At 72.9% G+C, this 113,404-nt stretch carries 103 protein-coding genes and 1 pseudogene (1 of these 104 only partly in view); 73 read left to right on the forward strand and 31 right to left on the reverse strand.

Translation table 11 applies throughout. The features are described 5' to 3' along the window. The first annotated feature begins 133 nt into the window (after positions 1-133). A complete protein-coding gene (locus ACWDD9_RS25950) occupies positions 134-592 on the forward strand; it encodes an RICIN domain-containing protein (RefSeq protein ID WP_449812795.1) in 459 nt (152 codons plus the stop codon). Positions 593-675: 83 nt separating this feature from the next. Here ACWDD9_RS25950 and ACWDD9_RS25955 read toward each other — a convergent pair whose 3' ends face one another. Next, positions 676-1,125 (reverse strand): VOC family protein, encoded by a 450-nt coding sequence (locus ACWDD9_RS25955; RefSeq protein WP_117489107.1) that lies wholly within the window; start codon positions 1,123-1,125, stop codon positions 676-678. A gap of 131 nt (positions 1,126-1,256) precedes the next feature. Here ACWDD9_RS25955 and ACWDD9_RS25960 point away from each other — a divergent pair, with 131 nt between their 5' ends. Continuing rightward, positions 1,257-2,180 carry a DUF4231 domain-containing protein gene (locus ACWDD9_RS25960; protein WP_049655027.1) on the forward strand — a complete coding sequence of 308 codons (924 nt, stop codon included), beginning with the start codon at positions 1,257-1,259 and terminating at the stop codon, positions 2,178-2,180. A gap of 203 nt (positions 2,181-2,383) precedes the next feature. Then, positions 2,384-4,102, forward strand: a complete 1,719-nt coding sequence (locus tag ACWDD9_RS25965) for a hydrogenase maturation protein (protein ID WP_074005468.1) — start codon at positions 2,384-2,386, stop codon at positions 4,100-4,102. A 189-nt stretch (positions 4,103-4,291) separates the two neighbouring features. On the opposite strand, the gene ACWDD9_RS25970 is transcribed toward ACWDD9_RS25965, so the two are convergent. Both ACWDD9_RS25970 and ACWDD9_RS25975 read right to left on the reverse strand, forming a co-directional pair. Further along, positions 4,292-5,140, reverse strand: a complete 849-nt coding sequence (locus tag ACWDD9_RS25970; protein ID WP_375876453.1) for an MHYT domain-containing protein — start codon at positions 5,138-5,140, stop codon at positions 4,292-4,294. 283 nt (positions 5,141-5,423) lie between these two features. Next, positions 5,424-5,918 carry a VOC family protein gene (locus tag ACWDD9_RS25975; RefSeq protein ID WP_234348557.1) on the reverse strand — a complete coding sequence of 165 codons (495 nt, stop codon included), beginning with the start codon at positions 5,916-5,918 and terminating at the stop codon, positions 5,424-5,426. A 123-nt stretch (positions 5,919-6,041) separates the two neighbouring features. Between ACWDD9_RS25975 and ACWDD9_RS25980 the strand changes: the two genes are divergently transcribed. Further along, complete coding sequence (locus tag ACWDD9_RS25980) at positions 6,042-6,476, forward strand: MarR family winged helix-turn-helix transcriptional regulator (protein ID WP_030235202.1); 435 nt, start codon at positions 6,042-6,044, stop codon at positions 6,474-6,476. Positions 6,477-6,642: 166 nt separating this feature from the next. Then, a complete protein-coding gene (locus tag ACWDD9_RS25985) occupies positions 6,643-8,160 on the forward strand; it encodes an MFS transporter (protein WP_449812796.1) in 1,518 nt (505 codons plus the stop codon). Positions 8,161-8,235: 75 nt separating this feature from the next. Here the strand turns inward: ACWDD9_RS25985 and ACWDD9_RS25990 are convergent, their stop codons facing one another. Further along, positions 8,236-8,754: a GNAT family N-acetyltransferase gene (locus tag ACWDD9_RS25990; RefSeq protein ID WP_082345996.1), complete on the reverse strand. Its 519-nt coding sequence runs from the start codon at positions 8,752-8,754 to the stop codon at positions 8,236-8,238. Between the two features lie 46 nt (positions 8,755-8,800). Here ACWDD9_RS25990 and thpR point away from each other — a divergent pair, with 46 nt between their 5' ends. Further along, positions 8,801-9,388, forward strand: a complete 588-nt coding sequence (gene thpR, locus ACWDD9_RS25995) for an RNA 2',3'-cyclic phosphodiesterase (protein ID WP_449812797.1) — start codon at positions 8,801-8,803, stop codon at positions 9,386-9,388. 339 nt (positions 9,389-9,727) lie between these two features. Here the strand turns inward: thpR and serC are convergent, their stop codons facing one another. Further along, the gene (gene serC / locus ACWDD9_RS26000; protein ID WP_049656082.1) at positions 9,728-10,855 is read right to left on the reverse strand and encodes a phosphoserine transaminase; all 1,128 of its coding nucleotides are present in this window, start codon (positions 10,853-10,855) and stop codon (positions 9,728-9,730) included. Between the two features lie 175 nt (positions 10,856-11,030). Continuing rightward, the gene (locus ACWDD9_RS26005) at positions 11,031-12,131 is read right to left on the reverse strand and encodes a citrate synthase 2 (RefSeq protein ID WP_049656080.1); all 1,101 of its coding nucleotides are present in this window, start codon (positions 12,129-12,131) and stop codon (positions 11,031-11,033) included. 438 nt (positions 12,132-12,569) lie between these two features. Between ACWDD9_RS26005 and pdxH the strand changes: the two genes are divergently transcribed. The 10 genes from pdxH (at position 12,570) to ACWDD9_RS26055 (ending at position 26,422) form a co-directional block, all read left to right on the forward strand. Continuing rightward, complete coding sequence (pdxH, locus tag ACWDD9_RS26010; RefSeq protein ID WP_049656088.1) at positions 12,570-13,202, forward strand: pyridoxamine 5'-phosphate oxidase; 633 nt, start codon at positions 12,570-12,572, stop codon at positions 13,200-13,202. A gap of 144 nt (positions 13,203-13,346) precedes the next feature. After that, positions 13,347-13,538, forward strand: a complete 192-nt coding sequence (gene fxsA / locus ACWDD9_RS26015; RefSeq protein ID WP_049656076.1) for an FxSxx-COOH cyclophane-containing RiPP peptide — start codon at positions 13,347-13,349, stop codon at positions 13,536-13,538. Positions 13,539-13,818: 280 nt separating this feature from the next. Next, entirely contained in the window at positions 13,819-15,222 is a 1,404-nt protein-coding gene (locus ACWDD9_RS26020) for a TIR-like protein FxsC (RefSeq protein WP_375876454.1), read from the forward strand. Next, positions 15,212-19,225, forward strand: coding sequence for an FxSxx-COOH system tetratricopeptide repeat protein (fxsT, locus tag ACWDD9_RS26025; RefSeq protein ID WP_049657466.1), 4,014 nt, complete (start codon positions 15,212-15,214; stop codon positions 19,223-19,225). Before ACWDD9_RS26020 ends, fxsT (ACWDD9_RS26025) begins: the two co-directional genes overlap by 11 nt. Positions 19,226-19,281: 56 nt before the next feature. Next, positions 19,282-20,562 carry an FxsB family cyclophane-forming radical SAM/SPASM peptide maturase gene (locus ACWDD9_RS26030; RefSeq protein WP_449812798.1) on the forward strand — a complete coding sequence of 427 codons (1,281 nt, stop codon included), beginning with the start codon at positions 19,282-19,284 and terminating at the stop codon, positions 20,560-20,562. Between the two features lie 93 nt (positions 20,563-20,655). Next, a complete protein-coding gene (locus ACWDD9_RS26035; protein ID WP_449812799.1) occupies positions 20,656-21,723 on the forward strand; it encodes an aKG-HExxH-type peptide beta-hydroxylase in 1,068 nt (355 codons plus the stop codon). 326 nt (positions 21,724-22,049) lie between these two features. Beyond that, positions 22,050-22,235 (forward strand): hypothetical protein, encoded by a 186-nt coding sequence (locus ACWDD9_RS26040; protein WP_049660424.1) that lies wholly within the window; start codon positions 22,050-22,052, stop codon positions 22,233-22,235. Positions 22,236-22,305: 70 nt separating this feature from the next. Continuing rightward, the gene (locus ACWDD9_RS26045) at positions 22,306-24,732 is read left to right on the forward strand and encodes an FxsB family cyclophane-forming radical SAM/SPASM peptide maturase (protein WP_449812800.1); all 2,427 of its coding nucleotides are present in this window, start codon (positions 22,306-22,308) and stop codon (positions 24,730-24,732) included. Between the two features lie 162 nt (positions 24,733-24,894). Further along, on the forward strand, positions 24,895-25,608 hold the full coding sequence (locus ACWDD9_RS26050) for an aminoglycoside N(3)-acetyltransferase (RefSeq protein WP_449812801.1): 714 nt from the start codon (positions 24,895-24,897) through the stop codon (positions 25,606-25,608). A gap of 280 nt (positions 25,609-25,888) precedes the next feature. Continuing rightward, positions 25,889-26,422: an NUDIX domain-containing protein gene (locus ACWDD9_RS26055; RefSeq protein ID WP_074005475.1), complete on the forward strand. Its 534-nt coding sequence runs from the start codon at positions 25,889-25,891 to the stop codon at positions 26,420-26,422. Here the strand turns inward: ACWDD9_RS26055 and ACWDD9_RS26060 are convergent, their stop codons facing one another. Continuing rightward, complete coding sequence (locus ACWDD9_RS26060) at positions 26,423-27,736, reverse strand: hypothetical protein (protein WP_449812802.1); 1,314 nt, start codon at positions 27,734-27,736, stop codon at positions 26,423-26,425. 182 nt (positions 27,737-27,918) lie between these two features. Between ACWDD9_RS26060 and ACWDD9_RS26065 the strand changes: the two genes are divergently transcribed. The 6 genes from ACWDD9_RS26065 (at position 27,919) to ACWDD9_RS26090 (ending at position 31,778) form a co-directional block, all read left to right on the forward strand. Further along, on the forward strand, positions 27,919-28,368 hold the full coding sequence (locus ACWDD9_RS26065) for an ATP-binding protein (RefSeq protein WP_449812803.1): 450 nt from the start codon (positions 27,919-27,921) through the stop codon (positions 28,366-28,368). Positions 28,369-28,430: 62 nt separating this feature from the next. Continuing rightward, a complete protein-coding gene (locus tag ACWDD9_RS26070; RefSeq protein WP_158077778.1) occupies positions 28,431-28,571 on the forward strand; it encodes a hypothetical protein in 141 nt (46 codons plus the stop codon). 120 nt (positions 28,572-28,691) lie between these two features. Beyond that, positions 28,692-28,820, forward strand: a complete 129-nt coding sequence (locus tag ACWDD9_RS26075) for an albusnodin family lasso peptide (RefSeq protein ID WP_380781940.1) — start codon at positions 28,692-28,694, stop codon at positions 28,818-28,820. A gap of 78 nt (positions 28,821-28,898) precedes the next feature. After that, positions 28,899-30,596, forward strand: a complete 1,698-nt coding sequence (locus ACWDD9_RS26080) for an albusnodin/ikarugamycin family macrolactam cyclase (protein ID WP_449812804.1) — start codon at positions 28,899-28,901, stop codon at positions 30,594-30,596. Then, on the forward strand, positions 30,593-31,258 hold the full coding sequence (locus ACWDD9_RS26085) for a lasso peptide biosynthesis B2 protein (RefSeq protein ID WP_449812805.1): 666 nt from the start codon (positions 30,593-30,595) through the stop codon (positions 31,256-31,258). Before ACWDD9_RS26080 ends, ACWDD9_RS26085 begins: the two co-directional genes overlap by 4 nt. Continuing rightward, complete coding sequence (locus ACWDD9_RS26090; RefSeq protein ID WP_380781938.1) at positions 31,227-31,778, forward strand: GNAT family N-acetyltransferase; 552 nt, start codon at positions 31,227-31,229, stop codon at positions 31,776-31,778. The genes ACWDD9_RS26085 and ACWDD9_RS26090 overlap by 32 nt, the downstream gene beginning before the upstream one ends. A 156-nt stretch (positions 31,779-31,934) precedes the next feature. Here ACWDD9_RS26090 and ACWDD9_RS26095 read toward each other — a convergent pair whose 3' ends face one another. The 3 genes from ACWDD9_RS26095 to ACWDD9_RS26105 form a co-directional block, all read right to left on the reverse strand. Next, complete coding sequence (locus ACWDD9_RS26095) at positions 31,935-32,456, reverse strand: DUF6879 family protein (RefSeq protein WP_449812806.1); 522 nt, start codon at positions 32,454-32,456, stop codon at positions 31,935-31,937. A gap of 109 nt (positions 32,457-32,565) precedes the next feature. After that, positions 32,566-32,982 (reverse strand): DUF6879 family protein, encoded by a 417-nt coding sequence (locus ACWDD9_RS26100; protein WP_388049286.1) that lies wholly within the window; start codon positions 32,980-32,982, stop codon positions 32,566-32,568. 35 nt (positions 32,983-33,017) lie between these two features. Beyond that, positions 33,018-33,278, reverse strand: coding sequence for a DUF397 domain-containing protein (locus ACWDD9_RS26105; RefSeq protein WP_449812807.1), 261 nt, complete (start codon positions 33,276-33,278; stop codon positions 33,018-33,020). Positions 33,279-33,628: 350 nt separating this feature from the next. Here ACWDD9_RS26105 and ACWDD9_RS26110 point away from each other — a divergent pair, with 350 nt between their 5' ends. Further along, on the forward strand, positions 33,629-34,132 hold the full coding sequence (locus tag ACWDD9_RS26110) for a GNAT family N-acetyltransferase (protein ID WP_049649944.1): 504 nt from the start codon (positions 33,629-33,631) through the stop codon (positions 34,130-34,132). Positions 34,133-34,187: 55 nt separating this feature from the next. Here the strand turns inward: ACWDD9_RS26110 and ACWDD9_RS26115 are convergent, their stop codons facing one another. After that, entirely contained in the window at positions 34,188-34,385 is a 198-nt protein-coding gene (locus tag ACWDD9_RS26115) for a DUF397 domain-containing protein (protein WP_449812808.1), read from the reverse strand. Positions 34,386-34,583: 198 nt separating this feature from the next. On the opposite strand from ACWDD9_RS26115, the gene ACWDD9_RS26120 reads away from it, so the two are divergent. After that, on the forward strand, positions 34,584-35,120 hold the full coding sequence (locus tag ACWDD9_RS26120; RefSeq protein WP_380781860.1) for a hypothetical protein: 537 nt from the start codon (positions 34,584-34,586) through the stop codon (positions 35,118-35,120). A gap of 47 nt (positions 35,121-35,167) precedes the next feature. Here the strand turns inward: ACWDD9_RS26120 and ACWDD9_RS26125 are convergent, their stop codons facing one another. Both ACWDD9_RS26125 and ACWDD9_RS26130 read right to left on the reverse strand, forming a co-directional pair. Continuing rightward, positions 35,168-35,365: a DUF397 domain-containing protein gene (locus tag ACWDD9_RS26125; RefSeq protein WP_388049182.1), complete on the reverse strand. Its 198-nt coding sequence runs from the start codon at positions 35,363-35,365 to the stop codon at positions 35,168-35,170. 2 nt (positions 35,366-35,367) lie between these two features. Next, positions 35,368-36,261 (reverse strand): helix-turn-helix domain-containing protein, encoded by an 894-nt coding sequence (locus ACWDD9_RS26130; protein ID WP_143204701.1) that lies wholly within the window; start codon positions 36,259-36,261, stop codon positions 35,368-35,370. Positions 36,262-36,399: 138 nt separating this feature from the next. Here ACWDD9_RS26130 and ACWDD9_RS26135 point away from each other — a divergent pair, with 138 nt between their 5' ends. Together ACWDD9_RS26135 and ACWDD9_RS26140 are read left to right on the forward strand one after the other, a co-directional pair. After that, positions 36,400-36,768 carry an ATP-binding protein gene (locus ACWDD9_RS26135; protein WP_074005487.1) on the forward strand — a complete coding sequence of 123 codons (369 nt, stop codon included), beginning with the start codon at positions 36,400-36,402 and terminating at the stop codon, positions 36,766-36,768. After that, the gene (locus tag ACWDD9_RS26140; protein ID WP_375876465.1) at positions 36,765-37,007 is read left to right on the forward strand and encodes a hypothetical protein; all 243 of its coding nucleotides are present in this window, start codon (positions 36,765-36,767) and stop codon (positions 37,005-37,007) included. Before ACWDD9_RS26135 ends, ACWDD9_RS26140 begins: the two co-directional genes overlap by 4 nt. A 48-nt stretch (positions 37,008-37,055) precedes the next feature. On the opposite strand, the gene ACWDD9_RS26145 is transcribed toward ACWDD9_RS26140, so the two are convergent. Further along, positions 37,056-37,649, reverse strand: coding sequence for a TetR/AcrR family transcriptional regulator (locus ACWDD9_RS26145; protein WP_449812809.1), 594 nt, complete (start codon positions 37,647-37,649; stop codon positions 37,056-37,058). Between the two features lie 78 nt (positions 37,650-37,727). Between ACWDD9_RS26145 and ACWDD9_RS26150 the strand changes: the two genes are divergently transcribed. Continuing rightward, entirely contained in the window at positions 37,728-39,233 is a 1,506-nt protein-coding gene (locus ACWDD9_RS26150; protein ID WP_449812810.1) for an MBL fold metallo-hydrolase, read from the forward strand. A gap of 95 nt (positions 39,234-39,328) precedes the next feature. Beyond that, positions 39,329-39,856 carry a hypothetical protein gene (locus ACWDD9_RS26155; protein WP_380782604.1) on the forward strand — a complete coding sequence of 176 codons (528 nt, stop codon included), beginning with the start codon at positions 39,329-39,331 and terminating at the stop codon, positions 39,854-39,856. Between the two features lie 32 nt (positions 39,857-39,888). On the opposite strand, the gene ACWDD9_RS26160 is transcribed toward ACWDD9_RS26155, so the two are convergent. After that, positions 39,889-40,440 (reverse strand): NIPSNAP family protein, encoded by a 552-nt coding sequence (locus ACWDD9_RS26160; RefSeq protein ID WP_449812811.1) that lies wholly within the window; start codon positions 40,438-40,440, stop codon positions 39,889-39,891. Positions 40,441-40,531: 91 nt separating this feature from the next. Here ACWDD9_RS26160 and ACWDD9_RS26165 point away from each other — a divergent pair, with 91 nt between their 5' ends. Continuing rightward, a complete protein-coding gene (locus ACWDD9_RS26165) occupies positions 40,532-41,461 on the forward strand; it encodes a helix-turn-helix transcriptional regulator (protein WP_449812812.1) in 930 nt (309 codons plus the stop codon). A gap of 78 nt (positions 41,462-41,539) precedes the next feature. Here the strand turns inward: ACWDD9_RS26165 and ACWDD9_RS26170 are convergent, their stop codons facing one another. Next, positions 41,540-41,734 (reverse strand): DUF397 domain-containing protein, encoded by a 195-nt coding sequence (locus ACWDD9_RS26170; protein WP_074005498.1) that lies wholly within the window; start codon positions 41,732-41,734, stop codon positions 41,540-41,542. 198 nt (positions 41,735-41,932) lie between these two features. Here ACWDD9_RS26170 and ACWDD9_RS26175 point away from each other — a divergent pair, with 198 nt between their 5' ends. Genes ACWDD9_RS26175 through ACWDD9_RS26185 form a run of 3 tightly spaced genes read left to right on the forward strand, consistent with a single transcriptional unit; the run spans position 41,933 to position 48,388 of the window. Further along, the gene (locus ACWDD9_RS26175; protein ID WP_380777598.1) at positions 41,933-43,396 is read left to right on the forward strand and encodes a TIR-like protein FxsC; all 1,464 of its coding nucleotides are present in this window, start codon (positions 41,933-41,935) and stop codon (positions 43,394-43,396) included. Then, positions 43,393-47,388: an FxSxx-COOH system tetratricopeptide repeat protein gene (fxsT, locus tag ACWDD9_RS26180; RefSeq protein WP_375876388.1), complete on the forward strand. Its 3,996-nt coding sequence runs from the start codon at positions 43,393-43,395 to the stop codon at positions 47,386-47,388. Before ACWDD9_RS26175 ends, fxsT (ACWDD9_RS26180) begins: the two co-directional genes overlap by 4 nt. Before the next feature lie 31 nt (positions 47,389-47,419). After that, on the forward strand, positions 47,420-48,388 hold the full coding sequence (locus ACWDD9_RS26185; RefSeq protein WP_449812813.1) for a 2-hydroxyacid dehydrogenase: 969 nt from the start codon (positions 47,420-47,422) through the stop codon (positions 48,386-48,388). 7 nt (positions 48,389-48,395) lie between these two features. Here ACWDD9_RS26185 and ACWDD9_RS26190 read toward each other — a convergent pair whose 3' ends face one another. From ACWDD9_RS26190 to ACWDD9_RS26200, 3 genes are all read right to left on the reverse strand, one after another. Continuing rightward, positions 48,396-49,307 (reverse strand): alpha/beta fold hydrolase, encoded by a 912-nt coding sequence (locus ACWDD9_RS26190; protein WP_049649964.1) that lies wholly within the window; start codon positions 49,305-49,307, stop codon positions 48,396-48,398. Positions 49,308-49,318: 11 nt separating this feature from the next. Next, entirely contained in the window at positions 49,319-50,236 is a 918-nt protein-coding gene (locus ACWDD9_RS26195; RefSeq protein ID WP_049649965.1) for a DUF4231 domain-containing protein, read from the reverse strand. A 271-nt stretch (positions 50,237-50,507) separates the two neighbouring features. Then, on the reverse strand, positions 50,508-51,272 hold the full coding sequence (locus ACWDD9_RS26200) for a sugar isomerase domain-containing protein (protein ID WP_449812814.1): 765 nt from the start codon (positions 51,270-51,272) through the stop codon (positions 50,508-50,510). Positions 51,273-51,492: 220 nt separating this feature from the next. On the opposite strand from ACWDD9_RS26200, the gene ACWDD9_RS26205 reads away from it, so the two are divergent. Continuing rightward, positions 51,493-52,185, forward strand: coding sequence for a metal-dependent transcriptional regulator (locus ACWDD9_RS26205; RefSeq protein WP_049649967.1), 693 nt, complete (start codon positions 51,493-51,495; stop codon positions 52,183-52,185). A 534-nt stretch (positions 52,186-52,719) separates the two neighbouring features. Here the strand turns inward: ACWDD9_RS26205 and ACWDD9_RS26210 are convergent. Continuing rightward, positions 52,720-53,430, reverse strand: a complete 711-nt coding sequence (locus ACWDD9_RS26210) for a bifunctional DNA primase/polymerase (protein WP_053111970.1) — start codon at positions 53,428-53,430, stop codon at positions 52,720-52,722. 306 nt (positions 53,431-53,736) lie between these two features. Here ACWDD9_RS26210 and ACWDD9_RS26215 point away from each other — a divergent pair, with 306 nt between their 5' ends. Then, positions 53,737-55,113 (forward strand): tetratricopeptide repeat protein, encoded by a 1,377-nt coding sequence (locus ACWDD9_RS26215; protein ID WP_049649968.1) that lies wholly within the window; start codon positions 53,737-53,739, stop codon positions 55,111-55,113. Positions 55,114-55,358: 245 nt separating this feature from the next. Continuing rightward, positions 55,359-56,591 carry a hypothetical protein gene (locus ACWDD9_RS26220; RefSeq protein ID WP_449812815.1) on the forward strand — a complete coding sequence of 411 codons (1,233 nt, stop codon included), beginning with the start codon at positions 55,359-55,361 and terminating at the stop codon, positions 56,589-56,591. A 91-nt stretch (positions 56,592-56,682) separates the two neighbouring features. On the opposite strand, the gene ACWDD9_RS26225 is transcribed toward ACWDD9_RS26220, so the two are convergent. Further along, positions 56,683-57,984, reverse strand: coding sequence for an ABC transporter substrate-binding protein (locus tag ACWDD9_RS26225; protein ID WP_049649970.1), 1,302 nt, complete (start codon positions 57,982-57,984; stop codon positions 56,683-56,685). Positions 57,985-58,239: 255 nt separating this feature from the next. Here ACWDD9_RS26225 and ACWDD9_RS26230 point away from each other — a divergent pair, with 255 nt between their 5' ends. Both ACWDD9_RS26230 and purU read left to right on the forward strand, forming a co-directional pair. Then, positions 58,240-58,674, forward strand: a complete 435-nt coding sequence (locus tag ACWDD9_RS26230) for an SCO4402 family protein (RefSeq protein WP_449812816.1) — start codon at positions 58,240-58,242, stop codon at positions 58,672-58,674. Between the two features lie 141 nt (positions 58,675-58,815). Continuing rightward, positions 58,816-59,679, forward strand: coding sequence for a formyltetrahydrofolate deformylase (gene purU / locus ACWDD9_RS26235; RefSeq protein WP_181970649.1), 864 nt, complete (start codon positions 58,816-58,818; stop codon positions 59,677-59,679). A gap of 37 nt (positions 59,680-59,716) precedes the next feature. Here the strand turns inward: purU and ACWDD9_RS26240 are convergent, their stop codons facing one another. Both ACWDD9_RS26240 and ACWDD9_RS26245 read right to left on the reverse strand, forming a co-directional pair. Continuing rightward, on the reverse strand, positions 59,717-60,943 hold the full coding sequence (locus tag ACWDD9_RS26240) for a zf-HC2 domain-containing protein (protein ID WP_074005504.1): 1,227 nt from the start codon (positions 60,941-60,943) through the stop codon (positions 59,717-59,719). Next, positions 60,940-61,530 carry an RNA polymerase sigma factor gene (locus tag ACWDD9_RS26245; protein WP_063780343.1) on the reverse strand — a complete coding sequence of 197 codons (591 nt, stop codon included), beginning with the start codon at positions 61,528-61,530 and terminating at the stop codon, positions 60,940-60,942. Before ACWDD9_RS26245 ends, ACWDD9_RS26240 begins: the two co-directional genes overlap by 4 nt. 657 nt (positions 61,531-62,187) lie before the next feature. Between ACWDD9_RS26245 and ACWDD9_RS26250 the strand changes: the two genes are divergently transcribed. Further along, entirely contained in the window at positions 62,188-62,661 is a 474-nt protein-coding gene (locus ACWDD9_RS26250; protein WP_049658191.1) for an ATP-binding protein, read from the forward strand. Between the two features lie 404 nt (positions 62,662-63,065). Here ACWDD9_RS26250 and ACWDD9_RS26255 read toward each other — a convergent pair whose 3' ends face one another. Beyond that, the gene (locus tag ACWDD9_RS26255) at positions 63,066-64,130 is read right to left on the reverse strand and encodes a GlxA family transcriptional regulator (RefSeq protein WP_449812817.1); all 1,065 of its coding nucleotides are present in this window, start codon (positions 64,128-64,130) and stop codon (positions 63,066-63,068) included. Positions 64,131-64,250: 120 nt separating this feature from the next. Here ACWDD9_RS26255 and ACWDD9_RS26260 point away from each other — a divergent pair, with 120 nt between their 5' ends. The 5 genes from ACWDD9_RS26260 to ACWDD9_RS26280 all read left to right on the forward strand — a co-directional run bounded on the left by ACWDD9_RS26260 (position 64,251) and on the right by ACWDD9_RS26280 (position 71,416). Next, a complete protein-coding gene (locus ACWDD9_RS26260) occupies positions 64,251-65,567 on the forward strand; it encodes an MFS transporter (RefSeq protein WP_449812818.1) in 1,317 nt (438 codons plus the stop codon). Positions 65,568-65,648: 81 nt separating this feature from the next. Then, complete coding sequence (locus ACWDD9_RS26265) at positions 65,649-66,179, forward strand: N-acetyltransferase family protein (protein WP_449812819.1); 531 nt, start codon at positions 65,649-65,651, stop codon at positions 66,177-66,179. A gap of 114 nt (positions 66,180-66,293) precedes the next feature. Continuing rightward, positions 66,294-66,638, forward strand: coding sequence for a DUF4229 domain-containing protein (locus tag ACWDD9_RS26270; RefSeq protein WP_369808350.1), 345 nt, complete (start codon positions 66,294-66,296; stop codon positions 66,636-66,638). A 29-nt stretch (positions 66,639-66,667) separates the two neighbouring features. Then, positions 66,668-67,795 (forward strand): LacI family DNA-binding transcriptional regulator, encoded by a 1,128-nt coding sequence (locus ACWDD9_RS26275; protein WP_449812820.1) that lies wholly within the window; start codon positions 66,668-66,670, stop codon positions 67,793-67,795. Between the two features lie 222 nt (positions 67,796-68,017). Continuing rightward, entirely contained in the window at positions 68,018-71,416 is a 3,399-nt protein-coding gene (locus ACWDD9_RS26280) for an SdrD B-like domain-containing protein (RefSeq protein WP_449812821.1), read from the forward strand. Positions 71,417-71,514: 98 nt separating this feature from the next. On the opposite strand, the gene ACWDD9_RS26285 is transcribed toward ACWDD9_RS26280, so the two are convergent. Next, on the reverse strand, positions 71,515-72,723 hold the full coding sequence (locus tag ACWDD9_RS26285; protein ID WP_449812822.1) for an MFS transporter: 1,209 nt from the start codon (positions 72,721-72,723) through the stop codon (positions 71,515-71,517). A 486-nt stretch (positions 72,724-73,209) separates the two neighbouring features. Between ACWDD9_RS26285 and ACWDD9_RS26290 the strand changes: the two genes are divergently transcribed. Continuing rightward, positions 73,210-74,556, forward strand: a complete 1,347-nt coding sequence (locus ACWDD9_RS26290) for a dicarboxylate/amino acid:cation symporter (RefSeq protein WP_049655677.1) — start codon at positions 73,210-73,212, stop codon at positions 74,554-74,556. 346 nt (positions 74,557-74,902) lie between these two features. Here ACWDD9_RS26290 and ACWDD9_RS26295 read toward each other — a convergent pair whose 3' ends face one another. Then, complete coding sequence (locus tag ACWDD9_RS26295) at positions 74,903-75,106, reverse strand: cold-shock protein (RefSeq protein ID WP_045692393.1); 204 nt, start codon at positions 75,104-75,106, stop codon at positions 74,903-74,905. A 486-nt stretch (positions 75,107-75,592) separates the two neighbouring features. Between ACWDD9_RS26295 and ACWDD9_RS26300 the strand changes: the two genes are divergently transcribed. From ACWDD9_RS26300 to ACWDD9_RS26330, 7 genes are all read left to right on the forward strand, one after another. Continuing rightward, positions 75,593-76,513: a menaquinone biosynthetic enzyme MqnA/MqnD family protein gene (locus ACWDD9_RS26300; RefSeq protein WP_449812823.1), complete on the forward strand. Its 921-nt coding sequence runs from the start codon at positions 75,593-75,595 to the stop codon at positions 76,511-76,513. 282 nt (positions 76,514-76,795) lie between these two features. Further along, entirely contained in the window at positions 76,796-78,526 is a 1,731-nt protein-coding gene (locus ACWDD9_RS26305) for a protein kinase domain-containing protein (RefSeq protein ID WP_449812824.1), read from the forward strand. A gap of 159 nt (positions 78,527-78,685) precedes the next feature. Continuing rightward, a complete protein-coding gene (gene mqnC / locus ACWDD9_RS26310; RefSeq protein WP_049651178.1) occupies positions 78,686-79,906 on the forward strand; it encodes a cyclic dehypoxanthinyl futalosine synthase in 1,221 nt (406 codons plus the stop codon). A gap of 133 nt (positions 79,907-80,039) precedes the next feature. Beyond that, complete coding sequence (locus ACWDD9_RS26315) at positions 80,040-80,741, forward strand: amidohydrolase family protein (protein WP_449812825.1); 702 nt, start codon at positions 80,040-80,042, stop codon at positions 80,739-80,741. Between the two features lie 254 nt (positions 80,742-80,995). Beyond that, the gene (locus ACWDD9_RS26320) at positions 80,996-81,583 is read left to right on the forward strand and encodes a DUF3592 domain-containing protein (RefSeq protein WP_074005515.1); all 588 of its coding nucleotides are present in this window, start codon (positions 80,996-80,998) and stop codon (positions 81,581-81,583) included. A gap of 134 nt (positions 81,584-81,717) precedes the next feature. After that, entirely contained in the window at positions 81,718-82,413 is a 696-nt protein-coding gene (locus ACWDD9_RS26325; protein WP_049651181.1) for a demethylmenaquinone methyltransferase, read from the forward strand. Between the two features lie 231 nt (positions 82,414-82,644). Next, a complete protein-coding gene (locus tag ACWDD9_RS26330; protein WP_449812847.1) occupies positions 82,645-83,934 on the forward strand; it encodes a geranylgeranyl reductase family protein in 1,290 nt (429 codons plus the stop codon). 190 nt (positions 83,935-84,124) lie between these two features. On the opposite strand, the pseudogene ACWDD9_RS26335 reads toward ACWDD9_RS26330, so the two are convergent. The 3 genes and pseudogenes from ACWDD9_RS26335 to ACWDD9_RS26345 all read right to left on the reverse strand — a co-directional run. Continuing rightward, positions 84,125-84,451 (reverse strand): annotated as a pseudogene (locus ACWDD9_RS26335) (MazG-like family protein); the annotation flags it as partial. 108 nt (positions 84,452-84,559) lie between these two features. Then, positions 84,560-85,267, reverse strand: a complete 708-nt coding sequence (locus tag ACWDD9_RS26340; protein ID WP_449812826.1) for a peptidylprolyl isomerase — start codon at positions 85,265-85,267, stop codon at positions 84,560-84,562. An 84-nt stretch (positions 85,268-85,351) separates the two neighbouring features. Further along, positions 85,352-86,002 carry a TetR/AcrR family transcriptional regulator gene (locus ACWDD9_RS26345; RefSeq protein ID WP_259316708.1) on the reverse strand — a complete coding sequence of 217 codons (651 nt, stop codon included), beginning with the start codon at positions 86,000-86,002 and terminating at the stop codon, positions 85,352-85,354. Between the two features lie 94 nt (positions 86,003-86,096). On the opposite strand from ACWDD9_RS26345, the gene ACWDD9_RS26350 reads away from it, so the two are divergent. Both ACWDD9_RS26350 and ACWDD9_RS26355 read left to right on the forward strand, forming a co-directional pair. Further along, the gene (locus ACWDD9_RS26350; protein ID WP_049651173.1) at positions 86,097-86,762 is read left to right on the forward strand and encodes a CatB-related O-acetyltransferase; all 666 of its coding nucleotides are present in this window, start codon (positions 86,097-86,099) and stop codon (positions 86,760-86,762) included. 176 nt (positions 86,763-86,938) lie between these two features. Then, positions 86,939-87,961 (forward strand): DMT family transporter, encoded by a 1,023-nt coding sequence (locus ACWDD9_RS26355; protein ID WP_449812827.1) that lies wholly within the window; start codon positions 86,939-86,941, stop codon positions 87,959-87,961. A 13-nt stretch (positions 87,962-87,974) separates the two neighbouring features. Here ACWDD9_RS26355 and ACWDD9_RS26360 read toward each other — a convergent pair whose 3' ends face one another. Next, the gene (locus ACWDD9_RS26360; protein WP_449812828.1) at positions 87,975-88,550 is read right to left on the reverse strand and encodes a hypothetical protein; all 576 of its coding nucleotides are present in this window, start codon (positions 88,548-88,550) and stop codon (positions 87,975-87,977) included. A 197-nt stretch (positions 88,551-88,747) separates the two neighbouring features. Between ACWDD9_RS26360 and ACWDD9_RS26365 the strand changes: the two genes are divergently transcribed. From ACWDD9_RS26365 to ACWDD9_RS26460, 20 genes are all read left to right on the forward strand, one after another. Further along, positions 88,748-89,827 (forward strand): sensor histidine kinase, encoded by a 1,080-nt coding sequence (locus tag ACWDD9_RS26365; protein WP_449812829.1) that lies wholly within the window; start codon positions 88,748-88,750, stop codon positions 89,825-89,827. 44 nt (positions 89,828-89,871) lie between these two features. After that, positions 89,872-90,582, forward strand: a complete 711-nt coding sequence (locus ACWDD9_RS26370; RefSeq protein WP_449812830.1) for a response regulator — start codon at positions 89,872-89,874, stop codon at positions 90,580-90,582. A 535-nt stretch (positions 90,583-91,117) separates the two neighbouring features. Continuing rightward, positions 91,118-91,477, forward strand: a complete 360-nt coding sequence (locus ACWDD9_RS26375) for an NADH-quinone oxidoreductase subunit A (protein WP_030060100.1) — start codon at positions 91,118-91,120, stop codon at positions 91,475-91,477. 127 nt (positions 91,478-91,604) lie between these two features. Next, positions 91,605-92,159, forward strand: a complete 555-nt coding sequence (locus ACWDD9_RS26380; RefSeq protein ID WP_074005520.1) for a NuoB/complex I 20 kDa subunit family protein — start codon at positions 91,605-91,607, stop codon at positions 92,157-92,159. Beyond that, complete coding sequence (locus ACWDD9_RS26385; RefSeq protein ID WP_449812831.1) at positions 92,156-92,869, forward strand: NADH-quinone oxidoreductase subunit C; 714 nt, start codon at positions 92,156-92,158, stop codon at positions 92,867-92,869. Before ACWDD9_RS26380 ends, ACWDD9_RS26385 begins: the two co-directional genes overlap by 4 nt. Continuing rightward, positions 92,869-94,209, forward strand: a complete 1,341-nt coding sequence (locus ACWDD9_RS26390) for an NADH-quinone oxidoreductase subunit D (RefSeq protein ID WP_049651167.1) — start codon at positions 92,869-92,871, stop codon at positions 94,207-94,209. Before ACWDD9_RS26385 ends, ACWDD9_RS26390 begins: the two co-directional genes overlap by 1 nt. Next, a complete protein-coding gene (nuoE, locus tag ACWDD9_RS26395; protein WP_449812832.1) occupies positions 94,206-95,066 on the forward strand; it encodes an NADH-quinone oxidoreductase subunit NuoE in 861 nt (286 codons plus the stop codon). The genes ACWDD9_RS26390 and nuoE overlap by 4 nt, the downstream gene beginning before the upstream one ends. Continuing rightward, the gene (gene nuoF, locus ACWDD9_RS26400; RefSeq protein WP_049651165.1) at positions 95,066-96,427 is read left to right on the forward strand and encodes an NADH-quinone oxidoreductase subunit NuoF; all 1,362 of its coding nucleotides are present in this window, start codon (positions 95,066-95,068) and stop codon (positions 96,425-96,427) included. Before nuoE ends, nuoF begins: the two co-directional genes overlap by 1 nt. Next, entirely contained in the window at positions 96,424-99,009 is a 2,586-nt protein-coding gene (locus ACWDD9_RS26405) for an NADH-quinone oxidoreductase subunit G (RefSeq protein ID WP_449812833.1), read from the forward strand. Before nuoF ends, ACWDD9_RS26405 begins: the two co-directional genes overlap by 4 nt. After that, positions 99,006-100,361 (forward strand): NADH-quinone oxidoreductase subunit NuoH, encoded by a 1,356-nt coding sequence (nuoH, locus tag ACWDD9_RS26410; RefSeq protein WP_375876368.1) that lies wholly within the window; start codon positions 99,006-99,008, stop codon positions 100,359-100,361. Before ACWDD9_RS26405 ends, nuoH begins: the two co-directional genes overlap by 4 nt. 6 nt (positions 100,362-100,367) lie before the next feature. Continuing rightward, on the forward strand, positions 100,368-100,976 hold the full coding sequence (gene nuoI / locus ACWDD9_RS26415; protein WP_380741307.1) for an NADH-quinone oxidoreductase subunit NuoI: 609 nt from the start codon (positions 100,368-100,370) through the stop codon (positions 100,974-100,976). Further along, the gene (locus tag ACWDD9_RS26420) at positions 100,976-101,947 is read left to right on the forward strand and encodes an NADH-quinone oxidoreductase subunit J (RefSeq protein WP_449812848.1); all 972 of its coding nucleotides are present in this window, start codon (positions 100,976-100,978) and stop codon (positions 101,945-101,947) included. Before nuoI ends, ACWDD9_RS26420 begins: the two co-directional genes overlap by 1 nt. Then, positions 101,944-102,243, forward strand: a complete 300-nt coding sequence (gene nuoK, locus ACWDD9_RS26425) for an NADH-quinone oxidoreductase subunit NuoK (RefSeq protein ID WP_049652557.1) — start codon at positions 101,944-101,946, stop codon at positions 102,241-102,243. The genes ACWDD9_RS26420 and nuoK overlap by 4 nt, the downstream gene beginning before the upstream one ends. Positions 102,244-102,257: 14 nt before the next feature. Then, positions 102,258-104,153 carry an NADH-quinone oxidoreductase subunit L gene (gene nuoL, locus ACWDD9_RS26430; RefSeq protein WP_449812834.1) on the forward strand — a complete coding sequence of 632 codons (1,896 nt, stop codon included), beginning with the start codon at positions 102,258-102,260 and terminating at the stop codon, positions 104,151-104,153. A 112-nt stretch (positions 104,154-104,265) separates the two neighbouring features. Further along, positions 104,266-105,885 carry an NADH-quinone oxidoreductase subunit M gene (locus ACWDD9_RS26435; RefSeq protein ID WP_449812835.1) on the forward strand — a complete coding sequence of 540 codons (1,620 nt, stop codon included), beginning with the start codon at positions 104,266-104,268 and terminating at the stop codon, positions 105,883-105,885. Beyond that, on the forward strand, positions 105,882-107,519 hold the full coding sequence (gene nuoN, locus ACWDD9_RS26440; RefSeq protein ID WP_049652549.1) for an NADH-quinone oxidoreductase subunit NuoN: 1,638 nt from the start codon (positions 105,882-105,884) through the stop codon (positions 107,517-107,519). The genes ACWDD9_RS26435 and nuoN overlap by 4 nt, the downstream gene beginning before the upstream one ends. A 312-nt stretch (positions 107,520-107,831) precedes the next feature. Then, positions 107,832-108,842: a polyprenyl synthetase family protein gene (locus ACWDD9_RS26445; protein WP_049652569.1), complete on the forward strand. Its 1,011-nt coding sequence runs from the start codon at positions 107,832-107,834 to the stop codon at positions 108,840-108,842. 182 nt (positions 108,843-109,024) lie between these two features. Next, positions 109,025-109,687, forward strand: a complete 663-nt coding sequence (locus tag ACWDD9_RS26450; protein ID WP_049652547.1) for a response regulator transcription factor — start codon at positions 109,025-109,027, stop codon at positions 109,685-109,687. Between the two features lie 277 nt (positions 109,688-109,964). Continuing rightward, a complete protein-coding gene (locus tag ACWDD9_RS26455) occupies positions 109,965-111,962 on the forward strand; it encodes a 2-oxoacid:acceptor oxidoreductase subunit alpha (RefSeq protein WP_449812836.1) in 1,998 nt (665 codons plus the stop codon). Beyond that, positions 111,959-113,014, forward strand: a complete 1,056-nt coding sequence (locus tag ACWDD9_RS26460) for a 2-oxoacid:ferredoxin oxidoreductase subunit beta (RefSeq protein ID WP_449812837.1) — start codon at positions 111,959-111,961, stop codon at positions 113,012-113,014. The genes ACWDD9_RS26455 and ACWDD9_RS26460 overlap by 4 nt, the downstream gene beginning before the upstream one ends. A gap of 75 nt (positions 113,015-113,089) precedes the next feature. On the opposite strand, the gene ACWDD9_RS26465 is transcribed toward ACWDD9_RS26460, so the two are convergent. After that, a protein-coding gene (locus tag ACWDD9_RS26465) for a VOC family protein (RefSeq protein ID WP_449812838.1) crosses the window boundary here: on the reverse strand, positions 113,090-113,404 show its 3' portion. It continues 75 nt past the right edge of the window; only the last 315 of its 390 coding nucleotides appear in the window; the start codon falls outside the window, past its right edge — the gene reads right to left on this strand; its stop codon occupies positions 113,090-113,092.

Genomic DNA, 113,404 nt, shown 5'->3' on the forward strand with positions numbered 1-113,404 from the left:
TCGCCGCAGCGGGGCTTCACACCTTCGGGTTGTTCTGCGGACGGGACGGTCGTGGCGCCTTGCCGGCGAGGGAGGTTCCCGGGTAGGGGCGCGGACCCATGACCGCGTACCCATGACCTGAAAGGAACCAGTCGTGAGCCGTACAACGGCTGCCGCGATGATCGGCGGCGCAGTCCTCGCTCTGACCATGACGACGGCCCCGGCCGCCTCGGCGCAGCCCGAGGGCCGGGTCGGGCAGATCCAGAACCTCCACTTCGGGCGGTGTCTCGCGGTGAACCCGGACCAGACCGTCGGGCTGGGCCCGTGCATCCCCGTGCCGCCGTTCCTCTGGGACGTCCCGAGCGAAGGGACGGGGCAGGTCCGCAGCCTCGCTGCGAACGCGTGCCTGACGGACGTGGACACCAGCAACCCGTGGGGCCACGCCGTACTCCTCCCGTGCACCGGCGACCTGCGCCAGGTGTGGGAGACCTTCGACTACGACGGTCCGTTCATCAAGAACGTCCTCACCGGCCGGTACCTGAAGGCCAACGACTCCGAGGGCGTCTACGTCGGCAGTCGGACCGGGTCCCACCCGGAGTGGGCCGTCCTCTGACGGACGGCGCCGGGCCGTGCCCGTGGGGCCGGCGGTGGTCGGGCAGTCGACCGCCGCCGGCCCCTTCGCGCGCCGGGGGCGGGTCAGTGGACGCAGAACTCGTTGCCCTCAGGGTCCTGCATGACCGTCCAGGCGCCGCCGGGCTCGTCGACGTGGCGGAGGGTGGTGGCGCCGAGGGCGGTGAGGCGGGCGACGGTGGCCTCGCGCTCGCCCGGGCCGGGGTGGACGTCGAGGTGCAGGCGGTTCTTGCCCTGCCGGGGCTCGGGGACGGCCTGGAACAGGACGCGGCGGCCGAGGCCGGTGTCCGAGGCCGGGTCGAACGGGTCCTCGGGGTGGCGGACGGCGGCCAGGGAGCGCCAGGCCGGGTGGCCGTCCACCTCGGTGAGGGCCTCCGGGCCGACCGCGCCGGCGGCGAGCAGCCGGGTGATCAGCGCGCCGTGGTCCTCCGGCGTGTACTCCAGGGCGGCGGCCCAGAAGGCGGCCTGGCGGTGCGGGTCGGCGCAGTCGATGACGAGCTTCCAGTGCAGCGGCATGTAACCGTTTCTACCGGTTACCCGGGGGTCGGGCAATGGCCGGCCGTCGGAAGTTGTCAAAAAGGCGCCCGTGTAGGCCAGTTGGCGGTGGGAATACTGGCTGGACGGAGAAGGGGGAGGGGACTCGACCGATGGTGCAACAGGATCCGCCGGGGGGCGTCGAGGCGCAGCTGCTGCCGGAGCTGTTCTGGACGACGGACAAGGCCTCGCTGGACGGCCAGCGGGAGACGCTGCGCTGGTACCGCGGCCTGATCGCGATGCTGGTGGTCGCCGCCGTGATCGGGTCGTTCCCCGACCCGGACGACAAGAACGCCCTCGACATCTGGCCGCTGTTCTCGGTCGCCGCCTTCCTGGTGGCCGGCTACTTCTGGTCCCGGCTGCGCCGCGGCAACCCGCAGGGCCGCTGGTACCAGGCCCGGGCGGCGGCCGAGTCGGTCAAGACGCTGGCTTGGAAGTACACCGTCCGGGCCCGGCCGTTCGACGGTGCGGCCGAGTCCGAGGACACCGACCGCGGCTACCTGCTCCAGGTCGAGGACGTGCTGCGGGCCTTCGAGGACCCGGAGATCGTGCCGCCCGGCAGCGTCGCCGAGATCACCCCGGAGATGCGCCGGCAGCGCGCCGAGAGCCTGACCGCCCGGCGCACGCTCTACCTGCGCACCCGGGTCGAGGGCCAGCGCACCTGGTACCGCTCCCGGGCCGAGGCCTGCGACTCGCAGGCGGTCTCCTGGGGGCTCGGCGTCGCGGTGCTGATCATCGTCGGTGCGGCGGCGGCCATCGCCCAGGCCACCGGTGCGCTGCCGGTGCACGTCTTCGGCGCCACCTCGGCCGCGGCGGCGGCGATCATCGCCTGGACGCAGCTCAAGCAGCTCGGCCCGCTGGCCGCCGCCTACCAACTGGCCGCGCGGGAGCTGGAGAACGTCGGCAACCAGCTGTCCGACCTCGACCTCAAGGCGCCGGACGCCGAGGCCCGTTGGGCCCGGCTGGCCGCCGAGGCGGAGGACGCGGTCTCCCGGGAGCACACCACCTGGCGGGCCCGCCGGGCGTTCCCGCGCTGAGCCGGGGCCGCGGGACGGGCGGGGGCGGGAGCGGCGCAGAGTACTCGACCGGAGCGGGGACTTGGGGAGATCCGGCGAAACGCGGGGTGCGGGTGTGCGGGGTGCGTGAGAGTAGGGCGCCCAGGTGCGGACCGTAATCGTTACGTGTCCATGCCCTGGTTTCATCGCCTGCGCGCGACCCCAGTTCCCGCCGGAGGCCCTCCTTGCGCATTCTCCTGATCGCCAGCGCGTTCAACAGCCTGACCCAGCGCGTCCACACCGGGCTGCGCGAGCGCGGCCACCAGGTCGCCGTCCAACTCGCCCTCGGTGACGAGCAGATGAGGGCGGCGGTGGTCCGCACCGACCCCGAGCTGATTATCTGTCCGATGCTCACCAAGGCCGTCCCGCAGGACATCTGGTCGACCCGGACCGTCCTGATCGTCCACCCGGGGCCCAAGGGCGACCGCGGCCCCTCCTCGCTCGACTGGGCGATCACCGAGGGGGCCGAGCGCTGGGGCGTCACCGTGCTGCAGGCCGTCGAGGAGATGGACGCCGGCGACATCTGGGCGTCCGTCGAGTTCCCCGTCCCGGCCTGCGGCAAGAGCGAGTTGTACCGGGGCGAGCTCGCCGACGCCGCCGTCGAGGCCGTCCTGCTGGCCGTCCAGCGGTACGAGGGCGGGCTGTTCACCCCCGAACCGCTGGACTACGCCCGGCCGGACGTGCACGGCGAACCGCGGCCCCCGCTGCGCCAGGAGGCCCGCCGGATCGACTGGGAGCGGGACGACACCGCCACCGTGCTGCGCAGGCTGCGCGCCGCCGACTCCCAGCCCGGCGTGCTGGACGAGCTGTACGGACGGGAGTTCTTCCTGCACGGCGGCCACCCCGAGGACGAGCTGCGCGGCCCGGTGCCCGGCGCCGTGCTGGCCACCCGGGACGGCGCCATCTGCCGGGCCACCGTGGACGGCGCGGTGTGGATACCGCAGCTGCGCCCGCGCCGCACCCCCGGCGGGCCGGCCACCTTCAAGCTGCCGGCCGCCACGGTGCTCGCCGACGAGCTGTACCGGGTCCGCGAGGTGCCGGTGAGCCCGGAGCGGGCGAGCGGCCGGGACACCTGGTCGGAGCTGCGCTACCACGAGGAGGGCGAGGTCGGGTTCCTCGAATTCGCCTACGCGGGCGGGGCGATGAGCACCGACCAGTGCCGCCGGCTGCTCGCCGCCTACCGGGAGGCGGCCGAGCGGCCGACCTCGGTGCTGGTGCTCGGCGCGCCCCGGGACTTCTTCTCCAACGGCATCCACCTCAACGTCATCCAGGGCGCGGCCTTCCCGGCGCTGGAGTCCTGGGAGAACATCAACGCGATGGACGACGTCGTCGAGGCGGTGCTGACCACGACGGACAAGGTGACGGTGGCGGCCCTGGCCGGGAACGCGGCGGCCGGCGGGCTGATGGCGGCGCTCGCCGCCGACGAGGTGTGGTGCCGGGACTCGGCGGTGCTCAACCCGCACTACCGGCTGATGGGCCTGTACGGCTCCGAGTACTGGACGTACACCCTGCCCCGCCGGGTCGGCGCCGAGCAGGCCGGGCGGCTCACCGCCGAGGCGCTGCCGGTCGGCGCGGACCACGCCCGCCGGATCGGCCTGGTGGACCGTACGGTCGGCGGGGACGCGGCCGGGTTCCGCCGCTGGGTGGCCCGGGAGGCGGCCCGGATCGCCGCCTCGCCGGAGCTCACCGGGCGGCTGGTGGATAAGAAGCGCCGCCGCGCGGCCGACGAGGAGGCCAAGCCGCTGGCCGAGTACCGGGCGGAGGAACTGCGCCGGATGCACGCCGACTTCTACCGGGCGGGCGAGCCGTACCACGCGCTGCGGCGGGACTTCGTGCACAAGGTCTGCCCGGTGGCCACGCCGGAGCACGTGGCGGGGCTGCTCGGGCGGCCGGCTCAGTCGTAGGCGGACCGCGTAGCGGTACGCGGCCCGCGCGGTCGTAACGGCCCACGCGGGCACAGGGGTTCGCGCGGGCTGGCCGAGCTGTGGCGGGTCGCGCGTCGTACGGGGAGGGCAGGAGCGGGACGGGCGGCGCCCGGCCGGGGTGGGGGGCCCGGCCGGACGCCCGCTCGGGCCCCGCTCCCGTACCCGGCGTCAGTGCCGGGCCGCCCCGCCCAGCGGCTGTCGCCGCTGCGGGACGAACTGGCCGTCCGGGTCGCCCGGGGTGCGCGCGGCCCGCGGGGGCAGCGGGGCGGCCGGACCGGCCAGCAGGGGTTGGGAGTCGGGTCGGCTCGGGGAGACGGCGAAGGCCAGCGAGCCGAAGAAGACGTAGCAGCCGAGCCCGACCCCGAGCGGGAAGATGAACTGGAGCGCCATCACGCCGCCTTCGGTGGAGCGCGAGAAGTCCAGCTGGACGGAGAGCGCCGCCATGCCGGTGTAGTGCATCGCGCAGACGGCCACGCCCATCACCGGCGCCGCCGCCAGGACGGCGAGCGTGCCCCGGATGTTCAGCGCGGCCCAGAGCGCGGCGGTGGCGGCGACCACGGCGATGGCCACCGAGGCCGCCACGACGGTCCGGTCGTAGCCGAGCCGGCCGGGCAGGACCATCGCGGCCATGCCCAGGTAGTGCATCGCGGCGACCCCGAGGCCGGTGGTCAGCCCGCCGACCAGCAGGGCCGGGGCGCGGCGGCGCCAGTACCCGACGGTGAAGAGTCCGATGCCGACCACGGCGACGGCGACCAGCAGGCTGAGCACGGTGAGCAGGGGCCGGTAGCTGATCTCGGCGCCGGTCACGGAGAAGCCGAGCATCGCGATGAAGTGCATCGACCAGATCCCGGCGCCGAGCGAGGTGGAGGCGAACAGCAGCCAGACGACCCGGGTGCGGCCCTGGGAGACTAGCGCCCAGCGGGCGCTGCGCAGCGCGACGAAGGCGCCGAGGCAGGCGACGAAGTACGAGACCGCCGGGGTCACCCAGCCGTGGTCGGCATGGTGGATCGCACCCAAGAGAGCTCCCTGGACGAGGGTTGAGGGCACCGGGGCGCGGGAGGGCGCGGCTGGTCGGGGAAGGCGCGCGGCGAACGGGCACCGGAGCGGGAACGCCGTCCCGCGGGGAGGAGCCTGGCGTGTGGTGCCCCTGACAAGGGGGAGATTAGCCATCGACCGGCAGTCGCACAATGTTCGCGTTTTTCGTGAAGTCCCAGGTCAGGATGGGCCTTTACGCGGCCTGCATGATCCCGGCACCAACCCCTGACACCGCCTGCGCACCGTCCCCGGCCGCCTTTGGTGCTTACTCCAAGGGGGCTAGCCCGAACGGGTGGCCGGCCGGGTCGATCAGCACCCGCAGCGTGCGGCCGTGCTGGTAGGCGGGCTCGGTGGCGCCGAGCGCGAGGGCCTTGGCGGTGGCCTCGTCCAGGTCGTCGACGTAGAAGTCGAGGTGGAAGTGCTTGCTGCCGTCCGGCTCCGTCCACGGCTCCGGCCGGTAGCCGGTCACCCGTCCGAAGCCCAGCGGGCTGCCGCCCTCGGGATTGTCCAGGATGGCGAAGTGGTCGTCCGCGTGCCTGGTCTCCCACCCCAGCAGTTCGCCGTAGAACGAGGCCAGCGCGACCGGGTCGGCGCAGTCGATGGTGACCATGGCGAGCCGGCCGAAGCCGGTGTCGGCGGGCCCGGTCGGCCCGGTCGGCTGGGGCTGCTCGGACGACCGGGGCCGGTCGGACCGTTCGGACGACTGCGGCCGTCCGGACGGCTCGGACCGCTCGGACCGCTCGGTGGCGAGGTCGGACATGGCAGGTCGGCCCTTCTGGGAGTCGAGAGCTGGGGCCCATCACCAATATGGCACCGGGGTGACCCTCCGGCACGGCGGCGGATCTCATTTTCCTTAGCGAGAGTAATGACGTAAGCTAAAGAGATGCCCGAGATGTCCGAGCAGGACCTCGCAGCGATCAGTCAGCTGCGATCGTCCACGATGCGCCTCTCCCGACGACTCAAACACCAGAGGGTGGAGGAGTCGCTGAGTCCCACCGAGATGGGAGTGCTGGGCACCCTCGCCCGGTGCGGGAAGGCGACGCCGGGTGAGCTCGCCCGGAAGGAGCACGTGCAGCCTCCTTCGATGACCAGGATCGTCGCGATGCTGGAGGAGAAGGGGCTGGTGCGGCGCGAACCGCACCCCGAGGACCGCCGACAGGTGGTCGTCAGCAGCACCGAGCAGGCCGAGACGATCCTCGCGGAGAGTCGTCGGCGCCGGAACGTCTGGCTCGCCGAGCTCGCCCAGGGGCTCGACGAGGAGGAGTGGGCCGTCCTCAGGGAGGCCGCGCCCGTGCTCTACAAGCTCGCACACCTGTAGCCGTACACCCGCGGTCCGTACGGCCGCAGCTCGTACACCTCTGAGGCACACCGACCCCGGCCGGCCGCCGGGAGAACAAGGAGCCCGCATCACCGCAGGACCGACCACCGACACCAGGAGCGCGACGGCCACCGCCATGGCCGTCGCGCCGCGAGGGGAGACCAACGTGACACCGACGGCCGCAGCCAGCGCCGCCATCCGCACCGACGAGCCCACCACCGACCCCGCCGCGGCCAGTGCCGCGGCCGCCGAAGCCCAGGCACCCGCCCCCACGGGACTGCCCGGCAACGGCGACGACGACCCCGACGAACGCACCGCGGCGGACCCCGCCGCTCCCGGCCGATCCCGATCGGCCACATCTCCCACAGGCGCCCGCTTCACGAGGCCCGGGGGGATGTTCTCCTCCCTTCGCGTTCGCAACTACCGCTACTACTTCGCCGGCCAGGTGGTGTCCAACACCGGCACCTGGATGCAGCGCATCGCCCAGGACTGGCTGGTGCTGAGCCTCACCGGCAGCCCGCTCGCGGTCGGCATCACCACCGCCATGCAGTTCCTGCCGATGCTGCTGCTCGGACTGTTCGGCGGCGTGCTCGCCGACCGGATGCCCAAGCGCCGGCTGCTGATCTACACCCAGGGCGCGATGGGCCTGCTGGCCGCCGGCCTCGCGGTGCTGACCGTCGGCGGCGTGGTGACGCCGTACTACGTGTACGCCTTCGCGCTGCTGCTCGGCCTGGTCACCGTGGTGGACAACCCGACCCGGCAGGCCTTCGTCTCCGAGATGGTCGGACCGAAGGACCTGGCCAACGCCGTCAGCCTGAACGCCGCCAACTTCCAGACGGCCCGGCTGGTCGGCCCCGCCGTCGCGGGCCTGCTGATCGCCGCGGTCGGCAGCGGCTGGGCGTTCGCCGTCAACGCGCTGTCCTTCGCCGCCGTGATCGGCGGGCTGCTCGCGATGCGGGAGTCCGAACTGCGCCCGACCGCGCCGATCGCCCGCGAGAAGGGGCAGTTGCGCGAGGGCCTGCGGTACGTCAAGGAGCGGCCCGAGCTGCTCTGGCCGATGGTGCTGGCCGGGTTCATCGGCACCTTCGGCTTCAACTTCCCGACGCTGCTCTCCGGTTTCGCGTACGACACCTTCAAGGTGGGCGCCGGCCAGTACGGCCTGCTGAACACCGCGATGGCGATCGGCTCGCTGGCGGGTGCGCTGCTCGCCGCCCGCCGGGGCGTGCCGCGGCTGCGCCGGCTGGTCGGCGCGGCGCTGGCCTTCGGAGCGCTGGAGGTGGTCGCCGCGTTCGCGCCCGACTACTGGACCTTCGCGCTGCTGCTGATGCTCATCGGGGTGTTCGGGCTGAGCTTCAACACCTCCGTCAACTCCATGCTGCAGTTGTCCACCGACCCCGAGATGCGCGGCCGGGTGATGGGCCTGCTGGTGCTGGTCTTCACCGGCGGCACGCCAATCGGCGCCCCGGTCGTCGGCTGGGTGACCGCCTCGTACGGGCCCCGGCTCGGCCTGCTGGCCTGCGGACTGGTGTCCGCGGCGGCGGCCGGCACGGTCGGCCTGGTGCTGGCCCGCAGCGCGGACCTGCGGGTGCGGTTCGACCTGCACCCGGGCCGCGGCGGCCGGGTGGTGGCCTTCGTGCCGCGGACCGGTGCGGCGAGCAAGTCGGAGCTGGCGGCGGCCTGCTGATGCCGTGTCAGGCCCCCGGGAGTGCCCCGGGGGCCCGGATGGTTCAGGAGCCCGGACGGTTCAGGGCAGGACGGGTCAGAGCCGGATCTCCAGCACCTGGCCGGGCCAGAGGCCGTGCGGCTGCTCGACCTCGAACGTCACGGTCTCGGTGAAGCCGAGCGCCCGGTAGAGCCCGACCAGCTTGCGGTCGGCGCCGCCGTAGCAGTCCACCCGGAGCAGGCCGATGCCGCGCCGGCGGGCCTCCTCGATCGCGTCGGCGATCAGCGCGGCGCCGATGCCGGAGCCCTTGCGGGTGCGGTCGGTGACCAGGTTGCGGACGTACAGCTCGCGCTCGTCCACGGCGGGGATCCACCGGCCGCGGTCCTCGGAGACCACGCAGCAGCCGACCGTACGGCCGTCCTCGTCCACGGCGAGGCGGATCAGGAACGGCTCCTCGGCGTACGAGGAGACCTGGTCGATCCGGGCCTGGTTGGTGCTGAACGGCTGGTCGCCCCACTGGCCGGTACGGCCCTGGGCGGTCAGCCAGGAGACGGCGCCGTCGAGCAGGGACAGGATGTCGGGGACGTCCGCGGACCCCCCGTTGCGGATCTTCATGGAAGACCGTTCTACCCCAGACGGCCGGTCGCGGGAAGATTGATCCATGAGGTTGTTCGTGGCGGTGCTGCCGACGACCGAGGCGCTGCAGGGGCTCGCGGACGCGGTCGCGCCGCTGCGGGAGCTGCCGGGGGCGGAGCGGCTGCGCTGGACCGGCGCCGAGAGCCGGCACCTGACCCTGGCCTTCCTGGGCGAGGTGGCCGCCGAGCGGCTGCCCGAGCTGGAGGCGGGCCTGGCCGCCGTCGCCGAGGTCAACCCGGTGCACCGGCTGCGGATCGCGGGCGCGGGGCGGTTCGGCGACCGGGTGCTCTGGGCCGGGGTCAAGGGCCAGGCCTGGGCGCTGCGCAGGCTGGCCGAGGCCGTCACGGAGGCCACCGCCGAGGTCACCGGGGCGACCGACGACTTCGCCTTCCACCCGCACCTCACCCTCGCCCGGGCGGGCTCCTCGCGCGGGCACCGGCGGGCCGTGCAGCGGGTCGCGGCGGCCGAGCTGGACGGCCTGGTGGCGGCGCTGGCCGACTACCGGGGGCCGGAGTGGGAGGCCGCCGAGCTGCACCTGGTGCGCAGCGACCCGGGCGGCGGCTCCGCGCGCTACGTGACGCTGCGCACCTGGGCGCTGGCCGACTGGGGCTGAGGGCTGAGGGCTGAGGGCTGAGGGCTGAGCGCCGCGGGGCGGGCCGTGGGGGCGGTGGGGCAGGGGCCCGGCGGAGTCCGGGGTGAGCCGGAGGTACGCTCGTTGACCGTGGATCCCAAGACTCGTATGCGCATCGTCTCCGGCACCCTGGTGCTGATGCTGGTCGTCGTGCTGATCAGCTCACTGGTCGGCCGCTGAGGCCTGCCTGAGGCCTGTCCGAGGGCTGCCTGAGCCTGCCAGAGGCCCGTCCGGGCACAGACACGCCCCAGCACCCCGGGAACGGCGAGAGGGCCACCGCCCGTCGGCGGTGGCCCTCGGCCGTGTCCTCGGGGGACCGGGTCAGACCTGCGCGAGCTGCTCGACCACGTAGTCGACGCAGTGGGTGAGCGCCTCGACGTCCGCCGGGTCGATCGCCGGGAACATCGCGATGCGCAGCTGGTTGCGGCCCAGCTTGCGGTACGGCTCGGTGTCCACGATGCCGTTGGCACGCAGTGCCTTGGCGACCGCGGCGGCGTCCACCGACTCGTCGAAGTCGATGGTGCCGACCACCTGGGAGCGCTCGGCCGGGTTCGCCACGAAGGGGGTCGCGAAGGGGGACTTCTCGGCCCAGGAGTACAGCCGGGACGAGGAGTCGGCGGTGCGGGCGACCGCCCAGTCCAGCCCGCCGTTGCCGTTCAGCCACTCCAGCTGGTCGGCCAGCAGGAAGAGGGTGGAGAGCGACGGGGTGTTGTACGTCTGGTCCTTCGACGAGTTGTCGATGGCCGTCGGCAGCGAGAAGAACGGCGGGATGTAGCGGCCGGAGGCGGCGATCTCGGCGGCGCGCTCCAGGGCGGCCGGGGAGAAGGTGGCCAGCCACAGGCCGCCCTCGGAGGCGAAGGACTTCTGCGGGGCGAAGTAGTAGACGTCCGTCTCGGTGATGTCCACCGGCAGGCCGCCGGCGCCCGAGGTGGCGTCCACCAGGACCAGCGAGCCCTCGTCGGCGCCGGCCGGGCGCGCGATCGGCATCGCGACGCCGGTCGAGGTCTCGTTGTGGGTGAGCCCGTAGACGTCCACGCCGGCCTCGGCGACCGGCAGCGGGTGGGTGCCCGGGGCGGTCTTGATCACGGTCGGCTCGCCGAGCCACGGCGCGGCCTTGACCGAGGAGGCGAACTTCGAGGAGAACTCGCCGAAGTCCAGGTGCTGGGACTTCTCCCGCACCAGGCCGAAGGCGGCGATGTCCCAGAAGGCGGTGGAGCCGCCGTTGCCGAGGACGACCTGGTAGCCGTCCGGCAGCGAGAACAGGCTGCTCACGCCCTCGCGCACGCGCTTGACCACGTTCTTGACCGGGGCCTGGCGGTGCGAGGTGCCGAGCAGGGAGGTCTGGGTGGCGGCGAGGGCACTCAGGGCCTCGGGGCGCACCTTGGACGGTCCGCAGCCGAAACGGCCGTCTGCGGGCTTGATGTCAGCGGGGATCTGGATCTGAGCCACGCGCGCAGCCTACCGGCCGGGGGCCCGGCGGGGTACGGCCGTCCGCCCGCTGAGACCGCGGTCACGGCTGCTCGGGGAGCCGCCCGGAAACGTGCGGCAGCGGGCCCGGCCGGAGCCGGACCCGCTGCTCAGGGGCACTGACCGGACGCTCGTCCGGTATTCGCCGACCGGGGGGTCAGCGGGCGATGGCGTCCCAGCCCTCGATCTCCTCGGGGCGGCGCGGGCCGGGGCCGATGTAGCGCGCGGAGGGGCGCACGAGCCGGCCCGTGCGCTTCTGCTCCAGGATGTGCGCCGACCAGCCGGCCGTCCGGGCGCAGGTGAACATCGAGGTGAACATGTGCGCCGGGACCTCGGCGAAGTCCAGCATGATGGCGGCCCAGAACTCGACGTTGGTGGCCAGCACGCGGTCGGGGCGGCGGTTGTGCAGCTCCTCCAGCGCGGCCTTCTCCAGCGCCTCGGCGACCTCGAAGCGCGGCGCGCCGAGCTCCTTGGCGGTGCGGCGCAGCACCCGGGCGCGCGGGTCCTCGGCGCGGTAGACGCGGTGGCCGAAGCCCATCAGGCGCTCGCCCTTGTCCAGGGCGTTCTTGACCCAGGCGGTGGCGTCGCCGGTGCGCTCGATCTCCTCGATCATGCCGAGCACGCGGGACGGCGCGCCGCCGTGCAGCGGGCCGGACATCGCGCCGACCGCGCCGGAGAGCGCGGCCGCGACGTCGGCGCCGGTGGAGGCGATGACCCGGGCGGTGAAGGTGGAGGCGTTCATGCCGTGCTCGGCGGCGGAGGTCCAGTAGGCGTCGACGGCCTTGACGTGCTTCGGGTCCGGCTCGCCGCGCCAGCGGATCATGAACCGCTCGACGACCGTCTCGGCCTTGTCGATCTCGCTCTGCGGGACCATCGGCAGGCCCTGGCCGCGGGCCGACTGGGCGACGTAGGAGAGTGCCATCACGGCGGCCCGGGCGAGGTCGTCGCGGGCCTGCTCGGCGTCGATGTCCAGCAGCGGCTTGAGGCCCCAGACCGGGGCGAGCATGGCGAGCGCCGACTGCACGTCGACCCGGATGTCGCCGGAGTGCACCGGGATCGGGAACGGCTCCGCGGCCGGCAGGCCGGGGTTGAACTTGCCGTCCACCAGCAGGCCCCAGACGTGGCCGAAGGAGACGCTGCCCACCAGGTCGTCGATGTCGACACCGCGGTACCGCAGGGCGCCGCCCTCACGGTCGGGTTCGGCGATCTCGCTCTCGAACGCGACGACTCCCTCAAGCCCGGGTACGAAATCGGACATGCGACGGCTCCCTCAGTTCTGTGATCGGCGCTCCGCCGTGGTGGGGCGGCGCGCCAGTGACCGAATGGTGTTTGGCACTCGGTGCCAGGGTGACAGGCACGGGGTGCATTGCGCCATACACCACCATGGTGATGTTTCCCGTCGACCCGTTTGACTTTCCCCGTCGGAGGGGTCGGCCGGGCCCGTGGCGCTCCCGGAACCCCTGGAATCGCCGGAACCAAACGTCCGGTTCCGGACAATTCCCCGCAGGGCGGGCGGCCAAGCGATGGAGGGTCACCTGATCTCCCACCGGGGTTTGTCCGGAGGTAGCGGTGCCCGCTGCTTGTCGTACGGGATGATGTTGGCGTGCAGACCCCGGATCGCGCCCAGTCGACGCCCCCGAGCCCCGCCAACCGGACCCTGGCCGACGAGGCCCGCCCCGGCCCGGACCTCACCGTGATGCGCAAGCACTACAGCCACGAGGGCCTGGTCGAGGAGCAGCTCGCGCCCGAGCCGATCGGCCAGTTCACCCGCTGGTTCCACGACGCCGACGACGCCGGGGTGGTGGAGCCCAACGCGATGGTGCTCTCCACCGCCGACGCCGAGGGGCGGCCCAGCTCGCGCACCGTCCTACTCAAGGGCTACGACCTGCGCGGCTTCGTGTTCTTCACCAACTACGGCTCCCGCAAGGGCTCCGAGCTGGCCGCCAACCCGCATGCCGGGCTGCTGTTCCCGTGGATCGCGCTGGCCCGCCAGGTGATCGTCCAGGGCCGGGTGGAGAAGGTCGGCCGGGACGAGACCGCCGCCTACTTCCGCACCCGCCCGCACGGCTCCCAGCTGGGCGCCTGGGCCAGCGAGCAGTCCAGCCCGGTCGGCGGCCGGGAGGTCCTCGAACAGCGGTACGCCGAGCTGGAGCGCCGCTACCCGGAGGGCGAGGGCGTGCCCGTCCCGCCGTTCTGGGGCGGGTACCGGGTGGTCCCGCGGAGCGTCGAGTTCTGGCAGGGCCGGGAGAACCGGCTGCACGACCGGCTCCGCTACGTCGCCGACCCGTCCAGCCCGACGGGGTGGCGGGTGGAGCGGCTCTGCCCGTGATCCGTTCGGCCCACAGGCTCCGCGCGGCGCCCGCGCGGAGCTGATGGACCGTCATCCCCCGGGTGTAGGATGCCCGTCGCGGACCTGGGTCGATGCACTTGCGGCCGGCAGCCCGCTGTGCCGACACGATCGAGTGAGGGACTGATGGGCGTCACCGGTGCGGAAACCGCCGCTGGACTCGGCTCTGACCTGGTCGACGTCGCCGCCCTGCCGCTCGACGAACTCGACGCCCTGCCCGACACCGTCCTCGGCGACCTGCTGCGCCGGGTGGTCGCGGACGCCCTGACCCCCGGCGCGGAGCCGCTCGCCGCCTTCCAGTCGGCGCTCGACCGGTAGCGCGCCGCGCGCCGCCCGGCGCGCCCGCCCGGCGTCCGCGCCCTCCGTTCGCCCTCCGCGCCCCTCCTCCGGCGTGTCGGGCCCGACGGGCGCCCGCGCCCCCGCCGGCGCGCCCCCGAGCGCCGGAGCGCCCCCGGTCAGGGGAGTGCGCCTGGCCACCGGCTAAACCCCACGCGGCCGCCGAATCCCCCAACTCCCCTGCACTGGCGGTGGAGTTCGCGACATGCTGGGGTATGAAACCAGCGCCGTCGCGGACCGTCGGGCACGGGGGGAACAGGTGATGGAGCACGAACAGCACCGGCCGTACTTCTTCTTCAGCTACGCGCGTCGGGACTACGAGGCCGAGGACGCCTTCGTCAACCAGTTCTTCAACGACCTGCGGGACGAGCTCGGCCGGCTGGTCGGTACGGGCGTGCGCATCGAGGAGCTGGCCTACCGGGACACCGAGCGGCTGCGGCTGGGCGACGACTGGGCGGAGAAGCTGGCGACGATGCTCGGCCGCAGCCGGACCATGGTCGCGCTCTACTCCCCGGCCTACTTCGCCAGCCTCTACTGCGGCAAGGAGTGGACCGCCTTCCGCGGCCGGGTCCGGCGCCACCACGAGGACACCGGGGAGCTCATCCCGGCGCTCGTCCCGGTGCTCTGGGAGCCCGTCGAGCCGGGCGGCCTGGCCGACGAGGTGAACAAGATCCAGTGGGCCCAGCCGGACATGGGCGAGGCCTACGCCCGGTACGGCCTGCGGGCCCTGCTGCGCACCGCGCAGGGCGGGGCGTACGAGCAGGTCGTCCGGGTGGTCGCGGAGCGGGTCCGGGACGCGGCCGCGCGCCGGCTCGGCGTGCTGCCCGAGTTCGACCTCGGCGCCGTACGCGGCTACTTCCCGCCCCCGGCGGCGCCGCCGGTGGCCTCCAGCCCCGGGATGGTGCGGCTGTTCATCGCGGCCGGCCGGGCCCCGGAGGCGGCCGCGGGCGACTCCCGCGCGGGCGGCTGGTACGGCGCCAAGCCGTGGCACTGGGCGCCGTACCACCCGCCCGTCCAGCCGTCCCTGGCGGCCCGCGCCCAGCAGGTGATCACCGGCGCCGGGCACACCACCACGCTGGAGGAGGTCGACACCGCCCTCGCCGAGAAGCTCGACCAGGCCCGCGAGGACAGCCAGGTGAGCATCCTGCTGGTGGACCCGTGGGTGGCCGGCGGTGAGCGGTACCGCTCCGCGCTGCGCGCGTACGACGAGCAGAACCACCCGGTCACCGGCGTGATGGTGCCCGCCGGCAGCGACGACCCGGCCGACGGGCCGGAGCGCGACGCGCTCTGGGCGGGCGTGCGCGACGTCTTCCGGCGCAACTGGCTGCGCCGGAGCGACCTGGAGCACTTGTTCCGGGTCAAAGTGAGCCGGGAGAGCTTCGACAGCGACCTCACCATCATGGTGACGGTCGCCCAGAACAAGCTCATGGACGACAACCTGGATTGGGGGGACGATGGCGGCGGCGCCTTCGGCTTCGGTCCGGGCGGCGGCCCGGACACCGGCCCGGCGATGCCCGGACTGGCCATCCCGGCCGGACCGCCGGGGCCCCGCCAGGGGCCCGCACGCACCGACCGGGGCCTCCCGGGTTCCACGGACCTGCCGCACCAGAGCCGGGGCAAGGACACCGCCGCCCCGCTGAGGGGGGAGAAGCACGATGACCACTGAGCCCGGCGCGGAGCCGGAGCGCGGCGGACCGGGATCGGTCGTCACGTTCTACTCCTTCAAGGGCGGCACCGGCCGCACCATGGCGCTCGCCAACGTCGGCTGGATCCTCGCCAGCCGCGGCCTGCGCGTCCTGGTCGTCGACTGGGACCTGGAGGCGCCCGGCCTCCACCGGTACTACCACCCGCTGCTGGTCGACCCGGAACTGCACTCCACCGACGGCCTGATCGACCTGCTGCGCTCCTACGTCAAGCAGGCGCTGCCCTCCGCCACCGGGCCGGTCGGGCAGTCCCCGGCCGACTGGCTGGACGAGCCTGGGCGCCTGGACGGCTACGTCTGCGGCCTCGCCCTCGACCTGCCGCCCGGCGGCCGGCTCGACTTCCTTCCCGCCGGCCGGCAGAACGCCGCCTACGGCGCGGCCGTCACCAGCTTCAACTGGCGCAGCTTCTACTACGGCCGGGACATCCGCGGCGGCGAGTTCCTGCGCGAGCTGCGCGAACGCTGGGCCCGCGGCTACGACTACGTGCTCATCGACAGCCGCACCGGCGTCAGCGACACCTCCGGCATCTGCACGGTCCTGATGCCCGACACCGTGGTGGACTGCTTCACCTTCAGCGTCCAGAACATCCGCGGCGGCGTCGACGCCGCCCGCGCCATCGCCGAGGCCGAGGAGCGGGCGATCCGGGTCCTGCCGGTGCCGATGCGGGTCGAGGACGCCGAGCAGGAGCGCCTGGAGGCCGGCCGCGACTACGCCCGCGAGGCCTTCGCCCCCTACCTCGGCCGCTGGCTGGCCGGCGACCGCCGGGCCGCCTACTGGGCCGACGTCGAGGTGCCGTACAAGCCCTTCTACGCCTACGAGGAGGTGCCCGCCACCGTCGCCGACCGGCCGCAGGAGGCCCGCAGCCTGCTCAACGCCTTCGAACGGCTGGCGGGTTGGATCACCGACGGCCGGGTCCGCACCCTGCGCCCGCTCACCGCCGAGGCCCGCCGCCGGCTGTACGGCGCCTACCTGCGCTCCGCCCGCGCGGTGCCGCGCCAGGTGTTCGTCAGCTACGCGCCCGAGGACCGGATGTGGGCCGAGTGGGCCGCCGGGACGCTCACCCGCTTCGGCTACCAGACCTCCCTGCACAGCGCCGCCGAACCGTACTCCGGCTCCCGGCCGCCCGAGGTCGCCGGGCCGGTCGACGGCCAGGGCCGGCTGCTCGCGCTGCTCTCGCCCGAGTACACCGCGCTGCCCCGGGCCGCCGAGGTCTGGCAGCTCCTCCAGGGGCGCGAACTGGCCTCCGGCTCACCGGCGTTGGTCGCCTTCCGGCTCCAGGACTCGGACGAGCCGGTGCCCCGCCCGTTCGCCGGGCAGCCCGCGCCCGACCTGGTCCGCTCCTCCGCGGTCGGCGCCGAGTCCCAGCTCTACGCCGAACTCGGCCCGCCGCCCGGCAGCAGCCGCCAGTCCGACACCGACAGCGGGGAGTTCGCCGCCCCGGCGCGGTTCCCCGGCACCGCCCCGCAGGTCCAGGACGCGCCCTCGCGCAACGCCGCCTTCATCGGCCGCGGCAAGCTCCTGGAACTGCTCCGCAACCGCTTCACCGGCGGGCCCGCCGCCGTGCTCAGCCAGGTGCTCTACGGCTTCGGCGGCGCCGGCAAGTCCCAGATCGCCGCCGAGTACGCGCACCGCTTCAAGGCCGCCTACGACGTGGTCTGGTGGGTGCCCGCCGAGGAGCCCGCCAACATCCCGCAGAAGCTCGCCGAACTCGCGCCCCGGCTCGGCGTGCCCACCAGCGACGACGTCGCCCACACCGCCGCCACCGTGCTCGACGCGCTGCGCCGCGGCCAGCCGTACCGCCGCTGGCTGCTCGTCTTCGACAACGCCGGCACCCCCGAGGAGCTCGCCCCCTGGCAGCCGGCCGGCTCCTCCGGCGGGCACGTGCTGATCACCTCCCGCAACCAGGGCTGGGCCCGGCACGCCGGCCTGGTGGAGGTCGACGTCTTCCTCCGCGAGGAGAGCGTCCGGCTGCTGCGCCGCTTCAACGGCGGCCTCTCCTCGGAGGACGCCGACCAGGTCGCGCACCGCCTCGGCGACCTCCCGCTCGCCGTCGGCCAGGCCGCCGTCTGGCTCCAGGAGACGTCGATGCCGATCGCCACCTACCTCGAACTGCTCGACGAAGAGCTCACCGAGATGCTGGAACGCACCCGGCTGCGCGCCGCCGACTACCCGCACTCGGCCGCGGCGACCTGGCGCATCTCGGTCGAGGAACTGCGCCGGATGAACGCCCCGGCCGCCCAGATCCTGGAGATCTGCGCCTTCTTCGGCCCGGACGCCATCCCGATGCGGCTGCTCTACAGCCGGGCCGTCACCCGCGCCCTGCGGCTGCCCCCGCGCGCGCCCCGGGACAAGCTCGCGATCGGCGAGTTCCTGCGCGCCATCAACCGGTTCGGGCTCGCCCGCACCGACCAGGGCAGCGAGACCATCACCGTGCACCGGCTCGTCCAGGCCGTGCTGCGGGACCAGGTCGAGGAGGACCGGCGGGCCGAACTGCGCGGCGTCGTCCACGCCGCGCTCGCCACCGCCAACCCCGGCGACCCGGACGTGCCCGCGAACTGGGCCGAGTACGCCGAACTGCTGCCCCACCTCTGGCCGTCCGGGGCGCTCGACAGCGCCGACGAGGACGTCCGGCAGTGGATCATCGACTCGGTCCGCTACCAGTGGAAGCGCAGCCTGCACGAGTCCGGCCGGGAACTGGCCGAGCGCACCCTGGAGCACTGGCGCCAGGACGGCTACGGCGGGCCCGACTTCGACGTCGACAACGACGCCCAGACGCTCATGCTGCGCACCCAGCTGAGCAACATCCGCCGCTCCCAGGGCGCCCTCCAGGAGGCGTACGAGATGGACCGGGACATCCTGGACCGCTTCACCGCGACCCTGGGCCCGGAGCACTCCCACACCCTCGCCGTCGCCAACAGCCTCGGCGCCGACCTGCGCTTCCTCGGCCGCTACGACGAGGCCCGGGCGCTCGACCGCCGCACCCTGGACGCCGCCCGGCGCACCCTCGGCCCGGACCACCCGCGCACCCTGATGATCACCAACAACCTCGCCGTCTCCGACTACCTGGCCGGAGACCGCCGGGCCGCCCTGGAACGGCACCGCAGCAACTACCTCCAGCAGCGCGACGCGCTCGGCGCGCACAGCCTCTACGCGCTCTCCTCCGCCTCCAACTACGCCCGCGACCTGCGCGAGACCGGGCGGCTGCGGGAGGCCCTGGACCTGCTGGAGGAGACCGTCCGGATCTACCAGCAGACCATCGGCGACGGCCACACCGACACCCTGCGCGCCCGCAAGAACCTCGCCGTGGCGCTGCGCCGGGCCGGCCGGTACCACGAGGCCCTGGAGATCGACGAGGACATCTACCAGCGCTACCTGGACATCAACGGCGCCGAGCACCCCGACACCCTGGCCGCCGCCACCAACCTGGCCAGCGACCTCAACGCGCTCGGCGACACCGGGCGGGCGATCCCGCTGGCCGAGCGGGCGCTGCTGCGGTACCGCGACTACCTGGGCGAGGACCACCCGGTGACGCTGGCCGGCGCCAACAACCTCTCGGTGTACCTGCGGCTGGCGGGGCGCGCGGCGGAGGCGCGCGAGCTCTCCGGCCGTACGCTGGCGCAGTTCCGCCGCGTCCTCGGCGCCCACCACCTCTACATCCCGATCGCGATGATGAACCACGCCAACGACCTGTCGCTGGCCGGGGAGCTCCAGGCCGCGCTCGAACTGGAGCTGGAGGCCGAGCCGTTGATGACCGCCGCCCTCGGCCAGGACCACTACGACGCCATCGGCATCAACTCCAACCTCGCGCTGTCGCTGGCCGCCCTCGGGTACGCCGAGCGGGCCGCGGAGCTGCGGTCGGACTGCATCCGGCGGGCCCGGGTCACCCTGGGGGAGGAGCACCCGACGACGATCGCGGTGCGGGCCGGCACGCGGCTGGACTCCGACGTGGAGCCGCCGCACGTGTGACGGATCGTCAGATGTGGTGGTCCGCGCTCCGGGGCCGGTGGCCTAGGCTCACGGGCATGGTGCCGTTCCGGCAGTTCCTGCTGAAGATCCACAGTCGGTGCAACCTGGCCTGCGACTACTGCTACGTGTACGAGGGCGCGGACCAGAGCTGGCGCGGGCGGCCGCGGCGGATGGAGCTCGCGACCGTCCGCCGCACCGCCCGGCGGATCGACGAGCACGCGGCCGAGCACGGGCTGGACGAGGTGTCCGTGGTGCTGCACGGCGGCGAGCCGCTGCTCGTCGGCGCGGCCCATCTGGACGCGCTGCTCGGCGAGTTGGCGGCCGTCCGGCCCCGGGTGCGGTTCACCGTCCAGACCAACGGGCTGCGGCTGCTGGACGAACCGGCACTGCTCGACGTGCTGCACCGCCACCGGGTCGCCGTCGGGGTCTCGCTGGACGGCACCCCGGCCGGCCACGACCGGCACCGCCGGCTGCCCTCCGGCGCGGGCAGCTGGGCGCGCACCGCCGAGGCGGTGCGGCTGCTCGGCTCCGACCGGCACCGGGAGCTGTTCGCCGGCCTGCTGTGCGTCGTCGACCTGGCCTCCGACCCGGTCGCCACCTACGAGGCGCTGCTGGAGTTCGCGCCGCCCCGGCTCGACCTGCTGCTGCCGCACGCGACCTGGCGGGAGCCGCCGCCGGGCGCCCCGCCCCGGACGGTGCCGCACGCGCCGCCGACGGGCACGGAGCCCGCGCCGTACGGGGAGTGGCTGATCGCCGCCTTCGACCGCTGGTACGGCGCGCCGCGCCGGGAGACCGGGGTGCGGCTGTTCGAGGAGCTGGCGGTGCTGCTGCTCGGCGGGCGGGCCGCCAGCGAGGCGGTCGGGCTGGCGCCCGTCGACCTGGTGGTGGTCGAGACGGACGGGGCGATCGAGCAGGCGGACAGCCTCAAGGTGGCCTACGACGGCGCCCCGGGGACCGGCCTGGACGTGTGGCGGCACGGCTTCGCCCGGGCGGGCGCGCACCCGGCCTTCCGGGCCCGCCAGCGCGGCCTCGCGGGCCTCGGGCCGGTCTGCGCCGGCTGCCCGCTGGCCCGGGTCTGCGGCGGGGGGCTGTACGCCCACCGGTACGCGGAGGGCGGCTTCGGGCAGCCGTCGGTGTACTGCGCGGACCTGGACCGGCTGATCCGGCACATCGCGGGGCGGCTGCGGGCGGGGGTGGCGGAGCTGGCGGGGGCGCCCGGGCAGGCGGCGGAGTCGGCGGGATCGGCGCTGTCGGCGGAGGTCGGGTCGGTGGGTCGGGAGCGTCGAGGGGCCCCTCGGCTCACCCGTCCGGGTCATGCCCGGCCGCCGTCCGGCTGATCCGCCCCGGCGCGGGGAGACCGCGGGCGGGCGCGGCGGGTTGGGCGATGGGCCGGCCGAACGGGCCGGAGGCCGTACGCACGAGGAGGAACGGTGGCGGGGACGGACGAGGTGGTGGCGGCCGGGGTGCCGGTCGCGCGCGGGGCGGACGGGCTGCCCCGGCACGGGGTGGACCGGGCGGTGTTCCGGGCGGTCGCGGGCGCGCGCGGCGGGCCGGAGGCCGTCCGGCTGCTGCGCGCCGGGCAGTTGAGCAAGCGGGCGCTGCTGCTGCTGGCGCTGCGCCGGGCGGTGCCGGAGCACGACGGCTACCGGGAGGCGTACGCCCGGGTGCGGGCGCTGCAGCGGAGCGACCGGGCGCGCTGGGAAGAGGTGCTGCTGCGGCCCGAGTTGGACGCCTGGGCGGCCGACTGCCTGCGCGGCGCGGCGGCGGGGGAGGACGTCCCGCTCGGCGGGCTGGGCGAGTTCCTCCGCCCGGCCCCGGGCCCGGCCCTCGCGCTGGAGTGCGACGGGCTGCGCTGGGCGCCGTCGCTCGACCACGCCGGTCCGCGCCGGGTGGACTACGGGCGCCCGCCGGCCGGTCCGCTGAACGGTACGGAACTCGCCCTCTGGGAGCGGCGGTTGGCCGAGGCCTGGGAGATCCTGGTGCGCCGCCACCGCCCCCACGCACGGGCCGTCGCGGCCTGCGTGGCCACCGTCGTGCCGCTGCGGCCCGCCCCCGGCGGGGAGGCGGTCAGCGCCGCCGCCCGGCGGGCGTACGGCGCGGTGGCGGCCTCGCTGCCGGACGATCCGGTGCTGCTGGCGCTGGCCCTGGTGCACGAGTTCCTGCACGTCCAACTCGGCGCCCTGCTGGACCTGGTGCCGCTGCACCGCCCCAACGGCCCGGCCGCCTACCACGCTCCCTGGCGGCCCGACCCGCGCCCGGCCGGGGCGCTGCTCCAGGGGGCGTACGCGCACCTGGGGGTGGCGGACTTCTGGCGGGCGGAGGCGGCTGCGGGGGCGGGCGACGTCGCACGTGCGCGGGGGGAGTCCGTCCGCTGGCGGACGCACACCCTGAGCGCCGGGGAGACGCTCCTGAGCTGCGGCGAACTGACGGCGGCGGGACTGGAGTTCACCGGGGAGCTGGTGCGGGCCGTCCGGGCGCTCGGCGGGCCGGGGGAATGAATCCGGCTTGCCGGATGCTTGGTCCGGCGGGGCGATTGTTCCGGTGCTTCCCGGGGCACTCCCGGGGTGTGACCAGGGGCTGGTCCGTGTGGTTGTTCGGGCACGGGCCATGGCGACGCGCTTCGGCGCGCGCCACGGCGAAGTGCGCGACCGCTGAACGGGTGAATTCTGGGGGCCCAAAGCGCTGTCGTACGACGTCGGCAGCCCGGGGAGCCCAACGTGAGTCCGCAAGGTGCCGCGCGGAGTCTTCGCGGGCACTACATTGGTCGCAACCGGGTGGGCTTACCCACCCTCGGCAGGTCCTAACCGCGCCTAAGGAAACGAATATGACTCCGGTAACCAGCACCAGGCCGGCCGGCAAGCTCACTGACCCTCAGGAGACGCCGGAACGCCCCTCGCTCGCCGACCTCGCCGCACTCGGCGCGGAAGAGCTCGCCTCCCGGCTCCAGCGCGCGCTCCCCGGCGCGGACTCCGGCCTCGTGCCGGTCGCAGCCTTCAACTCCTCGATCTGACCCGGCCCGGAACTCCCGGCGGAGCCCAGGCCGAGCAGACCGAGCCGATCGAAGCGAACCGGACAGTTCCATGACGACGTCGATTCCGCTGCCGTTGACACAGTTCGTGGTCAAGATGCACAGCAGGTGCGATCTGGCCTGCGACCACTGCTACGTCTACGAACACGCGGACAGCAGCTGGCGTTCCCGGCCGAAGGTCATCGCGGACGGGATCCTGGCCAAGGCCGCCGAGCGCATCGGCGAGCACGCGGCCGCCCACCGGCTGCCCGCCGTCCGGGTCGTCCTGCACGGGGGAGAACCCCTGCTCGCCGGCCCGGACCGCTTGCGCCGCGCTGCCGAGGCGCTCCGGGCGGCACTCCCGCCCGGCTGCGCCCTCGACCTGCGCATCCACACCAACGGCGTGCTGCTGAACCGGGACTTCTGCGCGCTGTTCGCGGAGCAGGAGATCAAGGTCGGCATCTCGCTGGACGGCGACAAGGCCGCCAACGACCGCCACCGGCGGTTCGCCGACGGGCGCAGCAGCCACCCGCAGGTGCTGCGGGCCGTCGCGCTGCTGAACGAACCCGGATACCGGCACCTGTTCGCCGGGCTGCTGTGCACGATGGACGTCCGGAACGACCCGGTGGCCGTGTACCGGGCGCTGGCCGAACTCCGGCCGCCCGCCGTGGACTTCCTGCTCCCGCACGCCACCTGGGACGAGCCGCCCGGGCGCCCCGCCGAGCTGGGCGCCACGCCGTACGCCGACTGGCTGCTGACCGTCCACGGGCTGTGGGACGCGGACGGGCGGCCGTTCGCCGTACGGACCTTCGAGTCCGTGCACCGGACCCTGCGGGGGTTCTCCAGCCTCACCGAGTCGCTCGGACTGGAGCCCTCCGACCTGGCCGTCCTGGAGACGGACGGGACCTTCGAGCAGGCCGACAGCCTGAAGACCGCGTACGACGGCGCGCCCGCCACCGGGATGAACGTTTTCGCGCACAGCCTCGACGACCTCGCCCGCCATCCCGGCATCGCCGCCCGGCAGTCCGGCCTGGCCGGACTGAGCGAGGCCTGCCGCGCCTGCTCCGTGGTCCGCTCCTGCGGTGGCGGGCTGTACGCCCACCGCTATCGGAGCGACGATGGGGGAGGCAGCTTCGACCATCCCTCCGTCTACTGCGGTGATCTCATGACGTTCATCAAGGGCATTGCGGGGAGCGGGAGTTCCGGCGACGGTGTGCCCGCGCAGCCGGCCGGGGTGCCCGGTGCGCCCGGTGCGCCGTCGCCGGAGGCCGAACCGCTGCTGCCCGGTGCGCTCGCCCCGTCGCAACTCGACGAACTCGCGCACGGATACGGGAGCGCGGAGACCGTCGCCGCGCTCGGCCGCTCCCAACTCGCCCTCACCCGGGCGATGCTGGCCGCCGCCTGGGACGCCTCCGGACAGGGGCGGGCCGAAGCGTGGACCCTGCTGGCCGAGCTCGACACGGCGGCCCCCGCCGCCGTGGACGCCGTCCTCGCCCACCCGTACGCCCGCGCCTGGGCGGCCCGCCGCCTCGCCGGGGACCTCCGGGCCGGACTCGGCCCGCTGGCCGCGCTCGCCGCGGCGGCCGCGGTGCGGGCCGGCCGGGGCGACGCGGTGGCCGTGCCCGTACGCGGCGGCTGGCTGCACCTGCCGACGCTCGGCCGGATCGCCGTACCCGACGGCGAGGCCGTGGTCACCGGGCGGGCGGGCGGCCTCGCGGTCCGGGCGTCCGACGGCACGGTGCGCACCGAACTGGACGAACCGCTGCGGCGGGTCCGGCTGGCCGGCGGCTGGACGGTCGCCCTGGAGGACGCCGACCCGCTGCGCGACTGCCACGACCACCCCGTCGCGGCCCACCTCTCCGAGAGCGAACTGCTCGACTGGACGGGCGCGTTGCGCGAAGCCTGGGAGCTGCTCGGGCGCGACCTGCCCGGGTACGCGGAAGGCATCCGGGCCGGCCTGACGACGGTCACCCCGTTGCGGCCGGGCCCGACCGGCCGGGACGTCAGCTCGGCGGCCCGGCAGGCGTACGGCGCCGTCGGCATCGCCCGGCCCGCCACCGCGCCGACCCTCGCCCTGCTGCTCGCGCACGAGTTCCAGCACGTCAAACTCGGCGCGGTGCTGGACCTGACCGACCTGTACGACCGCGCCGACCCCACCCTGTACTTCGCCCCCTGGCGGCCCGACCCCCGGCCGCTCGAAGGGCTGCTCCAGGGCACGTACGCCCACCTGGCCGTCACCGAGTACTGGGGCACCCGCACCCTCGCGTACGACGGACTGCCGGGCACGGCCGCCGACCGGGCGCGGGAGCAGTTCGCGCTCTGGCGGCGGTACACCGCCGAGGCCGTGGAGCGGCTGGCGACCTCCGGAGCCCTGACCGGGACCGGCTTGCGCTTCGCCGACGGCATGCGTGCCACCGTGGCACCCTGGCTCGACCTGTCGCTGCCCGCCGCCGCCGAGCAGGCGGCCGACCGGGTACGGCGGGAACGGGCCGGGGTCTGACCTCCCACCCGCGCCGCCCCGGGACCTCCCCCGCCCGGGGCCCTCACCCCCCCGGGAGACGCCATCCTCACCGAACCCCGCGCCGGCGGCGGCGTCGCCGTCGCCTCCCCCGTCCACCCCCTCGTCCGCGACCTCGCCGACCTCGGGGTCCGTCCCGGCACGGTGCTGCACGTCCAGGCATCGCTGCGCTCCCTCGGACCGGTGCCCGGCGGGGCGGCCGGGGTGGTCGAGGCCCTGCTCGACGCCCTGGGCCCCGACGGCACCCTCGTCGCCTACACCGCCACGCCCGAGAACTCCGCCACCTCCCGCATCCACCAGTCCGCCACCGCCGGTCTCTCCCCGGCGGAGGTGGCCGACTACCAGGCCCGGATGCCCCGCTTCGACCCGGCCACCACCCCGGCCTCGCCCTCCATGGGGGCGCTGTCGGAAGCCGTCCGCTCCTGGCCGGGCGCCCTGCGCAGCCGGCACCCGCAGACCTCCTGGGCCGCCGTGGGCCGGCTCGCCCACGAGGTCACCGCCCACCACCCGCTCACCTCCCACCTCGGCCCGGAGTCGCCGCTCGGACGGCTCTACGACCTGGACGCCCGGGTGCTGATGCTCGGCGTCCCGATGGACCGCTTCACCGCCTTCCACCTCGCCGACCTGCGCATGCCCGACGTGACCGTGCGCGAGTACCGCTGCGTCGGCGTGGACGGCTGGACCACCTTCCGGGCCCCCGACCTGGACGACCTCCACTTCGGCCGCCTCGGCGCCGAGGTCCTGCGCGCCGCCCGCGGCGTCACCACGGCCCGCATCGGCGCCGCCGACTGCTGGCTGGTGCCGGTGCGGGAGGCCGTCGACCTGGCCGAGGCCGTCCTGCGGCGCGGGCGCCTCTGAAACCCGCTCCTTGTTCCCACCGCTGACAAGAGACCCCGCCGTTTCCCACCCCCCGCCCCCACACCCACCCCTCCGCCCCACCCCGCCCCCGCGTGTGCGTGAGAAGTCGGCCCCGCCGACTTCCTACGCACGCTGTCCTCCCGATCGGTTTGGCGGCTCCTGGGCCCCACGGCTGCGAGCAAGGTGCCCCTATTCGTCAGTGTGACGCAAATGGGTTGGAAGCGCTTGCCCAGCCTGCGGCGTCTGACATGCTGATGGTCCGTCGAGAGGGGTCGCAGCGATGCAGTGGAAGATCCACGGGGAACGTCCGATCTACGAGAACCCTTGGGTGAACCTGTGGTTGGCCGACGTCGAGCAGCCTGACGGGCGCCGCTGGGAGTACCACGTGGTCAAGCTGCGGCACTTGGCCGTGGCCGCCATCGTGAACAGCGAGAAGCAGGTCCTCATGATGTGGCGGCACCGCTTCATCACCGACACCTGGGCCTGGGAACTCCCGATGGGCCTGGTCGAGCCGGATGAGACTCCGGCGGAGGCTGCGGCCCGTGAAGCACTGGAGGAGACCGGCTGGAAGGTCTCGGACGTGAAGCCGCTGATCTACGCGCAGCCGGCGAACGGGATCACCGACTCGGAGCACTTCGTCTTCCGGGCCGACGCCGCGGAGTACGTGGGACCGCCGACCGAGCGCAACGAGTCCGACCGGATCGAGTGGATTCCCCTGTCCGATCTGCGCGGCATGATCAACCGTCGCGAGATCGTCAGCAGTGGCACGCTCGTGGGCGTGCTCCACCTGCTGCTGGACGAGGCTGGCCTTTGATCAGCCGGCCGCACTGGTGATCCGGTCGGCCAACGTCGCTACTGAGGCATTGGCCCGATAGGGCTTGAGTAGGTGCCGGAACTCCTGGAGGTGGGCGACCACTCGAGGGGACTCGATCACTGCCGCGAGATCGGCGGCTTCCGTGGCGGTCGCGCACGCCAACTCGACCTGCCGCTGCTGGAGCTGGGTGCGTGCGAGCCAAAAGCTGTGGAACGCGCGGCCCCGGAGGTTCGTCGTCGGTTCGGCCCGTAAGGCTTCGGCGATGAGGGGTTCGGCGGCGGTTGCGTCTCCCAGCTGGCCGAGGGCGATGCCGGTGTCCACAGTGAGCTTGGTGCGGTCGAAGTACTCGACCCATGCGGGGTCGTCGTCCCCCTCGCGGATGCGCTCGAAGTGCTGTTGCGCCTCGGTGATCGCGCGGTGGGTCGACGCCTGGTCGTGTGCGCTTGCGTGGCCGAAGGCTTCGCGCATCGACAGCATGGCCAGTAGCCTCGGCGTACCGCCGACAAGGCGCGCGCTGTCCTGCGCGGCTAGGGCGAGCGTGATCGCGTCCTGTGCCCTGTCCTGGTAGGTCGACTGGAGGCTGAGACAGGCCAACACGTTGGCGATGAAGGGGCGGTCGTCGATCTCTCGTGCGAGCCGAAGCGACTCAGTGAAGTAGCCCTGCGCGGTGTTGTACTGCCGTGCGTCGAAGTACGTCCACCCTGTGAGGCGTGCGAGCTCGGCAGCGATGCCGTGCAGGCTGCGCCGGTAGTTGGGATCGGCGGTGTCGCGCATTATGCCCGTGACGTATCTGAGCTGACCGATTACCGCTGGCCGGAGCGCTTCGCCGCCGTGCTGGTCATCGCGCCGCCAGTAGTCCTCGATGGACGCTTGGAGGGACCGCAGGACGTTGGGCGTGACCCGCGTGCCCGCCGCGATGGCGAGGATGTTGTCGAGATCGCTGCCTGAACGCGAATCCACGACCGGCAACGGGGTACGGGCAGGCTCGACCACCGGTGTTGGGTCCCGGCGTGGGATCGGTGACGGTTCCCAACTGCGGTCCGCCAGGCCGAGCATCCGTCCCGGAATCCGTAGGCCGTCTGCGATGCGTTCGATGACGGTCATGTTGGTGATCTTCGGTCGGCCCTTCATCACCTCGCCCACCCTGCTGGGTGTCAGCTCGCACGCTCGGGCGACGCGTGAAGGGTGGAAACCGCCTTTGCGCTTGGCGAGCTGGAAGATCAACGCGAAGTCTCTCTCCGCGCATGCCGCCACCATCTCGGGGTCCGTGAGCAGCCGACGCGGAAGCCCTGGTGACGGAGTGGACTCGCTCATGGCCAGCTGCCCCTCAGCGCAAGGAAGATCATTGCTCAGTGTCACGTGAGATAACTGACCGCGAGTTTACCCATCGTGGGTACACGCGCTGGCCTTATTTCGACACCACCTGCCACGGGATTCTGGGATCGCTTCCGGGAGGACGCCGGGAGCCCGACTGATGGAGGGGAGCGGTTCTACCGATGAGTCTGATCAAAACCGCCGACCCATCAGGTACCGAGCACATCGAGATCCCGGTAGTACGGTCTGGTGACCTCGGGTGCCTGCTCCATCTGCGCTGCCATCCCGAATCTGCGGGGACCGCACGCAAGTTGGTGACTACCGCTCTGACGGCATGGTCCCTTGAGTACCTTGCGGACGTGGCTGAGCTGCTGGTGACCGAACTGGTTGCCAACGCGGCCAAGCACACGGGGTGTTCGCGGATCTCCGTCTCGGTGGACCGACAGGAGGCGTCGGTGTGGGTGGGGGTCCGGGACTCGTCCCGCGCACTGCCGTGCCGCACGGAGCCGGAGGGTCAGGCGGAGTCCGGGTATGGCCTCGGCCTGGTGGAATCCCTCTCGTCCCGTTGGGGAGTGGACTGGGCCCCGTTCGGCAGGTGGGTCTGGTTCGCGCTGAGGACGGCGACGCCATGACCTCGGACGGAACTGGGGCTCGCGGCCAACACCATGGCGAGCGTCGTGATCCCGTTGGCGCGGTGCTGACGGGGGTCTGGGCGCTCGGTCACGTGGTCACGGTGTTCCTCCTCGGAACCGCCGCGGTGAACCAACTGGACGCCGACCACCACGGCCTGGCGCACATCTCGCTGGCGGCACCGGACCACGAGCCGCCGGCCTGAGCATTGGCTCACCTCAAGACTCCCCCCGGCCCCGACGACGACACCAGGGTCGGGGGGTCGCACCACCGTGACGGGGAGTGGACCCGCCACGCCCTACGGCAACGAAGGGAGGTGAACACCATGGAGGACTTCGCCCAGCTCGACCCCGAGCCGGAGGAGGAGGCCGTCGTCCTGGGAGACGCGGCGGTCCTGACGAAGGGCAGCAACAACCAGAGTGTTGAGGGCAAGCGCTCGCCCTACAACGCCTGACAGTACTGCGGCGGCACCTCACGACCCCCGGGGGGTGCCGCCGCACCACTCTCGCGCTCACTGCACGGAGGCGATCACATGAGCTTGTTCGGCGGGTCGATTTCCCGTTCTGCTCCGTCCCGGGTGCCGGTCGGTGCACGGGTTGTCTGGCGTGGGCCGTTGGCCTGGTCGGCAGGTGCTCCTGTGCGCTCGGCGAAGGAAACGGGTGGGCGGCGCCTGGCTGTGTTCGGCCCGTGCGGGGCGACGGACGCTGAGCTGATCCGCCTTGTCTGGTCTGCGGACCTACGTGCTCTGGACATGGCGGCTACGGCCTGGGCTGGCGCGTACACCCTGGTTTTCGATGACGGGTACGGCGTGTGCACGGTGTGGGCCGACCCGGCGGGCGCTGCCCCTGTCTACACCGCCCGGAGGGACGGGGCCCAGGTGTGGGCGTCGAGTTCGCTCGCGCTGGCCTCCCTGCTCGACGCCGAGCCCGATACTGCCTGGCTGGCCGCGCACCTGGCCAACCCGACCGGTTGGGTTCCCGGCCGGTCGGCGTGGACGGGAGTGGAGCAGGTACCGCCGGGACACCGCTGGTCGGCCACCGCCTCCGGCGCCTCCGGCTTCACCCCGTTCTGGCGGGTGCCCGAACTCGCCTGGGCCGATGCCGTGCGACGACTGCGTGCCGACCTGGCGGGCGGCGTCCGCATCCGGGTTTCCGGCCGTGCGGCCTCCTCCGATCTGTCGGGTGGCCTGGACTCCAGCACTCTGGCGGCCCTCGCCGCCCAATGCGGTCCGGTCACCGGTCTGACCTACCACCCCAAGGGCAGGGAGAGCGGTGGAGACATCGACCACGCCCGTGCCGTCGCCCGCGTGTTTCCCGTGATCCGCCACCGCTTCATGGCCCTGGGCCCGGAGCACCTGCCGTTCACCGGCCTCGGCTCCCTCCCGCTGACGGACGAACCAGCGCCGTCCGCCATGGTTCATGCCCAACTGGGCGCACAGCTCGACATGTTGGATTCGGAGGGCATTGACGTCCATCTGACGGGGGACGGTGGCGACTCATTGTTCATGCCACCGCCCGTGCACATGGCCGATCTGGCACGATCGGGCCGCTTCCTGCGCCTGGCCGGCGACGCACAGGCATGGGCGCGCCTCTACCGGTCAAGCCCCTGGACGGCGATGGCCGCCGCTTGCAATGCCCCGGGCAAGCTCGGTGGGGCATCGGCGCCAAGGCCGTGGCTCACCCGCTACTCGCTCGATCTGGCCGACGCCGTTACCGCTCCGTACTCGGAGGTGAATGGCCTCGGGTACGCGGACCGCCACCTCCTGGAGGAGGCCCGCTACGTCGGCCGCAGCGCCGCGACGGAGAACCAGCTCGCTGCCGCGCACGGCATCGAGATGCACAGCCCCTTCACAGACACCCGCATTGTGGAATCCGTCCTCGCCACACCTGCGCCCGAGCGATGGTCCGCGCACCGGTACAAGCCCCTGCTGACCGATGTTGCGGCTCGTCTCCTGCCTCCCGCTGTCCTCCAGCGGGGGGCCAAGGGGGTGTTCGCGGCCGACCACCACCACGGGTTGCGCGCGAACAAGGCTGGCGTCCTGGATCTCACGGGCGGCTACCTCGCGGACCTTGGCCTCGTCCACCCGGCGGCCCTGCGCTCGCTGCTGGGCAACGCCGTGCTCGGCGTTGACATCCCGTGGGGGCTGATCGAACCCGTCATCGGCACGGAGCTGTGGCTCCGGTCCTCGACGGCTGCCGGACAGGCGGTTCAGTGGGAGGAGACAGCGTGACCACGCCCGTGCCGACTTCGCACACGCGCACCGCCCTGACCGGCCGGGCGGGCGTCGTCGTCAACTACCGGACCGGCGAGACGATCGTCCTCACGGGTGGGGCACTCGCTCGCTGGCTCGCTGCGCTGGAGCAGAGCTCGGCTCCGGTTCCGGTGACGGTCAGGGACTCGGAGGTGTCCTGGGGCACGAGCGAGTCCCCCGCCCGCCTGGAGGCGCTCGTCCCACCGCCGTTGGCCTGGCGCCTGGCTGCTGTTGTCGTGCTGGCGACGACCCTTGCCGTGCGCACCGCCGGCCGCCGGGGATCGAGGTTTGGCCGCCTGCGCCACCTCGCCGAACTCGGCGGGAACCTCCCGTTGCCGACAACGGCTCACGCCCGCCTGGCGATACGCTCGGTCCGCTGGGCCGCTCGTCCGTTCCCGGCCCGCGTCGCATGCCTGGAGGAGTCCACCGCGGCCTCGCTCCTGCTCGCGCTCGGCGGCCGTGGGGGTGCCTGGCGGCACGGGGTGGCCACCGACCCGATACGGCTGCACGCCTGGATCTGTGACGTTCACGGCCTGCCGGTCGAAGAACCCGAGCACACTGGCGACTACACGCCGATCAACGCACCAACCGACCTGGAACGAGGCCCCGATGCCCACTCCGAACATCCTGCTGCCCGGTAAGCGCGTCAGCCTGGCGATGACCAACCGTGACCACCTGACCGACTACCACCGCTGGGAGAATGACCCCGGCACGATCCTCGGTTTCGGCACGCAGGTCGCCCAGTCCTGGGAGGTCCGCGCCGGTGGCTGGGAGGCCCAGGGCCGCAACCGCGACTACCCCCAGTTCGAGGTGGTCACCGCCGACGGCCACACCCCGGTGGGCATCACGACCCTCCAGATCGATCCGGTCGTGCGGACCGCCGAGTACGTCATCCTCCTGGCCCCCGAGGCACGCGGGAAGGGCTTCGCCGCTGAGGCCACTGAGCTGACGCTCCGCTGGGCCTTCGAGTACACGGCCCTGCGCATGGTGTGGCTCAAGGTCCTGGAGCCGAACGCGGCGGGTGTCGCTTCCTACCAGAAGGCCGGGTTCCAGTCCGCCGGCCGACTGCGGCAGTCGGGTTACTGGCTGGGCCGTCCCTGCGACGAACTGCTGATGGACGCCGTTGCGGACGACTTCTTGTCTGATGCCAAGTCCGTCTGAGGTCGAAGGTTCGGCATCAGTCCTCCGTCGCCGCTTCGGTTCAGCCGAAGCGGCGACGCGGACCCAGCCCCATCGCGTGCGTGAGAAGTCGGCCAGGCCGACTTCCTGCGCGATGGTAGCCGCAAGGCTTGAACGCTCATTCGGGATCCGTTCCTCTCACTCGCTTCCGTGCCGGGCCCACCACTCGGCGAAGGGCACCGCACGGTTCAGGGCGAGGTCGCGGTACCCCAGCCACTTCTCGGTGGTCGACTCCCTGTCGGCGTCGACGAACGTGCCGCCGTCGCCGTAGCGCATGGTGATGACGGTGGATTCGTCGAACACCCAGAAGTCGGGAACACCATCGAGCGGATTCGGCTGGTCGGTGGTGTCGAGGATGAAGAACTCCTCCCCGGCGGTGGCGTTCTTGGCGTATCCCCAGCCGAGTTCGAACCGGAGGTAGGGGGTCAGCGGCCGGGAGAGGATGTGGACCCGGTACATGCGCTTCCCGCCGGCGGTGTTCGCCCGGACCTCATCCACCCACTCCTGGTTGTAGTCGGCCGGCTGCGGTTCACCATCGAGGAACGCGCGGAGGCTCGCCGCGTTCGATGACCCGCTGTAGTCGTCAAGCGTTTCCAGTCGGAACGCCTCCCGCTGGAACGTCGAGAAGAGGTTCTCGAAGTCTTCGCCTGAGATGCTCACTGGGAATCCTCCGGCTGGGCTAGGTCTCAACTGCTACAGGGAGTAGATCAGTTGGCGGAGATGGAAGCGGTGGTAGACGGCCGTCGGTCGGGCTGGTCCGGGTCGAGTGTCACCCGAGCGTGTTCAGGAATTCGAGAAACGGTGCGGAGTGGGCCAGGGCGAGCTCTTTCCACTCCTGGTACTGGCGCATGTCGCCGGTGACCAGTTCACGGTTGATCTGGGTGCCGTCAGGCCGGAAGTTCAGGTGGACGGCCGAGGAACCGTCGAACAGCCACCAGTCCTGGTCGGGGATCCCGAGATCCCGCTCGGTGGCGTCCAGGATCCGGATGTCCTCCCCCGCGGTGATGTTGCCGGGGATGCCCCAGGCGAACTGGTACCGCTGGTAGTCCGTGAGGGGCCGGCGCACCACGCGGACGCGGCCGATCGTCCGCCCGGAGGAGACGAAGCCGTGCACCCGCCGGTGCCGCGAGGTTCTCGGCCTCCTTGGGCATGGTGTAGGCGGGCTGGGCCTCGAACCGGAAGGCATCGTGCTGGTAGCCGTCGAAGTGGGCGCGCCACTGGTCACCGTCCAAGGATACGAACGGCCTCCTCCAGGACGTGCTGGGGGATCTCAACGGTGGGCACTTTCAGGGCCGTGAAGTGGTCGAACTCGCCGGCCTTGGCGCTGTGGAGCCAGGCGGCGAGCTTGGTGGGGGTGGTGGTGACGATGGTGGTGGGGTCGTCGGACTCGCGGATGTAGAGGAGGTCGTCAGCGGACGCGATTTCGACGCAGTTGGCCTCCTCGCCGCTGAAGCTCGACTTCTGCCAGTTGAGCTGTTTCATGGCTACCTTCCCGGCGCTGTGTGACGGCTGGAGCAAGTCCGGTACAGCCTCTGCCGTGCGCGTGCTGCTGCCACGACGGCCCGTGTCCCAGGATGCCTGGCGTACGGGCCGAGAGGTTGCTCTCTGCGTGGGAAGTCGGCCCTGTCGACTTCCCGCGCGAGGCTTTAGGCGGTTGTTGATTTGGGGGTGGGTGGGGAGATTGCTGGCGTCTTCGAGCGGTTCCGGGACCTGGCCGGGCGCTCGATGCGGAAGGTGTGGAGACGAGCCTTGCGCCGGGGCGGCGGGATCGTCCGGTTGGTGGGGAGAAAACCAGGGGGGCGGGCGCCGGCACGGTGCTACGGTCGGGCGCCATGAGCTGGCTTCCCGATGACTTCGTCCACCCCGTCCACGTGCCGCTGCCCGGCGGGCGCCACCACCTGCGGCCGGTCCGGGAGGCGGACGCGCCGCTCGACTATCCGGCCGTGATGGGTTCGCGCGAGCGGCTGTGGACCGTCTTCGGTCCGGCCTGGGGCTGGCCCGCGGCCACCATGACCTTCGAGGCCAACCAGGCCGACCTGTTGCGGCACGAGAAGGAGATCGCCGCCCACCAGTCGTTCAACTACGCGCTGCTCGACGAGGCGGAGACGGCCCTGCTCGGCTGCGTCTACATCGACCCGCCCGCGAAGGCCGGCGCCGACGGCGAGATCGCCTGGTGGGTGGTGGACGACCTGGTGGGCAGCGAGGTCGAGCGGGCCCTGGACGCGCTGGTGCCGCAGTGGATCGCCGCCGACTGGCCGTTCGAGCAGCCGCGCTTCCTCGGCCGGGGGATCTCGTGGACTGACTGGCTCGCCTTGTCCGCACACCCCGACGCGTGAGCTGACCCGGAGGCCCCGTGCCCCGGCCCGGCGCCGGGGGCACGGGGGAGGGAAGTCAGGCTTCGACGAGGTGGTCGAACTCGCCGGCCTTGGCGCTGTGGAGCCAGATGGCGAGCTTGGGGCGGGTGGTGGTGACGATGCGGGTCGGATCGTCGGACTCGCGGAGGTAGACCAGCTCACCGTCGGAGGCGATCTCAAGGCAGTTGGTGTTGGTGCCGCTGAAGCTCGACTTCTGCCAGTTGAGCTGTTCCATGTCTACCTTTCCGGCGCTGTGTGACGGCTGGAGCAAGTCCGGTACAGCCTCTGCCGTGCGTGTGCTGCTACCACGACGGCTCGTGTCCCAGGATGCCTGGCGTACGGGCCGAGAGCTTGCTCTCTGCGCGGGAAGTCGGCCCAGTCGACTTCCCGCGCGAGACTTTAGGGGGTTGTCGTTTTGGGGGTGAGTGGGGAGATGGCTGGCGTCTTCGAGGTGATGGGGCTTCTGCGGTCCACATTGGCGGTGTACCGGGAGGAGTTGGGGCTCCTGGATTGTGAGGTGCCGCAGGGCGGGGACGGCAGCTCGGTTCCGGCGGGGACGCCCGAGGGGGTCAGGGAGCTGATGGCGGCCAGTGACGGGCTCTACCTGGACCACTCGTGCCGGCTCTACCGGGCCGACGAGTTGGCCGACCGGCAGTGGGCGGAGGGGCTGGAGGGAGCGGGGCTGCCCGGTGGTGGGGTGCTGGAGGACGCGTCGCGGTTCTTCTACTTCGGGGAAGCCGCGTCGAGCCCGCTGCTGGTGGATCGCGACGGCAGCGTGTGGAGGGTGCCGGACGAGGGCTGCATCTGGTTCACCGGGTGCAGGGTCGAGCCTGTCGCGGGCAGTGTCGAGGAGTTCTTCTTCGAGTGGATCGCGGGGGAGCGCTTCCGGGACCTGGCCGGGCTCGATGCGGAGGGCGTGGAGACGAGCCACTGGTACCGCGTGCTGGGACTGGCGGGGCGAGTGGGTTGAACGGGGTCCCCGTGCCCGGCCCACCGCCGGGGCACGGGGGAGGGGAGTCAGGCTTCGGCGAGGTGGTCGAACTCGCCGGCCTTGGCGCTGTGGAGCCAGGCGGCGAGCTTGGTGGGCGTGGTGGCGACGATGGTGGTGGGGTCGTCGGACTCACGGATGTAGACGAGGTCGCCAGCGGACGCGATTTCGACGCAGTCTGCCCTGTCGCCGCTGAAGCTCGACTTCTGCCAGTTGAGCTGGCTCATGACTACCTACCTTGAATCTTGTACCGAACGTGCTGGATCAAGCCCCACGAGTCGCGATGGGAAGGCGACGAGGGCGTGGCCGTGTTCAGGGGCGGCAGGGCCAGTCCCCTGAGTCGCTCGAACCTACGTCGGAATGCGGCCACGTCCTCAGGATCTCCCAAGAAGTCTGAATCATGTGGATGTTCCAGCAGAACCGAGTCAAGGCGTACGTGAGCCCCGTGCATCAGGACGAACGGGGTCTCACTCCGGGAGTAGGTGGTGCAGTCGAACGAGAGGATCTGGACCGTGACATGGGGCAGCCTGCTGACCTCGATGAGGTGGTTCAGCTGGTCGCGCATGATGGTCGGTCCCCCGTACATCATGTGCAGAGCCGCTTCATGGATAACAGCGTGGAAGGGTGGGGCGTTCTCGACGGCGAGCAGCTCCTGTCGGCGCTGACGGAACTCGACCCTCTTCTCCGCGTAGTCGTGGATGATCTCGCTGTAGGCCTTGGTCTGGAGCAGGCCGGGAATCAGGAGCGTCTGGTAGCTGTCCAAGGCCGTCGCGCTCGCCTCTGCTTCGGCGAGATCGATCGCGGTGGGATGCACGTGAGGTTTGTAGTCGTTCCACCAGGCCGTCTTGGAACCCTTGCTCATGGCTGCAAGACCGGCTCGGTAGTCGGTGTCTGTGATCTCGCACAGATCAAGCCAGACATTCAATCGGTCAAGGTTGAGGCCCATCCGACCGGATTCGATGTGGCTGACCGCTGGCCCCTTCACGCCGATCGCCTGGCCGATCTCCAGCGCCGAGCGTCCGGCGGCATCACGTACACGGCGAAGCTCCTCGCCGAACCGGCGCTGACGTTCGCTGATCCCAGTCCTGAATGCCATCGGCGTGCCTTCCTCGCGGACCGTCACCTACGGACAGTGTAGATCCATGCGCAGAGCGTGTTGCCAACTTTGCCGAGAAGACCCTAAAGTTTCACTGCACTGCTCGCCGGATGAGGCGTCAGGTCTCTCCGTGCGTAGCTCATTTGAGCTGATGGGAGATTCCCCATGTGTGACCCCAACCTCAACTCCCCCTCCCTCACCGTGTCCCGCGAGGTGTTGCGCGACGCGATGGAGCGCGCCGGGTACCCCGACCCGGTCATCGGGGATGCCGAACTCGCGCTCATGGAGCTGGTCGTGAACGCGTGGCGGCACGGGCTGACGGCCTCGCCGGTCGTCACGGTCGTCTACTCCGGCAGCACCCTCCGCGTCACCGTCGCCGACCGCAGCTCGGAGCTGCCGAAGCATCAGAAGTTCGGTCTGCTCGCCGAGTCGGGGCGGGGGTTGCAGCTGATCGAGGGGCTCATGCACCGCTGGGGTGTCGAGCCGCAGAAGCTCGGGAAGCGGGTCTGGTTCGAGCTGGACCTGGTCGCGTGAACGCCCTCTATCCCATCCGGCCGGCCGATCCCGCGATCCGGCACCTCACCAGCCGGCAGATCGCCGGCCTGATCGTGGAACTCCGCGCCGAGGGGCGCGAGTTCGGCCTGCTCTGGCCGTCCGCCCAGCCTGGGGAGACCGTCCTGAACGGGCAGGTCCTGGTCTCGCTCGGCAATGTTCCGGCCAGCACCCTGATCAACCTGCTCGCGCTCGTCCGCGAGTTCAGGCAGTACCGGTAGCGGGCGCACGCGGGCTCCGTCCGTCGGACGGGGCCCGCGCCCGTGCGGTCAGTAGCCGGCCGTGAAGCCGGTGGCGAGGATGTCGAGCCTGGCCAGCAGGGCGTCGGCGAGCGGGCGGTCCGCGCCGGCGGCGAGCCAGCGGCCGAGGGTCGTGATGTAGGTGTCGAACACCAGGTCGGCGACGGCTGCCGGGTCGAAGTCCGGCCGGATCTCGCCCCGTTCGGCTCCCCGGGTGGTGGCGGTGACGAACGCCCGCGGCGTCGTGGCGCCGAGGGCGAAGGCGGCGTGGAGGACTCCGCTGTCGTGCAGGTCCTTGGCCAGCGCGTACTCCCGCTCGTTGAGCTCCGCGAGGGTGCGCAGGGCGTCGGCGAGCGCATCGATGACGGAGTCGCCGGTGGATGCGCTGGCCTCGTCCCGCCGGTTCAGCACCTCGTGCCGCTGCTGGACCCAGGCGGTGACGAAGTCCTCCTTGCGGCGGAAGTGGTTGAAGGCCGTCTGGCGTCCCACGTCCGCGCGTTCGGCGATGTGGTCGTAGGTGGTTGCCGCGTACCCCTGGGTGGCGAACAGCTCCAGGGCTGCCGTCAGGAGCCGTTCCCGGGTCGCGGTGCGGCGCTGGTCGTGTCGGTTGGGAGGAGAGGTCACAAGGGGAGCGTACTTGAATCCATTGATGGACTGGAGTACATGTTGGTACTCCAATCCAATCAGTGAGGAGGCCCACCCATGGCCGTCCCGTACACCCTCGGCCTGCACGAGATCGCCCCGGACACCTACGCCTACCTGCAGCCCAACGGCTCCTGGGGCCTCAGCAACGCCGGGCTGATCGCCTCCGGCGACGAGGCCCTGCTCGTCGACACCCTGTTCACCGTCCCGCAGACCCGCGAGCTGCTCGACGCCGTCGCGCGCGCCCTGCCGCACGTCACCATCGGCACGCTGGTCAACAGCCACAGCGACGGCGACCACTGGTGGGGCAACCAGCTCCTCCCGGACGTCGTGACCATCGCCTCCGAGGCCGCCGCGGCCGAGATGCGCGCCGACCACCTGCACGCGGTGGTCGCCGCGCCGGGTGACCTCCGGCTGCCGAAGGTCGTCCAGCGGATGCGGGAGACCTTCGACTTCGGCGGCATCACCCCGACCCCGCCGAACCGGACCTTCACCGGCGAGCTGGACGTGGCTGTCGGGCGGCGCACCGTCCGGCTGATCGAGGTCGGCCCCGCCCACACCCGGGGCGACATCCTGGTCCAACTGCCCGACACCGGTGTGCTGTTCACCGGGGACATCCTGTTCATCGGCGGCCACCCGGTGATCCACAGCGGCCCGATCGGCAACTGGATCGCCGTCTGCGACCGCATCCTCGGCCTGGACGTCGATACGATCGTGCCCGGGCACGGGCCGGTCGTCGGCAAGCCCGAGGTCCGCTCCTTCCGCGACTACCTGGAGCGGGTCCGCGACCATGGTGAGCGCACCCACCGGGCGGGCGTGCCGGTGCTGCGCGCCGCACGGGAGATGGACCTGATCGGCCTCGCCGACCTGGCCGACCCCGAGCGGCTGGTCCTCAACATCGGCGCCGTCCACCGCGAACTCAACGGCGACGGAACCCCGGGCGAGATGGAACTCCTGGGCCTCCTGGACGCGTACGAGCCCGCCCCGCTGCTGGCCCCGCGGGCCGGGGTCGAGGTCGCCGCCGAGGTCACCGCGCTGGCCGCGGGCCTGCCGGGCATCGTCCGGCAGCTGTTCCCGGCTGAGGGAGCCGGGCCGCTGGAGGGCTTCCTGGTGCCCAACGTGCTGGCCACCATCGGGCACCACCCCGACCTGCTGACCAGCCTGGCGCCGCTGCTCGCCCTGCTCAACCAGGGCACGATCCCGCCCCGCGAAAGGGAGTTGGCCGTTCTGCGCACCGCACACCGCACCGGTTCGACGTACGAGTGGCAGCACCACGTCCGGCTCGGCGGCCTCGCCGGGCTGAGCGGGCCCGAGATCGCCCGCGTCCCGGAGGGGCCGGACCACCCCGACTGGGCCGAGACCGACCGCGTCCTGCTGCGGGCCGTCGACGAGCTGCACGACGGTCACGCGCTCTCCCCGGCCACCTGGGAGGCGCTGGCGGACAGCTACTCCGCGCCGCGGCTGCTGGAGCTGCTGGCGCTGGTCGGGACGTACCGGATGGTGGCCGGAATCCTCAACTCCTGCCGGGTCCCCGTCGACGGCTGGCTCTCCGGGGCCGGCGCGTAGGGGCGGCAGCAGGAGCGGGCGCGTAGGGCACGTGCCCGGCGCGCGCAGGGAACGCGCACCCCGCCGTTGTCCGTGCCCGCTCCTACGATCGCCGCATGCCCGACGCCTTCACCGTCCTGTGGACCCAGCCGACCTGCCGCGCCCTGCGCAAGGCGGGCCACGTGGGTGCCCGGCCCCCGGTCGCCTTCAGCGGGGTGCACACCTCGCTGCCCGCCTGGTCGGGGGCCCGGGCCGGGGACGAGGTGTACGCGCTGCACGTCAACCGGTGCGAGGTGTTCGTGGTGAGCCGGATGCGGGTGGTCGACCGGGAGCGGGGCGACTGCTGCGGCGCCGCCGCCGCGAGCTGGGACGACCCGGCGTTCCCCGGGCACGAGGCCTGGTCGATGCTCGGCGCCGGCGGCTGCGGCGCCTCGGCGGTGCACGTGGACGCGACGCCGGTGCGCTTCGACCGGCCGGTGCCGGGCGAGCTGCTGGAGCGGCTCACCTGGCGCAACCGCCGCAACCGGACGCGGAACCTGAAGCACGTGGTGGACGGCCGCCTCGAACGGGCGGTCGGCCTCCAGGGGTTCTACCGCCTGGCACCGGAGTCGGCCGACGAGCTGGCGGGGCTCGTCGGCCCCTGACGGAGCAGGCACGGCGGGGTGCGTCCGGCGGGCTACGGCGTGACGGGCTCCAGCCGAAGTCGCCGGGACGGCCAGGGGGCCGGCTCGGCGGGGCCGAACCAGACACGGACGTCCTCGCCGGTGCGGACGGGCAGCCGGGGGAAGTCGTTCTCGGCGTGCTCGGTGCGGTGCAACGCGTGGGCCGGGAGCAGGTGTTCGGTGGCGAAGGCGTCGAAGGCGGCGGCGTCGGCCGGGTGGCAGACGGTGGCGAGGACCTCGCGGGCGCCCGCGGGCGGGGCGAAGCAGGGGCCGCGCAGCAGCAGGACGTCGTCGCTGTCGACCATGGTGGCGTTGGCCGCGTCGCGGTGCTCCCGCCAGACCGGGCCGCCGTAGAAGGCCTCCAGGGCGCGCCGCCGGCCGGCCATGTCGGGGAAGGCGCGCAGCCAGACGAAGCGGTCCGGGTCGTCCAGGTCGCGGAAGCGGCCGCCGACGGTGATGCCGACCGCCTGCTGGCCGGTCACGAACTCGCGCTCGAACAGCTCGATCAGGGTCTCCCGGGCGCCGGGGTGCAGGGTGTACCGGCGGAGTTCGACGACGGGGCTCATGCGGTGGCCGCCCCGGTGCGGGTGAAGTCGTTCATGGGCCGCAGCGTAGGAGCGCTCCCCTGACATCCCCTGTCAGTGGATACTGGGCGGCATGCGCGCGAGTCGGCTGGTCGCCCTGCTCCTGCTGCTCCAGAACCGGGGCCGGCTGACCGCCGAGCAGCTGGCGGCGGAGCTGGAGGTCTCCGTCCGCACGGTCTACCGGGACGTCCAGGCGCTCGCCGCCGCCGGTGTCCCGCTGTACGGCGACGCCGGGCATGCCGGCGGGTACCGGCTGGTCGACGGCTACCGGACCCGCCTCACCGGGCTGACCGCCGACGAAGCCCAGGCCGCCTTCCTCGCCGCACTCCCGGGCGCCGCAGCCCAGTTGGGCCTCGGCGAGGCGCTCGCCGCCGCCCAGCTCAAGCTGCGGGCGGCCCTGCCGGCCGAACTGCGCGAGCACGCCGGGCGGATCCAGGAGCGCTTCCTGCTCGACGCGCCCGGCTGGTACGGCGCCGCGGACGAGACCCCCCACCTGGCCGCCGTGGCCGCCGCGGTGTGGGAGCGCCGGGCGGTGGTGCTGCGGTACCGGCGCTGGCGGGCGCCGGAGGAGATCGAGCGGCGGGTGGAGCCGTACGGGCTGGTGCTCAAGGCGGGGCGCTGGTACCTGGTCGCCGCCGGGCCGACCGGGATGCGCACCTACCGGGTCGACCAGGTCGTCGAACTGCGCGCGCTGGACGAGGGGTTCGCGGTGCCGGACGGCTTCGGCCTGGGCGCGTACTGGGCGGACTACCTGGCCGACTTCCGGGCCCGGCTGCACACCGGGGAGGCGCTGGTCCGGCTCACTCCGGAGGGCGCCCAGCGCCTCGGGGTCGCCGCCGCGGACGGGGGCTGGACGGAGGCCCGGGTGCCGATCGAGTCGCTGGACCACGCGCACGGGGAGTTCCTGCGGATGGGCGCCGACGTCGAGGTCCTGGAACCGGCCGAACTCCGCGCCCGCATCGCCGCAACGGTCCGGACCCTGGCCGCCCGCTACGGGGGGTGACCCCCGGGCCCGGACAGCGGAACGCCCGACCGGCGGGGGGCCGGTCGGGCGGGGTCGGGCAGGCGGGGCCCGGCGGGGTCAGGCGACGAAGTGGTCGAACTCGCCGGCCTTGGCGCCGCGGACCCAGGCGTTGAACTTGATGCGGGTGGTGGTGACGACGAGGGTGGGGTCGTTGGACTGCCGGATGTAGACGTGGTCGCCCGCGGAGGCGATCTCGATCCAGTCATCCTTGTCGCTGCTGGTGCTGGACCTCTGCCAGTCGAGGTGGTCCACGGATGCCCTCCTGGTGGTGCGTGGCGGCCGGAACGAGGGTACTGCTCCCTGTGCACGGGTGGCGGCATCGTTTCGGTCATGTCAATTCGTGCGAGACGTTGTGCTATTCCATTGGGGTGTCAGTCGTTCCTACACTGAAGCCCCGCCGCACGGGGGCTGCGGGAGGCAGGTTTGCCGACGGGCCCGGGGGAGGCGCGTGTGACTGACCGGGGCTGGGACGAGGACGACGCCCGGCCGTACTTCTTCCTCTCCTACGCGCACACCCCCAAGGCCGGTGCGCGGGGCGCGAGCGACCCGAACCACTGGGTCAGGCAGTTGTACCGGGACCTCTGCGAGGCGGTGCTGCAGCTCACCACCGTCCCGGACGGGGTCGCGGTCGGCTTCATGGACGAGTCCATGCACCAGGGCGAGTTGTGGGCCGAACGGCTGTCCGACGAGTTGGCGACGTGCCGGGTCTTCGTACCCCTGTACTCCCCGAGGTACTTCAACAGCGTTCCGTGCGGCCAGGAGTGGCACGCCTTCACCCGTCGGCCGGTCTACCCGGCGAACCTCGACTCCGAGCGCACCAGCGGCATCGTGCCGGTGCTGTGGGCGCCGATGAGCCGCTACCGGCTGCCGAACGTGGCCAGTGAACTCCAGTTCAACCACACGAGCTTCGGACCCGAGTACGCCACCGAGGGGCTCTACGCGCTGATGAAGCTCAGCTACTTCCGCTCCTCCTACGAGCTGGCCGTGCACCGGCTGGCGGCCCGGATCGTCCAGGTCGCCGAGGAGACGGTGATCCCGGTCGGGCGGCGGCTGGAGTTCAACACCCTCCCGAGCGCCTTCAACGTCACCGCCCCGACCAAGCAGCTGCGGATCTCCGTACTCTCCTACCACCAGAACGAGTTGCCCGCCGACCGGAGCCCGGACTACTACGGCGAACGGCGCACCGACTGGCACCCGTACCGGCCGGTCGGCTCGCCGATCGCCCAGCACGCGGCCCGTCTCGCCCGGCAGTTGGGGTTCCAGCCGACCGTGCACGAGTTCGACGACGAGGTCGAGTCGATCATCGACGGCAACGCCGAGGCGCCCGGCCTGCTGCTGCTCGACCGCTGGGCGCTGCGCGACCCGCGCCGGCGCGAACTGGTCCGGCGCTTCGACCGCTCGGACGCCACCTGGGTGAGCATCCTGGAGCCGTTCAACGGCGACGACCCCGAGTGCGCCGAACGCTCCGACGAACTCGGCGACTTGAGCGACGATGCGCTGCGCATCACCCGGCGCGCGAGCCGGCCGAGCTTCCTCGGCGCGACCGGCCCGACCGGGCTGCACACGCTGGAGGACTTCGACGACGCGCTGCCCCGGGCGGCGATGAAGGCCAAGTACGCCTTCGAGGGCCGCACCCGGGCCGAACCGGAGGAACCGCCGCCACCGCGGCCGAGCCTGCGGGACGCGTTCCGGCGCCCAGGAGGAGGGTACGGGTCGGACGGAGCCCCGGCGGACCCCTTCGGGGACGAGCAGGGGGACGATCCCGCCGACAGCAGAAGCAACGGCAACGGCCGCACCCAGCACCGGAGTCGGAACAACGGCAACGACCCGCACCGCGAGCACGCACCGTACCGCGACGACGGCGATGAACCCGATGACGGGATGGCGCCCTTGGGAGGACGAGGACCACGATGAGCGATAACGTCACCAGGAACCTGCGCCTCGGCGGGCTCACCGCCGCCGACCTGGCCGCCCAGCGGCAGGCGGCGGAGCAGGACCGCAACGGCCGGATCATCACCTTCTACTCGTACAAGGGCGGCACCGGCCGCACCATGGCGCTCGCCAACACCGCCTGGATCCTGGCCGCCAACGGGTTCCGGGTGCTCACCGTGGACTGGGACCTGGAGGCGCCCGGCCTCGCCAAGTTCTTCCACCCGTTCCTCGACCAGGCCTCGCTGGCCGGCACCACCGGCATGATGGACCTGATCGCCGAGTACCGGGAGGAGGCGCTGCGCCCGGTCGAGCACGCCGAGGGCTGGCACCTGGACTTCGCCCGGGTGCACCCGCACGCGCTCTCGCTCATCTGGCCGCACTTCCCGGCCGGCGGCAGCCTGGACTTCCTCTCCGCGGGCCAGTTCAACCGCGACTACTCCGAGGCCGTCACCCACCTCGACTGGGACATCTTCTACGACCGCTTCGACGGCGGGCAGTTCTTCGACGCCCTCAAGGCCGACATGGCCAAGCGCTACGACTACGTGCTGATCGACTCCCGCACCGGCCTGTCCGACATCGCCGAGATCTGCACCGTCCAGATGCCCGACGACCTGGTGGTCTGCTTCACCCTCAGCGACCAGTCCATCGACGGCGCCTCCCGGATCGCCCAGCACATCCACGACCGCTACCGCGAGCGCGGCATCCGCATCCTGCCCGTCCCGATGCGCATCGACGAGGGCGAGAAGGAGAAGGCGGACGCCGGCCGCGCCCTCGCCCGGGTCCGCTTCGACGGGCTGCCGACCGGCTTCGAGGGCGAGGAACTCGCCCAGTACTGGGGCTCGGTGGAGATCCCGTACCGGCCGTTCTACGCCTACGAGGAGATCCTCGCGACCTTCGGCGACCAGACCGGCACGCCCACCTCGATGCTGGCCGCCTGCGAGCGGCTCACCTCCATGATCACCGAGGGCCGGGCGGCCGGCCTGCCGCCGATGGACGAGGAGGTGCGGCTGCGCTACGTGGACGCGTTCACCCGCCGCCGCCCGTCCGTGCCCGCCGACCTCTACCTCTCCTACGTCCCCGAGGACCGGATGTGGGCGGACTGGATCGAGTCCGTCCTGACCAGGGCCGGCTTCCGGGTGCTGCCGCGCGACCTCAGCGCCGGCACCGACCCGCGCGAGGAGACCGAGCGCGGCATCGACTCCGCGTACCGGACGGTCGCCGTGCTCTCGCCCGCCTACCAGCGCTCCCCGCAGGCGCGGGCGCTGTGGGAGTCGGTGGTCAGCTCCGACCCCTCCGGCACCCGGCGCCAGCTGCTGCCGGTCCGGGTCGGCGACGTCCGGCTCACCGCGCCGTTCAGCAACCGCAACCCGGTCGACCTGGTCGGCCGCGACGAGACCCAGTCGATCCAGAGCCTGCTGCGCGCGCTCGGCCGCGGCGACTCCCCGCTCGACGAAGCGCCCAGCGGCGGCCCGCGCTTCCCCGGCAGCAAGCCCTCGGTGTGGGACGTCCCGCCGCGCAACCCCTCCTTCACCGGCCGCGCCGCCGTCCTGGAGCAGCTGCGCAACCAGCTGCGCGGCGGCATGGCGGCCGTGCTGCCCACCCCGCAGACCCTGTACGGGCTCGGCGGCGTCGGCAAGACCCAGGTGGCCCTGGAGTACGCCCACCGCTTCATGTCCGACTACGACCTGGTCTGGTGGATCGACGCCGAGCAGATCGAGCTGGTCGCCCCGGCGCTCGCCGAACTCGCCCGCCGGCTCGGCCTGCGGGTCGGCGACTCGGTCACCGAGGCGGCCGAGGCGGCCCGGGAGGCGCTGCGGCGCGGCGTGCCCACCTCGCGCTGGCTGCTGATCTTCGACAACGCCGACGAGCCCGCCGAGATCCGCCGCTTCTTCCCCGGCGGCTCCGGCCACATCCTGGTCACCTCCCGGAACCAGGCCTGGACCGGGCACGCCGAGGCGCTGGAGGTCGACGTCTTCACCCGCGGGGAGAGCGTCGAGCACCTGTGCCGGCGCGCCCGCAGCCTCTCCCGCCCGGACGCCGACCGGGTCGCCGAGGCGGTCGGCGACCTGCCGCTGGCCGTCGAGGTGGCCGCCGCCTGGCTGGACACCACCGGCACCCCGGTGGAGACCTACGTCTCCCAGCTGCACGCCGAGGCCGCCCGCGCGCTGGCCGTCGGCCGCCCGGCCGACTACCCGACCCCGGTCGCCGCGACCTGGAACGTGTCGATCGGACGGCTGCGCCAGCAGTCCCCGGCGGCCGTCCGGCTGCTCCAGCTCTGCGCCTTCTTCGCGCCCGAGCCGATCTCGATGAACCTGTTCTACAGCGACCAGATGATCCGGGCGCTGGTGCGGTTCGACGCCGACCTCAGCGACAAGTTCATGCTGGGCAAGGTGATCCAGGCGATCGGCCGGTACGCGCTGGCCAAGGTCGACGCCGGCAGCAACAGCTTCCAGGTGCACCGGCTCGTCCAGGCGGTGATCCGGGCCGGGATGACCGCCGACGAGCAGGAGGTCGCCGTCCACGAGGTGCACCGCATCCTCACCGGTGCCCGGCCCGTCCTCGGCGACACCGACGACCCGGCCAACTGGCCCGCCTTCGACGAGATCTGGCCGCACCTGTCGCCGTCCAAGGCGCACAACTGCGACGAGGCGGACACCCGCCAGCTGCTCATCGACCGGGTCCGCTACCTGTGGAAGCGCGGCGAGCTCGACCGCGCCCGCGACCTCGGCCACGCCCTGGACGTGGAGTGGACCGGCAAGCTCGGCGAGGACGACCGGCAGACCCTGCTGCTGCGCTTCCAGCTCGCCAACGTGCTGCGCTCCCAGGGGAACTACGGCGAGGCGCTGGCCCTGGACGAGGACACCCTGGAGCGCCAGCGGGCCCTGCTCGGCGAGCACCACCCGTACACCCTGATGACGGCCGGCTCGCTCGGCGCCGACCGCAGGGCGCTCGGCCGGTTCCAGGCCGCCCTCGACCTCGACCGCGAAATCCTCGACCAGTTCCGCGAGTTGTTCGGCGACGACAACCCGCGCACGCTCTCCATGGCGAACAACCTGGCGATCGACTACCGGCTGGTCGGCGACAGCGAGGCGGCCCGCGAGCTCGACCAGGAGACCCTCGACCGGCGCACCGCCGTCCTCGGCCCCAAGCACCCCTACACCCTGTCCACCAAGTCCAACCTGGCCCGCGACCTGCGCGAACTCGGCGACTACCGCGGCTCGGTGGACCTGCTCCAGGAGGTCACCTCCGACCTCGGCGACGTGCTCGACCCGGACCTGCCGGAGAACCTGCGCAACGCCAAGTCGCTGGCCGTCTCGCTGCGCCGGATCGGCCAGCTCGCCGAGGCCCGCCGGATCACCAAGGAGACCTACGAGCGCTACCTGGAGCGCTACGGCGCCGACGCCCCCGACGCGCTCGCCTGCGCGCTCAACCTGGCCGCCGACCACAGCGCCTCCGGCGACAAGGAGGCCGCCCGCGACCTCTGCTCCACCGTCTTCGAGGGCCACCGGCGGCTGTTCGGCGACGAGCACCCGTTCACCCTGGCCTGCGCCAACAACCTCGGCATCTACCTGCGGGGCAGCGGCGACGTCCCGGGCGCCATCGAGCGCGGCCGGATCACCTTCGAGGGGCTGACCCGCTCGGTCGGGCCCGAGCACCCGTACACCCTCAACGCGATGATCAACCTGGCCAACGCCTACGGCGACGACGGGCAGCTGGACCGCGCCGAGCGGCTCGGCCGGGCCGCGTACCAGGGGCTCTGCGACCGCTACAGCGCCCAGCACCCGGACGCGGTGGCCTGCGAGGCCAACCTGGCGATCACCCTGCGGTCGGGCGGGCGGCACACCCAGGCGGCCGAACTGCGGGCCCGGGCGATCTCCGAGCTGATCCGGCAGTTCGGCGAGGAGCACCCCAACACGGTCGCCGCGCGCGGCTGGAAGCGGATCAACCGGGACCTGGAGCCGCAGCCGGTCTGACCGGGCAGGGGGCGGGGTACGCTGCCGGACCATGAGCACCCCGCCCCCGGTCCTGGTCACCCGGCGCCTCGCCCCCAGCGTCATCGAACGGCTCACCGCGCACCACGCCGTCACCTGCCACGACTCCGACCTGGCGATGGACCGGGCCGCCCTGCTGGACGCCGTCCGCGGCCGGCGGGCCGTGATCACCACCCTGGACGACCGGGTGGACGCCGAGTTCCTCGACGCGGCCGGCCCGGGGCTGGCGGTCGTCGCCAACCACGCCGTCGGCTACCACAACGTGGACGTGGCCGCCTGCGCCGAACGCGGGGTGCTGGTCACCAACACCCCCGGCGTGCTCACCACCGCCACCGCCGACATGGCCTGGGCGCTGCTGCTGGCCGCCACCCGCCGGCTCGGCGAGGGCGAGCGGCTGCTGCGCTCCGGCGCGCCCTGGACCTGGGCGCCGAACTTCCTGCTCGGCATGGAGCTGGCCGGCACCCCGCTGGGCGTGCTCGGCATGGGCCGGATCGGCCAGGCGGTGGCCCGCCGGGCCCGCGCCTTCGACATGCCGGTCGGCTACCACAACCGCCGCGAACTGCCGCCCGAGCAGGCCGGGGGCGCCGACTGGAAGCCGCTGGACGAACTGCTCGCCACCTCCACCGTGCTGGTCGTCACCTGCCCGTTCACCGCCGACACCCGGCACCTGCTGGACGCCCGCCGGCTCGCCCTGCTGCCGCGCGGCGCGGTGGTGGTCAGCATGACCGCGGGCGTGGTGGACGAGGAGGCGCTGGCCGCCGCGCTGGAGTCCGGCGCGCTGTTCGCCGCCGCCGTGGACAACTTCGAGCGCGAGCCGGCCGTCCCGTCCGCGCTGCTCGCCCAGGAGCGCGCCGTGCTCGCCCCGCACCTGGGCAGCGCCACCGTCCGCACCCGGCAGGCGATGGGCGGCCTGGCGGTGGACAACGTGCTGGCGGTGCTCGGCGGTTCGGCGCCGCTGACGCCGGTGGTCCAGCTCATCTGACGGCGGCTCAGCGCCCCGGACGCCGGTGGAGGTCCGACCCCCCCGGGGCACCCCAGCCGGCCGCCCAGGCCAGCGCGGTGGTCATCACCCGGAACGCCCCGAAGTGCGCGGCGCCGGGCTCCAGGAACAGCTCGGCGTCCGGGATGTGGTCGGCCAGCCAGCGGGAGTGGTCGACCGGCGAGAACTGGTCGTCGGCGCCGTGCCAGAGCCAGGTCGGCACCCGGACCGACCCGACCTCGAACCCCCAGTCGGCGGTGAAGGCCAGCACGTCGTCGATCCAGCCGTCCGCGCCGTGCCGGAACGCCTCCCGGTAGTTGCTCTGGAGCATCCGCCGCAGCCCGCTGTCGGCCACCACCTCCCGGTCGGCGGCGGAGAGTTCGGTGCGCAGCCCGTTCAGCAGCCGGACCGGGTCGTCCTTGATCTGCCGGGAGCGGAACTCCATCGCGTCGGCGATCCGGCCGTGCCCGCGCTCGGCCTCCTTGTAGGCGCGGACGTTGGACGGGGTCATCCCCGCGTACCAGTCCAGACCGGTCGCGTTGCGCGGGGCCAGGCCGACCAGCACCGCCGCCCGGCTGACCCGCTCCGGCAGCAGCGCCGCGCAGGCCAGCGCGTGCGGGCCGCCGCCGGAGCGGCCGAGCACCGCGAAGTTCTCCAGCCCGAACTCGTCCGCGATGGTCCGCACGTCCGCGGCCGCCGCGCTCACCCGGCGGCCGAACAGCCGGGTCGAGTCGCCGTAGCCGGGCCGGTCGTACGAGATGAGCCGTACGCCCAGCCGGTACAGCACGGTGCTGCGCGGGTGCGGGCCGACCCGGCTGCCGGGCATGCCGTGCAGCAGGAAGACCGGACGGCCGCGCGGGTCGCCGAGGGACTCCACAGCGAGGGCGCGGTCGTCCGCCGTCTTGACCGTCCGTAACGACACCTGCGGCCTCCTCAGTGCTCCGGGTCGGTTGCGTGCTCCCGGTCGGTGGTGGTGCGCACCTCCCGGCGCGCCTGCCAGGTGGTGTGCTCGCGGGAGATCGCGTCCTCGGCGTCCCGGGCCAGGCGGGCCCAGACCTCCTCGGCCTCCATCGACTCCAGGTCCAGCTGGGCGAGTTGGCGCTGAACCTGCGCCAGCTCCTCGGCGGCCAGGGCGTACGCGGCGGCCAGCGGCCGGTACTGGCGCAGCTGCGCCCAGGCGGCGACCGAGGCGGCCACCGCCGACACCGTGCCCAGCGCGTCGTAGCCGAACGCGCCGAGCGCCCGCAGGACGGCGAGCACCAGGCCCAGCGCGGGCAGCAGCACGCCCAGCACCCCGGCCCAGTGCCCGGCGCGGGCGCAGTAGCGGGCCTTGGCGCGGTACCAGTCGTGCTGCAGCCGGATCCGCTCGGCCAGGTACACCTCGCGGCGCACCGCCAGCGGCTGCCCGCGCAGGTCGCGCATCGCCGGGGTGATCTCCACCCCGGCGTCCGGGACGCCCACCGGGGTCTCCCGGAACGCGCCGAGCACCCGGGCGAGCTGGAAGCGGTACAGCCCCTCGGCGTCCGGCAGGGGGCGCGGCGGGGGCTGGTAGGCGTCGGCCCGGACGGCGTACTTCCAGGCCAGCGTCTTCACCGACTCGGCGGCCGCCCGGCCCTCGTACCAGAGGCCCTGCGGGTTCTGCCGGCTGATCACCACGGCCAGCGCGATCGCGCCGAGGTAGGCCGCCGCCGCCGGCCAGGCCCAGGGCTCGCCGTCGGCGGAGCCGGTCGCCGCGGCGACCACCAGCAGGACCAGCTCCCAGGCGGAGAGCAGCACCGAGCGCCGCTGCCCGCGCAGTGAGGCCGCGTCGGCGGCCCAGAAGAACTCGGGCAGCAGGTCCCGCTCACGCACCCACCCGGTCCGTCCCGCAACAGACGCCATGTTCGGCCCCCACCAGTCGCTCCGGTCGCACCGCTCTCCTGCCCCGGGCGGCTCGCCGGTACGCCTGGTGACGGCCGGGGCGGCCGGATGTGGCCGGGAAGACCCGGTGGTTGTCCGGTACTCCCCGTGTTCGGTTCGGCACCCAGCGTGCGGGAGGCGGTGGGGGCGTGCGGCGGCCGACGGGTGTGCGCGGGCGACCTGCCGGTGCGGACCGGCGGGTTCACCCGGGCGGGAGAGCGGCTCAGTAGGTGTAGAAGACCCGCTCGGCGTTCTCGGCCATCTGCTTCGCGTTCCACTCGGTGCCGCCCGGGACGTTGCCGGAGCGGAACAGCGGCGGCGCGGGGCACTCCCCGGCGGCCGCCCGGTCGGCCAGCCGGCCGACCGCCGAGGCGACCACGGCCTGCATCAGCGCGCTGGTCACGACGGTGGAGACCGGGCCGAAGGTGGTCTCGGCGCCGGGGTGGGTCAGCTCGCCGTCGCCGACCGCGATCTTGCTGTCCAGCACCACGTCGCAGTGGTCCTTCAGGTAGGTGCCGGTCGGGTGCGCCGAGGGCACCTCCCGCGGGTACGCGAGCGAGGTCACACCGACGACCTTGAGACCGCGGTCCCGGGCGTACCGGGCCAGCTCGACCGGCATCACCTGGCGGCCGGAGAGCGAGATCACGAACAGCAGGTCCCCGGCGGTCGCCGGGGTCAGGTCCAGGGTGGCGGTGGCCAGCCCGGAGACCCGCTCCAGCGCGCTGGACAGCGGCGCGGGCATCACCGTCACCCCGGCCATCCCGGGCACGTTCAGCAGGTTCACCGGGACCAGCCCGCCGGCCCGGTAGACCACGTCCTGGGCCGGCAGCGCGGAGTGCCCGGCACCGAAGGTGAACACCCGGCGACCTTCGGTCATCGCCTCCGCCAGCAGCGCGGCGGCAGCCTCGATGGTGTCGGCCTCCTCCTCGCGGACCCGCTGGAGGTGGGAGATCGCCGCGTCGAAGTACCGGCCGACCAGGTCGTTCATCTGCTGCCTTCGCTCTCTGCCGGTGGGGGATCCGGCCGGGTGGGGTGGTCCGGGTGGTCCAGACCGCCGGTGGAGAAAGCTTCGGCGAGCACGGTCGCGCCCCGGCGGCATCGTTGTCAACAGGAACAAAACGGGCCCCCGGAGCCCCGGGGCGGACCCGGTTGTCGGTCCGGTACGTCAGAATTGGCGGTGAGGACACCGAAGAACGGAGCCAGCGGCGATGTCTGGGCTGATCGACACCACTGAGATGTACCTTCGCACCATCCTGGAGCTGGAGGAGGAGGGCATCGTCCCGATGCGCGCCCGCATCGCCGAGCGCCTGGAACAGAGCGGTCCCACGGTCAGCCAGACGGTCGGCCGGATGGAGCGCGACGGGCTGCTCCAGGTCGCCGGGGACCGCCACCTGGAGCTGACCGAGGAGGGCCGCCGGCTCGCGGTGCGCGTCATGCGCAAGCACCGCATCGCCGAGTGCCTGCTCGTCGACGTGATCGGCCTGGAGTGGGAGCAGGTGCACGAGGAGGCCTGCCGCTGGGAGCACGTGATGAGCGAGACGGTCGAGCGCAAGGTGCTCGCCATGCTCGGCCACCCCACCCAGTCCCCGTACGGCAACCCGATCCCGGGCCTGGACGAGCTGGGCGACACCAAGGCCGAGGGCGAGGGCTTCGACGCCGGGCTCGTCCCGCTGGACACCGTCAAGCCGGGCGAGGCCGGGGCCGACGTCGTGGTCCGCCGGATCGGCGAGCCGATCCAGACGGACAGCGCGCTGATGAGCACCCTGCGCCGGGCCGGCGTCCGGCCGGGCTCCACGGTCAAGGTGAGCGCCGGCGTCGGCGGCGTGCTGGTCGGCACCGGGGACAACGCGGCGGAGCTGGGCAAGGACATCGCCCAGCACGTCTTCGTCGCCCAGGCCTGAGCCCGTACCGCGCCTGAGCCCGTACCGCGCCTGAGCCCGTACCGCGCCTGAGCCCGTACCGCGCCTGAGTACTCCGGTACGCCGGGTACTCCGGTACGGCGAAGGGGCCCGCTGCTCCCCGTGCAGCGGGCCCCTTCGTCCTCCCCATCCCCTCCGTCCCCTCCTGTTCCCTCCCGCTTCCCCTCCGTCGCCGCCGCCCGGCTTCCCCGTCCGAGCGCCCCTGCCGGCGTCCCCACACATCGCAATTCCTCCCCTCGGCCGATCATGGCAATCCTTGAGTGCTGTCACTCGTACGAGGGGCTTTGCCGGTTGACCAGCGGGTACACGGAGGCCTTATCCGGACATGCGTATGACGGGCCCCGTCCCCGGTGGGGGACAAGGCCCGTCACTCGCGCGCGTGGTGTCGCGCGGAGCACGCCCTCACCCGATCGGCAGAGGGCGGCTGGTCTCGGGGGCGTCCGACACGCCCGGGGCCGAACGGAGCAGGCCGGGTGGCGCGGGTCGGACGGAGCGGGTCGGGGGAGCGGCCCGGGCTCAGCCCACCGGCGCGGGCTGGGCGGCCCCGGCGGTGCGGACCGAGGGCGCCTCGCGGCCGCAGGCGTACGCGAGCGGGCTGATCAGTTCCGCGGCGTCCGGCAGCCAGCGGTTGAGCGCGGTGGGGGAGCGGGCCCACTGGGCGTACCCGAGAGAGCCGATCCGGGACGGCGGGGCGACGGTCCAGTCCCCCTCGCCGCGGGCGACCAGGTCCAGCCGGCCGGGCGGCCAGCCGAGCCGGCGGAGCATCTCCGGGAGTCTGGCCGCGACCCCGGGCAGCACCAGGAAGTGCAGCCGCCGTCCGATCCGCCCGGGCGCGGCGGGCTGGACCGCCACCGGGCCGAGCTGGAGGTCCATCCGCTCCATCCGGGCGAGCGCCAGGCAGCCGGCCGTCTCCGGGACGTCCAGGACGTCGAACGAGCGCCCGGTGGGCAGCAGGATCGACGCCTGCGACCGCTCGGTCCACCAGCTCCGCACCGCGCCGGGGCCGGCGCTCGCCTGCCGCGCCCAGTCCGGGTCCAGCGGGTGGGCGCCCGGCAGCGTGCAGCGCCGGTCGCCGCAGGAGCAGCGGACGCCGCCGTCGCCGTCGTCGACCAGCCAGGCGCCCGGGGCGACCTCCCAGTGGCGGGTCTCGGCGTAGCCGACGGCTTCGATGAGTAAGGGGGGCGGAGCGGCCTTCTCGTTCCGGTCCGCGTCGGGGATGTCTTCCACGGGGTGCTCAACTACCGTGCGTGAGGCTGGTTACGGCCCGGAGCCGCCCGGTTGGGTGCATCGCGGCAATGTCACCCGTTCCGGTTAGTCGACCGAGTTGAAGGGCCCGAGGGCAGGCGCAGCGGGGGCGCACAGGAGCATTTACCAGGGCGCAAGGGGGGTGCGGTTCGTCACCGTGGGTATCCCGCTGGCGTTGCTGATCGCTAACCTGGTGTCAGATTCCTTGGACGGTCGGACAGTCGGCAACAGATCAGCAGAATCGTCGCCCGCCGGCCGGGACCGGAGGGTGTGGGGAGGCGAAGCCCAATGGCCGCGAGACCACTCGTCGCACGACAGCCCAACGAGCGTCTGCAGCAACTGATCCAGGAGGCCAGCTGTTCCAATGCCGGCCTGGCCCGCAGGGTCAACCTCTGCGGCGCCGAGCACGGGCTGGACCTTCGGTACGACAAGACCTCCGTCGCCCGCTGGCTGCGCGGGCAGCAGCCGCGGGGGCAGGCGCCGGCCGTGATCGCCGAGGCCCTCGGCCGCAAGCTCGGCCGCAGTGTGTCGGTCGAGGAGATCGGCATGGCGGACGGCAAGAACCTGAGCTCCGGCATCGGGCTCCAGTTCGCGCCGACCATCGGCGCCGCCCTGGAGCAGGTGTGCGAGCTGTGGCGCAGTGACGTCGGCCGGCGGGACTTCCTGACCGGCGCGACGGTCGCCGCGTCCGCGCTGGTGGAGCCCAGCCGGGACTGGCTGATCACCCCGCCGGACCCGGTGGTGGCGCGGGCCGGCGGCCCCCGGGTCGGTCCGACCGACGTGGCCGCGATCAAGGCGACCACCGCGATGCTGGTCGACCTGGACCACCGCTTCGGCAGCGGCCACGTGCGCCCGGTGGTGGTGCACTACCTCAACTCGGTGGTCTCCGGCCTGCTCGGCGGCGCCTACCGGGAGGAGACCGGGCGCCAACTCTTCGCCGCCGTGGCCAGGTTGACCGAACTGGCCGGCTACATGGCGGTGGACACCGGACAGCCCGGGCTCGCCCAGCGCTACTACATCCAGGCGCTGCGGCTGGCCCAGGCCGCCGACGACCGCGGCTACGGCGGCTACGTGCTGGCCGCCTCGATGAGCCACCTGGCCGCCACCCTCGGCAACCCGCGCGAGATCGCCCAACTCGCCCGCGCCGCCCAGGAAGGCGCCCGCTCGGTGGCCACCCCGACGGCGATGGCGATGTTCTACGCCGCCGAGGCCCGCGGCCACGCCCTGCTCGGCGACGCCCGCTCCTGCGAGACGGTGTCGGCCAGGGCGCTGGAGGCGATGGAGAAGCGCCGCCCGGAGGACGACCCGGACTGGATCGCCCACTTCGACGACGCCTACCTCGCGGACGAGCTGGCCCACTGCCACCGGGACCTGGAGCAGGCCGGCCCGGCCGAGCACTACGCCCGGCGGGCGCTCGACCTGCACCCGCCGACCCGGGTCCGGCGCCGCGCGGTGGACCTCGTCCTGCTGGCCACCGCCCAGCTCCAGCAGCGGGACCTGGAACGCGCCTGTGAGACGGGCACCCAGGCGGTCCGGCTGCTGAGCGGGCTGCGCTCCAACCGGGGCGTGGAGTACCTGGACGAGTTCCGGCGCCGCCTGGAGCCCTACCGGGAGCAGCGGGTGGTCCGGGAGTTCCACGCCCGGGCCGACGCCGAGGCGGCTTAGCAGCGGCCCAGGGCCTGTCTCCTGGATCCTGGCGGACCCGGCGAGGATCCAGAAGACAGGCCCTGGGCCCGGGGCCGCCGCGGATCGTCTGTGCAGGGAGCGTGACGGATGTCCCGCCCACGTGGTCACCCGGTGAGGCGAACCGGTAGCGTGGGCGCGACGTCCAATGGAACTGTGATGCTCCCAAGAACCGACGAGATGTGGTCCGCCGTCAGTGCGCGGTCCTGCACAGGTGAGGAATCGCGTTGAGTCAGCGCCGCTCGTACCCGAACTCCGGTGACTTCAACCTGGACGACCTGTTCCGCCCCGAGCCCGGCCAGCCCCAGGGCCAGCCGGGCCAGCCGGGCCCGCCGCAGGCCCACTCGGCGGTGCCGCCGGTGGGACAGCCCTCCGGGCAGCCGGAGTACCTCGGCGAGGGCGCGCACGCGCTGCCGACCCAGGCCATGCCCGCGCAGCCGATGCCCGGCCAGTCGATGGCGGGCCAGCCGATGCCCGCGCCGAACGCCCCGTGGGGCGCGCCGCAGCCCGGCTACGGCGCCGCGCAGCCCGGGTACGGTGCGCCACAGCCCGATCCGGCCCCGGAGACCCAGTACCTGCCGCCCTACCCCGGCGGCGACCCGCAGACGGCCGGCTACCCGGCGGCGCAGGCCCAGCCCGGCTACCCGCAGCCGCAGCCCGCGCCCGGCTACCAGGCCTACCCGCCGGCCGCGCAGCCGCAGCCGGCCTACCCGGCGCAGGACTACCACCAGGGCTACGCCCCGGAGCAGGGGCAGGACTACGGCCAGGGCTTCGACGCGACCCAGGCGGGTGGCTCGGGGCGGGGCGGGCGTCCGTCCAACAAGCTGATCATCGGCGGTGTGGTGGCGGGCTGCGCGGCGGCCGGCATCCTGGTCGCCGTCCTGATGAACGGCGGCAGCGAGCCCACGGACGACACCAAGAAGACCGGCCCGGTGGCCGCCACCGCCGGCACCACCGGTACCGGCGCCCCCGGGACGCCGAGCGCGAGCGGCTCCGGCGCGGCCGTCGACCCGGACGTCAAGGCCCAGGCACAGCCGCTGTCGGACCTGCTGGGCACCGCGAGCGACAGCCGCAGCTCGGTGGTCTCCGCGGTCGCCTCGGTGCAGAAGTGCGACAAGCTGCCCGAGTCCCAGCAGGCGCTGACCGCCGCGGCCGGCAAGCGGCGCGAGCTCCAGAGCAAGCTCGGCCAGCTGAAGACCGACAAGCTGCCCGGCGGCCAGCAGCTGGTCGACCAGCTCAACGCGGCCTGGACGGCCTCGGCCCAGGCCGACGACGAGTACGCGGCCTGGGCGCAGGACGCCCAGGGCGGCTGCGACGCGAAGAAGCAGGACAACCCGCACTACAAGAACGCCGTCCAGGCCAGCGGCACCGCGACCACCGCGAAGAAGCAGGCCGCCACGCTCTGGAACACGATCGCCGCCCAGAGCGGACTGCCGAACCGGAACGACGGCGACCTCTGAGCGGCGGCGCCCGCTGAGCGACGGCGGCCCCTGAACGACCGGAGGGGACGGGCCCGAGGGCCCGTCCCCGCTCCGCTCCGGGCGGCGTGCGTCAGGCCGGCGGACGGCCTCCGGTGAGCGTCCAGCGGATGTCCACGAAGCCCGGCTGCTGCAGGGTCATCCGGCCGTTCCTGACCACCTGGTAGGTGACCCAGGTGTTCACCAGCCGCGGCGACCCGCTGCTGGGCAGCATGTTGGTGGTGCCCCAGTTCAGCGGCGGGGTGATCCCGACGTCGATGACCTCGCCGCCGTCCAGCAGCGAGGAGACGGCCTTCGAGGAGACCGGCTTGCCGGCCTCCGCCAGCTTCTGCACCGCCGTCCGGAACACCTCGTACGCGACCCAGGTGGTCTGCACGCCCGGGTCGGAGACGTCGATCGGGTGCCCGTTGGTGGTGTCGGTGCGCACCACGGCGCGCAGCCCGTCCCAGATCTTCGCCGACTCCGGCGGGTACCAGCTGGTGACGTAGGCGCCGCCGAGCGGGCCGGAGTCGCCGCCGGTGGAGTCCACCACCGACTGCTGGACGCTGCCGATGATCGAGGCGATCCGGGTGTTCTTCGGGTTCAGCCGCCGGTAGGAGTCCAGCAGGTTGCCGGTCGGCTCGGCGGCCAGGGCGCTGGTGACGCAGGTGCCCGGCTCGTCCTTGCCGATCGCCTTGCGGACCACCGGGGTGTAGTCGGAGGACTGCTCGGGCGCCTTGACGTCCGTCAGCCGGATCCCGGCCGGCCGCAGCGCGGTGCCCAGGTAGCCGAGCAGGTTGTCGCCGGCCGGGGTGTCCGGGCGGACCAGGGCGACGGACTTGCAGCCGGCGTCCACCAGCTGGCGGCCGTTGCCCGCGATCAGCGCCGGCATGCCGCCGTCCACCGGGTAGGACAGCGGGCTGGCGAACTCCGGCTGGGAGAGCCCGTAGCCGCCGATCAGCGGGATGCCGGCGCGCTCCAGCACCGGCATGAACGCCTCGCCCCACTGGCTGTACGAGCCGATCACGGCGACCGCCTTGGCGTCCACCGCCTGCTGGGCGCAGGCGCGGGCACCGTCCACGGTGTTGTGCTCGTTGCAGGTGATCACGCGCAGCCGGTGGCCGTTCAGTCCGCCCTTGGTGTTGACGTCCTGGCCGATGGCGGAGGCGAGCGCCGTCATGCCCGGGCGGTCGGCGGAGCCGGTGCCCGCCGGGGCCCAGGTCATCACGGTCAGGTCGCTGCCGCTGGTCGAAGCATCGGCCGATCCGCCGCACGCGGAGGCCGAGAAGAGGGTGGGGAGCAGGACCGCGGCGGTGGCGGCGGCTGCGATCGGGCGTCGGCGGCGGCGGCGCACGATCGGGGGACGGGCCTGGAAGGAGTCCCTTCGGCTGGTCATCGGTTTTCCCTCTCTGGGGCGCCCTCCGGCGCACCGGAGCAAGCCAAGCCCCGGCGCCGCAAGCCGAGAGGGCCGAAGTGCGAACGGACGGCAAACGGACGCCGAAATCCGGGGCGGTACGCGTGTAGATCGCGAGTGGAGCACGAACAGACGGGGAACGTACGATCGTTCACCATGTCCGCCAGCACAGATTCTTCGTATCGGTCCACCCGAAACCCTTCTCGTCCGGGCCACCGCTCCAGCACGATGGGCGGCATGCCGCTCAACGACCTGCCCTGGTGGCGCTGGCGAGCCCGAATGCGCTCGGCGCTGCACATGCTGTCCGACCCCGGTTTCCAGCACGAGGCCTGGCTGACCGGCCGGGAGGGGTACGGCGACGTGACCGACGCCGTCTACCGGCTGGTCGAGGACACCTGGCTGGACCACTGGTCGGCCGAGAAGTACGTCGGGACGATCTTCCGCGACGCCGCCGAGGCCGCACTGGTGGACGTCGCGGTGCTGCGGGCCGTGCAGATGCTGCACGAGGTCGGTGCGGACGCGCCGGCCTCGGCCTACCTCGGCCACCCCGGCTGGCCGCAGACCGTCCGGGCCGCCCGCGAGGCGCACGTCGCGATGGCCGTGGGCGACGGGGACGACCCGGACGCGCCGCCGAAGTCGCTGGACGTGCTGCGCATCCTCACCCGGGTCTGACCGCCGGGCGACGCCGTCCCGCGGTAGCCGCCGCCCCGCGGCAGCAGCCGTCCCGCAGTACGGGCAGCGGGACGGCGCATGTCCGGGATGTGACACGCTGGACCGTCCACGCACGTCACGACCTAGAACGGGATACCCCCAGTGCAGCAGCCGGCCGGCGCCCAGTACGTCCTCACGCTGTCCTGCCCCGACAAGCAGGGCATCGTCCACGCTGTCTCCAGCTACCTCTTCATGACCGGCTGCAACATCATCGACAGCCAGCAGTTCGGGGACGGCGACAGCGGGCTCTTCTTCATGCGGGTGCACTTCTCCGCCCCCGAGCCGGTCACCGCCGACAAGCTGCGGGCCAGCTTCGCCGCGATCGGCGCCTCCTTCGGCATGGACTGGCAGATCCACCCGACCGAGCAGCGGATGCGGATCGTGCTCATGGTCAGCAAGTTCGGACACTGCCTGAACGACCTGCTCTACCGCACCCGGATCGGCGCCCTGCCGGTGGAGATCGCCGCGGTGGTCTCCAACCACACCGACCTGAAGGACCTGACCGAGAGCTACGGGGTCCCGTTCCACCACATCCCGGTCACCAAGGACACCAAGGCCGAGGCCGAGCAGCGGCTGCTCGACCTGGTCGCCGAGGAGAACGTCGAACTGGTCGTGCTGGCCCGCTACATGCAGGTGCTCTCCGACCAGCTGTGCACCGCGCTGTCCGGCCGCGTGATCAACATCCACCACTCCTTCCTGCCGAGCTTCAAGGGCGCCAAGCCGTACCACCAGGCGCACGCGCGCGGCGTGAAGCTGATCGGCGCCACCGCCCACTACGTCACCGCCGACCTGGACGAGGGCCCGATCATCGAGCAGGAAGTCGCCCGGGTCACCCACGACGTCAGCCCCGACCAGCTGGTCGCGCTCGGCCGGGACGTCGAGTGCCAGGCGCTGGCCCGCGCGGTGAAGTGGCACAGCGAGCACCGGGTGCTGCTGGACGGGACCCGGACGGTCGTCTTCGCCTGAGGCGCGGGGCCGGGGCCCTGGGGCCCGCTACGGCCGGCTACGGCCTGGAGAGCAGCGGGAGCGCGTGCAGCACCTCGCGGACGGCGGCCCGGTCGCCGTGGGTGCCGACCGGCAGCCGGTCCGGGTCGCGGTGCGCCGCGGCCAGCTGGCACAGCTCCAGGCCGTCCAGCACCATCGAGGCCACCGGCTCGGTGCCGTCTCTGCCGGCTCTGCCGTCGGTGCTGTCGGAGCCGTCGGTGCGGAGGCCGTCGCCGTCGAGGGGGACCAGCCACTCGCCGCCCGCCGGGCCGTCGACCATCAGCCGCACCCGCCGGGCCGCCTTGACCCCGCCCACCGGCGCGGCCGGCACCCCGGCGAACTCGGGGCGGGCCGCGCGCAGCCCGGCCAGCGCCCGGGGGAGCAGCCGGACCACCAGCTCCACCATCTGCCGCAGGTGCTGCGGCGCCGGCGGGTCGTACGGGTAGGCGACCGCCCGGGCCACGTCCTCGCCGTGCACGAAGCACTCGAAGGCGCGGTCCACGAAGGCGTCGCGCAGCGGCAGCACCGTGAAGCCGTAGTCGACCGGGGTGTTGCCCTGCGGCCGGAGCGCGGCCCCGCGCACCAGGTCGTGGGCCTGCCGCCGCCAGCGGGAGCGCACCGACTGCGGTGCCAGACCGCGCTGGTCGGCGACCAGCCGGGCGGTGCGCGCGGTGATCGCGGCGTACGGACCGCCCTGCGCCGGGACGCGCGGCACCGCCGGACCGGCGGCCGGCTCCTGCGGCGGCACCCGCCGCCCGATCCGCGCGGCGGGCAGGCCCGGGGCGGCCGGCACCGGGTCGGGCAGACCGAGCGCCAGCGCCAGGAAGCCGTCCACCGCGGTCAGGTGGCCGAGCACCTCGGCCGGGCGCAGCCACTCGGTGCCGCCGTGCCAGGGCAGTTCGGCCACCTCCTGCCACTCCTCCGGGCCGAGGTCGCGCAGCAGCGCGTCGAGCTTGGCGGTCTCCGCCGTGTACGGCATCCCCCAGGCGGGGACGGGCAGTTCGGCCGGCCGGCGGGCCAGGCACCAGTCGAGCACCTGCTGGCGCAGCGAGCCGGGCTGGTCCAGCGGCTCGTCCAGGGAGAGCCAGCCGGCCGCCTCGCGCAGCCGGGCCGCCTCCTCGGCGCACTCCCGGCAGTCGCGCAGGTGCTGCTCCAACTCGGCCGCCTCGCGGGCCGGGCAGGCGCCGAGGGCCCACGCGCCGAGCAGCGAGCGCAGGGCGTCGTGCTGCTCCTCAGTGCTGCTCACGTCTCCCCGTCCCCGTGCCCGTCCCCGTGCCCGATTCCGTCCCCGGCTCCGTCCTGGCGGGCGCGCTCCTCGGCCAGTTCGGTGGCCAGCAGCTCCAGACCGAGCCGCATCCGCTGCTTGGCGACCTGTTCGCTGATGCCGAGCAGCCGGGCCGTCTCGTGGTAGGTGCGACCGTCGTAGTAGGTCACCGCGATGGTCTCACGCAGGGGTTGGGGCAGGGAGTCGACCACGTACTGCATCCGCGCGGCGGTGGCCACGGCGCGGATCTCGGCCTCCGCGCCCGGTCCGCGGTCGGCGGCCCGCCGCGCCCGCAGCCGTTCGACCGCGCGGTGGTGGGTCAGCGCGCCGAGCCAGGAGCGCAGCGAGCCCCGGGCGGGGTCGAAGTCCTCGGGGTGCTCCCAGACATGGGCGAAGACCTCCCGGGTGAGCTGGGTGGCGGCGGCCTGGTCGGCCAGTATCCGCCCGGCCAGGCCGTGCACCATCGGCGCGAGCTGGTCGTAGAGTTCGCCGAGCGCCGTCTCCTCGCCGCGGGCGAGGCGGCGCTGCAACTGCTCGTCCCAGCGCGGGGTCCGCTCCGGGGTGGCCATCGGGAACCACCCTCCTGACGGGTTCGCTGGCGTACCCAACGGTATCCCGCGGCCGGGCGGCGCCGGGGGCGATTCCGGCAAGAACGGAACCGTTCCCCACGGATCGCCGTCCTCCTGGACGTGCTCCCCGGTCCGGGCCGCCGACCCCGGGTCCGGGCCGTCGTCCTCCGGGACCGGACCGTCGGATGGTGCGACGGTCGGTCGATGTGACGGCAGGGGCGGCGGGGGCGTCCGTCGGCGCCGCCGTACGAGCACCGTCGGACACGCGCCGCACGGGTGGTTCGTGAGTGGCGGGCGGGGCGCCCGGGGCGCGCGGCGGTAGGTTCCCGACCGCGGGACCGGCAGGTCGGCCTGGGTCGGACGATCACCGGTACGAGGCTCGCGAGCGTGAGCGGGACAGTATGCACCGCGCTGTCGCCCGATCGCCGGAATATGCCCGAAGCGCTTGCTGCGTTCCGTCCCCCCGCCCATCCTGAGGCGTATTCGTGTCGCGGCCGGTGCCCGACCGACGAGACGGCGCGGACGAACGGGCGCGGGCGAACGGATCGCGCGGGCGCCCGGGCACGGCTCGGGCGGCACCGGGCGACGGGCTCGGGCCCGCCGGCCGGTCCGGCCCGACCGGGACTCAGCCGAACTGCGAGTGCGGGTGGTGGAGCGGTGCAGGTTCTTCAGGTACAGCTGGCGGTGCAGGCTGACCCCGCCGAGGTCGGTCGGGCCCGCCGGTGGGTGCGCTCGCGGCTGCTGAACCACGGGGTGGACCCGGACGCGCCGATGGCCGAGACGGTGGTGCTGGTGGTCTCGGAGCTGGTGACCAACGCCGTGGTGCACACCGGCTGTCCGGCCGTGCTGCGGCTCTGTCTGCCGGTGGCCGACGGCCCGCAGGAGGGCGGCCCGGCCGCCCCGCTGCGGGTGGAGGTCGCCGACGCGAGCCAGGCCCCCCCGGCCCCGCGGCACGCGGGCGCGGACGAGGACGCGACCAACGGGCGCGGCCTGGAGCTGGTCGAGCTGCTCTGCGAGCGCTGGGGCTGGTACCCGGACGGCTCGGGCAAGCGGGTCTGGTGCGAGATCGGCAGTGACGCCCGGCCGACCGAGCCGCTGGCCGACGTGGACTGGGCGGCTTTGGCGCAATAGCGGCTTTCGCGGCGGCCGTCCGCGGGTGCCGATCACCGGGGCTGATCACCGGCCGAAAGGTGACGCAACCATTCCGAATTTCGGACTACCCATTGACGTGACGTATCCGACTGATCACTCTTGGGTGCGGCGCTCCGTTGCGAGGGGACGCCGAGGGGACGTTCGTCCACCGTCGCGGTGCTGCTGTCCAGGGGATTCGTGCCAGCAGGGGGGATCGCGGACGGTCGGCCACGGGCCGCTCCTCGGCGAGTGCGGAGGGTGTGGCGCGGACTCAGGGCTCGCGCGCCGCGGTTGGATGGCGGCCTGCCGTGTCGCGCTCGCAGTGCGCTCGGCCTGCCGCCATCCAATGCGTCGCCCCCGTGCGACGGGATCCGGCCACCGGGCGGCCCGTTCCCAGGCTTCGCTCAGGAAGCCCGCCGGACAGGACTTTCGGCGACGGTGGGGCTCTGATGGCCGGTGCCGCTCTCGGGGAGGGCGCTGCTTTCGGGAAGGGCGCTGCTTTCGGGGAGGGCGCGGAAGGTGCGCCGGTAGGCGCTCGGCGCGACGTCGAGCCGGCCGCGCAGCTGGAGCCGCAGCGAGGCGGCGGTGCCGAAGCCGGACTCCCGGGCGACCTGGTCGATCGTCAGGTCGGTCCGCTCCAGCAACTGGCGGGCCCGCTCGGTGCGCTGGGTGGTGATCCACTGGCCGGGGCTGGCCCCGGTCTCCTCCCGGAAGCGCCGGGTGAAGGTCCGTACGCTCATCCCCGCCCGGTCGGCGAGCTGCCGCAGCACCAGCGGCCGGTCCAGGTGCTCCAGCGCCCAGGCGCGCACCGCGGCGGTGCCGCTGTCGCCGGGGTCCACCGGGCTCGGGGCCTCCACGTACTGCTTCTGGCCGCCCTCGCGCCACGGCGGTACCAGGCAGTTGCGGGCCACCGCGTTGGCCACCGCGCTGCCGTGGTCGCGGCGCACCACGTGCAGGCAGAGGTCCACCCCGGCGGCCACCCCGCCGGAGGTGAGGACGTCGCCGTCGTCGGTGTAGAGCACGTCGGGATCCAGCCGCACCCGGGGGAACAGCTGGGCGAAGCGCTCGGTGTAGCGCCAGTGGGTGGTGGCCGGGCGGCCGTCCAGCAGGCCGGCGGCGGCGAGCACGAAGGAGCCGGTGCAGATCGACATCAGCCGGGTGCCGGGCCGGATCCGGGCCAGCGCGGCGGCCAGTGCCGGGGTGAAGCAGGTGTCGGCGACGGCCGGGCTGGAGTCGGCGGAGGCCGGGATCACCACGGTGTCGGCCCGCTCCAGCAGTTCGGGCCCGTGGTCGACGACGATCCGGAAGTCGGCGCTGGTGGCGACCGGCCGCCCGTCCAGGGTGCAGGTGGCCACCTCGTACAGCGGCCGCCCGGCCGGGTCCTTGGCGCCGCCGAAGATGCGGGCGGGGATGCCGAGTTCGAAGGCGATCACGCCCTCCAGGGCGAGTACCGCGACCAGGTGTGCCATGCCGTCCCCTCGGATGTCGGTGGGTCCGGGCCAGCCTACGTCGGGCCTTGGCCCGATTCTTGCGAAAGCTGTCATTCAGGCCACTCGTCCGGCGCCGGGCGGCCCGGAACACTCGTTCGCGTGACCGAACGCCGTGTCCTCGCCCCCGCCTCCCGCTCCGGACCGCCCGCCCCGGCCAAGCGCCCCCGGGTGCACTACGCCTGGGTGGTGGCCGCCGTCTCCCTGCTCGTCCTGCTCGGCTCGGCCGGCTTCCGCTCCACGCCGAGCCTGATGATGGACGCCCTGCACAACGAGTTCGGCTGGTCGCTCGGGACGATCTCCAGCGCCACCTCCGTCAACCTGACGCTCTACGGCCTCACCGCCCCGTTCGCCGCCGCCCTGATGGACCGTTTCGGGGTGCGCCTGGTGGTGGTCTGCGCGCTGCTGACCATCTCGGTCGGCGCCGGGCTGACCATGCTGATGCGCGAGCCCTGGCAACTGGTGCTCTGCTGGGGCGTGCTGGTCGGCCTCGGCAGCGGCTCGATGGCCGGCGCCTTCGCCACCACCATCACCGGCCGCTGGTTCCAGGCCAGGCAGGGCCTGGTCACCGGGGTGCTGACCGCCGCCGGGGCCGCCGGGAACCTGGTCTTCCTGCCGGTCGGCGCCTGGCTGGTCGAGCAGCACGGCTGGCGCTCGGCCGTGGTCGTGGTCTCGCTCGCCGCCAGCGCCGTCGCCGTCCCGGTCCTGCTGCTGATGCGCGAGCGGCCCGCCGACGTCGGCCTGCTCCCGTACGGCGCGACCGAGGCCCCGCCCGCGCCGGTGACCGAGGGCCGCGCCCTGACCCGCTCGCTGAAGGTGCTCCGGGACGCCGCCCGCACCCGGGCGTTCTGGCTGCTGGCCGGCTCCTTCGCGATCTGCGGCGCCACCACCGCCGGCCTGGTCGGCACCCACTTCATCCCGGCCGCGCACGACCACGGCATGCCGGTCACCACCGCCGCGAGCCTGCTCGCCCTGATCGGCGTCTTCGACGTGGTCGGCACCGTGGCCAGCGGCTGGTTCACCGACCGGGTCGACTCCCGGCTGCTGCTCACCGTCTACTACGGGCTGCGCGGTCTGTCCCTGCTCCTGCTGCCGCAGCTGATGGCCGGCACGCTCCAGCCGCCGATCCTCGCCTTCGTGATCTTCTACGGGCTGGACTGGGTGGCCACCGTGCCGCCGACCGTCGCGCTGTGCCGCCGGCACTTCGGCGAGGACGCCCCGATCGTCTTCGGCTGGGTGCTCGCCGCCCACCAGATCGGCGCGGCCGTCGTCGCCGGACTGGCCGGCCTGGCCCGCGACGCGCTCGGCAACTACGACCTCACCTGGTACGGGGCCGGCGGGCTGTGCGCGGTCGCGGTCGGGCTCTGCCTGGCGCTGCGCACCGGGCGGACCGACCGGGCGGTGCCGGCGCTGCCGTGACGGCCGGTGCCCCCGGTGGGCTCCGGTGGCGGCCGGTGCCCCCGGGCGGGGTTGTCGTACCGGAGGTCTAGGCTCCGGTCCATGGCCGCCCTGACCTTCACCCTGGACCCGAAGCCCGACCCGGACCTGCGGACGGACATCGTCCGGCTGTGGGTCGACGTCACCAACGCCGGCGGGGCGGTCGGCTTCGTGGGGCCGGTCACCGAGGAGGAGGTCTGGGACACCGCCGACCACCAGTTCGCCGGGATCGCGCCGGACGGCCCGGACCGGCTGCTGGTCGCCCACGAGAGCGGGACGGGCCGGCTGGTCGGCGTGCTGTTCTTCGAGTCGATGCGCTTCGACCTCATGGAGCACTGGCGGATGCTCAAGCGGGTCATGGTGCACCCCGACTTCCAGGGCCTCGGCCACGGCGCCCGGCTGCTCGCCGAGGCCGAGCGGGTGGCCCGGGGGTGGGGCCTGGAGTCGCTGCGGCTCACCGCGCGCGGCGGCCAGGGGCTGGAGCGGTTCTACGCCCGCAGCGGCTACCGGGAGGTCGGCCGGGTGCCGGCCGCGATCCGGGTCGCCCCCGGGGACGACCGGGACGACATCACCATGTGGCTCGACCTGCGCTGACACCGGCCCCGGTCGGGCCGTCCGGGCCGGACCGGGTGCCCCGTGCCCCGTTCCGGCTGTCAGGCATGCTTGACTGGAGGACCGGCCCCAGCGCAACGAAGAAGGATGTGTCGAGTGACCAGCAACGGCCCGGAGAAGTCGCACGCCACGCTCCGCTACACCTCCATGCGGGTCAGCATCTTCCTCGGCTGCCTGCTGGTGGCCCTGCTGCTCGGGCACTTCCAGGTCATCCCGGTCAGCGGCGAGGCCGGCATGATCTTCCTCTTCCTGCTGGCCGCGGTCGCCTCCGCGCCGCTCAGCTACGCGCTGCTGGGCAGGCAGCGCGACGCGATGTCCGAGCAGATCAGCGGCAAGGTCTCCGGGATGCGCAGCCGTACCGCCGAGCGGATCGCCGCGCAGAACGCCGAGGAGGACGCCGCCGACGACGCCGCCCGCGCGGCCACCGCCGGCCAGAGCTGACCCCGGCCCCGCCCGCGAGCGCAGCCGCCGTGCCCGCCACCCGAGACTCCGTGCCGTCCGAGCCGCCTTCCGCCGAGCCGTCTTCCGCTGAGCAGCCGTCCGCCGGGCAGCCGTCCGTCGAGGCGGCGCTCGGCACCTGGCCGGCCCCCGTCCGCCGGCCCACCGGCCGGGACGTGGCCCGGCTCGCCGGGGTCTCCCAGGCCACCGTCTCCCTGGTCTTCTCCGGCGCCGAGGCCGGCCGACGGGTCTCCGAGGCGACCCGGGAGCGGGTCCGGGAGGCCGCCCGCAGTCTCGGGTACCGCCCGCAGGCGGCCGGCCGGCAGCTGCGGCTCGGCCGCAGCGGGATGATCCTGCTGGCCGTGCCGAACCTCCAGGGCCCGTTCTTCGGCCGGGTGCTGGAGGGCGTCCACGAGGAGGCCGGCCGCAACGGCCTGGCCGTCGTGGTCAGCTCCGGCTGGGGCAGCGCCACCCTCGCCGAGGCCGCCACCGCGGGCCGCTTCGACGGCCTGCTGATCTGCTCCCCGGACGACAGCCAGCTCGGCGAGCTGCCCGCCGACACCCCCGCCGTCTTCCTGGACGCCGACCCCGGCACCGACCGGGCGCGTCCGACCGTCGAACTCGACGTGGCCGGCGGGATGCGCGCCGCGGTCGAGCACCTGGCCGCGCTCGGCCACCGCAGGATCGGCCGGCTGCGCTCCAGCCACTCCGCGTACACCTTCCGGGTCCGGCAGGCCGCCTTCGAGCAGGCCGTCCGCGAACTCGGCCTGGAGGTGGTGGAGTTGGGCGTGAGCCTGAACGACGGCCATCGGGCCGCGCGGGCCGTCGCGGGCCGGCTGCTGGAGCGGGCGGACCGGCCGCGCGCGGTGCTCTGCGACGACGACGTGGTCGCCTCCGGGGTCTACCAGGCCGCCGCGGAGCTGGGGTTGCGGGTGCCGGAGGACCTGTCGGTGGTCGGCATGGACAACGTCGCGGTGGCCGCGCTGCTCGCCCCGCCGCTGACCACCGTCGACCTGCCGGGCGAGGAGCTGGGCCGGGCGGGCGCGGCCGCGCTGGCGGCCCTGCTGCGCGGGGAGCGGGTCGCGCCGGTCGCGCCGCTGGCGACCTCGCTGGTGCTGCGCTCCTCCACGGCGCCGGCCGGTTCGGCTTCGACGGGCTGATCACGGTCCGTCACCACTGGGTGGTGCCGCTCCGTCCGGATTACCCCCGTATGGCCCTCAGGTGGCTCACAGATGCCCCTCGGATGCGTTCAGAATTGCTCCAATCGGGTGAATAATCCTCATTTACTCTCGCGCCGTACCTCCATTCGGATTAACAGAGGGTGAGATTCCAGGATGCGGACGCTCCGATCAATACCCTCACCCTCGTCCAAGGCGGGCCGGATGGCCACCGCCCTGGGCCTCTTCGCGGGCACGCTGCTCACCGGCACCCTCACCGTCCCGACCGCCCAGGCGGCCGTCGGCTTCACCAAGACGGTGGACAAGCCGACGGCGGCGCCCGGCGAGAACGTCACCTACACCCTGCGCCACACCTGCTCCGTCACCGACTGCGCCAACGGCCGGATCACCGACACCCTCCCGGCCGGGATGGAGTTCGTCGGCTGGACCCCGGACGCGAGCACCGTCGACGTCGCGGGCTCGACCGTCCCGGCGGCCGGCACCGTCGGCGGCACCCTCGACATCAGGCTCCTCACCCTCACCCCGGGGACCACCGCGACCGTCAAGGTCGTCCTCAGGTTCCCCAACTTCACCACCCCCAACGGCACCAAGGCCGTCAACTCGGCCACCCTGACCGCCGACGGCGAGCCCGAGCAGTCCGGCTCCGCCACCACCGGCGCCGTCGTCCAGCCCGACTACAAGGTCACCAAGGGAGTCCAGACCAGCAGTCAGGACGGCCGCTCGGTCACCTACCAGTTCAGCGCCTGCTCCACCAGCGGCGTCCCCAACGTCGACCTGGACGCGAGCCGGCTGGTCGACACCCTGCCGCCCGGCGCCGTCGTCGACACCGGCCGCTCGCCCGGCTGGACCCAGGACCCGGGCAACCCCGACCGCTGGGTGTTCGACATCGGCGCCTTCCGGGCCGGCAACGGCCAGGCCGGCTGCCGCAACCCCGGCGTCCTGGTCGTCAACTACCCCGACCCGGCGTTCCCCAGCGGCACCACCTCCACCAACTCGGTGGTCCTGCAGGGCGACCCGCTCGGCCCCGAGGGCATGCGCGACCTGTCCGACGCCACCGCCGTGTCCCCGGTCTTCCAGCCGCCGACCACCGGCATCCAGGTCACCGCCTCCAAGGTCTGGCAGGACCAGGTGGTCTCCGGCGACATCGCCTCCTTCAGCCTCCACGCCGTCAACACCGCCGGCCCCGTCACCCGCCTGGTGATGACCGACCCGGGCGGCGGCACCACCACCGGCCTCTACAACTGGCTGATCCCCCAGTCCATCCAGCTGGAGGCCTGGAACCCCGCCACCATCGGCCTCACCCTCCAGTACCGGCTCGACGGCGACCCGACCTGGCGGACCTTCACCCCCGGCAAGCCGTTCGACGGTTCGGGCAGCCGCCGGATCACCTTCGCCGAAGGCGCCGGGAACCCGGCGAACGACGTGCTCGGCCTCCCGGCCGGCCGCCGGCTCGACGGGCTGCGCTTCGAGTGGAACGGCCCCGTCCCCACCGGCTGGAGCCCCGGCAACGCCGTCCAGGTGCTCTCCCAGGTGGTCACCCCCGGCCACGACGGCCGCACCGCCCCCGGCCCGCTGCACAACTGCGTGGACGTCACCGGCACCGACGCGGCCGGCGCCACCGCCTCGGCGAACGCCTGCGCCGACACCACCGTCTCCGCCGCCACCAACCTGGGCGCCGCCAAGACCACCGTCTCCGGCGAGGTCCTCGCCCCCGGCGGCATCGCGACCTTCCAGCTCACCCCGTACAACCGCACCGGCCGCACCCTGGGCACCCCGCTGGTGATGTACGACCTGCTGCCGCCCGGCCTCGTCTACCAGGACGGCAGCGCCCGGCGCGACCCCGGCTACCCGGAGTCCGTCGCCCCGAGCTCCGTCCAGGTGCTGCCCGGACCGGACGGCCGCCAGTTGCTCAAGCTGACCTGGCCGGCCGGCGCGCCCGACATGACGTACCTCAACGACCACCGGGCCTACCGCACCCTGATCGACGTCCAGGTGGCCGGCAGCGCCAGGCCCGGGACCCTCACCAACGACGCGTACGTCACCACCGAGGGCGCCGGGGAACCCGTCACCTGCTCCTACTTCGGCACCGACAGCGGTGTCCCGGACGCCCACGACCTCGACGGCGACGGCAACACCACCGAGACCGTGTGCCACGCCTCCTCCCGGGTCGAGGTGCAGGTCCCGGCCGTGCTGCGCTCCTTCAAGGAGGTCAAGGGCGACCTCGACCAGGACTACGCCACCACCGGCACCACCACGCCCGGTGGCGGCCTCTCCTACCGGCTGACCGTCCGCAACGACTCGCCGGACCCGGTCACCGACTTCGTCGCGTACGACAAGCTGCCCACCCCCGGCGACTCCTACCTGCTGCGCCCGGACGTCCCGCGCGGCTCCGCCTGGACGCCCTCGCTCACCCGGCCGCTGACCTCCAGCGACCCGACCGTGGCGATCGAGTACACCACCTCGCCGAACCCCTGCCCGACCGGCCCGATCACCGTGCCCGGGCCGTGCGACGCGAACGCCAAGTGGAGCACCGACTTCCCCGGGCCGGGCAACACCACCTGGTTCAAGGTCAGCCGGCCGGGCACCCTGCCGTCCGGCGGACTGTTCACCCTGACCTGGCCGATGGTCGCCTCGGTGGACGCCGGCAACGCCGACTTCGCGTGGAACAGCTTCGCCTACACCGCCACCGACTCCACCGGCAGCCCGCTGCTACCGGCCGAGCCTGCCAAGGTCGGCGTCGGCGTCCAGGCGCCCGCGCCGCCGGACAACGCGCTCGGCGACCACGTCTGGGCCGACCGCGACGGCAACGGCGTCCAGGACCCCGGCGAGAACGGGGTCCCCGGCGTCCGGGTCGAGCTGCTGGACGGGACCGGACAGCCGGTCCGGGACAAGCTGGGCAAGCCGGTCACCACGGTGACGGACGCGGACGGGAACTACCTGTTCGACAAGCTGCCGGACGGGGAGTACGCGGTGCGCTTCGACCTGACGACCGCTCCGGCGGGCGCCAGGGCCACCACGCGGCACGCGGGGAAGGACCCGGCGCGGGACTCGGACGCCGACCCGGCCACCGGGACCACCCAGACCGTGCGGTTGTCGGGCGGGGCCCGGGACCTGAGCCTGGACCTGGGGCTGGTGCCGGCGGACGAGCCGACTCCGACTCCGACGCCTACGCCTACTCCGACTGCGACTCCGACGGGTTCGCCGACGCCGACCGGTTCCCCGTCTCCGACCTCGTCGCCGACTCCGACGAACTCGCCGTCCCCCACGGGTTCGCCGACGCCGACCGGTTCGCCCACGGGTACGCCCACGAGTACGCCCACCGGTTCGCTGGCACCGACGGACTCGACCTCGCCGTCGGACGGCCCCACCGGCGGTCCGTCGGACGGCCCCTCGAACGGCCCGTCGTCGAGCGAGCCCCCGAGCACGGGTGAGCCCGGCGGGCCGTCGCAGGATCCGCAGCGGCCGTCCCCGGACCGGGGTGGCGGCGAGCTGCCGCACACCGGCGGGCCCGGTCTGCTGCCGGCCGCTCTCGGTGCCGCCGCCCTGGGCCTCGGCGTGCTGTTCACGGTGGTCGCCCGGCGCCGTCGGGGCCGCCACAGCTGACCGCGCGTGGCTGATCACCCGTAGGTGAACGACAGGAAGGACAAAGACCGCGCCCGCCGGCCAGACCACCGGCGGGCGCGGTCGTTCGTGGGGGCGGGTCAGCCCACCGGGACGGGCTGCTCAGCGGGGGCGGCCGGCGCCGGGTGGAACCAGCGCCGGGCGCCGAACAGCAGCAGCCCGCCGAGCGCGATGCCGCCCACCGCGCACAGGGCCACCGGGCGCAGCGAGTCCTCGGCGAGCTTGCCGGAGACGGCGTAGCCGAGCGAGTTGCCGGTGGCGAACAGCGTCACCAGCCAGGCGAAGGCCTCGGTGACGGTGCCGGTCGGCGCCAGTTCGGCGACCAGCACGAACGCCGCCGCCAGCAGCGGGGCCAGCATGATCCCGGAGAGGAAGGCCAGCGCGGCCATCGGGTACGGCCCGGGCAGGGTGATCAGCGGCAGGTAGGAGGCGGCCATCGCGAGGGCCATCATCCAGGTGCGGGTGGCCGTGGTCTGCCGCCAGCTGACGGCGCCGTAGGCGAGTGCGCCGAGCAGGCCGCCGAGCGCCGCCAGGGCGAGCAGGGTGCCTCCGCCGCCGGGCAGCGCGCCGACGTTTCGTTCGGCGTAGGCGATGAACAGCACGTTCTGCGCGCCGACGGCCCAGCCGGCCCCGGCCAGTCCGACCAGCAGCAGCACCAGCCCGGGGGAGCGCAGCGGTCCGAGCAGTCCGGCGGACTGTTCCCGGGCCGGGGCCCGCCAGGACCGGGCGGGTCCGGTGGTGGCCACGATCAGCGCGCCGGCCAGTCCGAGTCCGGCGGCCACCCAGAGCGCGGCGACCGGGCTGAACAGTCCGGAGATGGCGGCGACGGCCAGCGGGCCGGCCACGTAGAGGATCTGCTGGGAGGCGGAGTCGAAGGCGTACGCGGTGTCGAGCTGCTTCTCCTCGACCACGTCCGGCCAGAGCGAGCGCAGGCAGGGCTCCAGCGGGGGCATGGCGAGGCCGGCGATCGCGGCCCCGACCGGCGCGCCGATCGCGGAGCCGGGGGCGAGGGCGAGCAGCGCGTACCCGCCGCCGGCCACCACGGCGGAGGCGAGCAGGACGCGCGGCTGTCCGGTGCGGTCGATGATCCGGCCGAGCACCGGCCCGCCGACGGCGGCGGCGATCGCGTAGCAGGAGGTGGCCAGTCCGACCCGGCCGTACGCCACTCCGGCGTCGCGCAGCGCGAGGGCGATGACGAGGGCGGTCATGCCGGCGGGCAGGCGGCCGAGCAGGGTGCCGAACAGCAGGCGGGTGACGTGCGGGGCACGGAGCAGGGCGAGGTAGCCCATCGGCGTCCTCTCCGGGTGGGCAGGCAGGGGCGGGGACGCCGCCAAAGTTATACGTATAACCGCTCAGCGGTCAATCGGACCACCGAGTCGATCTGATGGGGCGTCAGCTTCGTTCGTGTCCGGAGCGTGGGTTCGCGGCGGGGTTCGGGTGGGCAGGAACTCTCCGTGACCTCAAACAAGTACTTTGAACATCTCAAACCTTTGCTGCTAACGTATCGGCCATGACAGCCTCAGACGCACTGCGGATGCACGGCCCGGGCCCGCTGCCCGGCGCCGCCCGCCCGTGTGCTCTGACCGGTGCTGTGGACAGTCCGCGCCGTTGTCGCGCCATGGGCCGTTGCCGCGCCATGCGCTGTACCGCCCCGAGCTGTACCGCGGCGGCACGCCCCTGACCGGGGGCCGACCCCTTCGTCCGGCCCCGCGCCGTGCCGCCTGCTCCGCCCCCACCTCACCGTCAGCAACGCCCTCCCCCGGAGACGCTCCCCCATGTCCACAGCGCCCGAGGCGACCTCGTCGCCGTCCGTGCTCGCCCGCATCCGCAAGACGCCCTTCTGGGTGCAGATCGTCGCCGGCCTCGTGCTCGGCGTCGGCCTCGGCTACCTGGCCCGCGCCGCCGACATCTCCTGGCTGGCCACCACCCTGGAGACGATCGGCAAGATCTTCGTCCAGCTGCTCAAGGTCGCCGTCCCGCCGCTGGTGTTCACCGCGATCGTGGTGAGCGTCGCCAACCTGCGCAACGTCACCAACGCGGCCCGCCTGGCCACCCGCACGCTGCTCTGGTTCATGATCACCTCGCTGATCTCGGTCGGCATCGGCATCGGCCTGGGCCTGCTGACCAACCCGGGCGAGGGCACCAACCTGAAGACCGAGGGCCTCAAGGCGCTCGACTCCAAGGGCACCTGGATCGACTTCCTGACCGGGATCTTCCCGACCAACATCGTCGACTCGTTCGCCAAGGTGAACGTGCTCCAGATCGTCTTCCTGGCGGTCGTGGTCGGCGCGGCGATCATCAAGCTCGGCGCCAAGGCCGAGCCGGTCCTCAAGCTCAGCGAGTCCGTGCTGGAGCTGACCCAGACCGCCCTGTGGTGGGTCATCCGGCTCTCCCCGCTCGGCACCCTCGGCCTGATCGGCAAGTCCGTCGCCAAGTACGGCTGGGACCTGCTCAAGCCCTTCGCCACGCTGACCCTGGACATCTACCTCGGCTGCGCGCTGGTGCTGTTCGTCGTCTACTCGCTGGTGCTGCGCTTCGCCGCCGGGCTCAACCCGCTGCACTTCTTCAAGGGCGCCTGGCCCGCCATCCAGCTGGCCTTCGTCTCCCGCTCCTCGGTCGGCACCCTGCCGGTCACCCGCCGCGTCACCGAGCGCCTCGGCGTCCCGAGCGAGTACGCGTCCTTCTCCGTGCCGTTCGGCGCCACCACCAAGATGGACGGCTGCGCCTCGATCTACCCGGCCGTCGCCGCGATCTTCGTCGCCCAGGTCTTCAACATCGAGCTGGGCATCAAGGACTACATCCTGATCGCCTTCGTCTCGGTGGTCGGCTCGGCCGCCACCGCGGGCCTCACCGGCGCGATCATCATGCTGACGCTGACCCTGTCCACCCTGGGCCTGCCGCTGGAGGGCGTCGGCCTGCTGCTCGCCATCGACCCGATCCTGGACATGATGCGCACCGCGACCAACGTCGCCGGCCAGGTCGTCGTGCCGATCGTGGTCGCCGCCCGGGAGAAGATCCTGGACGTCGCCGCGTACAACAACCCGTCCGGGGACCTGTACGAGGAGGACGCCAAGCCGGCCGTCGTCGCCGCCCAGGGCGGAGCGGCCACGGCCGCGGCCTGAGGCTCGTTCGGCCTCCGGTCCGGCCGCTCAGCCGGGGGCCGAATGCCCGATCGGACGCCAGAGGGGACGTCCGATCGACCGGACGGAAAGGGCCCTCTCCCGGTGACGGGGGAGGGCCCTTTCCGCATTCCTTTTCTCCGCACCCGAACTTCCCGGCCCGAACCACCCGTTCGATGTTCGAGTGACGTTCGAGTGGAGTTCGGCCGGAAGGCGTTCGAAAAAAGGCAGGGGGCCCGCCGGACGGGCGGGCCCCCTTGGGTACTGCTCTTGTGCTCATGGTGGCGGCTGTCGGGAGCCGCCGGCGGACCCGTCGGGGTCCACGAGCGATCAGATCATCAGAGGATGGTCAGACAGCGGTGACGTTCTCCGCCTGCGGGCCCTTCGGGCCCTGGGTGACGTCGAAGGTGACCGCCTGGTTCTCCTCCAGCGAACGGAAGCCGTTCGCGTTGATGGCGGAGTAGTGGACGAAGACGTCCGGGCCGCCGCCCTCCTGGGCGATGAAGCCGAAGCCCTTCTCAGCGTTGAACCACTTGACGGTTCCCGTGGCCATGCCGTTCTCCTTGCGAGGCGTGTCGGGGGCCACACCGTGTGGCACCCGGTCCGCTGCGCTGATCGCCCTGCCTCCGGACGTGTCCGAAATTTTTCGATATTGCTGAAAAACTACAAAAAGCCTGCGGTTACATGCTCCGCAGGCTTCAAGTACTGCAAGGGGAATCAAACTGCAACTGAGGGCAACGCTAGCATGCGGCCGCTGTGACGACCAGAGGTCACTTACGGCGTGGAAGGCGCGTGTCGTAGGGCGGTCCTGAGGCGCTCACAGGGGCCGGGCGCAAGGCTGTTGCGGGTGTTCGCCGGGTCGGTTGCCGGGCGGCCGTCGGCCGGTCGGGAGGGTGTGCGTCAGGCCGTTCGTCAGAGCGGGGGCGGGCGTGGAAAGGCCCGCCGGCGGCGCGTGAAGGCGTGTCGGGTGGCCGGTGCGAGCCACCGCCGACAGCAGGCATACGCTGCGGGGAGGCACGAACAGCAAGGGAGCGGCGCAGTGGCAGCACCGGAAGCACGAACACCGGACGCGCGGACGCGGGAGCCCCGGCAGGACACCCCGGTCAGGCCGCGGGTCGGCCACATCCAGTTCCTGAACTGCGTCCCCCTCTACTGGGGGCTCGCCAGGACCGGCAACCTGCTCGATCTGGATCTCACCAAGGACACCCCGGAGAAGCTGAGCGACCAGCTCGTCGACGGCGCCCTGGACATCGGCCCCATCACCTGCGTGGAGTACCTGCGCAACGCGGAGGACCTGCTCGTCCTGCCGGACATCGCGGTCGGCAGCGACGGCCCGGTGATGTCCTGCCTGATCGTGAGCAAGGTGCCGCTCGCCGACCTCGACGGCCGCCGGGTCGCCCTCGGCTCCACCAGCCGCACCTCCGTACGGCTCGCCCGGCTGCTCCTGGAGGAGCGCGAGGGCGTGCGCCCGGACTACTTCAGCTGCCCGCCGGACCTCAGCTCCATGCTCGCCGAGGCCGACGCCGCCGTCCTGATCGGCGACCCGGCCCTGCGCGCCTACCTCGGGCAGGCCGCCGACCTCGGGCTGACCGTCCACGACCTCGGCGAGATGTGGAAGGAGTGGACCGGACTGCCCTTCGTCTTCGCGGTCTGGGCGGTGCGGCGCGAGTTCGCCGAGCGCGCCCCGGAGATGACCGCCGCGGTGCACCGGGCCTTCCTGGAGTCCCGCGACCTGTCGCTGGTGGAGGCCACCAAGGTCGCCGAGCAGGCCGCCCGCTGGGAGACCATCGGGGCGGACGTGCTGGAGCGGTACTTCAGCGAGGCGCTCGACTTCTCGCTCGGCGAGCGGCAGCTGGCCGGGGTCACGGAGTTCGCCCGGCGGGTCGCGTACGACAGCGGGTTCGCCCCGGACGTCGCGGTGCGGCTGCTGGAGCCGGCGGCGCTGCCGCTGGGGTCGTAGGGCCCGTCCTCGCCCCCGCCCGCGGGGCGACGGGAGTGTGACGACGGCCCCTCGGGGGCGCGCGGTCCGGCTCCTGGCCCCGTTCCGGTCCGCGGGCCGGGCGGGGCCCGGCCGGGCCCGGTACGGTCTGCACCCGAGGCGCGTCCGGCTGACGGTCGGTCGGATGGCCGACCGGACGGCCGACCCGGGTGGTCGGCCGGCCGGGTGGCCGCTCGGCCCCCGGCCCCCGGCGGTCGGCGGTCGGCGGCGCGCGCGGCCGAGCGGGCGAGGGAGCGTACGGGGATGCGGGCACTGGGGTCGGACGATCCGCGCCAGGTGGGCGGCTACCGGCTGCTGCGGCGGCTCGGCGCGGGCGGGATGGGCCGGGTCTACCTCGGCCGGACGGCCGGCGGGCGCACCGTCGCCGTCAAGGTGGTGCGGTCGGAACTCGCGGACGACGCCGAGTTCCGCGCCCGGTTCCGGCAGGAGGTGGCCGCCGCGCGGCAGGTCGGCGGCGCGTGGACCGCGCCGGTCCTGGACGCCGACACCGAGGGCGGGCAGCCCTGGGTCGCCACCGGCTACGTGGCGGGCCCCGCGCTCGGCGAGGCCGTCCGGACGTACGGGCCGCTGCCCGAGCCGGCCGTGCGCTCGCTCGGCGTCGGACTCACCGGGGCGCTGGCCCACGTCCACGGGCTCGGCCTGGTGCACCGGGACGTCAAACCCTCCAACGTGCTGCTCACCCTGGACGGGCCCCGGCTGATCGACTTCGGGATCGCCCGGGCACTGGACGCCGCCGGCGGCCTCACCCGTTCCGGTTACGTGGTCGGTTCGCCCGGCTTCATGTCACCCGAGCAGGCGAACGGGCAGGCGGTCGGGCCGGCCGGGGACGTCTTCTCGCTCGGCGCCGTCCTCGCCTTCGCCGGGTCCGGCGTGCACCCCTTCGGAGAGGGGGTCAGCGCGGCCGTGCTGCTCTACCGGGTGCTGCACGAGGAACCGGACGTGGCCGGACTGCCCGAGCCGCTGCGGGGGACCGTCCTCGCCTGCCTGGCCAAGGACCCGGCCGCCCGCCCCACCCCGCGGCAGCTCCACGACCGGCTGGACCCGGACGGCACGGCCGCCACCCGGCTGTCGCACGGCGGCTGGCTGCCGGCGGAGCTGGCGGCGGGGGTGGGGCGCAGTGCGGTGGGGCTGCTGGACCTGGACCTCGACTTGGACCCGGACTCGGACCCGGAGGGGATTCCGGGGGCTTCGGGGGAGCCGGCTCCGGAGGCGGGTGCTTCCGGGGTGGTGTGGACTCCGACCGTCGCATCCGGGGGCGGGCCGGAGGGCGAGGGGGATCGGCAGCCGCTGTGCTCGGGTGTCTGGGACGAGCCGGCGGGGGCGCGGCCGCGGCGGGTCCGGACCGGGGTGGCGGTCGCGGCGGCCGTGGCGGCGCTCGCGGTGCTCGGGGGCGGCGGGTACGGGCTGTACGAGTGGCTGCACCGGGCCGAACCGGCGGCCTCGGGGCCGTCGCCGACGGTGGGGCCGCTGCCGGAGGTGTCGGTCGATCCGAGCCAGGCCGTCCTGCCGAGCGGGGCCTTCGGCTCCGGGGTGGCGTCGGCCCCCGGTGCTCCGGGGAGCGCGACGCCGTCCGCCCCGGGCGCGGTGCCACCCGGGACGGGCGGGCCGAGCGTGGTGCCCGCCGCCTTCCTGGGCACCTGGAGCGGGGACATGGTCACCGACAAGGGGCTTCCCGCCGGGACCACCACGCTCACCGTCCGTCCGGCGGCGATCGGTCAGGAGAGCACCACCAGCCGCAACGCGGCCTCCGGGCTGATCTCGATCAGCTGCGAGGGCGCCTGGACGCTCAGGTCGGCCTCCGCCACCGCGCTGGTGTTCCAGTCCCGGCTGGTCCGCTCCTCGATCCCCGGCGCCTGCACCGGCGGCTCCAACGCGGAGACGCTCACCCTCCAGTCCGACGGGACGGTCCGTTTCACCTCCGCCGACCCGCCGGCCGGGAACCCGGCGGGCACGATGCGCAGGGCGAACGGTTGAGGCGTGGTCGCGGTCCGGGGCGGTCCGGTGTGGTCGGGGTCCGGGGTGCTCCGGGGTGCTCCGCGCGCTGTTCAGCGGGCTGACGCGGGCGGCGGAATGTGCTGGCGTAGGCTGGTTCGGCCGTACCCGAGTAGCACTTGAGAGAGAGAAGGCCGCCAGGTGACCGAGCTCGCAGCGACCACCCTCGATGCGTCCAGCACCGACCTGAAGGCCGTGCTCGACCGGGCCGCCGCCGGCGGCCGGATCACCCCGGAGGAGGCGCTGGAGCTCTACCGCTCCGCGCCGCTGCACGCGCTCGGCTCCGCCGCCGACGCGGTGCGCCGCCGCCGCTACGCGGGTACCGAGCACATCGCGACGTACATCATCGAGCGCAACATCAACTACACCAACGTCTGCGTGACGGCGTGCAAGTTCTGCGCCTTCTACGTGCCGCCGAAGAGCGACAAGGGCTGGTCCCGCGAGCTCGACGAGATCCTGCGCCGCTGCGCCGAGACGGTCGAGCTGGGCGGCACCCAGATCATGTTCCAGGGCGGCCACCACCCGGACTACGGCGTGGAGTACTACGAGCGCGCGTTCTCGGCGATCAAGGCCGACTTCCCGCAGCTGGTGATCCACTCGCTGGGCGCCTCCGAGGTCGAGCACATGGCGCGGATCTCGGGCGTCTCCGTCGAGGAGGCCATCACCCGGATCCACAAGGCGGGCCTGGACTCCTTCGCCGGCGCCGGCGCCGAGCTGCTGCCGGAGCGGCCGCGCAAGGCGATCGCCCCGCTGAAGGAGTCCGGCGAGCGCTGGCTGGAGATCATGGAGATCGCCCACGGCCTCGGCGTGGAGTCCACCTCCACCATGCTGATGGGCACCGGCGAGACCAACGCCGAGCGGATCGAGCACCTGCGGATGATCCGCGACGTGCAGGACCGCACCGGCGGCTTCCGGGCCTTCATCCCGTACACCTACCAGCCGCAGAACAACCACCTGAAGGGCTCGACCCAGGCCACCGTCTTCGAGTACCTGCGGATGATCGCGATCGCCCGCCTGTTCCTCGACAACGTCGCCCACATCCAGGGCTCCTGGCTCACCACCGGCAAGGAGGCCGGCCAGCTGTCGCTGCACTACGGTGCGGACGACCTCGGGTCCGTGATGCTGGAGGAGAACGTCGTCTCGGCGGCGGGCGCCAAGCACCGCTCCAACCTCACCGAGCTGATCCACCTCATCCGGGCCGCCGACCGCGTCCCGGCGCAGCGCTCGACCACGTACGAGCACCTGCGGGTGCTGGACGACCCGGCCAACGACCCGGTCGACCCGCGGGTCGCCTCGCACATCGCCTCCACGGCGATCGAGGGCGGCACCGCGCACCCCGAGCTGAAGATCCTGGACAACTGAGTCCTCGTTCCTCCTCCCTTCTTGTCGTGCCCGTGCCGGTGCCGCTGATGGCGGTGCCGGCGTCGACGCCGTTGCCGTTGCCGTTGCCGTTGCCGTTGCACTTGCCGTTGTTGTCGAAGTCGAAGGCGCTGTTGTGCTGACTCTGCACCGGGCGGCGTTCGTGCTGCCCGACCCGGCCGATCCCACCGCCCCGTCCATCGCCGACGGGGCGGTGGTGGTGCGTGGCGAGCTGGTCGAGGCGGTCGGGCCGTACGGGGAGCTGGCGGCCGGGTACCCGGGCGCGCGGGTGCGGGACTGGGGGGCGGCCGTGCTCGCCCCCGGGCTGCGCAATCCGTACGGGCACTGGCTGTTGGAACGCGCGTACCACCCGGATCCGCGGGAGGAGGTCGGCGTCGAACCGGTGGCGGACGGGCTGGCCGGGTCCACCGACGAGGCGCGGTGCGGGGCCAGCGCCCGGCGGGGGCTGCAGCGGATGCTCGGGTACGGGGTGACGGCGGTGGCCGGGCCCTTCGAGCGGGCCTCGGTGCGGACGGCGGTGGCGCGGTCGGGGGTCGTGGGGCTGCCCGGTTCCGCCGTGTCGTCCGCTGTGTCGTCCGGCGGGGTGGACGGCGGGCCGGAGGGCAGCGGGCCGCAGGACGGTGGCGCGCGGCCGTTGGACCCGCTGGCCGTCCTGCCGTTCGCCGAGGCCGTGTACGGGCGGGTGGCGGTCGGGGGCCGGGCGGACTTCGCGGTGTTCGCGACGGCCGGGGTCGCGGGGGACGGGGGCGCGCAACCGGTGGCCGGCGGGTGCCTGGCCACGGTGCTGGGCGGGCGGTTGGTGTACCGCCGACGCTGAGACGGGCGTCACGGCGAGTGTGACGTACTCGTCAGTAGCCGGATTTCCTTGTGGCGCACGGGACTTCCTTCGTGTGCACCCGAACTCCGGGGCCGGTACCGGAGAGTGATTGTCCCTTCATCGTGACCTGAGGGCCCGCCAGCGGATACGATCCCGGACAGCTCACCCACTCCGTACCCTCACCACACCACCGCCCGCGCCCGCGGGTGGCGGGGCCGTGTCCCCGGCCCCGAAGGCAAGCCAGGACAGGAACCATGCGAACCGCGACCGTTCCCCCGCCGCGCACCCCGCGGATGGGCCGTGGTTGGTACCTCGCCGCCGTGCTCAGCGCAGTGCTGGCCGTCGGCATGTGCCTGCTGGGTTGGCGCCAGGCCGACCAGGCCGACCGGATCGAGGCGCACCCGGTGAGAGTCGAAGGGGTCGTCACCCAGCTCCCGACCGGCGGCGGCACCTACAGCGCCGTCAGCTACCGGGCCGACGGGGAGCCGCACACCGCGGCCGCGCTGCCGCTCTCGGACAGCGCCAAGGTCGGCGACGCGGTCTGCCTGGAGCACGCCGCCGACGACCCGGGCGCGGTACGGATCTGCGGCGACACCTACCCGCAGCCGGTCGGCGTGGGCCTGGCCCGGTTCAGCGTGCCGGTGGCCCTCGTGTTCTTCGTGATCTGCGTGCTGCGCATCCGGCGGCACCACAAGGCCCTCGCGGTCCGCAGCGGGCAGGGGGCGCTGGCCGCCAACCTCGCGCTGGCGGCGGGGGCGCTCGCGGACGGGATGCCCGCGATAACCCACGGCAAGCGGTCCCGGCGGCGGCGCCGCGCGGGCGGGCGGCGCGCCCAGCACTGAGGGGGGCGTGCGGGTACGGCCCGGCCGGTGAGGACCGTGGGGGCGGCCGGTGAGGTCCGTGGGTGAGGCCGGTGAGGTCCGTGGGCGCGGCCCCGTTGGTCGGGGTGTCCGTGCGAGGGTGAACAATGGGGGGCGTGACCCGAGCCTCTCTGGACAAGCAGCCGCACGAAGTCGCCGCCATGTTCGACGACGTCGCGGCCAAGTACGACCGCACCAACGACGTGCTCTCCCTCGGCCAGGCCCGCGCCTGGCGCCGGGCGGTGGCCGAGGCGGTGGCCGCCGGGCCGGGGGACCTCGTGCTCGACCTCGGGGCCGGCACCGGCACCTCCTCGCTGCCCTTCGCCGAGGCCGGTGCGAAGGTCGTCCCGTGCGACTTCTCGGTCGGCATGCTCACCGAGGGCAAGGGCCGCCACCCCGAGCTGGCGCTCACCGCCGGCGACGCCACCCGGCTGCCGTTCGCGGACGACACCTTCGACTCGGTGACGATCTCCTTCGCGCTGCGCAACGTCCAGGACACCGACGAGGCGCTGCGCGAGATGCAGCGGGTCACCAAGCCCGGCGGCAAGCTGGTGATCTGCGAGTTCTCCACCCCGACCTGGACGCCGTTCCGGACGGTCTACACCGAGTACCTGATGCGCGCGCTGCCGCCGGTGGCGACCGCCGTCAGCAGCAACCCGGAGGCGTACGTCTACCTCGCCGAGTCCATCCGGGCCTGGCCGGACCAGCCGGGGCTGGCCGCCAAGCTCCAGGACAACGGCTGGTCGAAGGTCGCCTGGCGGAACCTGACCGGCGGGATCGTCGCGCTGCACCGGGCGTACAAGATCGCGTAGCCGGGTTCGGCGGGCTCGGGGCTCTGGGCTCGGTGGGCCCGCGGCCCGGTCGCTCGGCCGCCCGGCTCGGGTTGGCGGTCGGGGCTGACGGTCGGGGCTGACGAGCGGAGCCGGAGGTCGGGGGCGGGGGCGCATCCGGTGGCGTGAGCGGAACTAGACTGCCGGAGACAAAGCCGCCGTCCCCCGCCGCAGTTCCAGGAGTGTGTCCACGTGTCCGAGACCGCAGCCGATCTGACGAAGCCGGACAGCCCCGTCGAGAGCACGGCCGACGTCATCGTGGTCGGCGCGGGCCCGGCCGGCGCCACCACCGCGTACTACCTGGCCCAGGCCGGGCTGGACGTGCTGCTGCTGGAGAAGACCGCCTTCCCGCGCGAGAAGGTGTGCGGCGACGGCCTGACCCCGCGCGCCACCAAGCAGCTGGTGGACATGGGCATCGACGTCTCCACCGATAACGGTTGGCTGCACAACAAGGGCCTGCGCATCATCGGCGGCGGCGTCCGGCTGGAGCTGGACTGGCCCGAGCTGTCCTCCTTCCCCGACTACGGCCTGGTGCGCAAGCGCGCCGACTTCGACGAGCTGCTGGCCCGTCAGGCCGAGAAGGCGGGCGCGCGGCTCTACGAGCGCTGCAACGTCAGCGGGCCGGTCCTGGACGAGCGCACCGGCCGGATCGTCGGCGTCACCGCCAAGCTCGGCGACGAGAAGCGGCCGGTCACCTTCCGGGCCCCGCTGGTGGTCGCCGCCGACGGCAACTCCACCCGGCTCTCGCTCGCCATGGGCCTGCACCGGCGCGAGGACCGCCCGATGGGCGTCGCCTACCGCACCTACTTCACCTCGCCGCGCCACGACGACGACTACCTGGAGTCCTGGCTGGAGCTGTGGGACACCCGCGACGGCGACCGCAAGCTGCTGCCCGGGTACGGCTGGGTGTTCGGCATGGGCGACGGCACCTCCAACGTGGGCCTCGGCATCCTCAACTCCTCGCCGGCGTTCGGCGAGCTGGACTGGCGCGAGGTGCTCAAGGCCTGGTGCGCCAACATGCCGGAGGAGTGGGGCTACACCCCCGAGAACATGACCGAGCCGATCCGCGGCGCCGCGCTGCCGATGGCCTTCAACCGGCAGCCGCACTACACCCGCGGCCTGCTGCTCGTAGGCGACGCGGGCGGCATGGTCAACCCGTTCAACGGCGAGGGCATCGCCTACGCGATGGAATCCGGGCAGATCGCCGCCGGGGTCATCGTGCAGGCCCTCGCCCGGGTCACCGACGGCGGCCGCGAGCGCGCCCTCCAGGCCTACCCGCGCATCCTCAAGGACGTGTACGGCGGCTACTACACGCTGGGCCGCGCCTTCGTGAAGCTCATCGGCAACCCCAAGGTGATGCAGATCGCCACCCAGCGCGGCCTCACCCACCCGATGCTGATGCGCTTCACCCTCAAGCTGCTCGCCAACCTCACCGACCCGCAGGGCGGCGACGCGATGGACCGCGTGATCAACGGCCTCGCCAGGGTCGCGCCGAACGCCTGACGGCTGGTGTCTGGTGCCTGACAGCTGGTGCCTGACGGCTGGTCTCTGGCGCCTGATGCTTGGCGCCTGATGCCTGGCGGCTGACGCCGAAGGGCCGGACGCCGAACGCCTGGCGCGGACCGGGGGTTGGGGCCGGTGGGGACGTCCGTCCCCGCCGGCCCTACGGCTGTTCGGCCGCCTGGGGTGCCTCCGGCGTCCGGCGGGAGGCGGCGGAGCGCTGCTCGACGTAGGCGAGACGCTCGTCGAAGATCCGGGCCGCGTCGGGGGTGAGGGTCCTCAGGGCGACGAGGGCGGTGAAGACGACATCGCAGAGCTCGTGCTGGACGTCCTCCCAGGTGTGGGTGACCCCCTTGCGCGGGTTCTGGCCGGTGGCGCCGATCACCGCGGCACCGACCTCGCCGACCTCCTCGGAGAGCTTGAGGATCCGCAGCAGTCGCTCCTCCTGGGGTGACTGCGTGCTCTGCCCGTCCAGCCGTGCGACCAGGTCGTCGACGCTCTCCCAGATCCGGCTGTCCATGCGGCGTTGCTCCTGCTCCCACGCGGTGTCGTTGGTGTTGCCACCGTACGGGAGCGGGGGCGGGCGGGAGCGGGCCGGGGCTGTCCGGCCCGCCGGGGACGAGCAGCCTCAGCGGGCGCTGATCTTCACGTTGCGGATGTTCACCGGGAGGTTGGGGAAGCCGTCGCCCGGGTTGTTCTGGTCGTCCTCGCCGCCGGCGGCGATCTTCTGGAGCACGTCCAGACCGCCGGTGATCCGGCCGAAGGGGGTGTAGGCGGGGGAGAGCTTGGTGTCCTTCCAGACGAAGAAGAACTGGCTGCCGTTGGTGTTCGGGCCGGCGTTGGCCATGGCCACGGTGCCGGCCGGGTAGGTGGCGCCGGTCAGGCTCTCGTCCGGGAACGAGTAGCCGGGACCGCCGCTGCCCGTGCCGGTCGGGTCGCCGCACTGGAGGACGTAGATCCGCTGGGTGGTGAGGCGGTGGCAGTGACTGCGGTCGAAGTAGTCGTGCTCGGCGAGGAACCGGAACGAGAAGGTGGTGCAGGGCGCCTTGTCGGTCAGGGCCTCGAAGCTGATCTGGCCCTGACTGGTCCGCAGTGTCGCGCGGTAGGGCTTCGCCGCCTTCTTGGCGTCGAACACCGGGATGCCCTTGAAGTTGTCGGCCGGGACGGCCGGTGTGTAGGCGCAGCCGGTAGCGGGGGTCGCGGCCGCGGGGGTGTCCGCGATGGCGGTGCCGGTGCTCGCCACGAGCGGGAGGACGGTGGCGGCGGCGACCAGCGCCCAGTGCTTGCGCTTCACGTGACGGGCCTTCCGGGGGGTGGTGGACGGCGGTGTTGTCATGGGTGCATCATCCACGGCCGGATGGGGATGCGGTAGGGGTTGGGGCGGCCGTGGCTCCCCGGGCGGCGACAGTGTGATGGTTTGTCAGTTCTGCTCCGGGGTGGTCGTGGTGGGTGTGAAGAGTCCGGCGTGGGCGGCCAGGGCCGCGGCGTCGGCGGCCCGCTCGGCGGTGCGGGCGTCCAGTGGCTCGCCGGAGACGAACAGGCGGTAGTAGAGCGGCGCGGTGGCGGCCCGGACCACCTCGGCGCCGTCCGTCCCGGCGGGCAGCTCGCCCCGGGCGACGGCCCGTTCGGCCACCTCGGCGGCCTGGCGGTGGCGGGCCGCGAAGAAGGCGCGCAGGGCGGCCGCGCCGGTGTCCGAGCGCTGGGCCGCGGAGATCAGTGCGGTGGGCGTGGGGCCGAGCTCCGGATCGGTGAAGACGCTGAACACCTCCTGGGTGATCCGGCGGAGGTCCTGCCGGAGGTCGCCGGTGTCGGGCAGGGGCCAGGGCTGGTCGGCGGAGGCGGTCAGGGCGTCGGCGACCAGGCCGTCCACTCCGCCCCAGCGCCGGTAGAGGGTCGCCTTGTGGACGCCGGAGCGGGCGGCGACCGCCTCGACGGTGAGCCCGTCGTACCCCTTCTCGGCGACCTCGGCGAGCGTGGCGGCGACCACCTCCGCCCGGACCCGGGTGCTGCGGCCGCCCGGGCGCGGGGTGGGGGTGCGGGGCTCCGGTGCGGGGTGGGTTGCTCCAGTCAAAGTCGACTCCAGTCGCATTAAGTCTTGCTGTGGGGTGGCGGCCGTGCCATGCTCATCGTAATGCGACTTACGTCGCATTACGAGAGGAGCCCGCGTGTCCGCCACTGCCGTTCCCGACCCCACCGCCCTCCACCCGCTTGCTGGCCACGACCGGGTCGTCCTGCTGCGCCCGCTCGTCACCGACCCTAGGATCGAGGTCGGCGAGTACACCTACTTCGACGACCCCGACGGTGCCACCCGCTTCGAGGAGCGCAACGTCCTCTACGCGTACGGCCCCGAGCGGCTGGTGATCGGCAGGTACTGCGCGATCGCCACCGGCACCCGCTTCCTGATGGCCGGCGCCGCCCACCCGACCGTCGGCGTCTCCACCTTCCCCTTCACGATGTTCGGCGGCAGTTGGACCGAGCGGACCCTCGACATTGTCACGGGCCTGCCCAGCCGGGGTGACACCGTGGTCGGCAACGACGTCTGGTTCGGCCACGGGGCCACCGTCCTGCCCGGCGTCCGGATCGGCGACGGTGCGATCATCGCGGCCGGGGCGATGGTCACCGCCGACGTCGAGCCCTACACCGTCGTCGGCGGCAACCCGGCCCGCCCGATCCGCCGCCGCTTCGACGACGCCGACATCGAGCGTCTGCTCCGTGCGGCCTGGTGGGACTGGCCGGTGGAGCTGGTCACCGAGCACGTCCGCGCCATCATGTCCGGCACCCCGGCCGACATCGAGGCGATCGCCGCGGCGAACGGTCTGCTCTCCGCCTGACCCAACCGTGCCCGTGGAGGGCATTGATCATCGGCGGCCCGGTGCGCGAAGATGGCGCCCCCTTGCTCCGCGCACCGCCCCGTCCACTGCCGGGCCTTCCGCCCGGCTCCTGGGTCCGTCCGACGCCGTACGGTACTCGCGCCCGCCGGTTCCGTTCGTTCGGAGGGATCTTTCGCATGCCAGCCTCCTTGTCCGACCCGTCCGAGGGTTCGTCCTCGTCGGTCCTTCGCGATCTTCCGGTCCTGCTCGTGGCCGTGGTGTGGGGATCGAGCTTCCTCGCCGTCCAGCGGGTGGCCGAGCCCGGGACGGTCGTGGCGATGCTGGTGCTGCGGTTCGGCCTGGTGCTGCCGCTGCTCGGGCTGGTCGCCTGGCGTGCCCTGCGGAGGCTGAGCCGCGCCGAGTGGCTCGGCGGCGCCGCACTGGGGCTGGTGCTCAGCGGGATCTTCCTGCTGGAGACCTACGGAGCCGTGCACACCTCCGCGACCAATGCCGGGCTGATCATCAGCCTCGCGATGGTGCTCACGCCGCTCGGCGAGAGCGCCCTCGCCCGGACCGCGCCGCCGAAGGCCTTCCTCGCCGCCGCCGGGCTGGCCGTCCTCGGCGTCGCCCTGCTCACCGGGGACGGCGGGCTGCGCCCTCCGGCACTCGGTGACCTGCTGGTGCTGGGCGCCGCCCTCGTCCGCTCGGCGTACGTCCTCGCGATGGCCCGCACCCGGGCCGTCCGCGACACCGACGTGCTCGCCGTCACCTGGGTCCAACTCACGGTGGCCACCGGCGTGTTCGCCGCCGTCGCGTTCCTGGCCGGACCCGCGCCGTGGACGGTCGCGCGTTCGTACGGGGCCGGCCAGTGGGGCTGGCTGCTGCACCTGTCCTTGTTCTGCACCCTGTTCGCCTTCTTCGTCCAGATGTGGGCCGTGCGGGCCACGTCGCCCTCGCGGGTGAGCCTGCTGCTCGGGACCGAGCCGCTCTGGGCCGCCGTCTTCGGCATCACCGTGGCCGGGAACCGCATGGGCCCGCTCGCCCTGCTCGGCGGAGCCCTGGTGTTGGTCGCGACCGAGTGGGGCCGGCGCACCGCCCCCGTACCCGCCCCGGCTGTCGCCCCCGCTGCCGCTCCCGCCCCGGCGCCGCGCCCGGCCGGGGACGAGTGCGAGAGCGGGGCCGACGCGGTGGGGCCGGGCGCGGAGCCGGCTCCGGCGTGACCCGCCGCCCTCGTCACCGGCGCCGCCGCAGCGTCCGGCGGGCGTAGTCGAGGGCGACCGCGCCGAGCAGCGGGCCCCAGACGACCAGGGGCAGGTAGGCGAGCGTCATCACCACGGAGGCGAAGCCGTGCGGGGAATCCGGCTCGGCCAGGTTGTGCGCCCAGCCGCCGAGCAGTGCGGCCGTGCCGACGTAGGTGAGGACCGCCGAGCCCAGCAGCGCCGGGACGATCGCGGCGAGCGGCCGGACCCGACGGCCGCCTATCAGGGGGATCCACCGGGGCGCCACCAGCCCCCAGGGCCGGACCAGGCCCAGGGTCAGGAAGGCCAGCGCCTCCGCCAGGGCGCTCAGCGCCACGCAGTAGACCGTGCCCCAGCCCGGCTGGTGCGCGCCGTACGCCGCGGCCGTCGCGCCGGAGAAGCCGACCGGGACGCCGAAGCCGAAGGCGATCCGCCACAGCCCCGAGGGGATGGTGCTGAGGACTGCGGCCCTGGCGGCGAGCCGGGCCCAGCGCGGGGCGGGCGGGACGTTCGGGGCCGTCGCCGCGGCCCGGTGGGCGGTGCCGCGGGCGGTGATCACGAGCTTCGACATGGTGGTGGACTCCCTTCGGCTCCGGCCTCCGTGGCCGGTGCGATGACTCAAGACTGGAGGCCCGCCAGGGGTTCGCGGCAGATGCCGATCGGGCTGTTCCTCCTGCTCAACCGGCCTTTGAAATATGCCGATCGGCACAGGCGCGCCGCCCGGGCGGCGTCGTAGTGTGACGGCAGTCGAAGGGTCGAGAAGGGGTGATGACGATGACTCAGATCCTGTCCGGGATCGTCCTGGTCCTGGTGCCGCCGGCCTGGGTGGCGCGGGGGCGGTACGGGGCGGCGGCCGTGACCATGGCGCTCGGGGCGGCGTCGGTCGTGGTCACAGTCGCCGTCTGGCTCCTCGGCCGCTGGACGGAGGGGCAGCGGTGGGCCGGGCTGGCGGGCCTGGTCGAGCTGGCCGTCCTGCTGCTGTCGGTGGTCGTCAGCCTGCGCGCCGAGGACGGCCCGCGGTGCGCGGCGGCGGCCTGGACGGCCTGCGGAGCGGTCGCCCTCTGGCCGTCCCGGTTCGCGTTCGTCGAGGGGCCCGCGGACACGCTCACGCTCTTCGGGTTCGGATCGATGCTCTCCCTGCCGGCCGTCCTGGTCGGGCTCTACCTGCGGGGCCTGGACGAGGGGCGCCGCGAGGCGGTGGCCGAGGCCAGACGGGCGCAGCGGCTCGAACTGGCCCACGACCTGCACGACTTCGTGGCGCACGATGTCAGCGGCATGGTCGCCCAGGCCCAGGCGGGGGCCTATCTGGCGGGGATCGATCCGGCCGGCGCGGCCGAGATGTTCCAGCGAATAGAGCAGGCCGGGCAGCGGGCGCTGGCCTCGCTGGACCGGACGGTACAGCTGCTGCGCAGCGAGGAGCAGGGCGGCCGCGGTCCGCAGCCCGGACTCGCCGAACTTGCCGAGGTGGCCGAGCGGTTCACCGCGACGGGCGGCGTGAACGTCCGCCTGGAGCTGCCGGAGGAGCCGGTGCCGCGCGAGGTGGAGGGCACCGTCCACCGGATCGTGGTCGAGTCCCTGACCAATGTCCGGCGGCACGCTCCGGCCGCGCGGGCGGTCGAGATCCGGGCCCGCCGCAGCGGTGGACGGTTGGAGCTGACCGTGACCAACGACGGTCGGGCACCGGGCCCGGCGGGGCGGCCGCGCCGAGGCGGCGGCAGCGGACTGCCGGGGCTGGCGGCCCGGGTGGAGGCCCTCGGCGGTTCGCTGGAAGCCGGCCCGCACGAGCGGGAGGCCTGGCGGGTGACGGCGGTGCTGCCGCTGGAGGAGGCCGGCACGGGGCCGGCGTGATCGTAGGAGCCGACGAAGGTCGGCAACGGGGAGAGGTGCGGGACATGGGCAGTGGCACAGGGCCGGTTCGAATCCTGATCGCGGACGACCAGGCGGACGTCCGCAGCGCGTTCCGGATGATCCTGGACGTCCAGCCGGACATGGTGGTGGTCGCGGAGGCGGCGGACGGCGCCGCGGCGGTGGCGGAGGCACGGAGGCTGCGGCCGGACGTGGTGCTCGCGGACATCCGGATGCCGAAGCTCGACGGCCTGGAGGTCACACGCCAGTTGGCCGACCAGTGCAAGGTGATCGTGGTGACCACCTTCGACCTGGACGAGTACGTGCACACGGCGCTGCGGCACGGAGCGGCCGGGTTCCTGCTGAAGCGCTCGGGGCCGGTGCTGCTGATCGAGGCGGTCCGGGCGGCGATGGCCGGGGACGCGTTGATCAGCCCGCAGGTCACCGTCCGGCTGCTGCGGCACATGGCACTCCCGGGCGCGGAGCCGAAGCCGGCGCTGAGGTCGGGGCCGGGCGCGAAGGCGGCCGCGGCGGTTCCGCAGCCGACAGCCGGGCCGACGGAGGAACTGACCACGAGAGAAAGGGAGATCGCCGAGCTGGTGGCAGACGGTGCGACCAACGCCGAGATCGGCGCAGGGCTGTTCATCTCACCGGGGACGGTGAAGAACCACCTTGCCAACGTCCAGCGCAAGATCGGCGCCCGCAACCGGGTGGGCATCGCGGCCTGGGTCTGGGAGCAGACGGTCGGCCGCCAGTAGCGGGCCCCGCCCCGGAGCACGAGGGCCCGCGGCCCCGGCGGGCACCGCCGGAGCGGGGTGGCGGGCGCGCGGGAGAGGGGGAAGGGAACCCCGCCCGACGGCAGGCTCGCGCGCTTGTGAACGAAGGGTCAAGCGAGCGTTCGGGCCCCGCCACCCCTGCGAGTGAGCCGCTATAACACGTCAACATGACGTCTGAAAATTTGCTCCCTACGACGCATAGTTGATATAGGAACACGCCCCTGACCTGCCACTTCACAAGTAAATGCGACCGCTTGTGATCGTTTGACTGCTTTGCGTCGACAAATCTGGGCATGCTCACATTCGACCCCATTTACAGGGTGTCGTAGATCACAAAGATGGCGTTGAACTGCGTGTCGCAGATCACAAGCCGACGGGCATAAGATGCGCTCGTTCCAGGCTTTGTGAACTGCCTCACATGAGGTGGATCTCGGGAACCGGAACGCGGGTTCACCTCAGTGTGACCTGCCGGTTCCGATCTGCAGTCAAGGACGACTGGACGGAGGGAGCGGGGGCTATGAATGCCTACGCGCCGATCCTCGTACTCGGTGCCATCGCGGCGGCGTTCGCGGTCGGCTCCGTCGTGATGGCCTCACTCACCGGCCCCAAGCGCTACAACCGGGCCAAGTTGGAGGCGTACGAGTGCGGCATCGAGCCGACCCCGCAGCCCGTGGGCGGCGGTCGGTTCCCGATCAAGTACTACCTGACGGCGATGCTCTTCATCGTCTTCGACATCGAGATCGTCTTCCTCTACCCCTGGGCGGTGACCTTCGACGCCCTGGGGATCTTCGGGCTGGTCGAGATGCTCCTGTTCATCGCCACCGTCTTCGTCGCGTACGCCTACGTGTGGCGGCGCGGCGGTCTGGAGTGGGACTGAGCGCGGGGTGGTCAGAGTGCGGGGTGGTGGCCCACCCGTCCGCCGGCTGAGCACCCGCTTGTGAACGAGCGGACAAGCCAGAACCGGCCCACGTATCAGAGGACTTGAGGGCATTGAGAGGGATCTGATGGGAATCGAGGAGAAGCTGCCGAGCGGCTTTCTGCTCACGACTGTGGAGACGGCCGCCGGCTGGGTGCGCAAGGCGTCACTCTTCCCGGCCACCTTCGGTCTGGCCTGCTGCGCGATCGAGATGATGACCACCGGGGCGGGCCGCTACGACCTGGCCCGGTTCGGCATGGAGGTCTTCCGGGGCTCCCCCCGGCAGGCCGATCTGATGATCGTGGCGGGCCGGGTGAGTCAGAAGATGGCCCCGGTGCTGCGCCAGGTGTACGACCAGATGCCCAACCCCAAGTGGGTCATCTCGATGGGTGTCTGCGCCTCGTCCGGCGGGATGTTCAACAACTACGCGATCGTCCAGGGCGTCGACCACATCGTCCCGGTGGACATCTACCTGCCCGGCTGTCCGCCCCGTCCGGAGATGCTGATGGACGCCATCCTGAAGCTGCACGACAAGATCCAGCACGAGCCGCTGGGCGTGAACAGGCGCCGGGCCGAGGAGCTCGGCGAGGCGCTCGCCCTCAAGGCCACCCCGATCAGCGAGATGCGGGGGCAGCTGCGATGAACGAGCAGGTACCCGAGACCCGCCGCGAGCAGCCGGTTCGCGAGATCCCGGTCGAGGTGGTCGGCCGCCGCCAGGGCATGTTCGGTGCCGAGGGCAGTGGCGACACCTCCGGCTTCGGCGGTCTGGCCGCCCCGATCGTGCTGCCCGGTCCGAGCGAACGCCCGTACGGCGGCTGGTTCGACGAGGTCGCCGACGAGCTGGAGGGCGCCCTGGAGGAGCAGGGTCTGGACCCGGTCGAGGTGATCGAGAGGACGGTGGTCGACCGCGGCGAGATCACCTTCCACATCGAGCGCGACCACCTGCTGAGGACCGCCCGGATCCTGCGCGACGACCCGGCGCTGCGCTTCGAGCTCTGCCTGGGGGTGAGCGGCGTGCACTACCCCAGCGACAAGGGCCGCGAGCTGCACGCGGTCTACCACCTGCGCTCGATCACCCACGGCAGGCTGATCCGGCTGGAGGTCACCGCGCCCGACGCCGATCCGCGCGTCCCCTCCGTGGTGAGCGTCTACCCGACCAACGACTGGCACGAGCGCGAGGCCTACGACTTCTTCGGCCTGGTCTTCGAGGGCCACCCGGCGCTCACCCGGATCATGATGCCGGACGACTGGCTGGGCCACCCGCAGCGCAAGGACTACCCGCTCGGCGGCATCCCCGTCGAGTACAAGGGCGCCCAGATCCCGGCTCCCGACCAGCGGAGGTCGTACAGCTGATGAACACCCAGCACTATGGAGAGACCGAGGAAGCCGACGCCCGCGAGACCACCGAGGGCCGGGTCTTCACCGTCACCGGCGGCGACTGGGGCGAGGTGGTCGAGGCGGTCGGCCGGGCCGACGACGAGCGCATCATCGTCAACATGGGCCCCCAGCACCCGTCCACCCACGGCGTGCTGCGGCTGATCCTGGAGATCGACGGCGAGACGGTGAAGGAGGCCCGCTGCGGCATCGGCTACCTCCACACCGGCATCGAGAAGAACATGGAGTTCCGCAGCTGGGTCCAGGGCACCACCTTCGTGACCCGCATGGACTACCTGACCCCGCTGTTCAACGAGACGGCCTACTGCCTGGCGGTCGAGAAGCTGCTCGGCATCACCGGCGACGTCCCGGATCGCGCCAACGTCATCCGGGTGATGATGATGGAGCTCAACCGGATCGCCTCGCACCTGGTCTGCCTGGCCACCGGCGGCATGGAGATCGGCTCCACCACCCTGATGATCTACGGCTTCCGGGACCGCGAACTGATCCTGGACGTCTTCGAGCTGGTCACCGGCCTGCGCATGAACCACGCGTACGTGCGCCCCGGCGGCCTCGCCCAGGACCTGCCGCCCGGCGCGGTCGACCAGATCCGCGAGGCGGTCAAGGTCTTCCGCTCCCGGATGCACGAGTACGACAAACTCGCCACCGGCAACCCGGTGTTCAAGGCCCGCCTGGTCGACGTCGGCTTCCTGGACCTGCCCGGCTGCCTGGCCCTGGGCGCCACCGGCCCGATCCTGCGCGCCACCGGCCTGCCGCACGACCTGCGCAAGACCGACCCGTACTGCGGTTACCAGGACTACGACTTCGAGGTCGCGATCGCGGAGAGCGCCGACTCCTACGGCCGCTTCCTGATCCGCCTGGAGGAGATGAAGCAGTCGCTGCGGATCGTCGAGCAGTGCCTGGACCGGCTGCGGCCCGGCCCGGTCATGGTGGCCGACAAGAAGATCGCCTGGCCGGCCCAACTCGCCGTCGGCCCGGACGGGATGGGCAACTCCCTCGACCACATCCGCAAGATCATGGGCACCTCGATGGAGGCCCTGATCCACCACTTCAAGCTGGTCACCGAGGGCTTCCGGGTCCCGGTCGGCCAGGCGTACGCGGCGGTCGAGTCGCCCAAGGGCGAGCTGGGCGTGCACGTGGTCAGCGACGGCGGGACGCGTCCGTACCGGGTCCACTTCCGGGACCCGTCGTTCACCAATCTGCAGACGATGGCGGCGATGTGCGAGGGCGGCCAGGTGGCCGACGTGATCGTCGCGGTGGCCGGGATCGACCCGGTGATGGGAGGCGTGGACCGGTGACCAACGTCGAACTCGGACTGCCGGCACTGCCGGCCGCACCGTACCCCGAGGAGGTGCGTGCCCGGCTGGCCGCCGACGCAGCCGAGCTGATCGCCCGCTACCCGCAGGCCCGCTCGGCGCTGCTGCCGCTGCTGCACCTGGTGCAGGCGGAGGAGGGCTTCGTCAGCCCGACCGGGATCCGCTTCTGCGCCGAACAGCTGGACCTCACCACCGCCGAGGTCACCGCGGTCGCGACCTTCTACACCATGTACCGGCGTCGCCCGGCTGGGAAGTACCACGTCGGGGTCTGCACCAACACCCTGTGCGCGGTGCTCGGCGGCGACCAGATCTTCGCCGAGCTCCAGGAGCACCTGGGCGTCCGCAACAACGAGACCACCGAGGACGGCGAGGTCTCGATCGAGCACATCGAGTGCAACGCGGCCTGCGACTACGCGCCCGTGGTGATGGTCAACTGGGAGTTCTTCGACAACCAGACCCCGGACAGCGCCCGGCAGCTGGTCGACGACCTGCGGGCCGGCCGCGAGGTCCGCCCCACCCGCGGTGCCCGGCTGTGCGGCTTCAAGGAGACCTCCCGGATCCTGGCCGGCTTCCCCGACGAGCGCCCGGGGGCCAACGACGAGTCCGGCGCCGGCGGCGCGCCCTCCCTGGCCGGCCTGCGGCTGGCCCGCGGCGAGGCGCTGCCCGGCGCCCCCGGCACCAAGGTGGTCGCCCCGCGCCCCGAATCCCCGCGCTCCGACGCACCCCGCCCCGATGCACCCCGCCCCGAGGCCAACGGCCAGGCAGGCAACGGCCAGGCGGCCAACGGCCAAGCGGGCACCACCCAGGCGGGCAACGGCCAGGAAGGGAGCGAAGCGTGATGACCTCCGCCGAGCCGGCCGAGAAGCTGCTCACCCCGGTCCTGTCCGACTCCTGGGACGACAGCCGCCCCTGGACGCTCGACACCTACCGCCGCCACCACGGCTACGAGGGCCTCAAGGCGGCCCTCGCCATGCCGCCGGACGACGTGATCGCCCTGGTCAAGGACTCCGGCCTGCGCGGCCGCGGCGGCGCCGGCTTCCCCACCGGGATGAAGTGGCAGTTCATCCCGCAGAACGACGGCAAGCCGCACTACCTGGTGGTCAACGCGGACGAGTCCGAACCGGGCACCTGCAAGGACATCCCGCTGCTGTTCGCCAACCCGCACGCGCTGATCGAGGGCATGATCATCGCCTCCTACGCGATCCGCTGCGACCACGCCTTCATCTACCTGCGCGGCGAGGTCGTCCCGGTGCTGCGCCGGCTGCACGCGGCCGTCGCCGAGGCGTACGGGGCGGGGCTGCTGGGCCGGAACATCCTCGGCTCGGGCGTCGACCTGGACATCACCGTGCACGCCGGCGCCGGCGCCTACATCTGCGGCGAGGAGACGGCGCTGCTGGACTCGCTGGAGGGCCGCCGCGGCCAGCCCAGGCTGCGGCCCCCGTTCCCGGCCATCGCCGGCCTGTACGCCTGCCCGACGGTGGTCAACAACGTCGAGTCGATCGCCTCGGTGCCGCCGATCCTGTCCCGCGGCAAGGAGTGGTTCAAGGCCCTGGGCACCGAGAAGTCCCCCGGCTTCACGCTCTACTCGCTCTCCGGTCACGTCACCAACCCCGGCCAGTACGAGGCCCCGCTCGGCGTGACGCTGCGCCAGCTGCTCGACCTCAGCGGCGGCGTCCGCGCCGGGCACCGGCTGAAGTTCTGGACCCCGGGCGGCTCCTCCACCCCGATGTTCACCGACGAGCACCTCGACGTCCCGCTGGACTACGAGGGCGTCGGGGCGGCCGGCTCGATGCTCGGCACCAAGGCGCTCCAGGTCTTCGACGAGACCACCTGCGTGGTGCGGGCCGTCACCCGCTGGACGGAGTTCTACGCCCACGAGTCCTGCGGCAAGTGCACCCCCTGCCGCGAGGGCACGTACTGGCTGGTCCAGCTGCTCAAGCGGATCGAGGCGGGCCAGGGCGTCGACGGGGACCTGGAGAAGCTCCTCGACATCGCCGACAACATCAACGGCAAGTCGTTCTGCGCCCTGGGCGACGGCGCGGCCAGTCCGATCGTCTCCTCGCTCCAGCACTTCCGGGCCGAGTACGAGCAGCACCTGGCCGAGCGCCGCTGCCCGTTCGACCCGGCCGCCTCCACCGTCTGGGCCGACGGCCCCCGCCCCGGCCACCAGTCCGCCACCGAAAGGGAGGTGCACGCGTGACGATCACAGAGCCAACGGCCTCCGAGACAGCGGTCGAACTGGTCACGCTCACCATCGACGGCGTCGAAGTGCGGGTCCCCAAGGGAACGTTGGTGATCAGGGCCGCCGAGACCATCGGCACCCAGATCCCGCGCTTCTGCGACCACCCGCTGCTCGACCCGGCCGGCGCCTGCCGCCAGTGCATCGTCGAGGTCGAGGGCCAGCGCAAGCCGGTCGCCTCCTGCACCATCCCGGTGGCCGAGGGCATGGTGGTGCGCACCCAGCTCAGCTCGCCGGTGGCCGAGAAGGCCCAGCGCGGCGTGATGGAGCTGCTGCTGATCAACCACCCGCTGGACTGCCCGGTCTGCGACAAGGGCGGCGAGTGCCCGCTGCAGAACCAGGCGATGAGCAGCGGCGCCGCCGACTCCCGTTTCGAGGGGATGAAGCGCACCTACGAGAAGCCGGTGCCGATCAGCAGCCAGGTGCTGCTGGACCGCGAGCGCTGCGTGCTGTGCGCGCGCTGCACCCGCTTCTCGCAGCAGATCGCCGGGGACCCGTTCATCGACCTGGTGGAGCGCGGGGCGCTGCAGCAGGTCGGCACCGGCGAGGGCGACGACTTCGAGTCCTACTTCTCCGGGAACACCATCCAGATCTGCCCGGTGGGCGCGCTCACCTCGGCGGCGTACCGGTTCCGCTCGCGCCCCTTCGACCTGGTCTCCTCGCCGAGCGTGTGCGAGCACTGCGCCTCGGGCTGCGCACAGCGCACCGACCACCGGCGCGGCAAGGTGCTGCGCCGGCTGGCGGGCGAGGACCCGGCGGTGAACGAGGAGTGGAACTGCGACAAGGGCCGCTTCGCCTTCCGCTACGCCCAGCAGCGCGACCGGCTGACCACCCCGCTGGTGCGGGTGGACGGCGAGCTGGTGCCGGCCTCCTGGCCGGAGGCGCTGGCCCGGGCGGCCGAGGGGCTGCGCGGGGTCCGGGCGGGGGTGCTGGCCGGCGGCCGGGTGACGGTCGAGGACGCCTACGCGTACGGGAAGTTCGCGCGGGTGGTGCTGGGCACCAACGACGTGGACTTCCGGGCCCGCCCGCACAGCGGCGAGGAGGCGGACTTCCTGGCCGCGGCGGTGGCCGGGCGGGGCGTCGACGTGGACGGCACCGGGGTGTCGTACGAGGACCTCGACCGGGCTCCGGCGGTGCTGCTGGCGGGCTTCGAGCCGGAGGAGGAGTCGCCGATCGTCTTCCTGCGGCTGCGCAAGGCGACCCGGGCGACGGGCCTGAAGGTGTTCTCGGTGGCCGCGTTCGGCTCCCGGGGCCTGGCGAAGCTGCGCGGGGCGCTGCTGCCGGCCGCCCCCGGCACCGAGCCGGAGTGGTTCGCGGCGCTGGCGGCGGACGAGCCGCTGAACGACGACGCGGGCCGGGCGGCCGAACTGCTGCGCACCCCGGGCGCGGTGATCCTGGCGGGCGAGCGGCTGGCCGCCGTCCCGGGCGGGCTGACGGCGGTGCTGCGGCTGGCGCACGCGACGGGTGCGAGGCTCGCCTGGGTGCCGCGCCGGGCCGGTGAGCGCGGGGCCGTCGAGGCGGGCGTGCTGCCGGGCCTGCTGCCCGGCGGGCGTCCGGTGGCCGTTCCGGCGGCCCGGGCGGAGGCGGCCGCGGTGTGGGGCGGCGCCGAGCCGCCGTCCCGGCCGGGCCGGGACACCGACGGGATCCTGGTGGCGGCCGTGGCGGGCGAGTTGGACGCGCTGCTGGTCGGCGGCGTGGACCCGGACGACCTGCCGGATCCGGCGCTGGCCGACGAGGCGCTGGCGGCGGTGCCGTTCCTGGTGTCGCTGGAGCTGCGGCCCTCGGCGGTGACGGCGCGGGCCGACGTGGTGCTGCCGGTGGCGGCGGTGGCGGAGAAGGCCGGCACCTTCCTGGACTGGGAGGGCCGGGTGCGGATGTTCGAGTCGGCGCTCAAGCCGGACCAGCAGATGGGCCGCCACCTCCAGCCGGACCTGCGGGTGCTGGGCATGCTGGCCGACGCGCTGGGCCACCGGCTGGGCCTGCCGGACGTCCGGGCGGCCCGGCTGGAGCTGGACCGCTTCGCCCCCTGGGAGGGCGACCGCACGGCCGACCCGGCGGCGCACCCGGGCCTGCTGCCCCGACCGGCCACCGGCCAGGCGGTGCTGGCGGGTTGGCGTCTGCTGCTGGACAACGGCGTGCTGCAGCAGGGGGACCCGCACCTGGCGGGCACCCGGCACCGGGCGGTGGCCCGGATCTCGGCGGAGACGGCCAAGGAGATCGACGCCGAGGCGGCCGAGGAGCTGCGGCTGACCGGTCCGGCCGGATCGCTGACCCTGCCGCTGGAGGTCACCGACTCGATCCCGGACCGCACGGTCTGGGTCCCGCTGGACTCCACGCCGGGCGGTGCCCACCGCGCGCTCGGCACCACCGTCGGCCACCTGGTCACGATCGCCGCGGCCGAGTCGGAACCCGAGCCCGAACCCGAGCCCGAACCCGAGCCTGAAGTCGGACCCGGACCCGAAGTCGGACCCGCACCCGGGGCCGGCTCCGAACCCGGGGCCGCGGACGAGACCGCCGACGACGGCACAGGGGAGGACCGATGACGTCGCAGCCGTACGAGACGCTCCACTTCTTCGGGCAGGACCCGTGGTGGCTGGTGCTGCTGAAGGCGGTGTTCTGCTTCGCCTTCCTGGTCCTGACGGTGCTGATCGCGATCGTCTGGGAGCGCAAGGTGGTGGCCTGGATGCAGCTGCGCATCGGGCCCAACCGGCACGGCCCGTGGGGCCTGCTGCAGTCGCTGGCGGACGGCGTGAAGCTGGCGCTGAAGGAAGACCTGGTGGTCAAGGGCTCGGACAAGGTGGTCTACATCCTGGCCCCGATCGTCTGCGCCATCCCCGCGTTCATGGCCTTCGCGGTGATCCCGTTCGGTCCGGCCGGCAACGAGGTGTCGATCTTCGGCACCCGTACGCCGCTCCAGCTGACGGACTTCCCGGTCGCGCTGCTGTACGTCCTGGCGACGGCCTCGGTGGGCATCTACGGCATCGTGCTGGCCGGCTGGTCCTCGGGTTCGACGTACCCGCTGCTGGGCGGGCTGCGCTCGTCCGCGCAGATGATCAGCTACGAGATCGCGATGGGCCTGTCCTTCGCGGCGGTGTTCATCTACTCGGGCTCGATGTCGACCTCGGAGATCGTGGCGCACCAGCAGCCGACCTGGTTCGCGGCGCTGCTGCCGGTGTCGTTCATCGTCTACATCATCGCGATGGTCGGCGAGACCAACCGGGCGCCGTTCGACCTGCCGGAGGCCGAGGGCGAGCTGGTCGGCGGCTTCAACACCGAGTACTCCTCGCTGAAGTTCGCGATGTTCATGCTGGCCGAGTACGTGAACATGGTGACGGTCTCGGCGGTGGCCTCGACCCTCTTCCTGGGCGGCTGGCGGGCCCCGTGGCCGGTGACGACCTTCTGGGAGGGCGCCAACCACGGCTGGTGGCCGATGCTGTGGATCACGCTGAAGATCCAGCTGCTGCTGTTCTTCTTCATCTGGCTGCGCGGCACGCTGCCCCGGCTCCGCTACGACCAGTTCATGAAGCTGGGCTGGAAGGTGCTGATCCCGGTCTCGCTGGTGTGGCTGGTGCTGATCGCGAGCGTGCGGGCGCTGCGCAACGAGGGCTACGGCTTCGGCCAGGTGGTGCTGTACGTGGGCGCCCCGGTCGGGGCGGTGCTGCTGCTGGCGCTGCTGCGGGACTTCCTGAGGAAGCAGCCGGAGTCCGGGGAGGCCCCGCCCGGTGCGGGCCCGGCCCGGCCGAAGGACGGGGGGGAGTTCGACCCGATGGCGGGCGGCTACCCCGTCCCGCCGCTGCCCGGCCAGGTGCTCCCGCCGGTGCCGCGCCGCCGCAGCCGTGCCCCGAAGCAACTCCAGGACGCCCTCAACGGGGCCGACCATTCCGAAGGGAGCTGAACCGAGATGTCCGACCAGTCCGATCGAACGGGCCACGCCGAACGGGGCGACCGTCCGTCGATCCTCGGCCCGGCCGCCGGCTTCGGCGTGACCTTCAAGGCCATGTTCAAGAAGCGGCTCACCGAGCAGTACCCGGAGCAGAAGAAGCCCACCGCTCCGCGCTTCCACGGCCGCCACCAGCTGAACCGGCACCCGGACGGCCTGGAGAAGTGCGTCGGCTGCGAGCTGTGCGCGTGGGCCTGCCCGGCCGACGCGATCTACGTGGAGGGCGCGGACAACCAGGACGAGGAGCGCTACTCCCCGGGTGAGCGCTACGGCGCGGTGTACCAGATCAACTACGCCCGCTGCATCCTGTGCGGGCTGTGCATCGAGGCCTGCCCGACCAGGGCGCTGACCATGACCAACGAGTACGAGCTGGCCGACTCCTCCCGGCGGGACCTCATCTTCACCAAGGAGCAGCTGCTGGTGGGCCTGTCCGAGGGCATGGTCGACACCCCGCACGCGATCTTCCCGGGCACCGACGAGGGCGCGTACTACCGGGGCGAGGTCACCGCGGCGGCGCCGGGGACGGTCCAGCAGGAGCGCACCGAGCGGGACAAGGAGGTGCAGCAGTGATCGCGCGGCTGGCGGAGGCGACCGGGACGACCTCGACGGGCGAGGCCGTCCAGTTCTGGGTGCTCGCGGTGATCGCGGTCGGCGGTGCGCTCGGCATGGTGCTGATGCGCAAGGCCGTGCACAGCGCGCTCTGCCTGGCGGCCACCATGATGGCGCTGGCGGTCTGTTACATGGCCCAGGGCGCGGTGTTCCTGGGCGTGGTGCAGATCGTGGTGTACACCGGCGCGATCATGATGCTGTTCCTGTTCGTGGTGATGCTGGTCGGCGTCACCGGCGAGGACTCGCTGAAGGAGCAGCTGAAGGGCCAGCGGTTCGCCGCGGCGCTGTGCGGGCTGGGCTTCGGCGTGCTGCTGATCGCCGGGATCGCCAACGCGAAGCTGGACCACTTCACCGGGCTGTCCGAGGCGAATGCCGAGGGCAACGTGCCGGGCCTGGCCCGGCTGATCTTCACCCGCTACGTGTGGGCCTTCGAGGTCACCGGCGCGCTGCTGATCACCGCGGCGATCGGCGCGATGGTGCTGACCCACCGGGAGCACGTGAAGGCGCCGAAGACGCAGCGCGAGCTGGCGGCGCAGCGGGTCGTGGACAACATCCAGCTGCCGCCGCTGCCGGCGCCGGGCGTGTACGCCCGGCACAACGCGGTGGACGTGCCGGGGCTGCTGCCGGACGGCACGATCGCCGAGGACTCGGTGATGGCGACGCTGCGCGAGCGCGGCCAGGTCCGGGACGTCAGCCAGGCGATGCTGCGGCGGATGGCGGAGCTGGAGAACAGCACGGCGGACTGGCTGGGCCGTCCGTCCTCGGAGCGGCCGGCCGTGAAGGCCCCGCGCAAGTCGCTGGAGCCGGTGCCGGCCAACGGCGCCCCGCTGCCGGCGAACGGCGGGGCGGTGACGGCGAACGGGCCGACGAACGGCGGGCCGGTGCCGGCGAACAACGTGAAGCACCCGGCCGACGAGGAGGGCGCGGAGTGAACCCGGTCAACTACCTCTACCTGTCGGCCCTGTTGTTCACCATCGGAGCGGCCGGGGTGCTGGTCCGACGCAACGCGATCGTGCTGTTCATGTGCGTGGAGCTGATGCTGAACGCCTCGAACCTCGCCCTGGTGACCTTCTCCCGGCTGCACGGGACCTTGGACGGCCAGATCATCGCGTTCTTCACGATGGTGGTCGCGGCGGCCGAGGTCGTGGTCGGCCTCGCCATCATCGTCTCCATCTTCCGGACCAGGCACTCCGCTTCGGTCGACGACAGCAACCTGATGAAGCTGTAGGCGGAGGGCCCTCGGTGAAATCTCTCATTCCGCTGCTGGTGGCGGCTCCACTGGCGGGCGCCGCCCTGCTGCTGCTCGGCGGCCGGGCGCTGGACCGCTTCGGCCACTGGCTGGCCACCGCGCTCGCGGCGCTCTCGTTCGGCTTCGGCCTGGCCCTGTTCTCGGACATGCTCGGCCGTGACGCCGAGCACCGGGCGGTCACCCGGCACCTGTTCAGCTGGATCCCGGTGAACGGCTTCCAGGCCGATATCTCCTTCCGGCTCGACCAGCTGTCGATGACCTTCGTCCTGCTGATCACCGGTGTCGGCACGCTGATCCACCTCTACTCGGTCGGCTACATGGCGCACGACGAGCGCCGCCGCCGCTTCTTCGCGTACCTGAACCTGTTCCTGGCCGCCATGCTGCTGCTGGTGGTCGCGGACAACTACCTGCTGCTGTACTTCGGCTGGGAGGGCGTGGGCCTGGCCTCGTACCTCCTGATCGGCTTCTGGCAGCACAAGCCGAGTGCGGCGACGGCGGCGAAGAAGGCCTTCATCGTCAACCGGGTCGGCGACATGGGCCTGTCCATCGCGATCATGCTGATGTTCGCCGAGTTCGGCTCCTTCGCCTTCGACCCGGTCTTCGGCGGTGCCCACCAGGCGAGCGAGGGCAAGCTGACGGCGATCGGCCTGATGCTGCTGCTGGCGGCCTGCGGCAAGTCGGCGCAGGTGCCGCTGCAGTCCTGGCTCGGGGACGCGATGGAGGGCCCGACCCCGGTGTCGGCGCTGATCCACGCGGCCACCATGGTGACCGCGGGCGTCTACCTGATCACCCGCTCCTCGGCGGTCTTCGACCTGGCGCCGGACGCGCAGACCGCCGTGGTGGTGGTCGGCGCGGTCACGCTGCTGTTCGGTGCGATCGTCGGTTGCGCCAAGGACGACATCAAGAAGGCGCTGGCCGGCTCGACGATGTCGCAGATCGGCTACATGGTGCTGGCGGCCGGGCTCGGCCCGATCGGCTACGCCTTCGCGATCATGCACCTGGTGACCCACGGCTTCTTCAAGGCCGGGCTGTTCCTCGGCGCCGGGTCGGTCATGCACGGCATGAACGACGAGGTGAACATGCGTCACTACGGCGGCCTGCGGAAGTACATGCCGGTCACCTTCGTCACCTTCGGCCTCGGCTACCTGGCGATCATCGGCTTCCCGGGCCTGTCCGGCTTCTTCTCCAAGGACAAGATCATCGAGGCGGCCTTCGCCAAGGGCGGCGCCGAGGGCTGGATCCTCGGGGGGTGCGCGCTGGTCGGCGCGGCGGTCACCGCGTTCTACATGACCAGGGTCATGGTGCTGACCTTCTTCGGCGAGAAGCGCTGGCAGCCGGACGCGGAGGGCAACGCCCCGCACCCGCACGAGTCGCCGCGGACGATGACCGTCCCGATGGTCCTGCTGGCCTTCGGCTCGGTCTTCGCGGGCGGACTGTTCGCCTTCAACGACTCCTTCCTGAAGTGGCTGGAGCCGGTCACCGGGCACGAGGAGGGCAACTCCCCGCTCGCCCCGCTGACCGTCACCCTGCTGACCACGGCCTGCATGCTGGCCGGCGTCGGCCTCGCGTACCTGGTGTACGGGCGCTCGCCGGTCCCGGTGGTGCCGCCGGTCGGCTCCCCGCTCACCCGGGCGGCCCGCCGCGACCTGTTGCAGGACGACTTCAACCACGCGGTGCTGGTGCGGCCGGGCTCGGCGCTCGCCGCGGCGCTGGTCTTCTTCGACAGCCGCGGCCTGGACGGCGTGGTCAACGGCCTGGCCGCCGGGATCGGCGGGCTCTCCGGCCGGCTGCGGCGGGTCCAGAACGGCTACGTCCGCTCGTACGCGCTCTCCATGTTCGGCGGCACGCTGGTGCTGGTCGCCATGACTCTCCTGATGAGGTCCACGTGATGACTCGTCCTGATATCCGTTGGGGGGCCAGGCCTATGAGCGAGCGCAGCGAGCTCGTCATCAAGAGGCGCGTGTGGGCGAATGCCCCTGCCGAGCGCAGCGAGGTGGGCGCATGAGCTTTCTGTTGACCGCCACCTGCGCCGTCCCGGCGGCCGGCGCGGTGCTGACGGCCGCGCTGCCCGCCGGGTCCTCCGAGAGCCGGCGCAGGACCACCAAGGCCGTCGCGCTGGGCGCCTCGGCCGTCACCCTGGTGCTGGCCGCCGTGGTGGCGGCCCGGTTCGACCCGCACGGCGCCCGCTTCCAGCTGAACGAGTCGTACAGCTGGATCCGCTCCTTCGGCATCACCTTCTCGCTCGGCGTGGATGGCATCGGCGCGGTGCTCGCCCTGCTCACCGCCGTGCTCGTGCCGCTGGTGATCCTCGCCTCCTGGCACGACGCCGACCCGGCGCCGGCCGGGCCGGACGGCACCTTCGAGAACAAGCGCCGCACCCAGGCCTTCTTCGCCCTGATCCTGGCGGTGGAGGCGATGGTGGTCGTCTCCTTCTACGCCACCGACGTCTTCGTGTTCTACGTGTTCTTCGAAGCCATGCTGATCCCGATGTACTTCCTGATCGGCGGCTTCGGAGACCGGGCGGGCGGCCCGGAGTCGGCGCGTCAGCGCTCCTACGCGGCCGTGAAGTTCCTGCTCTACAACCTGCTCGGCGGCCTGGTGATGCTGGCCGCCGTGATCGGCCTGTACGTGACGGCGCAGGACCAGGGCTTCGGCACCTTCGACCTGCCGACGCTGACCTCGGCGATCGCCGACGGCCGGCTCCAGCTGACCGGCACCGCCGAGAAGGCGCTGTTCCTGGGCTTCTTCTTCGCCTTCGCGGTGAAGGCCCCGCTCTGGCCGCTGCACACCTGGCTGCCGAACGCGATGGGCGAGTCCACGGCCGGCACCGCGGTGCTGATCACCGCGGTGGTGGACAAGGTCGGCACCTTCGCGATGCTGCGCTTCTGCCTCGGGCTGTTCCCGAACGCCTCGAAGACCTTCGCCCCGGCGATCCTGGTCCTGGCGCTGATCGGGATCGTCTACGGCGCGCTGCTGGCGATCGGCCAGAAGGACATCAAGCGGCTGGTGGCGTACGCCTCGATCTCGCACTTCGGCTTCATCATCATGGGCGTCTTCGCCCTGACCAGCCAGGGCCAGAGCGGCGCGACCCTCTACATGGTGAACCACGGCCTGTCCACGGCGGCGTGGATGCTGGTGGCCGGCTTCCTGATCTCCCGTCGCGGCTCGCGGCTGATCGCCGACTACGGCGGCGTGCAGAAGGTCGCCCCGGTGCTGGCCGGGACGTTCCTGATCGGCAGCCTGGCCACCCTGTCGCTGCCCGGGCTGGCCCCGTTCGTCAGCGAGTTCCTGGTCCTGGTGGGCACCTTCACCCGCTACCCGGCGATCGGGATCGTGGCCACCTTCGGCATCGTGCTGGCCGCGCTGTACGCCCTGCTGCTGTACCAGCGCACCATGACCGGCCCGGTGAAGGACGGGGTGCGCACGATGCCCGACCTCAAGGCCCGCGAACTCGCCGTGGTAGGCCCGCTGGTGGCGCTGACCATCCTGCTCGGCGTCTACCCGACGCCGCTCACCGACCTGGTCAACCCCTCGGTGAACGCGACGCTCTCGCAGGTCCACCAGACCGACCCGGCGCCGGCCCACCCGGTCGCCGCCACCTCAGGAGGTGAGCAGAAGTGAGTGCCACCGCAGTGCTCGCCGCCGCCGGCGGCAACACCCCCAGCATCCCGGCGCCGCACATCGAGTACGGCCAGCTCTCCCCGATGCTCGTGGTGTTCGCGGCCGCCGTGGCCGGCGTCCTGGTGGAGGCCTTCGTGCCCCGCCGGTACCGGCACTGGACCCAGGTGACGCTCGCCCTGGCCGGGCTGGTCGGCGCCTTCGTCGCCGTGGTGGTGCTGGCCGTGCAGAGCCACGGCTTCACCCGGATCGACCTGCTGGCCATGGAGTCCGTCGCGATGGACGGCCCGGCGCTGTTCCTCCAGGGCGTGATCCTGCTGGCCTCCGTGGTCGCGGTGCTCACCTACGCCGAGCGGAGGCTGGAGCCCAAGGCCGGCGGCCTGCCCGCCGACGCCTTCGCCGCCCAGGCCGCCGCGACCCCCGGCGGCGAGCAGGAGCGGGCCGCGGTCCGGGCCGGCTTCGCCACCAGCGAGGTCTTCCCGCTCACCATGTTCGCGGTCGGCGGCATGCTGCTGTTCCCCGCCGCCAACGACCTGCTGACCATGTTCGTGGCGCTGGAGGTCTTCTCGCTGCCGCTGTACCTGCTGTGCGCGCTGGCCCGGCGCCGCCGGCTGCTCTCCCAGGAGGCGGCGGTCAAGTACTTCCTGCTCGGCGCCTTCGCCTCGGCGTTCTTCCTGTTCGGCACCGCGCTGCTGTACGGCTACGCGGGCAGCGTGAAGCTCGGCGACATCGGGGACGTCATCTCCGGCAAGGCGATGACCACCCCCGCGCAGCTGAGCACCACCCAGAGCGACGCGCTGGTGCTGACCGGACTGGCGATGCTGGCGGTCGGCCTGCTGTTCAAGGTCGCCGCGGTGCCCTTCCACTCCTGGACCCCGGACGTCTACCAGGGCGCGCCGACCCCGGTGACCGGCTTCATGGCGGCGGCCACCAAGGTCGCGGCCTTCGGGGCCTTCCTGCGGCTGTTCTACGTGGCCTTCCCGGGCCTGCGGCTGGACTGGCGGCCGGTGATGTGGGGCGTCGCGATCCTCACCATGGTGGTGGGCGCGGTGCTCGCGGTGACCCAGCAGGACGTCAAGCGCCTGCTGGCGTACTCCTCGATCGCGCACGCGGGGTTCATCCTGACCGGCGTGATCGCCGTCAACAAGCAGGGCATCTCCTCGGTGCTGTTCTACCTGCTGGCGTACTCCTTCGTGACGCTCGGCGCGTTCGCGGTGGTGACGCTGGTGCGCGACTCCAAGGGCGAGGCGACCCACCTGTCCAGCTGGGCCGGGCTCGGGCGGCGCTCGCCGCTGGTGGCGGCGGTGTTCGCGCTGTTCCTGCTGGCCTTCGCCGGGATTCCGCTGACCTCCGGGTTCACCGGGAAGTTCGCGGTGTTCCAGGCCGCGGCCAGCGGCGGGGCGACCCCGCTGGTGGTGGTCGGTGTGCTGAGCTCGGCGGTGGCCGCGTTCTTCTACATCCGGGTCATCGTGCTGATGTTCTTCTCGGACCCCCAGCCGGGGGGCCCCACGGTGGCGGTCCCGAGCGCCTTCACGGCGACCGCGATCGGGGTGGGGGTGCTGGTCACGCTGGGTCTCGGACTGCTGCCGCAGTACTTCCTCGACCTCGCCTCCAAGGCCTCGCTGTTCGTGCGCTGACCTTTACGTCCACCGCCTCCGACCAGGGCCCCGTCCGGGCCGCGCTCAGCCCGCGCGGCCCGGACGGGTCTGTGTCGGGTGCCGGGGCCGGGGGAGTTCCGGGGGCTCTCCCACCTTTATTACCAGCCGAATTCGCCCCCCACCGCCGTCCGGCCCGCGCAGCCGCCCTGACCAGGGCATCAAGCCCGATCATGACAGGATCCGCACGCCCGTGCAGTGATCCACTCGCGACCGGATACCCTGCCTGTATGGCCAGCGGCGGCACTCAGGGACCAGGCCGCTAGATCGACCAGGGACAGAGGAGTGGTCTTCGTGACCGTCGTGGAACCCTTCGGGCTCAGCGTGCAGGACCGCGACCTGACCCGGGACGTCCAGGCCGGACTGGACGCTGTGGAGGCGGCGCTCGGTGAGGCCGTCAAGAGCGACGTCCCCTTCATCACCGTCACCGCCAGTCACCTCCTCGAGGCCGGCGGCAAGCGCTTCCGCCCGCTGCTCCTGCTGCTGGCCGCCCAGTTCGGCGACCCGGGGGCGCCCGGCGTGGTGCCCGCCGCCGTGGTGGTCGAACTGACCCACCTGGCCACGCTCTACCACGACGACGTCATGGACGAGGCGCCGGTGCGCCGGGGCGCCCCGAGCGCCAACTCCCGCTGGGACAACTCGGTCGCCATCCTCACCGGCGACTTCCTGTTCTCCCGCGCCTCCCAGGTGCTCTCCGACCTCGGCCCGGAGGCCGTGCGGATGCAGGCCGAGGCCTTCGAGCGGCTGGTCACCGGCCAGATCCTGGAGACCCGCGGCCCGGGCCAGGACATGGACCCGCTGCTGCACTACCTGGACGTCCTGGAGGGCAAGACCGGCTCGCTGATCGCCGTCTCCTGCCGGATAGGAGCGCTGATGGCCGGTGCCGAGCGCGAGCTGGTGGACACCCTCGGCGAGTTCGGCGAGCGGATCGGCATCGCCTTCCAGCTGGCCGACGACGTGCTCGACATCGCCAGCGACGGCCACGAGTCCGGCAAGACCCCCGGCACCGACCTGCGCGAGGGCGTGCCGACCCTGCCGACCCTGCTGCTGCAGCAGATGCCCGCCGACCCGGCCGACCCGGACGACGCCCGGCTGCGCGAACTGCTCGACCAGGACCTCTCCGACGACGACCTGCACGCCGAGGCGCTGCGCCTGCTGCGCGCCCACCCCGCGCTGGAGCGCGCCCGCGCCGAGACCCTGCGCCGGGCCGAGGAGGCCCGGGCGCTGCTCGCGCCGCTGCCGGACTGCGCCGCGAAGGCCGCCCTGGAGGGCCTCTGCGACGCGGTGGCGATCCGCACGATGTGAGGCCCCGCTCCGGGTAGGGCCCCGCTCCGGGTGAGGCCCCGCACGATGCGGGACCCCGCTCCGGGCGGGACCGCCGGGAGCCGTCCGGGCCGGGCCGAGAGGTGGCCCGTCCCGGACCCTCCGCCCGCCCCGGGATGGGGGAGACTGACTTCCGTCAGCACACGCCTGCCCGGAAGGTCGTTATGCGTCGCGTCGTCATCGCCGAGGACTCCGTACTGCTCAGGGAGGGACTGACCCGGCTGCTCACCGATCGCGGCCTGGAGGTCGTCGCCGGGGTCGGTGACGGAGACGCCCTGGTGAAGACCATCCACGACCTGGCGGCCGCCGACGCCCTGCCGGACGTCGTGGTCTCCGACGTGCGGATGCCCCCGAACCACACCGACGAGGGCCTGCGCGCCTGTGTGGAACTGCGCGCCCGTTACCCGCAGCTGGGTGTGCTGGTGCTGTCGCAGTTCGTGGAGGAGCGCTACGCCTCGGAGCTGCTGGCCGGCTCGACCCGGGGCGTGGGGTACCTGCTGAAGGACCGGGTCGCCGAGGTGCGCGAGTTCGCCGACGCGGTGGTCCGGGTCGCCGAGGGCGGCACCGCGCTGGACCCGGAGGTGGTGCAGCAGCTCCTCAGCCGCAGCCGCAAGGGCGACGTTCTGGCCAATCTCACGCCGCGCGAGCGCGAGGTGCTCGGGCTGATGGCGGAGGGCCGCACCAACGCCGCGGTGGCCAAGCAGCTGGTGGTCTCCGACGGCGCGGTGGAGAAGCACGTCAGCAACATCTTCCTCAAGCTGGGACTGGCTCAGAGCGCCGAGGACCACCGCCGGGTGCTGGCCGTGCTCACCTACCTCAACTCCTGACGCCCTCCGGTTCCGTCGCCCCGGCGCCCGGGGCGCGCCCCCGGGAGCGCATCTCGGCCATGCGCCCGTGAGGTGCTCGCGCCCGCCCGTCCGAGCCGGAATGATCTCCGGCGGGCGGGCGTTGACCTTCATGTGCGGTGCAGCCGCGGGCCGGTGAAATAACTGCCGTGCTTCCGGTCGCCGTCGGGTCGGCCCGCATAGGATGCGAGAGGTGCACCAGGCGGACGGGGCACGGGGCCGCGCCCGCGGTGGTGCGCCCACGAGGAGGTCCGCGGCAGTGACCAGTCAGGTCGATCAGTCAGAGGCAGTGGACGGCCCGGACGGCGACGAGGCCCGCGCCGGGAGCGGAGACGCGCACGCGGGTGCGGACGCGTCCGCCGGACCGCCCGGCCCGGGCGGCCCTCCGGTGAAGCCGGGCAAGCCCATCCGCAGACTCGATCGGGTGATCATTCGCTTCGCCGGCGACTCCGGTGACGGCATGCAGCTGACCGGTGACCGTTTCACCTCGGAGACGGCGTCCTTCGGCAACGACCTGTCCACGCTGCCGAACTTCCCGGCCGAGATCCGGGCGCCCGCCGGCACCCTGCCGGGCGTCTCGTCCTTCCAACTGCACTTCGCGGACCACGACATCCTGACCCCGGGCGACGCCCCGAACGTGCTGGTCGCGATGAACCCGGCCGCGCTGAAGGCGAACGTGCCGGACCTGCCGCGCGGTGCCGAGATCATCGTCAACACCGACGAGTTCACCAAGCGGGCGCTGGCCAAGGTCGGTTACCCGGCGGACCCGCTGGGCGACGGCTCGCTGGACGGCTTCCACCTGCACAAGGTGCCGCTGACCACGCTGACCCTGGAGGCGCTCAAGGACAGCGGCCTGGCCCGCAAGGACGCCGAGCGGGCGAAGAACATGTTCGCCCTGGGCCTGCTGTCCTGGATGTACCACCGGCCCACGCACGGGACGGAGTCGTTCCTGCGCACCAAGTTCGCCAAGAAGCCGCAGATCGCCGAGGCGAACATCACCGCCTTCCGGGCGGGCTGGAACTTCGGCGAGACCACCGAGTCCTTCGCCGTCTCCTACGAGGTGCCGCCGGCCAGGCTCCCGGCCGGGCGCTACCGCAACATCTCCGGCAACCTGGCGCTGTCCTACGGGCTGATCGCCGCCTCGCGGCGCTCCGGCCTCCCGCTGTATCTGGGCTCGTACCCGATCACCCCGGCCTCGGACATCCTGCACGAGCTGAGCCGGCACAAGGACTTCGGGGTGCGCACCTTCCAGGCGGAGGACGAGATCGCCGGTGTCGGCGCGGCGCTCGGCGCCGCCTTCGGCGGGGCGCTCGGGGTGACCACCACCTCCGGGCCGGGTGTCGCGCTGAAGTCCGAGACGATCGGCCTGGCCGTCTCGCTCGAACTGCCGCTGCTGGTCGTGGACATCCAGCGCGGCGGCCCGTCCACCGGCCTGCCGACCAAGACCGAGCAGGCGGACCTGCTGCAGGCGATGTTCGGGCGCAACGGCGAGGCGCCGGTGCCGATCGTCGCCCCGGCCACGCCCGCGGAGTGCTTCGACGCGGCGCTGGAGGCGGCCCGGATCGCGGTCACCTACCGCACCCCGGTGTTCCTGCTCTCGGACGGCTACCTGGCCAACGGATCGGAGCCCTGGCGGATCCCCGAGGTCGACGAACTGCTGGAGATCGACCCGGAGTTCGCCACCGGCCCGAACCGCGAGGACGGCGCCTTCTGGCCGTACCTGCGCGATCCGCGGACCCTGGCCAGGCCCTGGGCGCTGCCCGGTACGCCCGGCCTGGAGCACCGGATCGGCGGCATCGAGAAGCAGGACGGCACCGGCAACATCTCCTACGACCCGGCCAACCACGACTTCATGGTCCGCACCCGGCAGGCCAAGGTCGACGGCATCACGGTGAAGCCGGTCGAGGTGGACGACCCGAGCGGCGACGCCCGGGTGCTGGTGCTCGGCTGGGGCTCGACGTACGGGCCGATCACCGCCGCGGTGCGCCGGGTGCGCGCGGACGGCGGCGAGGTCGCCCAGGCGCACCTGCGCAACCTCAACCCGTTCCCGGCCAACCTGGGCTCGGTGCTGCGGAGTTACGAGAAGATCATCGTTCCCGAGATGAACCTGGGGCAGCTGGCCCTGCTGCTGCGGGCGAAGTACCTGGTGGACGCCGAGTCCTACAACCAGGTGCGCGGACTGCCCTTCAAGGCGGCCCAGTTGGCGGACGTGCTGTGGGCCGCGATCGGCACCCTGGACGAGGAGGACCACCGATGAGCGAGAGCGGCTTCCCGTCCCTGCGACTGGTGCCCAAGGCCGAAGGCCCGCAGAGCGCCCGGGACTTCAAGACCGACCAGGAGGTGCGCTGGTGCCCGGGCTGCGGGGACTACGCGATCCTGGCGGCGGTGCAGTCCTTCATGCCGGAGCTGGGCATCAAGCGGGAGAACACGGTCTTCGTCTCCGGCATCGGCTGCTCCTCGCGCTTCCCGTACTACATGAACACCTACGGGGTGCACTCGATCCACGGCCGGGCGCCGGCGATCGCGACCGGGCTGGCCACCTCGCGCCAGGACCTGAGCGTCTGGGTGGTGACGGGTGACGGCGACGCGCTGTCGATCGGCGGCAACCACCTGATCCACGCCCTGCGGCGGAACGTCAATTTGAAGATCCTGTTGTTCAACAACCGTATCTACGGCCTCACCAAGGGCCAGTACTCGCCCACCAGCGAGCTCGGCAAGATCACCAAGTCCACCCCGATGGGCTCGCTGGACGCGCCGTTCAACCCGCTGTCGCTGGCGATCGGAGCCGAGGCCACCTTCGTCGCGCGCACCATCGACTCGGACCGCCAGCACCTCCAGTCGGTGCTGCGGGCGGCCGCCGAGCACCAGGGCACGGCGCTGGTGGAGATCTACCAGAACTGCAACATCTTCAACGACGGCGCCTTCGAGGTGCTGAAGGACCCGGGCAGCCGGGACGAGGCGCTGATCCGGCTGGAGCACGGGAAGGCCGCCCGCTTCGGCGCGGACCTGGCGAACGGCGTCTTCCGGGGCCCGGACGGCGAGCTGTTCACCGCCCCGGTCACGGCGGACAACGAGGCGGACGTCCTGGTCCACGACGCGCACGCGACCAGCCCCGCCACCGCCTTCGCGCTCTCCCGGATCGCCGACGCGGACACCCTGCACCACACGCCGATCGGCGTGCTGCGCAGCGTCGAACGGCCGGTCTACGACGAGCTGATGGCGAGCCAGCTGGCCACCGCCACCGACGGGCGCGGCCCGGGCGACCTGGCCACGCTGCTCGCCGGCAACGACACCTGGACGGTGGACTGACCGTCCGACCGTCCCGTCGGAGCGAGCGGCGCCCCCTGTCCCGACCGGGACAGGGGGCGCCGTCGTCGCCCGCTCCTACTGCTCCTGCCGCTCGGCCCACTCGACCAGTTCGACGACCACCCCGTTCGGGTCTACGACCTGGAAGAGCTTCTCGCCCCACGGCTCCTCGCGCAGCGGCAGGGTGATCACGACCCCCTCCTCGCGCAGCCGCCGCTCCTCGGCGGCGATGTCCTCGACGACGAACGCCAGGATCACGCCGTCCGCGATCCGGTGGCGCTGGTCCTCGGGCAGGACTTCGAGGCCGCGCCGCAGGTAGACGACATTGACCCCGCCGCCCGGGTGCGCGAGCGAGACGAAGCCGTCGGCCGACATCTGCTCGGTGTAGCCGAA

The sequence above is a fragment of the Kitasatospora sp. NPDC001119 genome, from assembly GCF_053598475.1.

What these genes read in the sequence shown, in the direction of transcription:
- ACWDD9_RS25955 (WP_117489107.1), bottom strand. Translation starts at nt 1,125, where the DNA reads ATGCCGCTGCACTGGAAGCTCGTCATCGACTGCGCCGACCCGCACCGC.
- ACWDD9_RS25960 (WP_049655027.1), top strand. Translation starts at nt 1,257, where the DNA reads ATGGTGCAACAGGATCCGCCGGGGGGCGTCGAGGCGCAGCTGCTGCCG.
- ACWDD9_RS25975 (WP_234348557.1), bottom strand. Translation starts at nt 5,918, where the DNA reads ATGTCCGACCTCGCCACCGAGCGGTCCGAGCGGTCCGAGCCGTCCGGA.
- ACWDD9_RS25980 (WP_030235202.1), top strand. Translation starts at nt 6,042, where the DNA reads ATGCCCGAGATGTCCGAGCAGGACCTCGCAGCGATCAGTCAGCTGCGA.
- ACWDD9_RS25990 (WP_082345996.1), bottom strand. Translation starts at nt 8,754, where the DNA reads ATGAAGATCCGCAACGGGGGGTCCGCGGACGTCCCCGACATCCTGTCC.
- thpR (WP_449812797.1), top strand. Translation starts at nt 8,801, where the DNA reads ATGAGGTTGTTCGTGGCGGTGCTGCCGACGACCGAGGCGCTGCAGGGG.
- ACWDD9_RS26005 (WP_049656080.1), bottom strand. Translation starts at nt 12,131, where the DNA reads ATGTCCGATTTCGTACCCGGGCTTGAGGGAGTCGTCGCGTTCGAGAGC.
- pdxH (WP_049656088.1), top strand. Translation starts at nt 12,570, where the DNA reads ATGCGCAAGCACTACAGCCACGAGGGCCTGGTCGAGGAGCAGCTCGCG.
- fxsA (WP_049656076.1), top strand. Translation starts at nt 13,347, where the DNA reads ATGGGCGTCACCGGTGCGGAAACCGCCGCTGGACTCGGCTCTGACCTG.
- ACWDD9_RS26020 (WP_375876454.1), top strand. Translation starts at nt 13,819, where the DNA reads ATGGAGCACGAACAGCACCGGCCGTACTTCTTCTTCAGCTACGCGCGT.
- fxsT (WP_049657466.1), top strand. Translation starts at nt 15,212, where the DNA reads ATGACCACTGAGCCCGGCGCGGAGCCGGAGCGCGGCGGACCGGGATCG.
- ACWDD9_RS26030 (WP_449812798.1), top strand. Translation starts at nt 19,282, where the DNA reads ATGGTGCCGTTCCGGCAGTTCCTGCTGAAGATCCACAGTCGGTGCAAC.
- ACWDD9_RS26040 (WP_049660424.1), top strand. Translation starts at nt 22,050, where the DNA reads ATGACTCCGGTAACCAGCACCAGGCCGGCCGGCAAGCTCACTGACCCT.
- ACWDD9_RS26045 (WP_449812800.1), top strand. Translation starts at nt 22,306, where the DNA reads ATGACGACGTCGATTCCGCTGCCGTTGACACAGTTCGTGGTCAAGATG.
- ACWDD9_RS26055 (WP_074005475.1), top strand. Translation starts at nt 25,889, where the DNA reads ATGCAGTGGAAGATCCACGGGGAACGTCCGATCTACGAGAACCCTTGG.
- ACWDD9_RS26060 (WP_449812802.1), bottom strand. Translation starts at nt 27,736, where the DNA reads ATGAGCGAGTCCACTCCGTCACCAGGGCTTCCGCGTCGGCTGCTCACG.
- ACWDD9_RS26065 (WP_449812803.1), top strand. Translation starts at nt 27,919, where the DNA reads ATGAGTCTGATCAAAACCGCCGACCCATCAGGTACCGAGCACATCGAG.
- ACWDD9_RS26075 (WP_380781940.1), top strand. Translation starts at nt 28,692, where the DNA reads ATGGAGGACTTCGCCCAGCTCGACCCCGAGCCGGAGGAGGAGGCCGTC.
- ACWDD9_RS26080 (WP_449812804.1), top strand. Translation starts at nt 28,899, where the DNA reads ATGAGCTTGTTCGGCGGGTCGATTTCCCGTTCTGCTCCGTCCCGGGTG.
- ACWDD9_RS26090 (WP_380781938.1), top strand. Translation starts at nt 31,227, where the DNA reads ATGCCCACTCCGAACATCCTGCTGCCCGGTAAGCGCGTCAGCCTGGCG.
- ACWDD9_RS26100 (WP_388049286.1), bottom strand. Translation starts at nt 32,982, where the DNA reads ATGCCTTCCGGTTCGAGGCCCAGCCCGCCTACACCATGCCCAAGGAGG.
- ACWDD9_RS26105 (WP_449812807.1), bottom strand. Translation starts at nt 33,278, where the DNA reads ATGAAACAGCTCAACTGGCAGAAGTCGAGCTTCAGCGGCGAGGAGGCC.
- ACWDD9_RS26110 (WP_049649944.1), top strand. Translation starts at nt 33,629, where the DNA reads ATGAGCTGGCTTCCCGATGACTTCGTCCACCCCGTCCACGTGCCGCTG.
- ACWDD9_RS26115 (WP_449812808.1), bottom strand. Translation starts at nt 34,385, where the DNA reads ATGGAACAGCTCAACTGGCAGAAGTCGAGCTTCAGCGGCACCAACACC.
- ACWDD9_RS26120 (WP_380781860.1), top strand. Translation starts at nt 34,584, where the DNA reads ATGGCTGGCGTCTTCGAGGTGATGGGGCTTCTGCGGTCCACATTGGCG.
- ACWDD9_RS26125 (WP_388049182.1), bottom strand. Translation starts at nt 35,365, where the DNA reads ATGAGCCAGCTCAACTGGCAGAAGTCGAGCTTCAGCGGCGACAGGGCA.
- ACWDD9_RS26135 (WP_074005487.1), top strand. Translation starts at nt 36,400, where the DNA reads ATGTGTGACCCCAACCTCAACTCCCCCTCCCTCACCGTGTCCCGCGAG.
- ACWDD9_RS26150 (WP_449812810.1), top strand. Translation starts at nt 37,728, where the DNA reads ATGGCCGTCCCGTACACCCTCGGCCTGCACGAGATCGCCCCGGACACC.
- ACWDD9_RS26155 (WP_380782604.1), top strand. Translation starts at nt 39,329, where the DNA reads ATGCCCGACGCCTTCACCGTCCTGTGGACCCAGCCGACCTGCCGCGCC.
- ACWDD9_RS26160 (WP_449812811.1), bottom strand. Translation starts at nt 40,440, where the DNA reads ATGAGCCCCGTCGTCGAACTCCGCCGGTACACCCTGCACCCCGGCGCC.
- ACWDD9_RS26165 (WP_449812812.1), top strand. Translation starts at nt 40,532, where the DNA reads ATGCGCGCGAGTCGGCTGGTCGCCCTGCTCCTGCTGCTCCAGAACCGG.
- fxsT (WP_375876388.1), top strand. Translation starts at nt 43,393, where the DNA reads ATGAGCGATAACGTCACCAGGAACCTGCGCCTCGGCGGGCTCACCGCC.
- ACWDD9_RS26185 (WP_449812813.1), top strand. Translation starts at nt 47,420, where the DNA reads ATGAGCACCCCGCCCCCGGTCCTGGTCACCCGGCGCCTCGCCCCCAGC.
- ACWDD9_RS26200 (WP_449812814.1), bottom strand. Translation starts at nt 51,272, where the DNA reads ATGAACGACCTGGTCGGCCGGTACTTCGACGCGGCGATCTCCCACCTC.
- ACWDD9_RS26205 (WP_049649967.1), top strand. Translation starts at nt 51,493, where the DNA reads ATGTCTGGGCTGATCGACACCACTGAGATGTACCTTCGCACCATCCTG.
- ACWDD9_RS26215 (WP_049649968.1), top strand. Translation starts at nt 53,737, where the DNA reads ATGGCCGCGAGACCACTCGTCGCACGACAGCCCAACGAGCGTCTGCAG.
- ACWDD9_RS26225 (WP_049649970.1), bottom strand. Translation starts at nt 57,984, where the DNA reads ATGACCAGCCGAAGGGACTCCTTCCAGGCCCGTCCCCCGATCGTGCGC.
- ACWDD9_RS26230 (WP_449812816.1), top strand. Translation starts at nt 58,240, where the DNA reads ATGCCGCTCAACGACCTGCCCTGGTGGCGCTGGCGAGCCCGAATGCGC.
- ACWDD9_RS26245 (WP_063780343.1), bottom strand. Translation starts at nt 61,530, where the DNA reads ATGGCCACCCCGGAGCGGACCCCGCGCTGGGACGAGCAGTTGCAGCGC.
- ACWDD9_RS26255 (WP_449812817.1), bottom strand. Translation starts at nt 64,130, where the DNA reads ATGGCACACCTGGTCGCGGTACTCGCCCTGGAGGGCGTGATCGCCTTC.
- ACWDD9_RS26265 (WP_449812819.1), top strand. Translation starts at nt 65,649, where the DNA reads ATGGCCGCCCTGACCTTCACCCTGGACCCGAAGCCCGACCCGGACCTG.
- ACWDD9_RS26280 (WP_449812821.1), top strand. Translation starts at nt 68,018, where the DNA reads ATGGCCACCGCCCTGGGCCTCTTCGCGGGCACGCTGCTCACCGGCACC.
- ACWDD9_RS26285 (WP_449812822.1), bottom strand. Translation starts at nt 72,723, where the DNA reads ATGGGCTACCTCGCCCTGCTCCGTGCCCCGCACGTCACCCGCCTGCTG.
- ACWDD9_RS26290 (WP_049655677.1), top strand. Translation starts at nt 73,210, where the DNA reads ATGTCCACAGCGCCCGAGGCGACCTCGTCGCCGTCCGTGCTCGCCCGC.
- ACWDD9_RS26295 (WP_045692393.1), bottom strand. Translation starts at nt 75,106, where the DNA reads ATGGCCACGGGAACCGTCAAGTGGTTCAACGCTGAGAAGGGCTTCGGC.
- ACWDD9_RS26305 (WP_449812824.1), top strand. Translation starts at nt 76,796, where the DNA reads ATGCGGGCACTGGGGTCGGACGATCCGCGCCAGGTGGGCGGCTACCGG.
- ACWDD9_RS26320 (WP_074005515.1), top strand. Translation starts at nt 80,996, where the DNA reads ATGCGAACCGCGACCGTTCCCCCGCCGCGCACCCCGCGGATGGGCCGT.
- ACWDD9_RS26340 (WP_449812826.1), bottom strand. Translation starts at nt 85,267, where the DNA reads ATGACAACACCGCCGTCCACCACCCCCCGGAAGGCCCGTCACGTGAAG.
- ACWDD9_RS26355 (WP_449812827.1), top strand. Translation starts at nt 86,939, where the DNA reads ATGCCAGCCTCCTTGTCCGACCCGTCCGAGGGTTCGTCCTCGTCGGTC.
- ACWDD9_RS26360 (WP_449812828.1), bottom strand. Translation starts at nt 88,550, where the DNA reads ATGTCGAAGCTCGTGATCACCGCCCGCGGCACCGCCCACCGGGCCGCG.
- ACWDD9_RS26365 (WP_449812829.1), top strand. Translation starts at nt 88,748, where the DNA reads ATGACGATGACTCAGATCCTGTCCGGGATCGTCCTGGTCCTGGTGCCG.
- ACWDD9_RS26370 (WP_449812830.1), top strand. Translation starts at nt 89,872, where the DNA reads ATGGGCAGTGGCACAGGGCCGGTTCGAATCCTGATCGCGGACGACCAG.
- ACWDD9_RS26375 (WP_030060100.1), top strand. Translation starts at nt 91,118, where the DNA reads ATGAATGCCTACGCGCCGATCCTCGTACTCGGTGCCATCGCGGCGGCG.
- ACWDD9_RS26380 (WP_074005520.1), top strand. Translation starts at nt 91,605, where the DNA reads ATGGGAATCGAGGAGAAGCTGCCGAGCGGCTTTCTGCTCACGACTGTG.
- ACWDD9_RS26385 (WP_449812831.1), top strand. Translation starts at nt 92,156, where the DNA reads ATGAACGAGCAGGTACCCGAGACCCGCCGCGAGCAGCCGGTTCGCGAG.
- ACWDD9_RS26390 (WP_049651167.1), top strand. Translation starts at nt 92,869, where the DNA reads ATGAACACCCAGCACTATGGAGAGACCGAGGAAGCCGACGCCCGCGAG.
- nuoF (WP_049651165.1), top strand. Translation starts at nt 95,066, where the DNA reads ATGACCTCCGCCGAGCCGGCCGAGAAGCTGCTCACCCCGGTCCTGTCC.
- nuoH (WP_375876368.1), top strand. Translation starts at nt 99,006, where the DNA reads ATGACGTCGCAGCCGTACGAGACGCTCCACTTCTTCGGGCAGGACCCG.
- nuoI (WP_380741307.1), top strand. Translation starts at nt 100,368, where the DNA reads ATGTCCGACCAGTCCGATCGAACGGGCCACGCCGAACGGGGCGACCGT.
- ACWDD9_RS26435 (WP_449812835.1), top strand. Translation starts at nt 104,266, where the DNA reads ATGAGCTTTCTGTTGACCGCCACCTGCGCCGTCCCGGCGGCCGGCGCG.
- ACWDD9_RS26450 (WP_049652547.1), top strand. Translation starts at nt 109,025, where the DNA reads ATGCGTCGCGTCGTCATCGCCGAGGACTCCGTACTGCTCAGGGAGGGA.
- ACWDD9_RS26460 (WP_449812837.1), top strand. Translation starts at nt 111,959, where the DNA reads ATGAGCGAGAGCGGCTTCCCGTCCCTGCGACTGGTGCCCAAGGCCGAA.